This is a genomic window from Streptomyces sp. NPDC023481 (genome assembly GCF_055560195.1).
In genome coordinates, this window is the sequence record NZ_JBVHJE010000020.1 from 54,149 (window position 1) to 156,283 (window position 102,135).

At 69.5% G+C, this 102,135-nt stretch carries 95 protein-coding genes, 3 pseudogenes and 2 CRISPR repeat arrays; of the genes and pseudogenes, 51 read left to right on the forward strand and 47 right to left on the reverse strand.

What is annotated here, in order from left to right; genetic code table 11:
- Nucleotides 1-18: 18 nt before the first annotated feature.
- The 3 genes from ACZ3ZD_RS31730 (at nucleotide 19) to ACZ3ZD_RS31740 (ending at nucleotide 1,401) form a co-directional block, all read left to right on the forward strand.
- Nucleotides 19-321: a hypothetical protein gene (locus ACZ3ZD_RS31730; RefSeq protein ID WP_467405276.1), complete on the forward strand. Its 303-nt coding sequence runs from the start codon at nucleotides 19-21 to the stop codon at nucleotides 319-321.
- A gap of 39 nt (nucleotides 322-360) precedes the next feature.
- Nucleotides 361-756 (forward strand): hypothetical protein, encoded by a 396-nt coding sequence (locus ACZ3ZD_RS31735; protein WP_467404944.1) that lies wholly within the window; start codon nucleotides 361-363, stop codon nucleotides 754-756.
- A 351-nt stretch (nucleotides 757-1,107) separates the two neighbouring features.
- The gene (locus tag ACZ3ZD_RS31740) at nucleotides 1,108-1,401 is read left to right on the forward strand and encodes a helix-turn-helix domain-containing protein (protein ID WP_467404948.1); all 294 of its coding nucleotides are present in this window, start codon (nucleotides 1,108-1,110) and stop codon (nucleotides 1,399-1,401) included.
- Nucleotides 1,402-1,569: 168 nt separating this feature from the next.
- Here the strand turns inward: ACZ3ZD_RS31740 and ACZ3ZD_RS31745 are convergent, their stop codons facing one another.
- Nucleotides 1,570-2,412: a phosphotransferase gene (locus ACZ3ZD_RS31745; protein ID WP_467404951.1), complete on the reverse strand. Its 843-nt coding sequence runs from the start codon at nucleotides 2,410-2,412 to the stop codon at nucleotides 1,570-1,572.
- Between the two features lie 394 nt (nucleotides 2,413-2,806).
- Here ACZ3ZD_RS31745 and ACZ3ZD_RS31750 point away from each other — a divergent pair, with 394 nt between their 5' ends.
- Both ACZ3ZD_RS31750 and ACZ3ZD_RS31755 read left to right on the forward strand, forming a co-directional pair.
- On the forward strand, nucleotides 2,807-3,214 hold the full coding sequence (locus ACZ3ZD_RS31750; protein WP_467404954.1) for a DnaJ C-terminal domain-containing protein: 408 nt from the start codon (nucleotides 2,807-2,809) through the stop codon (nucleotides 3,212-3,214).
- Between the two features lie 155 nt (nucleotides 3,215-3,369).
- The gene (locus ACZ3ZD_RS31755) at nucleotides 3,370-3,579 is read left to right on the forward strand and encodes a hypothetical protein (protein ID WP_099934957.1); all 210 of its coding nucleotides are present in this window, start codon (nucleotides 3,370-3,372) and stop codon (nucleotides 3,577-3,579) included.
- A gap of 1,129 nt (nucleotides 3,580-4,708) precedes the next feature.
- On the opposite strand, the gene ACZ3ZD_RS31760 is transcribed toward ACZ3ZD_RS31755, so the two are convergent.
- Together ACZ3ZD_RS31760 and ACZ3ZD_RS31765 are read right to left on the reverse strand one after the other, a co-directional pair.
- Entirely contained in the window at nucleotides 4,709-5,245 is a 537-nt protein-coding gene (locus ACZ3ZD_RS31760) for a hypothetical protein (protein ID WP_467404960.1), read from the reverse strand.
- A 937-nt stretch (nucleotides 5,246-6,182) separates the two neighbouring features.
- On the reverse strand, nucleotides 6,183-6,389 hold the full coding sequence (locus ACZ3ZD_RS31765; RefSeq protein ID WP_467404963.1) for a hypothetical protein: 207 nt from the start codon (nucleotides 6,387-6,389) through the stop codon (nucleotides 6,183-6,185).
- A 569-nt stretch (nucleotides 6,390-6,958) separates the two neighbouring features.
- Nucleotides 6,959-8,329: direct repeats of the CRISPR family, unit length 29 nt; unit sequence GGGACCATCCCCGCGGGCGCGGGGAGCAG.
- Nucleotides 8,330-8,661: 332 nt separating this feature from the next.
- On the opposite strand from ACZ3ZD_RS31765, the gene cas3 reads away from it, so the two are divergent.
- The 9 genes from cas3 to ACZ3ZD_RS31810 all read left to right on the forward strand — a co-directional run bounded on the left by cas3 (nucleotide 8,662) and on the right by ACZ3ZD_RS31810 (nucleotide 18,567).
- Nucleotides 8,662-11,439, forward strand: coding sequence for a CRISPR-associated helicase Cas3' (gene cas3 / locus ACZ3ZD_RS31770; protein WP_467405278.1), 2,778 nt, complete (start codon nucleotides 8,662-8,664; stop codon nucleotides 11,437-11,439).
- A 67-nt stretch (nucleotides 11,440-11,506) separates the two neighbouring features.
- Complete coding sequence (gene casA / locus ACZ3ZD_RS31775) at nucleotides 11,507-13,162, forward strand: type I-E CRISPR-associated protein Cse1/CasA (RefSeq protein WP_467405281.1); 1,656 nt, start codon at nucleotides 11,507-11,509, stop codon at nucleotides 13,160-13,162.
- Nucleotides 13,159-13,818, forward strand: coding sequence for a type I-E CRISPR-associated protein Cse2/CasB (casB, locus tag ACZ3ZD_RS31780; protein ID WP_467404966.1), 660 nt, complete (start codon nucleotides 13,159-13,161; stop codon nucleotides 13,816-13,818). The genes casA and casB overlap by 4 nt, the downstream gene beginning before the upstream one ends.
- The gene (gene cas7e / locus ACZ3ZD_RS31785) at nucleotides 13,815-15,008 is read left to right on the forward strand and encodes a type I-E CRISPR-associated protein Cas7/Cse4/CasC (protein WP_467404970.1); all 1,194 of its coding nucleotides are present in this window, start codon (nucleotides 13,815-13,817) and stop codon (nucleotides 15,006-15,008) included. The genes casB and cas7e overlap by 4 nt, the downstream gene beginning before the upstream one ends.
- A complete protein-coding gene (gene cas5e, locus ACZ3ZD_RS31790; protein ID WP_467404973.1) occupies nucleotides 15,005-15,742 on the forward strand; it encodes a type I-E CRISPR-associated protein Cas5/CasD in 738 nt (245 codons plus the stop codon). The genes cas7e and cas5e overlap by 4 nt, the downstream gene beginning before the upstream one ends.
- The gene (gene cas6e, locus ACZ3ZD_RS31795) at nucleotides 15,742-16,449 is read left to right on the forward strand and encodes a type I-E CRISPR-associated protein Cas6/Cse3/CasE (protein WP_467404976.1); all 708 of its coding nucleotides are present in this window, start codon (nucleotides 15,742-15,744) and stop codon (nucleotides 16,447-16,449) included. Before cas5e ends, cas6e begins: the two co-directional genes overlap by 1 nt.
- A 4-nt stretch (nucleotides 16,450-16,453) precedes the next feature.
- Entirely contained in the window at nucleotides 16,454-17,404 is a 951-nt protein-coding gene (cas1e, locus tag ACZ3ZD_RS31800) for a type I-E CRISPR-associated endonuclease Cas1e (protein WP_467404979.1), read from the forward strand.
- On the forward strand, nucleotides 17,401-17,754 hold the full coding sequence (gene cas2e, locus ACZ3ZD_RS31805) for a type I-E CRISPR-associated endoribonuclease Cas2e (RefSeq protein ID WP_467404983.1): 354 nt from the start codon (nucleotides 17,401-17,403) through the stop codon (nucleotides 17,752-17,754). Before cas1e ends, cas2e begins: the two co-directional genes overlap by 4 nt.
- A gap of 100 nt (nucleotides 17,755-17,854) precedes the next feature.
- Nucleotides 17,855-18,371: a CRISPR direct-repeat array (repeat unit 29 nt; unit sequence CTGCTCCCCGCGCCCGCGGGGATGGTCCC).
- 37 nt (nucleotides 18,372-18,408) lie between these two features.
- A complete protein-coding gene (locus ACZ3ZD_RS31810) occupies nucleotides 18,409-18,567 on the forward strand; it encodes a hypothetical protein (RefSeq protein WP_467404986.1) in 159 nt (52 codons plus the stop codon).
- Nucleotides 18,568-18,880: 313 nt separating this feature from the next.
- On the opposite strand, the gene ACZ3ZD_RS31815 is transcribed toward ACZ3ZD_RS31810, so the two are convergent.
- The 3 genes from ACZ3ZD_RS31815 to ACZ3ZD_RS31825 form a co-directional block, all read right to left on the reverse strand.
- Nucleotides 18,881-19,474, reverse strand: coding sequence for a hypothetical protein (locus ACZ3ZD_RS31815; protein ID WP_467404990.1), 594 nt, complete (start codon nucleotides 19,472-19,474; stop codon nucleotides 18,881-18,883).
- 25 nt (nucleotides 19,475-19,499) lie between these two features.
- Complete coding sequence (locus ACZ3ZD_RS31820) at nucleotides 19,500-20,456, reverse strand: NucA/NucB deoxyribonuclease domain-containing protein (RefSeq protein ID WP_467404993.1); 957 nt, start codon at nucleotides 20,454-20,456, stop codon at nucleotides 19,500-19,502.
- 729 nt (nucleotides 20,457-21,185) lie between these two features.
- Nucleotides 21,186-21,317 (reverse strand): hypothetical protein, encoded by a 132-nt coding sequence (locus ACZ3ZD_RS31825; RefSeq protein WP_467404997.1) that lies wholly within the window; start codon nucleotides 21,315-21,317, stop codon nucleotides 21,186-21,188.
- A 187-nt stretch (nucleotides 21,318-21,504) separates the two neighbouring features.
- Between ACZ3ZD_RS31825 and ACZ3ZD_RS31830 the strand changes: the two genes are divergently transcribed.
- Both ACZ3ZD_RS31830 and ACZ3ZD_RS31835 read left to right on the forward strand, forming a co-directional pair.
- Nucleotides 21,505-21,762, forward strand: a complete 258-nt coding sequence (locus ACZ3ZD_RS31830) for a hypothetical protein (RefSeq protein ID WP_467405000.1) — start codon at nucleotides 21,505-21,507, stop codon at nucleotides 21,760-21,762.
- A gap of 25 nt (nucleotides 21,763-21,787) precedes the next feature.
- On the forward strand, nucleotides 21,788-22,069 hold the full coding sequence (locus ACZ3ZD_RS31835; protein WP_467405002.1) for a hypothetical protein: 282 nt from the start codon (nucleotides 21,788-21,790) through the stop codon (nucleotides 22,067-22,069).
- A 99-nt stretch (nucleotides 22,070-22,168) separates the two neighbouring features.
- Here the strand turns inward: ACZ3ZD_RS31835 and ACZ3ZD_RS31840 are convergent, their stop codons facing one another.
- Nucleotides 22,169-23,668 carry a hypothetical protein gene (locus tag ACZ3ZD_RS31840; protein ID WP_467405005.1) on the reverse strand — a complete coding sequence of 500 codons (1,500 nt, stop codon included), beginning with the start codon at nucleotides 23,666-23,668 and terminating at the stop codon, nucleotides 22,169-22,171.
- Between the two features lie 284 nt (nucleotides 23,669-23,952).
- The gene (locus ACZ3ZD_RS31845) at nucleotides 23,953-24,645 is read right to left on the reverse strand and encodes a TetR/AcrR family transcriptional regulator (RefSeq protein WP_467405008.1); all 693 of its coding nucleotides are present in this window, start codon (nucleotides 24,643-24,645) and stop codon (nucleotides 23,953-23,955) included.
- 53 nt (nucleotides 24,646-24,698) lie between these two features.
- Between ACZ3ZD_RS31845 and ACZ3ZD_RS31850 the strand changes: the two genes are divergently transcribed.
- From ACZ3ZD_RS31850 to ACZ3ZD_RS31860, 3 genes are all read left to right on the forward strand, one after another.
- Nucleotides 24,699-25,817, forward strand: coding sequence for an FAD-dependent oxidoreductase (locus ACZ3ZD_RS31850; protein ID WP_467405011.1), 1,119 nt, complete (start codon nucleotides 24,699-24,701; stop codon nucleotides 25,815-25,817).
- A gap of 549 nt (nucleotides 25,818-26,366) precedes the next feature.
- Nucleotides 26,367-26,849: a hypothetical protein gene (locus ACZ3ZD_RS31855; protein WP_467405014.1), complete on the forward strand. Its 483-nt coding sequence runs from the start codon at nucleotides 26,367-26,369 to the stop codon at nucleotides 26,847-26,849.
- Between the two features lie 162 nt (nucleotides 26,850-27,011).
- Entirely contained in the window at nucleotides 27,012-27,347 is a 336-nt protein-coding gene (locus tag ACZ3ZD_RS31860) for a hypothetical protein (RefSeq protein ID WP_467405015.1), read from the forward strand.
- Here the strand turns inward: ACZ3ZD_RS31860 and ACZ3ZD_RS31865 are convergent.
- A protein-coding gene (locus ACZ3ZD_RS31865; RefSeq protein WP_467405018.1) for an IS5 family transposase occupies nucleotides 27,344-28,164 on the reverse strand; the annotation gives its coding sequence in 2 pieces (ribosomal slippage) (nucleotides 27,344-27,822 and nucleotides 27,822-28,164; 822 coding nt in all). The two genes, ACZ3ZD_RS31860 and ACZ3ZD_RS31865, sit on opposite strands and share 4 nt — an antisense overlap.
- 283 nt (nucleotides 28,165-28,447) lie before the next feature.
- Here ACZ3ZD_RS31865 and ACZ3ZD_RS31870 point away from each other — a divergent pair.
- A complete protein-coding gene (locus tag ACZ3ZD_RS31870) occupies nucleotides 28,448-28,660 on the forward strand; it encodes a cold-shock protein (RefSeq protein ID WP_467405283.1) in 213 nt (70 codons plus the stop codon).
- A 101-nt stretch (nucleotides 28,661-28,761) separates the two neighbouring features.
- Here ACZ3ZD_RS31870 and ACZ3ZD_RS31875 read toward each other — a convergent pair whose 3' ends face one another.
- Nucleotides 28,762-29,004, reverse strand: coding sequence for a hypothetical protein (locus ACZ3ZD_RS31875; protein ID WP_467405021.1), 243 nt, complete (start codon nucleotides 29,002-29,004; stop codon nucleotides 28,762-28,764).
- A gap of 12 nt (nucleotides 29,005-29,016) precedes the next feature.
- Between ACZ3ZD_RS31875 and ACZ3ZD_RS31880 the strand changes: the two genes are divergently transcribed.
- The 3 genes from ACZ3ZD_RS31880 (at nucleotide 29,017) to ACZ3ZD_RS31890 (ending at nucleotide 30,289) form a co-directional block, all read left to right on the forward strand.
- Entirely contained in the window at nucleotides 29,017-29,469 is a 453-nt protein-coding gene (locus tag ACZ3ZD_RS31880) for a hypothetical protein (RefSeq protein ID WP_467405024.1), read from the forward strand.
- A gap of 131 nt (nucleotides 29,470-29,600) precedes the next feature.
- The gene (locus tag ACZ3ZD_RS31885; RefSeq protein WP_467405028.1) at nucleotides 29,601-29,834 is read left to right on the forward strand and encodes a hypothetical protein; all 234 of its coding nucleotides are present in this window, start codon (nucleotides 29,601-29,603) and stop codon (nucleotides 29,832-29,834) included.
- Between the two features lie 254 nt (nucleotides 29,835-30,088).
- Nucleotides 30,089-30,289: a hypothetical protein gene (locus ACZ3ZD_RS31890; protein ID WP_467405031.1), complete on the forward strand. Its 201-nt coding sequence runs from the start codon at nucleotides 30,089-30,091 to the stop codon at nucleotides 30,287-30,289.
- Here ACZ3ZD_RS31890 and ACZ3ZD_RS31895 read toward each other — a convergent pair.
- From ACZ3ZD_RS31895 to ACZ3ZD_RS31910, 4 genes are all read right to left on the reverse strand, one after another.
- Nucleotides 30,286-30,687, reverse strand: a complete 402-nt coding sequence (locus tag ACZ3ZD_RS31895) for a hypothetical protein (RefSeq protein WP_467405034.1) — start codon at nucleotides 30,685-30,687, stop codon at nucleotides 30,286-30,288. The genes ACZ3ZD_RS31890 and ACZ3ZD_RS31895 overlap by 4 nt on opposite strands.
- Before the next feature lie 724 nt (nucleotides 30,688-31,411).
- Nucleotides 31,412-32,140 carry a 2OG-Fe(II) oxygenase gene (locus tag ACZ3ZD_RS31900; protein ID WP_467405036.1) on the reverse strand — a complete coding sequence of 243 codons (729 nt, stop codon included), beginning with the start codon at nucleotides 32,138-32,140 and terminating at the stop codon, nucleotides 31,412-31,414.
- 217 nt (nucleotides 32,141-32,357) lie between these two features.
- The gene (locus tag ACZ3ZD_RS31905; protein WP_467405040.1) at nucleotides 32,358-32,603 is read right to left on the reverse strand and encodes a tail fiber domain-containing protein; all 246 of its coding nucleotides are present in this window, start codon (nucleotides 32,601-32,603) and stop codon (nucleotides 32,358-32,360) included.
- A gap of 135 nt (nucleotides 32,604-32,738) precedes the next feature.
- Entirely contained in the window at nucleotides 32,739-33,047 is a 309-nt protein-coding gene (locus ACZ3ZD_RS31910) for a hypothetical protein (protein ID WP_467405044.1), read from the reverse strand.
- Between the two features lie 552 nt (nucleotides 33,048-33,599).
- On the opposite strand from ACZ3ZD_RS31910, the gene ACZ3ZD_RS31915 reads away from it, so the two are divergent.
- The 4 genes from ACZ3ZD_RS31915 (at nucleotide 33,600) to ACZ3ZD_RS31930 (ending at nucleotide 35,905) form a co-directional block, all read left to right on the forward strand.
- Nucleotides 33,600-33,833 carry a hypothetical protein gene (locus tag ACZ3ZD_RS31915; protein ID WP_467405046.1) on the forward strand — a complete coding sequence of 78 codons (234 nt, stop codon included), beginning with the start codon at nucleotides 33,600-33,602 and terminating at the stop codon, nucleotides 33,831-33,833.
- A complete protein-coding gene (locus ACZ3ZD_RS31920; protein ID WP_467405049.1) occupies nucleotides 33,833-34,105 on the forward strand; it encodes a hypothetical protein in 273 nt (90 codons plus the stop codon). Before ACZ3ZD_RS31915 ends, ACZ3ZD_RS31920 begins: the two co-directional genes overlap by 1 nt.
- 82 nt (nucleotides 34,106-34,187) lie before the next feature.
- Nucleotides 34,188-34,703, forward strand: coding sequence for a GNAT family N-acetyltransferase (locus tag ACZ3ZD_RS31925; protein ID WP_467405052.1), 516 nt, complete (start codon nucleotides 34,188-34,190; stop codon nucleotides 34,701-34,703).
- Between the two features lie 83 nt (nucleotides 34,704-34,786).
- Nucleotides 34,787-35,905, forward strand: coding sequence for an IS630 family transposase (locus tag ACZ3ZD_RS31930; protein ID WP_467405054.1), 1,119 nt, complete (start codon nucleotides 34,787-34,789; stop codon nucleotides 35,903-35,905).
- A gap of 27 nt (nucleotides 35,906-35,932) precedes the next feature.
- Here the strand turns inward: ACZ3ZD_RS31930 and ACZ3ZD_RS31935 are convergent, their stop codons facing one another.
- A complete protein-coding gene (locus ACZ3ZD_RS31935; protein WP_467405057.1) occupies nucleotides 35,933-36,592 on the reverse strand; it encodes a M15 family metallopeptidase in 660 nt (219 codons plus the stop codon).
- A gap of 882 nt (nucleotides 36,593-37,474) precedes the next feature.
- Here ACZ3ZD_RS31935 and ACZ3ZD_RS31940 point away from each other — a divergent pair.
- From ACZ3ZD_RS31940 to ACZ3ZD_RS31950, 3 genes are read left to right on the forward strand one after another with little or no spacing between them, the layout of a single operon-like run.
- The gene (locus ACZ3ZD_RS31940) at nucleotides 37,475-38,584 is read left to right on the forward strand and encodes a bifunctional DNA primase/polymerase (protein WP_467405059.1); all 1,110 of its coding nucleotides are present in this window, start codon (nucleotides 37,475-37,477) and stop codon (nucleotides 38,582-38,584) included.
- The gene (locus ACZ3ZD_RS31945) at nucleotides 38,581-40,116 is read left to right on the forward strand and encodes a DNA primase family protein (protein WP_467405062.1); all 1,536 of its coding nucleotides are present in this window, start codon (nucleotides 38,581-38,583) and stop codon (nucleotides 40,114-40,116) included. Before ACZ3ZD_RS31940 ends, ACZ3ZD_RS31945 begins: the two co-directional genes overlap by 4 nt.
- Nucleotides 40,113-40,514 carry a DUF6009 family protein gene (locus tag ACZ3ZD_RS31950; protein WP_467405064.1) on the forward strand — a complete coding sequence of 134 codons (402 nt, stop codon included), beginning with the start codon at nucleotides 40,113-40,115 and terminating at the stop codon, nucleotides 40,512-40,514. The genes ACZ3ZD_RS31945 and ACZ3ZD_RS31950 overlap by 4 nt, the downstream gene beginning before the upstream one ends.
- Before the next feature lie 561 nt (nucleotides 40,515-41,075).
- Here ACZ3ZD_RS31950 and ACZ3ZD_RS31955 read toward each other — a convergent pair.
- Both ACZ3ZD_RS31955 and ACZ3ZD_RS31960 read right to left on the reverse strand, forming a co-directional pair.
- Complete coding sequence (locus tag ACZ3ZD_RS31955) at nucleotides 41,076-41,666, reverse strand: hypothetical protein (RefSeq protein ID WP_467405068.1); 591 nt, start codon at nucleotides 41,664-41,666, stop codon at nucleotides 41,076-41,078.
- A 200-nt stretch (nucleotides 41,667-41,866) separates the two neighbouring features.
- Nucleotides 41,867-42,415 (reverse strand): annotated as a pseudogene (locus ACZ3ZD_RS31960) (IS5 family transposase); the annotation flags it as partial.
- A gap of 372 nt (nucleotides 42,416-42,787) precedes the next feature.
- On the opposite strand from ACZ3ZD_RS31960, the pseudogene ACZ3ZD_RS31965 reads away from it, so the two are divergent.
- A pseudogene (locus ACZ3ZD_RS31965) lies at nucleotides 42,788-43,004 on the forward strand (ATP-binding protein); the annotation flags it as partial.
- 22 nt (nucleotides 43,005-43,026) lie between these two features.
- Here ACZ3ZD_RS31965 and ACZ3ZD_RS31970 read toward each other — a convergent pair.
- Together ACZ3ZD_RS31970 and ACZ3ZD_RS31975 are read right to left on the reverse strand one after the other, a co-directional pair.
- Nucleotides 43,027-43,413, reverse strand: a complete 387-nt coding sequence (locus tag ACZ3ZD_RS31970; RefSeq protein WP_467405072.1) for a hypothetical protein — start codon at nucleotides 43,411-43,413, stop codon at nucleotides 43,027-43,029.
- A gap of 169 nt (nucleotides 43,414-43,582) precedes the next feature.
- Entirely contained in the window at nucleotides 43,583-44,323 is a 741-nt protein-coding gene (locus tag ACZ3ZD_RS31975; RefSeq protein WP_467405076.1) for an SDR family oxidoreductase, read from the reverse strand.
- A gap of 89 nt (nucleotides 44,324-44,412) precedes the next feature.
- Between ACZ3ZD_RS31975 and ACZ3ZD_RS31980 the strand changes: the two genes are divergently transcribed.
- From ACZ3ZD_RS31980 to ACZ3ZD_RS31995, 4 genes are all read left to right on the forward strand, one after another.
- Nucleotides 44,413-45,297, forward strand: a complete 885-nt coding sequence (locus ACZ3ZD_RS31980) for a LysR family transcriptional regulator (protein WP_467405079.1) — start codon at nucleotides 44,413-44,415, stop codon at nucleotides 45,295-45,297.
- Between the two features lie 274 nt (nucleotides 45,298-45,571).
- Nucleotides 45,572-45,940 carry an acyltransferase family protein gene (locus tag ACZ3ZD_RS31985; protein WP_467405287.1) on the forward strand — a complete coding sequence of 123 codons (369 nt, stop codon included), beginning with the start codon at nucleotides 45,572-45,574 and terminating at the stop codon, nucleotides 45,938-45,940.
- A gap of 229 nt (nucleotides 45,941-46,169) precedes the next feature.
- Nucleotides 46,170-46,622 carry an acyltransferase family protein gene (locus tag ACZ3ZD_RS31990; RefSeq protein WP_467405082.1) on the forward strand — a complete coding sequence of 151 codons (453 nt, stop codon included), beginning with the start codon at nucleotides 46,170-46,172 and terminating at the stop codon, nucleotides 46,620-46,622.
- 164 nt (nucleotides 46,623-46,786) lie between these two features.
- Entirely contained in the window at nucleotides 46,787-48,013 is a 1,227-nt protein-coding gene (locus tag ACZ3ZD_RS31995; RefSeq protein WP_467405084.1) for a cytochrome P450 family protein, read from the forward strand.
- Between the two features lie 46 nt (nucleotides 48,014-48,059).
- Here the strand turns inward: ACZ3ZD_RS31995 and ACZ3ZD_RS32000 are convergent, their stop codons facing one another.
- On the reverse strand, nucleotides 48,060-49,031 hold the full coding sequence (locus ACZ3ZD_RS32000) for an NAD-dependent epimerase/dehydratase family protein (protein ID WP_467405087.1): 972 nt from the start codon (nucleotides 49,029-49,031) through the stop codon (nucleotides 48,060-48,062).
- Nucleotides 49,028-49,951: a ScbA/BarX family gamma-butyrolactone biosynthesis protein gene (locus ACZ3ZD_RS32005; protein WP_467405091.1), complete on the reverse strand. Its 924-nt coding sequence runs from the start codon at nucleotides 49,949-49,951 to the stop codon at nucleotides 49,028-49,030. Before ACZ3ZD_RS32005 ends, ACZ3ZD_RS32000 begins: the two co-directional genes overlap by 4 nt.
- Before the next feature lie 137 nt (nucleotides 49,952-50,088).
- Between ACZ3ZD_RS32005 and ACZ3ZD_RS32010 the strand changes: the two genes are divergently transcribed.
- The 6 genes from ACZ3ZD_RS32010 (at nucleotide 50,089) to ACZ3ZD_RS32035 (ending at nucleotide 57,299) form a co-directional block, all read left to right on the forward strand.
- Nucleotides 50,089-50,751 (forward strand): ScbR family autoregulator-binding transcription factor, encoded by a 663-nt coding sequence (locus tag ACZ3ZD_RS32010; protein ID WP_467405094.1) that lies wholly within the window; start codon nucleotides 50,089-50,091, stop codon nucleotides 50,749-50,751.
- A gap of 482 nt (nucleotides 50,752-51,233) precedes the next feature.
- Nucleotides 51,234-52,442: an IS701 family transposase gene (locus tag ACZ3ZD_RS32015; RefSeq protein ID WP_467405098.1), complete on the forward strand. Its 1,209-nt coding sequence runs from the start codon at nucleotides 51,234-51,236 to the stop codon at nucleotides 52,440-52,442.
- Nucleotides 52,443-52,514: 72 nt separating this feature from the next.
- Complete coding sequence (locus ACZ3ZD_RS32020; protein WP_467405101.1) at nucleotides 52,515-54,644, forward strand: hypothetical protein; 2,130 nt, start codon at nucleotides 52,515-52,517, stop codon at nucleotides 54,642-54,644.
- A 204-nt stretch (nucleotides 54,645-54,848) separates the two neighbouring features.
- Complete coding sequence (locus tag ACZ3ZD_RS32025) at nucleotides 54,849-55,196, forward strand: non-heme iron oxygenase ferredoxin subunit (protein ID WP_467405103.1); 348 nt, start codon at nucleotides 54,849-54,851, stop codon at nucleotides 55,194-55,196.
- The gene (locus ACZ3ZD_RS32030) at nucleotides 55,193-56,491 is read left to right on the forward strand and encodes an NAD(P)/FAD-dependent oxidoreductase (protein WP_467405106.1); all 1,299 of its coding nucleotides are present in this window, start codon (nucleotides 55,193-55,195) and stop codon (nucleotides 56,489-56,491) included. The genes ACZ3ZD_RS32025 and ACZ3ZD_RS32030 overlap by 4 nt, the downstream gene beginning before the upstream one ends.
- A gap of 175 nt (nucleotides 56,492-56,666) precedes the next feature.
- The gene (locus ACZ3ZD_RS32035) at nucleotides 56,667-57,299 is read left to right on the forward strand and encodes a LysR family transcriptional regulator substrate-binding protein (RefSeq protein WP_467405109.1); all 633 of its coding nucleotides are present in this window, start codon (nucleotides 56,667-56,669) and stop codon (nucleotides 57,297-57,299) included.
- Nucleotides 57,300-57,538: 239 nt separating this feature from the next.
- Here the strand turns inward: ACZ3ZD_RS32035 and ACZ3ZD_RS32040 are convergent, their stop codons facing one another.
- The 21 genes and pseudogenes from ACZ3ZD_RS32040 to mdlC form a co-directional block, all read right to left on the reverse strand.
- Complete coding sequence (locus ACZ3ZD_RS32040; RefSeq protein WP_467405112.1) at nucleotides 57,539-58,918, reverse strand: hypothetical protein; 1,380 nt, start codon at nucleotides 58,916-58,918, stop codon at nucleotides 57,539-57,541.
- A 287-nt stretch (nucleotides 58,919-59,205) separates the two neighbouring features.
- Nucleotides 59,206-60,408: a PP2C family protein-serine/threonine phosphatase gene (locus tag ACZ3ZD_RS32045; RefSeq protein WP_467405115.1), complete on the reverse strand. Its 1,203-nt coding sequence runs from the start codon at nucleotides 60,406-60,408 to the stop codon at nucleotides 59,206-59,208.
- A gap of 4 nt (nucleotides 60,409-60,412) precedes the next feature.
- Entirely contained in the window at nucleotides 60,413-60,820 is a 408-nt protein-coding gene (locus tag ACZ3ZD_RS32050) for an ATP-binding protein (RefSeq protein ID WP_467405117.1), read from the reverse strand.
- Entirely contained in the window at nucleotides 60,817-61,137 is a 321-nt protein-coding gene (locus ACZ3ZD_RS32055) for an STAS domain-containing protein (RefSeq protein WP_467405122.1), read from the reverse strand. Before ACZ3ZD_RS32055 ends, ACZ3ZD_RS32050 begins: the two co-directional genes overlap by 4 nt.
- Nucleotides 61,127-63,148 (reverse strand): glycogen debranching protein, encoded by a 2,022-nt coding sequence (locus ACZ3ZD_RS32060; protein ID WP_467405127.1) that lies wholly within the window; start codon nucleotides 63,146-63,148, stop codon nucleotides 61,127-61,129. The genes ACZ3ZD_RS32055 and ACZ3ZD_RS32060 overlap by 11 nt, the downstream gene beginning before the upstream one ends.
- Complete coding sequence (locus ACZ3ZD_RS32065) at nucleotides 63,145-63,480, reverse strand: anti-sigma factor antagonist (protein ID WP_467405131.1); 336 nt, start codon at nucleotides 63,478-63,480, stop codon at nucleotides 63,145-63,147. Before ACZ3ZD_RS32065 ends, ACZ3ZD_RS32060 begins: the two co-directional genes overlap by 4 nt.
- Nucleotides 63,481-63,493: 13 nt before the next feature.
- Nucleotides 63,494-65,311, reverse strand: a complete 1,818-nt coding sequence (locus ACZ3ZD_RS32070) for an AGE family epimerase/isomerase (RefSeq protein ID WP_467405134.1) — start codon at nucleotides 65,309-65,311, stop codon at nucleotides 63,494-63,496.
- The gene (locus ACZ3ZD_RS32075) at nucleotides 65,301-65,966 is read right to left on the reverse strand and encodes a DJ-1/PfpI family protein (protein WP_467405137.1); all 666 of its coding nucleotides are present in this window, start codon (nucleotides 65,964-65,966) and stop codon (nucleotides 65,301-65,303) included. Before ACZ3ZD_RS32075 ends, ACZ3ZD_RS32070 begins: the two co-directional genes overlap by 11 nt.
- An 11-nt stretch (nucleotides 65,967-65,977) precedes the next feature.
- Nucleotides 65,978-67,585, reverse strand: a complete 1,608-nt coding sequence (locus tag ACZ3ZD_RS32080) for a thiamine pyrophosphate-binding protein (protein WP_467405141.1) — start codon at nucleotides 67,583-67,585, stop codon at nucleotides 65,978-65,980.
- Between the two features lie 39 nt (nucleotides 67,586-67,624).
- Nucleotides 67,625-68,449, reverse strand: coding sequence for a type 1 glutamine amidotransferase domain-containing protein (locus tag ACZ3ZD_RS32085; RefSeq protein WP_467405143.1), 825 nt, complete (start codon nucleotides 68,447-68,449; stop codon nucleotides 67,625-67,627).
- Between the two features lie 207 nt (nucleotides 68,450-68,656).
- Complete coding sequence (glgB, locus tag ACZ3ZD_RS32090; RefSeq protein WP_467405146.1) at nucleotides 68,657-70,813, reverse strand: 1,4-alpha-glucan branching protein GlgB; 2,157 nt, start codon at nucleotides 70,811-70,813, stop codon at nucleotides 68,657-68,659.
- Nucleotides 70,810-72,126: a maltokinase N-terminal cap-like domain-containing protein gene (locus ACZ3ZD_RS32095; RefSeq protein WP_467405149.1), complete on the reverse strand. Its 1,317-nt coding sequence runs from the start codon at nucleotides 72,124-72,126 to the stop codon at nucleotides 70,810-70,812. The genes glgB and ACZ3ZD_RS32095 overlap by 4 nt, the downstream gene beginning before the upstream one ends.
- Nucleotides 72,123-73,838, reverse strand: coding sequence for a maltose alpha-D-glucosyltransferase (treS, locus tag ACZ3ZD_RS32100; RefSeq protein ID WP_467405152.1), 1,716 nt, complete (start codon nucleotides 73,836-73,838; stop codon nucleotides 72,123-72,125). Before treS ends, ACZ3ZD_RS32095 begins: the two co-directional genes overlap by 4 nt.
- Entirely contained in the window at nucleotides 73,835-75,793 is a 1,959-nt protein-coding gene (locus ACZ3ZD_RS32105) for an alpha-1,4-glucan--maltose-1-phosphate maltosyltransferase (protein WP_467405156.1), read from the reverse strand. The genes treS and ACZ3ZD_RS32105 overlap by 4 nt, the downstream gene beginning before the upstream one ends.
- A gap of 75 nt (nucleotides 75,794-75,868) precedes the next feature.
- The gene (locus ACZ3ZD_RS32110; protein ID WP_467405160.1) at nucleotides 75,869-76,567 is read right to left on the reverse strand and encodes an EthD domain-containing protein; all 699 of its coding nucleotides are present in this window, start codon (nucleotides 76,565-76,567) and stop codon (nucleotides 75,869-75,871) included.
- 44 nt (nucleotides 76,568-76,611) lie between these two features.
- Nucleotides 76,612-76,920, reverse strand: coding sequence for a muconolactone Delta-isomerase (locus ACZ3ZD_RS32115; protein ID WP_181792794.1), 309 nt, complete (start codon nucleotides 76,918-76,920; stop codon nucleotides 76,612-76,614).
- A gap of 61 nt (nucleotides 76,921-76,981) precedes the next feature.
- Nucleotides 76,982-78,127 carry an IS701 family transposase gene (locus ACZ3ZD_RS32120; RefSeq protein ID WP_467405165.1) on the reverse strand — a complete coding sequence of 382 codons (1,146 nt, stop codon included), beginning with the start codon at nucleotides 78,125-78,127 and terminating at the stop codon, nucleotides 76,982-76,984.
- A gap of 455 nt (nucleotides 78,128-78,582) precedes the next feature.
- Nucleotides 78,583-79,780 (reverse strand): annotated as a pseudogene (locus ACZ3ZD_RS32125) (IS110 family RNA-guided transposase).
- Nucleotides 79,781-80,801: 1,021 nt separating this feature from the next.
- Nucleotides 80,802-81,680 (reverse strand): LysR family transcriptional regulator, encoded by an 879-nt coding sequence (locus tag ACZ3ZD_RS32130; RefSeq protein ID WP_467405168.1) that lies wholly within the window; start codon nucleotides 81,678-81,680, stop codon nucleotides 80,802-80,804.
- A 162-nt stretch (nucleotides 81,681-81,842) separates the two neighbouring features.
- Nucleotides 81,843-82,595, reverse strand: coding sequence for an SDR family NAD(P)-dependent oxidoreductase (locus ACZ3ZD_RS32135; protein ID WP_467405171.1), 753 nt, complete (start codon nucleotides 82,593-82,595; stop codon nucleotides 81,843-81,845).
- Nucleotides 82,596-82,618: 23 nt separating this feature from the next.
- On the reverse strand, nucleotides 82,619-84,274 hold the full coding sequence (mdlC, locus tag ACZ3ZD_RS32140; RefSeq protein WP_467405173.1) for a benzoylformate decarboxylase: 1,656 nt from the start codon (nucleotides 84,272-84,274) through the stop codon (nucleotides 82,619-82,621).
- A gap of 277 nt (nucleotides 84,275-84,551) precedes the next feature.
- Here mdlC and ACZ3ZD_RS32145 point away from each other — a divergent pair, with 277 nt between their 5' ends.
- The 4 genes from ACZ3ZD_RS32145 to ACZ3ZD_RS32160 all read left to right on the forward strand — a co-directional run bounded on the left by ACZ3ZD_RS32145 (nucleotide 84,552) and on the right by ACZ3ZD_RS32160 (nucleotide 89,691).
- The gene (locus tag ACZ3ZD_RS32145) at nucleotides 84,552-84,872 is read left to right on the forward strand and encodes a putative quinol monooxygenase (RefSeq protein ID WP_467405177.1); all 321 of its coding nucleotides are present in this window, start codon (nucleotides 84,552-84,554) and stop codon (nucleotides 84,870-84,872) included.
- Between the two features lie 404 nt (nucleotides 84,873-85,276).
- Nucleotides 85,277-86,725, forward strand: a complete 1,449-nt coding sequence (locus ACZ3ZD_RS32150; RefSeq protein ID WP_467405181.1) for an ankyrin repeat domain-containing protein — start codon at nucleotides 85,277-85,279, stop codon at nucleotides 86,723-86,725.
- 24 nt (nucleotides 86,726-86,749) lie between these two features.
- Nucleotides 86,750-87,181 (forward strand): nuclear transport factor 2 family protein, encoded by a 432-nt coding sequence (locus ACZ3ZD_RS32155; protein WP_467405182.1) that lies wholly within the window; start codon nucleotides 86,750-86,752, stop codon nucleotides 87,179-87,181.
- A 17-nt stretch (nucleotides 87,182-87,198) separates the two neighbouring features.
- Nucleotides 87,199-89,691, forward strand: a complete 2,493-nt coding sequence (locus ACZ3ZD_RS32160) for a sugar phosphate nucleotidyltransferase (RefSeq protein WP_467405185.1) — start codon at nucleotides 87,199-87,201, stop codon at nucleotides 89,689-89,691.
- Between the two features lie 1,083 nt (nucleotides 89,692-90,774).
- Here ACZ3ZD_RS32160 and ACZ3ZD_RS32165 read toward each other — a convergent pair.
- The 3 genes from ACZ3ZD_RS32165 to ACZ3ZD_RS32175 all read right to left on the reverse strand — a co-directional run bounded on the left by ACZ3ZD_RS32165 (nucleotide 90,775) and on the right by ACZ3ZD_RS32175 (nucleotide 93,048).
- Nucleotides 90,775-91,494, reverse strand: a complete 720-nt coding sequence (locus ACZ3ZD_RS32165) for a DUF2306 domain-containing protein (protein ID WP_467405187.1) — start codon at nucleotides 91,492-91,494, stop codon at nucleotides 90,775-90,777.
- Between the two features lie 353 nt (nucleotides 91,495-91,847).
- Complete coding sequence (locus tag ACZ3ZD_RS32170) at nucleotides 91,848-92,627, reverse strand: SDR family NAD(P)-dependent oxidoreductase (RefSeq protein ID WP_467405190.1); 780 nt, start codon at nucleotides 92,625-92,627, stop codon at nucleotides 91,848-91,850.
- 28 nt (nucleotides 92,628-92,655) lie between these two features.
- Nucleotides 92,656-93,048, reverse strand: coding sequence for a cupin domain-containing protein (locus tag ACZ3ZD_RS32175; RefSeq protein WP_467405193.1), 393 nt, complete (start codon nucleotides 93,046-93,048; stop codon nucleotides 92,656-92,658).
- Between the two features lie 486 nt (nucleotides 93,049-93,534).
- Between ACZ3ZD_RS32175 and ACZ3ZD_RS32180 the strand changes: the two genes are divergently transcribed.
- Both ACZ3ZD_RS32180 and ACZ3ZD_RS32185 read left to right on the forward strand, forming a co-directional pair.
- On the forward strand, nucleotides 93,535-94,701 hold the full coding sequence (locus tag ACZ3ZD_RS32180) for an acyltransferase family protein (RefSeq protein ID WP_467405195.1): 1,167 nt from the start codon (nucleotides 93,535-93,537) through the stop codon (nucleotides 94,699-94,701).
- Between the two features lie 833 nt (nucleotides 94,702-95,534).
- Nucleotides 95,535-96,383 (forward strand): LLM class F420-dependent oxidoreductase, encoded by an 849-nt coding sequence (locus ACZ3ZD_RS32185; protein WP_467405199.1) that lies wholly within the window; start codon nucleotides 95,535-95,537, stop codon nucleotides 96,381-96,383.
- Between the two features lie 546 nt (nucleotides 96,384-96,929).
- Here the strand turns inward: ACZ3ZD_RS32185 and ACZ3ZD_RS32190 are convergent.
- On the reverse strand, nucleotides 96,930-97,565 hold the full coding sequence (locus tag ACZ3ZD_RS32190) for a TetR/AcrR family transcriptional regulator (protein ID WP_467405203.1): 636 nt from the start codon (nucleotides 97,563-97,565) through the stop codon (nucleotides 96,930-96,932).
- Nucleotides 97,566-97,699: 134 nt separating this feature from the next.
- On the opposite strand from ACZ3ZD_RS32190, the gene ACZ3ZD_RS32195 reads away from it, so the two are divergent.
- Both ACZ3ZD_RS32195 and ACZ3ZD_RS32200 read left to right on the forward strand, forming a co-directional pair.
- The gene (locus tag ACZ3ZD_RS32195; RefSeq protein ID WP_467405205.1) at nucleotides 97,700-99,169 is read left to right on the forward strand and encodes an MFS transporter; all 1,470 of its coding nucleotides are present in this window, start codon (nucleotides 97,700-97,702) and stop codon (nucleotides 99,167-99,169) included.
- Between the two features lie 651 nt (nucleotides 99,170-99,820).
- A complete protein-coding gene (locus tag ACZ3ZD_RS32200) occupies nucleotides 99,821-100,069 on the forward strand; it encodes a hypothetical protein (RefSeq protein WP_467405208.1) in 249 nt (82 codons plus the stop codon).
- A gap of 746 nt (nucleotides 100,070-100,815) precedes the next feature.
- Here ACZ3ZD_RS32200 and ACZ3ZD_RS32205 read toward each other — a convergent pair.
- Nucleotides 100,816-101,364: an ATP-binding protein gene (locus ACZ3ZD_RS32205; RefSeq protein WP_467405210.1), complete on the reverse strand. Its 549-nt coding sequence runs from the start codon at nucleotides 101,362-101,364 to the stop codon at nucleotides 100,816-100,818.
- Between the two features lie 192 nt (nucleotides 101,365-101,556).
- On the opposite strand from ACZ3ZD_RS32205, the gene ACZ3ZD_RS32210 reads away from it, so the two are divergent.
- Nucleotides 101,557-101,793: a DUF397 domain-containing protein gene (locus ACZ3ZD_RS32210; protein ID WP_467405213.1), complete on the forward strand. Its 237-nt coding sequence runs from the start codon at nucleotides 101,557-101,559 to the stop codon at nucleotides 101,791-101,793.
- Between the two features lie 88 nt (nucleotides 101,794-101,881).
- Nucleotides 101,882-102,135: helix-turn-helix domain-containing protein (locus ACZ3ZD_RS32215; RefSeq protein ID WP_467405215.1), on the forward strand; the 254-nt coding region annotated here is incomplete at its 3' end.

The following is a 102,135-nucleotide window of genomic DNA, read 5'->3' on the forward strand; positions in this document are numbered from 1 at the left end:
GGGCTCGTGAAGACATGGATGCGCTGCTACTGGGACGAGGAAGACACCTGGTTCTACTTCGAGGTCGACGCTGAAGGCTGGGTGATCCGGCAAGTCGAGCTCGAAGGGCCTGAGCTGACCCCGGTCGCAGCTGCCTCCCTCGCCGAGTGGCAGCGGGCCTACGACGCAGACCGCCTCGATGAGTACGACAACAGGTTCGGGATCACAGCCGAGCTGCCCGTCTCGGAATGGGAAGGCCACGAACCCGAACAACTCACCTCTGAGGAGTTCGAGGAAGTCTGGGGTCGTGCCCGTCGCCAGATTCCGTCCCAGCCCAGCTGACCTCTCGGCCCCGCGAAGACTTCTTGGCATCATCGCGACATGACCCTGACGCTTCCCCGCGCCGTCCGAGCCGTCGACCCAGCTCATCTCCTGGACCTGGCCCAGGAAGCCGCTATGCACAGCTTCAGCCAGCGGCTCCCGGTCGACTGGCTCCGCGAGCACCTCGCTGCGGAGGCGACGCACTACCTGTTCCCGACGCTCGTGCAGCGGCTCACGCACCGCCCCGAGATGCCGCTGCAGTGGAGGTGCCAACAACTGCTGACCGTCAACACCGGCGAACAGATCTGGGGGCCGCTCGACGTCCTTCCCGACACCTTCGACAAGATCCCGGATCCCCTGGACACGACCTCCAAGAAGTACATCGTCAGCCGCATCGAGCGAGCAATAACCGTCCTCGAGTGGATGGAACGGACAGGTGCCGAAGCCGGTTCGTGACGCCCCTGGGCGTGATGGAGCCTGCCGGACAGTCTGAGGAAATGACACCGAGCTGAGACAACCGACGGCCGACACGTCATAAGACTGAAGAGGGACGTCCAGGTCACAGGATCGGCGCCTGACACCAAAAGCGGGACCCTACACTGCTTGTAGATTTCCAGATTCCGTGGCCACTTTCCATCAGCGATGGCCACTGCGTGGCCAATAGGACACGGGGATGGAAATCATGCTCCGTGAAGAAGTAGTTCCCTCTTCGTGCACAGGACCTCCCCAGTAGTCGTAATCACGCCTGGTCGGGGCAGGACCCCAGCGTTTGGCGGCTGACGGGCCGCCTCGGGAAAAGCGGGGTAGGTGGTCCGATGGGTACAGCGGGCCAGCAAGGCACCGGAGATCCTCCGTCCTGCCTTCACGGGGCCGGGCGCATGGGACCGCCTTCGCAAGTTCGCTGCCGTGTCGCGCTATCGCACACTCAAGGAAGCCGCCGAAGCATTCGGAACCCATCACACGGCCTTGATCACGAGATTCGGAAGACTGCATCGCGAGATCGGACACCCACTCCTCATCCGTGCAACCACGGCGTCGCCAATGAAATTGACCCCGATCGGCGAAGCCGTAGTCGCAGCGATCCATGCGGCGACAGAATGAGGACTTGCCCGGCCGATCATGTGACTGATCCGCGTCCGGGGCGTTGACGTGGGCACGACGCAAGAGGCGGAGATTTCCTCTCAAGCTGGCCGAGTTCATCCGCAGCACCATGTCGGTTCGCCGCACACAGTGCTGCGGATCGGGACCCAGCAGCCCTTTTCCTCCAGTTCAGCCCAGTGCGCAGCGATCGAGTGCAGCACGAACCCGGTTGAGTCCCTCCACTCTCCAGTGGCTCCGGTCAGGCATCTGGTCGTCTCGGCGCCAGCGCCAAGCCGAGAACATCGCCCAGTTCAGGGCGCGGCACTGCTGAATCAGGCGGTGGTCCGCCCCCGCATAGTGCTCTCCCACTTCTTCGGGTGCATGGGCGAGGTCGAACTCGATCGGCCCACGGCAGCAGGTGGCGAGGTCCACGAAAAGCAGCCCTCTCCTCGTGTTGAGGAGGTTGCCCGGATGCGGCTCGCCATGCAACAGCTGGTCGCCGGTTTCGTCGCTGCTGATCGTGGCACTCAGCCCACCGAGTGTGTTGCTGAGGAGTTCCCGGTCAGAGTCGGGTAGCTCGGGGGATCGCTCCCGGTCGTTCACCTCTCTCAGCGCCGCGGCGACTCGATCGGTGAAATACGGTGCGTCCAGATCGATCTGGCGCAGGGCGGCATGGTGCCGCATGAGCACGTTTGCATAGCCGGTCGGCGCGATCTCTGATCCCATAGGTTCGTAGTAGGTCCAGAGCGAGATGGCGAAGGCGTCACGCACATAGACTCGGGGCTCGACCCGAGGATCGAGCTCAGCCACCGGCGCGTCGACGTTGGAGAGACGGTGAGCAACCTCCACTTCGAACTCGGAACCAGCCAGATGCCGCGAAGGCGCGACCCGAGCGAGAACATCACAAGGGACCAGGCGCAGCGCGACGCGGTCCGAGTTGTGGATGACGATGGCATCGTCGACCTGAAGGCCCAGCTCCGAAGCGGTTGCCCGTCCTGCCGCAACTGCTCGGCGGAGTTCTAACGGCTCCATACCGTTCTCCCTCATCGTTGAGTACTCATACACGTCTGGGGACAACAGCGACGCCCCCGATGTCTTCGTGAACATCATTCGGAGCCCAGACCCGGGACCCGGCGATAAGCATCGCAAAGCAGGGCCTGCACAGGCCGTTGGATTTTTGTCCGCGGACGGAACGTGGGAGCTGCTGCTCCAGTAGGCCCTGGCCGCTGCCGACACGGCAGATGAGATCGACTGGGACATCTCGGCCGACTCCATCATCGTCCGCGCTCACCAACATGAGGCCCGCGCCCGCACGCAGACGCCGCTGGGTTCGTGCGCCGAGGAAGATGACACGCACCATGGGCCCCGGCTGCGCGCCCTGCGCCCGGACGCCCCCGCAGAGCTGGAGCGGCTCGTCAGCCGGTTTATGGCCAAGGACCCTGCCCAGCGGCCGGCCAGCGCAGACGTGTGGGCCGCTCTCAAGGAGATCAACGACCGCTACTTCGGATCCACCCCGCCCAGCCGCGGCAAAGACATCGCCCACGACATCGACGTCACCCCGGCGGAAGCCGCCGACGGCGCGATCATCCCCCTGCGGATCACCGCCCACAAGCCCTGTCCCGCGTGCGCCACCAGGACGGACGAGAAGGCGGCACGGGCCTGCACGACCTGCAAGGGGGAGGGCCGGCTCATCCGGGAGCAGCACACCTACAAGGTCCGCATCCCCGACGGCCTCAAGGACGGCCAGGAGGTCGGCATACGCGAGCTCGGCGGCCCTGGCAAAAACGGCGGTGCACCCGGAGACTTGTACGTCACCGTGCACATTACCGACTGATCAGCCGCGCGGTATTCGGCCAGGTCCGATGGCTTTATGCCATTCGTCGGCAATCCGTCTCCTACATCACTGGGGCGCCGCTACACAGGAAGGCTGGGACGGCGTGCTGCCGTTCCCGTGTAGTGGTGGCCGGTCGGTGGGGGAGGTCTGGACGGTTGCTGACTATCAACGTGGCGGTGCTGCTCGCGGTCATCGTCGTGTGGCGACTGCGGCGGCGTACGGAGGCCCGCAGCCGCTTCGACGAGAAGCTGACCGTCGTCATCGTCCTGGCGCTGGGGGTCCTGATCGCACCCACTCCGGCGGGCCAGGGAATCCTGAACATCTTGGGGCAGCTCGCGAGCGGCGTTACGCAGGCCAGCCGATGAGCCCCCGCGCGCGTAAGGGCCGGGCGACGTCCAGGCGCCCGCCGGTACGACGGCGCACCCCCCGACCAGGCAGGGGACAGCGCGCGGATGACCGGCTGGTCGGCCTCCTAGTGGCCGCCACCTTCGCCATCGCTCTCGTCGTGAGCGTCGTCAACTGGCTGCTGGTCCACTGGTGGATCCTGGCCGGTGTCGGCGCGCTCTCGTCGTCAACTGTCGCGGGTCCGCGAGTCGAGGGGGTGCCTCCGCTACTGACTGCAACTCCCGATGCGGCCGAGCGGGATGTGACGCCCCCGAATGTTCGATTTTATGTATGGATGCCGCGAGCGGGAACTTGAGCGGCTGACGTCACGTCTGACATGTCGTAGGACGGGGACATTGGTGTTTCACAGCCAGTGAAGTGCCCCCTCCCGCCGACCCCGGGCGGTGGTGTTCTGCCATGAACGCCAGCTTTGTCTCTCCCAGAGATGGGAGGGGCGAAGGCGAGAGGTTGAATACGGTGTCGATCACCGAGCTCATCGAGGTTCTGTCAGCAGCTTCACCTTGGATCCCCGTGATCCGGCTGATGGCACAGGGACTGTCGGCATGGCTGCGGCGTTGCGATGGCAGCGCCCAGACCGCATTTGTCCGGGACTCTCTCCATGACGAGGAGGGAGAGATCAGGGGCAAGGAGTGCCCCCGATGCCTTGGGGGTGGAAACCGCCCTCACCGTCAAGCAGACCGTCGATGAGACATCCAGGAACACCTGTGGGCCCCAACCGGGGCCCACAGGCCTGTCGCCCGTCTTGCTGGTGAACTTGCTCTACTGGGACCATCCCCGCAGGCGTGGGGAGCAGGTGGGCCGGTACCGCACCGTCACCGTCGCCCTGGGACCATCCCCGCAGGCGCGGGGAGCAGCCGAGAAGCTGAGCAAGCTCCTGGACGGGCATGGGACCATCCCCGCGGGCGCGGGGAGCAGTAGCGGGCCGGGATGGTCGGCACGTCGTAGGCGGGACCATCCCCGCGGGCACGGGGAGCAGCCGGCGTACACCGACGTCGTCGCCGGCCACGAGGGACCATCCCCGCGGGTGCGGGGAGTAAGACAGCCTTCTCCGGCATAGCCAGTCTGATACGAGACCACTTCTGTAGTGGGTTAAGAGAAGGCATCATCGACCATCCTCGCCAGCGCGCCGACCGACTCCGAGGCCAGACGATAGAACCCCTGGAGGCTGACCGACCGCTCAAGTCGGCCATCCACCAGGTATTTCAGCCCACGCGTCTGCCCCCGGCGGTTGCGCCACGTGAGCCCCGCCAGAACGTCCCCTGGTATCGGCATGTCGAAGCGTATGGGCGTCGCGTCCACGTGCACCGCCGTGGCACCGCAGCCATTGGCACCAAGCATCGACCAGCCACCGTGCCCCGGAAACGCCGGATCCTGCCAGCTGGTGGGGGCAGTGCCGCAGCACTCGCGCCGGTCCATGTCGATCACCCGCATCCGGCTCACGAGGTACACGGCGCACCGATTGACGTGCAGCGCGTACACCTCGTCCCCGGCTCGGGCACCCGACCAGGTGGGCAGGGAGGAATGGACGCCGCTGAAGGCCACTGGCGGCCGCTCGCCCGCGTGACCCGCCTTACGCAAGGCACGGCAGGTGTCATGGGTCCACAAGACGGTGAAGGCATCAGGCATGCCGTGACCTTATGAACGACCACTGACAACCCTTCGCTCACAGATTCTTTCGGCCACATGGTCTCTAGCAGGCAAGGGAAGAGCCGCTCACCCCGCACCGGTTGCGTTGGGACCATCCCCACACGAGCGGGGAGCAGCGCTGCACGGTGCGCGTGCTGATCTTGGCGTAGGGACCAACCCCGCGGCGCGGGGAGCAGGCGGTGGTGATGGCGGTGCGTCGGATGGTGGTGGGACCATCCCCGCACGAGCGGGGAGCACACCTGGCCGTCCGACCATCCCCGCAGGTGCGGGGAGCACGAGTGCGACCGCGGAGAGGTCGTAGTAGCCGAGGGACCATCCCCGCCGGCGCGGGGAGCAGGGCACGCCGTTGTGGCCTGGGCCGCCCACCGGGGGACCATCCCCGCCGGCGCGGGGAGCAGGGCACGCCGTTGTGGCCTGGGCCGCCCACCGGGGGACCATCCCCGCGGGCGCGGGGAGCACGGGAGCCTGAGCCAGACGGTGGGCTGGCATCGCGGAGCATCTCCGCGCGTGCGGGGAGTGCGATTCACCGGACGCCGCCGAAACTCATGCCCATGACTCAAGCCGTCGCGCGATATCCCGGAGGGCCACTTCTTGGGCACGCACGGCCCGGGCCAATTCGTACAGCTCTTCATTCTTGGGGTGCACCGGCTCGCCGGACAGCTGCATGTACTGATACGTGCAGGCCCAACCGATGACCAGGTTGTAGTCAGCGAAGGGCCTAAGGAGCAACGCGGTTGCAAAAAGGTGGCAGCTCGGGAGGCAGCTTCTTCGTAGTAGAGGACTCCGCGCTCACGTTCGAACTTGTGCCGGTCGGCCATGAGGGCGAGGGCTCCCCAATCGGTGATGGGGACATTCAAAGGTGAGATGGCTGACTGAACCTGAAGGACCCAGCCGGCATCAACCCGGATGATCGGGCTCAACGAAGGCCTTCCGGGAAGTGCGCCGTGATCCCAGGCAGGATCCGCTCAGCTTCAGCGATAGCGCCCTGCACGAAGGCGAGTCGATCGGCCTCTTCAACGATCACGTCATGCGCATGCTGCTTGAGGCTCTTGCCCGTGATCGTCGCGCGCTCGCGAAGGCGTTCCATCTCCTCTGCGGTGAACTCGATGTTGAGTGCTGGCATAGGTAGACGGTACCCAGCGCAGTACCTGTTTGGGTACCCGCCGGCTGGTGAAGCGGAGGATGTCGACCGGCGACGCAAGATCAAGCGCGCGGTCCGAAGCCCACTGCCGCTTCTCTGCGCCGTATCCCCGCATGCGCGGGGAGCACTTCCAGCTGACGACCCACATGGGGTCATCCCCGCAGCGGCAGGGAACAGGGTCCGAAGGTAGGGGCCCGGCAAGAGCGCACGAGACGGCATCCCGCTTACGGCGTGCCTCCACATCGCGGGCAATGCGCTGGGCCTACTGCTGTGCATGGGGTACACCATGCACGACGTCTTACGACTCACATGTTGGAAGATCGAAAACATGTAGATTCCGACCAGTATCCGAACGTAATCGACCAAAAAATGCTTGAGATCGAGCGTAGCGCCTACCACTGTGACCTCCGGGGCTCAGTGAAGACCACAGCCTTAGTGAGAAGCACCTCTACGCGTGTTAGGCCAGGCTGGCAGCCAGCCTGTGCAAGGCCGGGACCATCCCGCAAGAACGGGGAGCAGTGAGTGCCGGCGGACCCGTGCACCCGTGGCGGGGGACCATCTCCGCGGGTGCGGGGAGCAGAGGCATCGAAGCTCCCGGCCCGCGACCGGGGCGGGACCATCCCCGCGGGTGCGGGGAGCAGCGCCCCAGCGCCTCACGCGTCCAGCTCGGCACGGGACCATCCCCGCGGGCGCGGGGAGCAGGCGATCCAGCTCCTCGACCAGAGCCCCGTGTCGGGACCATCCCCGCGGGCGCGGGGAGCAGAAGGCCACGACCGGCTTGCTGGCCGTGTTTTTGGGACCATCCCCGCGGGCGCGGGGAGCAGGATGAGGAGCAGCGGCCCCACTGCGGCGAGGCGGGACCATCCCCGCGGGCGCGGGGAGCAGCCCCTCGCCCTCTGGTCGGCCCGCTTGTAGGTGGGACCATCCCCGCGGGCGCGGGGAGCAGGCCATCGCTTACTCGGTGCCGAACCACCGCCAGGGACCATCCCCGCGGGCGCGGGGAGCAGATCATCCGGCAGCCAGACGGAAAGCTCGCTGTGGGACCATCCCCGCGGGCGCGGGGAGCAGGCCATCGCTTCCGGGTGCAGCTTGTCGAGCGCGGGACCATCCCCGCGGGCGCGGGGAGCAGCCGGCCATCTGCCCGAAGTGGGAGATCGTGAGGGGACCATCCCCGCGGGCGCGGGGAGCAGTGGGCCATGGCCTGGAGGTTCTGGGCGGTGCTGGGACCATCCCCGCGGGCGCGGGGAGCAGCGGCGGGCCTTGAGGGTGGCGCGGCGGGTGCGGGGAGCATCCCCGCGGGCGCGGGGAGCAGATTTCGCCCGGATCCTGGACGCGGGCTCCACCGGGACCATCCCCGCGGGCGCGGGGAGCAGTACTCCTTCAGCACGGGCACCATCACGCTCGGGGGACCATCCCCGCGGGCGCGGGGAGCAGTCGGGGGTGAGCGTGGCCGTGGCGCCGGCCGCGGGACCATCCCCGCGGGCGCGGGGAGCAGTTGAGGCCATCCTTCTGAAGGACCCCGAGTTTGGGACCATCCCCGCGGGCGCGGGGAGCAGATCGGGGTGCCGTCTTTCCAGCCGGCGAACTTGGGACCATCCCCGCGGGCGCGGGGAGCAGTCCCCCAGGGTCGGCAGGATCGGGGCAAGCGCGGGACCATCCCCGCGGGCGCGGGGAGCAGTCGCGGGGGTGGCTGCTGACCGATGAGCAGGTGGGACCATCCCCGCGGGCGCGGGGAGCAGAGTTGGTCGCCGAGGCAGGGGGTCTCCCACCAGGGACCATCCCCGCGGGCGCGGGGAGCAGTCGTACTGCGCGACCGTGAGGACCTGCAGCTCGGGACCATCCCCGCGGGCGCGGGGAGCAGAGACTCGTCTGCTAGCTGAGCGGGAAGGTTGGGGGACCATCCCCGCGGGCGCGGGGAGCAGACTGCGTGACCTGGGCGTTTACTGGGTGGCAGACCAGTTTTTCGGCACTTTCAGGAATTCCGGCATATCACGCAAATTTCACAAGCTGGCGGACTGGGTTGAGTGGACAGCGCATCATAAACGGATTGGGATCACGGCTGGGAGGGTTGAGCCAAGAGAGACCTGGTTTTCCCGAAAGGGGCGCGAGCTGTGGCTTCTCGGTGTAGTCATCTGCCATGCGGTGCGTGGGGGAGGGCCGTTCGGGGCTGCACGTTCGGTTGAGTGGTCCGGCTCGGCTGGTGTGGGCGAAGCACGATCGGGACAGTGATGGCTGGCTGCCGTTGTGGCGGCATATGGAAGACAGTGCTGGGGTGGCTGGCCTTCTGTGGGACCGGTGGCTTCCCAAGGCGGTGCGGCGGCGGGTTGCTGAGGTGCTGCCAGGCGGGGAAGCGGATGCGCGGCGATTGGTGACATGGCTGGCGGGCGTGCACGACGTCGGGAAGGCTACTCCGGCTTTCGCGTGTCAGGTGGATGCGCTGGCGGACCAGATGCGCGCGGCGGGTCTGGAGATGCCTTACCGGCGGGAGATGGGTCGGGAGCGCCGGATGGCGCCGCATGGGCTGGCCGGGCAGTTGCTGCTGCAGGAGTGGCTGGAGGAGCGGTGCGGCTGGCCGGGCCGGGCTACCGCTCAGTTCGCGGTGGTGGTTGGCGGTCATCACGGTGTGCCGCCGGACCATGTCCAGGTCGGTGACTTGGATGCGCATCCGGCGCTGCTGCGGACGCCTGGTCCGAGTCGGCAGGTGTGGCTGGGGGTGCAGGAGGAACTGCTGGAGGCGTGCGCGCATGAGTTCGGTGTGCGTGAGCGGTTGGGGGCGTGGCAGCAGGTGAAGCTGCCGCAGACGGTGCAGGTGCTGCTGTCGGCGCTGGTGATCGTCGCGGACTGGATCGCGAGCAACGCCGACCTCTTCCCCTACGCAGGCCTGGGTCGGGCATCGTGGGACGTGGACCGTGTGGCGGCGGCCTGGGCCGGGTTGGCTCTGCCTGCGCCGTGGCGGCCGCAGTTGTTTGAGGGCAGTGTGGCGGAGCTGTTCGCTGCCCGTTTCTCCCTGCCGGCCGGTGCGAGGCTGCGGCCGGTGCAGGAGGCGGTGGTGCGTATGGCGCGGGAGATGCCCGAGCCGGGGCTGCTGATCGTCGAGGCGCCGATGGGGGAGGGGAAGACGGAGGCCGCGCTAGCAGCGGCTGAGGTGCTGGCGGCGCGCAGCGGCGCGGGCGGGGTGTTTTTCGCGCTGCCGACGATGGCGACGAGCAACGCGATGTTCCCGCGCTTGCTGGCCTGGCTCGACCGGCTGCCTGCTCAAGATGGCGAGCGTCTGTCGGTGCTGCTGGCGCACTCCAAGGCGGCCCTGAACGAAGACTTTGCCCAGGTGAAGGCGGCTTCGTGGCAGCGGATCGCGGCGGTGGACCTGGACGGCGTCGAGGAGCTGCCCGGGCCGGGGCGGGAGGAGCGGGCGGCGCCGGCCGAGCTGGTGGCGCATCAGTGGCTGGGTGGCCGGAAGAAGGGCATGTTGTCGTCGTTCGTGGCCGGGACGGTCGACCAGCTGCTGTTCGCGGGGCTGAAGAGTCGGCATCTGGCTTTGCGGCACCTGGCGTTGGCGGGCAAGGTCGTCGTGATCGACGAGGCGCACGCCTACGACACCTACATGAACTGCTATCTGGACCGGGTGCTGGCGTGGCTGTGCGCGTACCGGGTGCCGGTGGTGGTGCTGTCGGCGACGCTGCCGGCGGCCCGGCGGCAGGAGCTGGCGCAGGCGTACGCGGGTGCGGGCGGCCGGGATGAGGGTTTCGCGGTGGTGGGTTCGGCGGACGGTTATCCGCTGCTGACCGCCGTGGCCCCGGGGCATCCTCCGCTGCTGGAGCAGCCCGCGGCGTCCGGCCGTGGCAGCCGGGTGCGGGTAGGGGCGCTGGTGGACGACCTTGCGGTGCTGGGTGACCGGTTGGAGCGCGAGCTCGCCGACGGCGGCTGTGCGCTGGTGGTGCGCAACACCGTGGACCGGGTGCTGGAAACCGCGAAGGCGTTGCGTGAACGGTTCGGCGCGGGTGAGGTGACCACGGCGCACGCTCGGTTCACCGACGTCGACCGTGCTGCCAAGGACAAGGGTCTGCTGGACCGCTTCGGTCCGCCGGAGAGAAGCGAGGGGTGCCGCCCGCGCCGGCACGTCGTGGTGGCGAGCCAGGTCGCTGAGCAGTCGCTGGACGTCGACTTCGACCTGCTGGTCACCGATGTGGCTCCGGTGGATCTGCTGCTGCAGCGCATGGGCCGGCTGCATCGTCACGCGCGTGACGATCGTCCTGAGCGGCTGCGCGAGCCGCTGTGCCTGGTTACCGGTGCCGACTGGGAGGGCGTGCCGCCGGAGCCGGTGGCTGGCTCGCAGGCCGTTTACGGGCGGTATGCGCTGCTGCGTTCACTCGCGGTGCTGGATCTGCCGCAGGGAGGCGGGCATCGGGTGGTGGAGCTGCCGCGGGATATCAGCGTGCTGGTGCAGCGCGCCTACGGTGACGGGTCGGTCGGGCCGGCCGTGTGGGCCGAGGCGATGGGCCGGGCGCGCCTTGAGTACGACAAGGTCAAGGCGGCCAAGGCCAGGGCTGCGGATACGTTCCGTATCGCTGATGCGGCCCGTCCCGGGCGGTCGCTGGTGGGTTGGCTCGCCGGGAACGCGGGGGATGCGGACGATACTCGGGCTGGGCGGGCGCAGGTGCGCGATGCCCCGGAGAGTGTGGAGGTCATCGTCGTCGAGCGGCTCGATGACGGGTCGCTGGCGACGCTCAGTTGGGCCGGCGAGGGACGTGGGGGCCTGCCGCTTCCGACCGGCTCGGTTCCGGCGCCGAAGGCGGCGAAGGCTGCGGCGGCGTGTGCGCTGCGGCTTCCGGCGCGGATGGCGAAGCCGTACGTGATCGACCGTGTGATCGCCGAGCTCGAGGAGTTCTGCGTGCCGAGCTGGCAGGTGAAGGACAGTATCTGGCTGTCGGGCGAGCTGATCCTGCCGGTCAGGCCCGGTTGTCAGACCCGTGTGGCAGGGTTCCGGCTCAGCTACAGCCCCGACGACGGACTCGAGGTGTCCCGTGAGCGGTGATCAGGCGGCAGGCGCGGGCGGCCTGTTGGCGTTCGACCTGACGGATCGCCCGTGGCTGCCTGTGCAGATGCTTGACGGCGGCGAGGCGGAGCTGTCGCTGCGCGAGGTCTTCGCGCGGGCCGGGCGGATTGGCAGGCTGGCGGGTGACCTGCCCACCCAGGACTTCGCGTTGATGCGGTTGCTGCTGGCGATCGCGTACGACGCTCTGGACGGGCCGGCGGACATCGATGCGTGGGCCGAGCTGTGGGAGGACGACGACCCGTTCGCGGCCGTGCCCGGTTACCTGGACGCACACCGCGAACGGTTCGACCTGCTCCACCCGCACAGGCCCTTCTTCCAGACCCCTGGGCTGCGTACCACGGGCGGCGAGGTGTTCTCGCTCAACCGGATCGTCGCGGATGTGCCCAACGGGTCCCCGTTCTTCACCGCGCGCTTCCCCGGCGCGGTGCGGATCACTTTCGCCGAGGCCGCGCGCTGGGTGGTGCACGCCCAGGCGTTTGACACCTCGGGCATCAAGACCGGTGTCGTGGGCGACCCGCGGGCGAAGAACGGCAAGGCCTACCCACAGGGGGTCGCCTGGGCCGGCAACCTCGGAGGCGTGCTGGCCGAAGGCCAGACGCTGCGTGAGACGCTGCTGCTCAACCTGGTCGCCGCCGACCACCTGCCGCTCCGGGTGGGTGACCTGCCCGCCTGGCGCCGTGCGCCCGCCGCTCCGGGTGCGGCCGACGACCTGGCCGAGCGCCCGGCGGGGCTGCGTGACCTGTACACCTGGCAGTCGCGCCGGCTGCTGCTGCACGCCGACACGGGCGGCGTGCACGGCGTCGTCCTGACCTACGGTGACCCGCTGGCCCCGCAAAACGCCCACACCAGTGAGCCGATGTCCGCCTGGCGGCGCAGTCAGGCCCAGGAGAAGAAGCTGGGCAAGCCGCTGGTGTACATGCCGCGCGAGCATGACCCGGCTCGCGCTGCCTGGCGCGGCCTGGAGGCTTTGATCGCGCCGCGCGATCAGGGCGCTGGAGGGGGCGGGGAGCCGGCGTCGTCGCTGCGGCCCGGTGTCGTGGACTGGCTGGCGCGGCTGACCGGCGAGCGGATCCTGCCGCGGCGCACGTTGGTGCGGCTGCGCACTTATGGGGCCCTGTACGGCACGCAGCAGTCTGTGATCGACGAGGTCACCAGCGACGCGGTGGCGCTGGACGTGGTGCTGCTTCACGAGGTGGACCGGGAGCTGGGGCAGGCGGCGGTCGACGCCGTCGCGGACGCGGACCTGGCTGTGCGGGCGCTCGGTGACCTGGCTACCGACCTGGCCCGGGCGGCCGGCAGTGAGTCCGAGGCGGGCCGCGGCGCCGCGCGGGATGCGGGCTTCGGCGCGCTGGACGGTCCGTTCCGGCTGTGGCTGGCCCAGCTCGGCGTGGGTGACGATCCGCAGCAGGTGCGCGCCGCCTGGCAGCGCACCGCGCACCGCCTGATCGGGCGGCTCGGCGAGGAGTTGGTGGCGTCCGCCGGTCAGGCCGCCTGGCGGGGCCGGGTCGTCTCTGACGCCAACGGCCAGACGTGGCTGAATGCGGCCTCGGCCGACCTGTGGTTCCGTTCCCGGCTGCGTACGGCCCTCCCGCTCGCCCGGGCCGGCGCCACGGCCGCCGTGCCGGCGCAAGGCCCCTCACCCGATCCGGCTGGTGTGCAGGACGCCCCTGCCGGCCCCGACGCCCGGAAGGTGTCCGCATGACCGCCGCCGCCGAAGTCCCCGCTGCCAAGGCCCCGGCACCTGACGCCCCGCGCACCGAGGGCACCGTCCAGGCTCTGGTCGGGCGCGAGATCGCCCGGCTGCAGCGCGGCTACCTTGCCGACCGGCCGGGCGCCGTCGCCGCGCTGGCGCGGCTGCGCCGCGGCGCGGGACGGGACGCGGCCGCCGTCGCCGACCTGTGGGGCCTGATCGACCTGGAGCAGGTGTACGGGGACGGCCGGCTGCGTACGGACGCGGCCGAGACGGCCGTGTACACGGCCATGACGCTGTGGTCGCTGCACCAGCAGTCCCGCAGCAGCGGCATGCACCGCCCTGGCACCGAACTCGGTGCGGCCGTCCGCCGGCTGATGCCGGCCGGCGAGATCGACGAGCCAGTCCGCAAGCGCTTCGTGCGCGCCGGCACTGCCGCAACCCTGCCCGTCCTCGCGACCCGGCTGCGCGAGATCGTCTTGCTGCTGCGCGGTAAGGACATCGCCTTGGACTACGCCCTCCTCGCCGAGCAGCTCTACCGCTGGCAGCAGCCCGGCGGGCCGGAGCGCGTGCGCCGCTCCTGGGGCCGCGCCTTCCACGCCCACCGCTCCACCACCGACGAGAACACCGGCGACGCTGCCGCCACCGACCCGAAGGACGCTTCGTGACCGCTCGCCTCATCCTCGACGTGCACGCCCTGCAGAACGTCCCGCCGAGCAACGTCAACCGCGACGACACCGGCGCTCCCAAGACGGCCGTCTACGGCGGTGTGATGCGCGCCCGCGTCTCCAGCCAGGCGTGGAAGCGGGCCACCCGCCACTACTTCGCCCAGCTGCTTGACCCCGGCGAGCTGGGCGTGCGCACTAAGCGCGTCGCCGAACTGCTGGCCGAGCGCATCACCGGCCTGCAGCCGGACCTGGACAGCACGCAGGCCCTGGCCCTGGCCGCCGAAGTGCTGCAGACCGCCACCGGCTCGAAGATCGAGCCGCCCAAGCGCAAGGCCGACGCCGCGAAGAAGAACGGCGAGCCCGTTCCCGCGCCTGAGTCGTCCTACCTGATGTTTCTCAGCTCCCGTCAGCTGGACCTGCTGGCCGGCCTGGCCGTCGAGGGCGCCGACGACATCAAGGCGTATCTCAAGGACAAAGACGCCAAAGCCCGCGCCAAGAAGATCGCCGACGGTCGGCACTCGGTGGACATCGCCCTGTTCGGCCGCATGGTCGCCGACTCCACCGACCTGGGCGTCGACGCCGCCGCACAGGTCGCGCACGCCCTCAGCGTCCACCGCGCCGAGATCGAATCGGACTATTTCACCGCCGTCGACGACCGCAACCTGGACTCCGAGCCGGGCGCCGGCATGATCGGCACCGTCGACTTCAACTCCGCCACCCTGTACCGCTACGCCGCCGTGGACGTCGACCTGCTGGCCCGCAACCTCGGCCAGGGCCTCCACGAGGACGAGCCGGCCACCCCGGTACGCCGCGCCGTCGAAGCGTTCGTGAACGGTTTCGTCTCCTCCCTGCCCACCGGCAAGATCAACACCTTCGGCCACCACACCCTTCCCGACGCGGTACTGGTCAAGCTGCGCACCACACGCCCCGTCAGCTTCGTCTCCGCGTTCGAAAAGCCTGTCGTCGCCGACGAGTTTGGCGGCCACATGGAGGCAGCCTGCGCCCGCCTGACCGACTACGTCCCCGAACTGGAACGCGCCTACGGCGAGGACAACTGCGCCACCTGGCTGCTGCGCGTCGGCCCGGCCACCACCAAGCTCGCCTCACTTGGCACGGAGACCTCCAGCCTGTCCGCCCTGGTCTCCGCCGTCGGCCAGGCCGTGACCGACCGCCTGGAGCAGCGCGGATGAGCGTTCTCGTGCTGCAGCTGGCCGGCCCCCTGCAGTCGTGGGGGGCCTCGGCCCGCTTCGCCCGCCGCGGCACGGAGAACGCGCCCACCAAGAGCGGCGTGGTCGGCCTGCTCGCCGCCGCACTCGGCTTGGACCGCGACGCAGACCAGCAGCTCGCCGAGCTTGCCGCGCTGCGCTTCGGCGTGCGCATCGACCAGCCCGGCACCCGCATCCGCGACTTCCAGACTGCACACCACCTCGACACCGGCGAAGCCATGCCGCTGTCGGAGCGGTTCTACCTGGCCGACGCCGTGTTCGTCGCCGCAGTCGAAGGCGACGACGCGCTGGCCGACCGGCTCGCCGCCGCCTTGCGCGCACCGGCATACCTGCCCTACCTGGGACGGCGCTCCTGCCCGCCCGCACGCCCCCTCGAGCCCGCCGTCCACCGCGGCGCGGCCGGCCTGGAGCGGGTGCTCGCCGAAGAGCCGTGGCGTGCCGCCGACTGGTACCAAAAGCGGCGCAGCCACCAAGAACGCGTCGAGCTGACGGTGCTGCTCGAAGCCCGCACGGGCGACGGCGGTACGCAGCCGCTGGGAGACACGGTGCGTGACCAGCCGCTCAGCTTCGACCCCCGTCACCGCCGCTACGCGCTGCGCACCGTCCACAGCCGCACAGTCCTGGTCACCAACGCCCACGCCCGCCCGCGCCGGGCCGTCCCGGCGCACGACCCCACCGGACATCTGGAAGGCGCCTGATGTACCTCACCCGATTCCGCGTCAACACCGCGCGCCCGGGCGCCCGCCGCCTGCTGTCCTCACCCCAGACCATGCACGCCGCCGTCATGTCCTCCTTCCCCCATGCACTGCCCACCGCCGAACAGGCACCGCGCGTCCTGTGGCGCACCGACCGCAACACCACCGCCGAAGTGCTGCTCTTCGTCGTCAGCCCCGACCGGCCCGACCTGACCCATCTGGTCGAGCAGACCGGCTGGCCCGCCGCAGCCGCCTCCGGCACCCCCGGCTGGCAGACCTACGCCTACACCCCCTTCCTGGAACGGCTGGACAAAGGCACCACCTGGAACTTCCGCCTCACCGCCAACCCCGTCCACCACGCCCGCACCCGCGACGGCCAACCCACCAAGCGCACCGCCCACCTCACCCCCCGCCATCAGCTGCAGTGGCTGCTCACCCGCCAGGACGCCGCCGGCTTCCGCGTCCTGGCCAAGCCCGAGGACAGACGCCGCACCGAGCACGGCGACGAGCACCAGCTCACCGTCCGCGACCAGCGCAGCCTCGCCTTCGGCAAGCGCGGCGCGCCTGGCCGCGTCACCCTCACCACCGTCACCTACGACGGACGGCTGCAGGTCACCGACCCCGACGCACTACGCCATGTCCTCACCAGCGGCCTGGGCAAGGCCAAGGCCTACGGCTGCGGGCTGATGACGCTCGCCCCCGTGGAGTGAGCCGGTGACGACCGTCGGCCGCAAGCCCGCGAGCAGCCCGCGCGAACTGACCCGGGCCGCCGACCGGGCCAGTTTCATCTACCTCGAACGCTGCACCATCCACCGCGATGCCAACGCCATCACCGCCGAGGACGCCGAAGGAACCACCCACATTCCCTCCGCGACCATCGGCACCCTGCTGCTTGGCCCCGGCACCCGCATCACCCACCAGGCGATGAGCGTGCTCGGCGAAACAGGGGCCGGTGTCGTCTGGGTCGGCGAACACGGCGTGCGCTACTACGCGTCCGGACGGGCATTGTCCCGTTCGGCCGCCCTCGCCGAAGCACAGGCCGCCTGCTGGGCAAACCGCCGCACCCGCCTGAACACCGCCCGCGCGATGTACCGGCTCCGGTTCCCCGACGAGGACCCCTCCGGCTGCACCCGCCGGGAACTGCTCGGCCGCGAAGGCCGCCGCGTCAAGGACTGCTACCGCGCCCAGGCCCAACGCACCGGCATCCCGTGGCACGGACGCCGCTACACCCCCGGCGACTTCACCTCCGGCGACCCGGTCAACCAGGCCATCACCGCGGCGGCCCAGGCGATGTACGGCGTCGCCCACGCCGTCGTCACCGCACTGGGCTGCTCACCCGCCCTCGGATTCGTCCACTCCGGACACGAACTTTCCTTCGTCCTGGACATCGCCGACCTGTATAAGACCGAAGTGGGCATCCCTGTCGCCTTCGACGCCGCAGCCGTCTCACCCAAGGACGTCGGCGCGCGTACACGCCGTGCGCTGCGCGACCGCATCCACGAACTACGACTGCTGGACCGTGTCGTCGCCGACATTCGCCACCTTCTCCTGCCCGACGGCGCCACGCCCGCCGACTTCGATGCCATCGACGAGGTCACCCTCCAGTCCGACGGAGACGTGCCGGTCGCTGCAGGCATCAACTACGACCCTGGAGGCATCTGGTGACGGTCATCGTGCTCACCAACTGCCCCGCCGGTCTGCGCGGCTTCCTCACCCGCTGGCTGCTTGAAATCTCGCCCGGCGTCTTCATCGGCAATCCCTCCGCCCGCATCCGCGACGCCCTGTGGCGCGAGGTCCGCCAGTACTCCGGTCAGGGCCGCGCCCTGCTCGCCCACACCACCAAAAGCGAGCAAGGCTTCACCTTCCGCACACACGAGCACGCTTGGCATCCCATCGATCACGAAGGCCTCACCGTCATCCGCTGCCCTAACGACCGCGCGCCCGCCCCCTCGACAACCCCACCCCGCCCCGGCTGGAGCAAAGCAGCCAAACGCCGCCGCTTCGGCAACCGCTGACAGACCGAAGGGCTAAATGTCTAATTAGATGCAAATGCCGGTCTCTGTGAAAGTGCATGATTCTCGCTACCCACGGTCGTAAACCCGCAGGTCAGCAAGTCTGCTCCCCGCGCCCGCGGGGATGGTCCCGACTGGCACTACGCCTGGAGCGAGGCAGAAGGCTGCTCCCCGCGCCCGCGGGGATGGTCCCACGGCCGACGGCAGCGCGTGGGGCGGGCACCTCTGCTCCCCGCGCCCGCGGGGATGGTCCCGACGCCTCGTCGATCACCCCGAGCGGTTTCACCTGCTCCCCGCGCCCGCGGGGATGGTCCACGATCGATCGCTGTCGCCGCCGTCGACATCAACTGCTCCCCGCGCCCGCGGGGATGGTCCCTACGAGGACGTCGAGACCGCCGGCACCGACCTCTGCTCCCCGCGCCCGCGGGGATGGTCCCATCGACCTCACCACCCCGTAAGGGCCCCGATACTGCTCCCCGCGCCCGCGGGGATGGTCCCAACCAGGCCGCCGAACTCGCCGAGATCCTCGACTGCTCCCCGCGCCCGCGGGGATGGTCCCGCAGAGGTCGCCTGGGTGCCTCGCAAGTCCCTCTGCTCCCCGCGCCCGCGGGGATGGTCCTCAACCAGGCCAAGGCGGACCAGGACCCGGCCCAATGGATGCCGCCGGCGGCATCGGCGACCTGCCGCTACATCGCGGACTGGGTCACCGTGAAGACCCGGTGGGGCCTTGCCGCCGACCCCGCCGAACACGCCGCCGTCCAGAAGACCGCCGCGCGGTGCGACGGCCAGGAGATCACCGTCGTACTCGCCCGCTGAACCGCCACCGCCATCGTCTGGCCGCGCACACCAGAGCGCAGACGGACCCGAATGCCGGCGCGCGTCGGCTGGCCGGTGGCCCAAGCCTCCCGGTGTCGTCCGGACGGGCGGCCCCGGGCGTCCAGCCGCTCGGCGCCGCGCGCGACCGGGGCGGCCCACCGGAGCGGGGCCCGGCCCAGTGCCGCCCTGTTCAGGTGTCAGGGATAGTCCGGTGCACCGTCTTGTACGAGTCGGGGCGCGGCCGTGCCGCGGGTTCAGTCCGTCACGGCGACGAGAGCGACCAGCCGTGTCTGCCCTCCATCATGCTGGCCGTCTACCCGCCCAGGGAGCGGCGGAGGATGTCGTGTTCCTGGCGGTGCTGCCCGCGCGGGGTGTGGGTGGTGACGCGGGTCTGGTGGAACTGTTCGGCGCGTAGCTGGCTGCCGTAGTCGTCCGTGGCGCGCAGGAGTTGGGCCGGTGTGGGCGGGGCGGGCCAGCACTGGAGGAGGTAGTGCTCGGTGATGGTGTCGGGGGCGAGGTCGACGGCTTGGTCGCGGCCGCGGGCGTGGACGCGGAGCCGGTAGGTGCCGGGGCCGGTTGCCGCGAGGGAGGGGAGGTCTTCGTCCAGGTCGGTCATGAGGGGGGTGACCTGGAGGGTGCCGGTGGGGGAGCGGAGGGAGATCTCTGCGATCTCCTCCCACTCCCCGGCATCCGGCGCGGGTTCGTGGCGGTGGGCGGTGACCGTGACGTCGACGTCGCCGGTGTGGATGCCGGTGTGGATGGTGGCGTCGCCTGCGGTGATGCCGACGAGCCCGGTCTGTGAGGCGTCCGTCTCCTCACCGGCGACGGGCCCGCCGGGGTCGGTGACGAGGAACTGGTGGTAGTGGACGCCGACCGGGCCGTGCCCGGTGATGATGGGATCGGTCACTGCGGTTGCCCCTGCCGGTGGACGGTTACTTGATCCAGACCAGGAACCGGTCCTTCTCGATGATCCGGTTGTAGGTGTAGAAGTTGTTCAGGGCGTTGCCGCCCTGGCTGTTCTGCTTGGCGTCGATCATGCGCCAGCTGAACTTGCCGCTTCCGGTGGAAGCGCCCTGCCAGGTCGTGGCGAAAGGGTACTCGTCGCAGCTCTTGCCCCGCGGGCGGGGCCGGCTGGACGGGCAGGCCTTGTTGCGGTTCTTTGTGATCTTGCCCTTGTTCGTCAGCCGTGTCAGGTACTGCTTGGTGCCGTGCTTGCCGGGCAGCTTCTTCACGTCCTGCGCGTAGGCGATGTGCGTGGCCAGCTCCGGGTACTCGCCGCGCTTGTTGTACACCATCTCCGGGACGTAACCGGGGTTGATGCAGCCCACCTGTGTGGTGCGTCCGGGAAGCGCTGTGTCACAGCGCACGTCCGAGGTGGCCAGTTCGACGGGGGTGGATGAGCCCCAGGCCGGGTTGGTGAAGTGGTGCGTGATGACGGCGCGCCCGCTGCCCGTCTGGCCGCGCTGGCGGATGTTGATCGTGGTGTCGATGAAGTACTGGCCGTACGGGTCCTTGCTGGCGCTGATGGTCTGCGAGGGGAAGCTGCCGTTGGCGATCTTGCACTTGCCGCGGCAGGAGGCGGACCCCTGGGCCTTGGTGCCAGCCGTGCCCTGGCCCCAGCGCTGGTACTCCAGCAGCGCAACCTGATACGCCCAGCGGGACAGGGTACGGTCGGAGAACTCGTAGCCGACCATCATGTACTTGATCCCGCCGACCTGCTTGCCGCGGGTGTCGAGCACCTTGAGCTCGACGCCGAACACCCCGCATCCGTTGATACGGGTGATGTACCAGACGTTCGCGACGCCGTGGTCGTCGCACCAGTCCGGCCACTTCCAGATCGGGTCCCGCGCTGCCGCGCGCATGCCGTCGGTGACCTTGATGGGCTGCACGCACGCGGCGTACTTGTGCCGGGCCGACAGAGCCTGTTGCCGGGCGGTGGCGCACGCGCCAGCGTCTGTGCGGACGACGGTTTCACCGCTGCGCTGCACCTGCTGACCGGTGCTGTCTGGCGACGCTGCCGGAGCACCGGTGACCTCCGGCCGTTGGGTGCCGGCCACGGCAGCGTCGGATGGTGCTGCCGCCGCTGACGCGAGCAGTGCGCACAGGACTGCTCCTGACGTTATGAGCGTTCTCAAACGCACGAACTTTTTCTCCCCGTGAAGTGGTCACTTCAGAGTGACGCATGTGATGGTCACGTCACTCGCAGTGATCACATCACGGGAAGGGCGGGCATCAAAGGCATCTCTGAGACGAACTAGTGCACCGTATCGGACAGTTGACGCATGCAGGCGCACGTCGCGAGGTAGTCTGCCGCGCAACCGGGAGAACGGCGTCGGCCAGCCCTCGCCTACACCCTCGCCGCGCCCGTGCTGGCCGGCGCCGCCGGGATCGGCGGCTGGGTCCCTGCCACCAAGAGCGACGAGCCCAGCGCCGGACGCAAGATCCTGCGCTGGTCCCCACTGGTCCTGGCCGCCGCCCCGTCTCGCGCTGACACCCGCCACGGTCACGCCGTAGCCGACCGTGGCGCAGCCGGACGACGGCGCCGCTGGTGGCCACCGTTACCCGGTGGTGCCGGAGCGGGCCGCTCACCCGGCTCGGCGTCTGACCCGACCCCCGCTTCACTGACCCGCACCGTCGGCCACCGCTGTCACTGCCTGGTCCACCATCCACCGCTCGCCGGAAGCCTCGGCGGCCTCGGCCGCGCGGCGCCGCATGAGCGTCGCGGCCTCCCGCAACAGCGCCGCCGTCATCGCGCTCCCTCCGCCGGGCCCGTGACGGCTCCATTCTCACCCGCTGCTCCACCAGCCGCCCGGGCTGCCGGTGGCGTCCCGCAGCTGGCGCCCCCAGCAGGCCCCTGTCCAGTCGCTGACCGGTTCCGTGCTGCCCGCTGCGCAGGGCGGCTGATCGTGGTGCGCGGGCCTGGCAGGATAGTGGGAGGTGAATGAGACGGTGACGCACGACGAGCGGCTGCGGGACCTGGAGGCGGAGGCGTTCCGTACCGGCCGGACGCTGGAGCACAGCGAGCAGCTGACGACGATCCGCGAGCAGCAGCGCACCGCGTTCGGGAACATCGACTCCCTCGCCAACGCCGTCGGCGCGCCGGGAGAACGGTCGATCGCCGACCGCCTGGACACGATCGAGCGGGTTCTGTTCGCCTTGGCGCGTGCGCAGGGCGTCGACCCGGATGCCTTCTAGCTTCTCTGCTCGACGGGAGTTCCGCGTGCCGGAGGGCCCCATCGCACAGCCCGGTGCCGCTGCGCTCACCCGGCGTTTCGAGGATGTGGCGGAGCGGACGGACCGGGAGTTCGGGATCGTCAAGAGCGATCTGACCGCAGTGCGGCTGCAGGTCGGCAACCTTGATCAGAAGGTGGGGAACCTGGACGCGAAGGTGAGCAGCCTCACCGAGGAGGTCCGGGGGCTTTCCGGCAAGATCGACCGGAATCAGGCGCAGATCGTGGAGCTGCTGACCCGGCTCGTCGGCCGGAACCCCGACGCCGGCTGACCCCCTCCTTGTGGCTGTGGCCCGGGACGCACCAGCTGGTGCGTCCCGGGCCACAGCCGTCTGCGCGCGGGTCGCCACCCGGTACGAACGCTGCGTGGTTCACGGCCGGCGGATGCCGAGGTGGTGCCGGCTCTCGGCGACGAGCGTCTCCCAGCGCCTGCGTACGGTCTCCTCGGGCTCGAGCCAGCGGGTGGTGGAGGGGTGGGGGAGGGGCTGTCCGGCCATGAAGTGGGCGATGTCGGCGTAGTAGGCGTAGTCGCCGCTCTGGGCCAGTTCACGGAGCCGGCCGGCGGCTGTGCGGACCTTGTCGTGGTCGCCGAGGACGGCGTGGTGGAACGCGAGGACCAGGTCGAGCGCGGCTTCGGCCGCGGTGATACCGGCGTCGCGGCTCTCGGCGCGCAGGACGCGGGCGGCTTCGAGGCCGGGCAGGGTGCCGGCGTTACGGGCGAGCGCGGCGATCTGGAGCGTGAGGGTGGTGGCGCGGAGGTCGAGGCCGGTGAGGAGCTGCTCGGCGAGGTGGCTTTCGTCGTCCGCGGTGTCGGGGTCGGTGAAGGCGAGGACAAGGGCGCGGTGGGTCTGGCTGGTGGCGCGTTCTCCGGCGACGCCGTGCTGGTCGGCCTGGTCGCGGGCTGTGGCGTAGGCGGCGGCCGCGCGGTGCATGTCGCCGTGGGGCCAGTAGATGTCGCCTTCGACGCGGTGCTGGCGGCCGGCCCAGCCGAGGGTGCGGGCGGTGTCGTGGGCGGTGGGGAAGTCGCCGGCGAGGCGGGCGAGGTGGGCAAGTCCGCGTCGGGCGGCGGGGGCGAGGCGGCCGCCGCCCGCGGAGACGGTCTGCATCCCGTGTCGGGAGGCGGCGGAGTTTCCGAGGTCGCGGTGGGCCTTGGCGAGGTAGTAGAGGCCCATCTCGTGCAGGTCGGCGGGCAGCAGGTGGCTGTCGGTGACGGTGGTGAGCCGGGCGGCGGTGGTGGAGCGGTGTTCGTGCTGGCGGCGGGCGAGCGCGGCGAGGAGTTCGACCAGGGCGTCGGCCGGCGTCTCGAAGCCGTCGGTGCGGTTCGGCCGGGCGGGTGGGGCGATGGGCTCCCACACGGAGTCGCTGACGTAGGCCCAGGCGGCTTCGGCGAGCCAGCCCAGGGGGAGGCGGAAGTCCCGGGCGAGCGGGAGGCCTTGGCGCAGGCAGCCGACGAGCAGCAGCCGGTTGCGGCCGCTGTCTGGGGCGGTGGCCCACTTGGTGCCGAGGGCGGTCAGGGCGCGCTCCGCGGCGCGCGCCCAGTCGTCATCGGTCCAGCGGTCGTCGGTGGTGTCGTCGGCGCTGCGGATGGTGGAGCGGATCAGGCTGTGCAGGTGGTAGGGCCACACGCCGAAGGGGTTCTCGCGGACGAAGGGCCGCTCGATCAGCCGCTGGGCGGGGGCCTGGTGGGTGAGGCCGGCCGCGGTGGTGGCGAGGGTGAGGTCGAAGGCGTCGAGCAGGCTGACGGAGCGCAGGACGTGGCGTTCGTCGGGGGTGAGGTCGGACAGGGTGCGGGCGATCAGGGCGCCGAAGTCGTGGTCGAAGTCCGCAGGGACGGGTTCGCGGGTGCGGCGGATCTCCAGGAAGCGCAGCACGGACAGGTCGAGGTAGAGGGGCAGGCCGTGGGAGCGGTCGGTGATGACCTGGCGGATCTCGCTGCTGATGAGCGGCCGTCCGTCGCGGGAGAGCCGGCGGGCGAGGTAGTCGTCGCAGTCCTCGGGGGGGAAGTCGCCTTTACCGACTCTCGATGTGTGCGGGTGGACTCTGAACTGAGGTGATGCGTCGCGTAGATGTCCGTGACGATTTTGAGCCGCCCGTCAAAGCAGCGGCTTTTGCGCGTTGTCGGGTCGCTCGCCACTGGTCAGGTCAGGGCTGAGCGTCACGCCGACGGCCGGGTGAGTTTGGCGGCCACGGCGTCGAGGACCCAGTCCAGGCCGGTTGCGAAGGATGTCTCGGCGTCCACGTCTGTGCCGTCGTGCACGGCCTTGGCCAGCGCCGGGAAGCGGCCCGTGGCCAACATGCTCGTCACACGCGGGCCGTGGGCGCGCTGCCAGTCGTGCTTGGACAGGCCCGTGGCGCGCTCGGCCCGCAGGTTCGCGATCTCGCGCCTGATCGCGCCAATGAAGTAGGCGCTGACAGTCTCCACGGCGCGCATGACGGTGTCGACATGGGCGAGGCCGTCGAGGGCGGCCAGCGTGGCCTCGGTCACGGCGAGGCCGTTCGGGCCCAGGGCCGGGCGGCCGCCGAGCAGGTCGGCCAGCCATTCGTGACGGAGAGCGGCCTTCCTGGTGCGGTGGGCGAGGGCGCGCAGCGCCTCCCGCCAGTCACCGGGCTGCGTCTCGGGGAGAATCTCGGCGTGGACCTCGTCCACCATGAGGTCGAACAGGTCCTCCTTGGTGGAGATGTATCCGTACAGCCGCATCGGCCCGGCGTTCAGCCGGGCGGCGACCTTGCGCACCGACACCGCCTCCAGCCCGCCCTCGTCGGCCAGTGCGATGGCGGCGGCGACGATCCGCTCCCGGTCGAGCGGCACGGGGCGAGGCGGCGGCTCCGGCCGGTCCCACACAGTCATGGTGACATCGTAGTGTTGCGATACACCGTCATGGAACAATACAGTGTATCGGCATGAGACATCGCATCGCAGTGGTCGGGGGCGGTCCCGGCGGCCTTACCTTCGCCCGTGTCCTGCACCGCCATGGCTACCCCGTCGCGGTCCTCGAACGCGATCCCACCCCTGACGCCCGCCCTCCGGGCGGCATGCTGGACCTGCACGAGGGGCTGGGCCAGCTAGCGCTGGACAAGGCGGGGCTGCTGGCGGAGTTCCAGGCGCTGTCCCGTCCCGAGGGACAGGCCATGCGCATCCTGGACACGGACGGGACCGTCCTGCGCGACTGGCAACCCCACCCGGATGACCGGGCCAATCCCGAAATCGACCGCGGACAACTCTGTGACCTGCTGCTCGGCCCTCTCGACGTCCAGTGGGGGCGGGGCGTGACGCAGGTGGTGCCGGGGGCCCGGGATGGCGTACTGGTCCATTTCGCGGACGGGCGGCAGGAGACGTTCGACCTCGTGATCGGCGCGGACGGCGCCTGGTCCCGGATCCGCCCGGCAGTCTCGTCGGTGACGCCGCAATACACCGGCGTCACCTATGTCGAGACCTCCCTCGACGACGTCGACACTCGCCACCCTGACCTCGCCCGGTTGATCGGCGACGGTTCCGTAGCTGTGTACGGCGTGAACCGCTCCCTCGTCGCCCAGCGCAACAGCGGCGGCCACGTCAAGGTGTACGCCAAGTTCCGCGCGCCGCTGGACTGGCACACGAACCTGGACCTGGCCGACGTCGAGGCCGTGCGATCGAGCCTGCTGGCTCTGTTCGACGGCTGGGCCGCTCCCGTCCTCGACCTCCTCCGCCAAGGCACCGCCTTCGTCCATCGCCCCCTCTACGTCCTGCCCGTGTCCCACACCTGGACCCACGTCCCCGGGGTGACGCTACTGGGCGACGCCGCCCATCTGATGCCCCCCTTGGGGGCGGGCGCGAACCTCGCGATGCTGGAAGGCGCCGAACTCGCCGAGTCGCTCGCCACCGGCCCTGGAGACCTGGACGAGACCGTCCGCGCCTTCGAGGAACAGATGTGGGCACGGGCCAGCAAGTGGGCGAAGATCACGACGGCCGGTCTGGAACGCCTCGTGAGCCCGGACCCCGCCGAAGCCCTCGCCCTCTTCGACCAAGTCCAGCCATCCTGAGCACCAGCACTATCACCTCGCCACAGCTTCACGGGACAGTACGGCACCGCCGCGGTCCCTTCCGGCAAGACCACCGCCAGACGAACCCACGGACGTCTGCACTGAACGCAGCCCTCAGCCCGCTACCGCGAAAATCCGGTCCGCTCCTCTTCGCGGGCCTGTTCGAGAAGTTGGGCTTCGAGGTCGGCGATGCGCTTCTCGGCGAAGCGCAGGTTGGAGCGGGCGCCTTCGAGTCGCTCCTGGAGTGAGCGGTGCTCGCGCCAACAACAGCCGGGCGCACGGCCTGGGCGTGGAGTTCACCGACGTGGAGCACATCGAGATCGAGCTGTAGGCCGGCTTCCGCACAAGCGCCTCGTCCCCGGCTGTGACTGAGCGCCTCAGTCGGCGAGTGAGCGCGTGAGTTGGCGGCTGAAGTTGCGAGTTTGGGCGAGTTGGCCCCTACCGGAGGTAGCGCTGGCAGCCCATCTCGGACCCTGCCCGAGACGAGTCGGCGCCCTGTACCGTCCCAGGCGCAGCACATGCACGCTGTGGCTAGGGAGGGGGCCGACCGTGACCATCTACGACGATCACCCGACCGATCCCCGCCTGGAGGCAATCTCCCTGCGGGTGTCACGCCAGCACCTCCGGTACTGCTTCGACAATGGCATCGTGCCGCACATCGCTGACAGCCTGCGTGTCATGCAGGCCGCGTACGACGCCATGACCCGCTCCGGCGACCCGCTCGACGCGCCCGGCGAGCGCCTGTACTTGCTTTCCTTCGAGGGTTTGCAGACCTACATCAAGGTTGGCCGCGTCGAGAAGCGCCTCTTCCCCGAACGGCTCAAGGAGTACGAGCACGCTGCCGAGCTGGGCATGGTCGTCATCTTCGATGGCTGGGTGTCCAAGGCATGGCCGTCGACACGCCTGTGGGAGGCGAGGGCCCGCGACGCCATCGCGGCCGTGCCCGGAGTGCAACGGACTCACAAGGAGTACTTCTCCGGCATCACCTTCGAGGACGCCCTGGCGATCGTGCAGCGCGAACGCACAGCGTAGTGCCGCAACTCCCCACACGCTGTATGGGAGGGGGGAGGTGCTCAACTCGCCAACTAAAGCGCTCAGTCACACCGGCTGTGACTTAGAACCCCTAACGGAATGCCCTACGCGGACTTGAGGGCGTGCCCGGGGTCGTGAACGAGCGGTTGCTACTGTCCGGACGTGACCCTGACTGACCTCAACAACGGCTTTCGTGATGATGAGCAGCGGCGGCGCGTCCAGAGGGTCGTTCACGATCGCCTCGCAGACGACCGTGACCCGCAGGAATGCCGCTTCCTCATGCGGTTCTGGTGGCAGCTGGTCATGTCATACCAAGAGGTGTCGATGGACGAGCTCAGCCGGAACGTCGGCAAGCCGAAGCTGGACGTGATCGAGGCGCTGATCAGCGCCATCAGGTCGTCCCATGCCGACATCGACGCCTGGATCACCACCACACAGCAAGTCTTCCCGGTGATCCAAGATCGCGGCTTCAGGGCTGCCCAGGACAACGACAGTTAACGCGGCCGGAGCTTCTTCAGCCGTCGCCAGCAGATGATGCTGCAAGCGAGGCTGAGGAAGGCTTCGTGGATGTCATCGCGTATCTCCCAGCGGATGCGCAGGCGGCGGAACCAGTGCAGGTGGGCGAACGCTCGCTCGACGACCCAGCGTTGGGTGCCCAGGCCGGAGCCGTGCTCGGTGCCGCGGCGGGCGATCTGCGGCTTCACGCCGAGGTCCCAGACCAGGCGGCGGTACTTGTCATGGTCGTAGCCGCGGTCGGCCAGCACCACATCAGGGCGGCGCCGGGGCCAGCCGCGCTTGCCCCGCACGGGCGGTACGGCCTGGAGGAGCGGGATCAGCTGGGTGACGTCGTTGCGGTTGCCGCCGGTCAGGGTCGCGGCGAGCGGAATGCCCGTGGCGTCGGTGATCAGGTGATGCTTGCTGCCCGTCCTGCCCCGATCGACGGGGCTTCGTCCGGTCTTGGCTCCCCCTTTAAAGCCCGGATGTGGGAGCCGTCGACCGCCGCCCGGGAGAAGTCCAGGGCGTTCGCGCCGCGGAGCTCGGCGAGGAGGACCTCGTGCAATCGGGGCCATACGCCGGCCTCGGTCCACTCGGCCAGGCGGCGCCAGCAGGTCATGCCCGAGCCGAAGCCGAGTTCCTGCGGCAGGTGTTCCCAGGAGATCCCGGTGTGCAGGACGAACAGGATGCCCTGGAACACCAGCCGGTCCGGATGCCGCTTGCGACCCGGATGCCGGATCCGACGCTCGACCTTCGGCAGCAGTAGCTCGATCACCGCCCACAGTTCGTCGTCGACTTCCCACGGCTTCGGCCGAGCCACCCGCACCCCCAGATCACAAGTCCCGGAGTGATCCAACCACCTGGAAGATCATTTCGTTAGGAGTTCTTAGCGCCACAGGTGGCGGATGAGCACAGTAGTTGGCGGCGCGCTATCTTGCGGCTGCGGAGGTCTCGACCGGCCTGCCCGCTCGCAGCAGGCCCTTCGGCTGGCAGTGCGTGACGGCGCTCATCTTCGGGCAGCACGTCCCATATACGGCCATGGTGGCCGCATGCCATGATCCACTTGGTGGCACTGGGGCCGCCGCACAATTCTTGGGGTGAACATGTCCGACCGGCAGACCGGCATCGTGAAGTGGTTCAACGACGAAAAGGGGTTCGGCTTCATCACGCCGGACACGGGAGGTGACGACCTCTTCGTGCACTTCAAGTCCATTGAGGGCAATGGCTTCAAGTCCCTCAAGGAAGGTCAGCGGGTCTCGTTCACCGCTGAGCGCGGGCAGAAGGGCATGCAGGCGGCGCAGGTCCTCCCGGAGTAACTACCACCGCAGACAGTGAGTGCCGTAGATGGCGAAACTCGCCATCTACGGCGCTCAGCCACACCGGCATTGAAGCTGTCGGGGGCGAGACGCTTCGCATCCTACGGAAGGGCCGTCGGTCGGGTCGTGCGCGCGGCACGACGGCGTGCCCACCAGGACAGCCGCGGCGCGGTGGCGGCGTTGACGGCCCGGCCGAACGCCTCCAGGGCGGCCTCCAGGCGCGCGGTGTCCTCCACGTCGGACAGGGCGTTCAGCAACTGCTCGGTGGTGGTGACGACGGCCGGGTCGGAGCAGCGCATGAGCGGGGCGGCGGCGGTGGCGGCCCGGGTGAGTGGCTCGCGCACGGCGGCCACAGTTTGCTTGCTCGCCACCCGTTCCCGGCTCAGCAGCTCGGCCGCGCGACCGAAGCCTACGAGGCCGCTCTGCACGTCGGTACCGCCGGCGATTCGGGCACGGGCGGCACCGCCGGTGAAGGCGAGCACGGCCAGCAGGAACGTCCGGCCGCGCTCGGCCGGCCCCTCGACCTTCTGGCCGGCGCCCGCATCACCACCACCCGGCGCGACACCTTCGACGTCGGTGCCGCCCTGCGCCGCCTCGCCGCCGACGCGGCCGCCACGGCGGCCGAGCCCCACCCGGACATGGTCCGCGCCGCCCAGGCCGGCCAGCGACTGTCCGTGGTCTGCCGCTGGATCCTGAACAAGCCCGACGCCGCCGACCACGTCGACCGTCTCGCCCAGGAAACCGACAAGCCCGATGACAACCGCCACCTGGCGACGGTGCACTCGTCTTCGCCTGCCTGCTCTATCTGACCGACCACCGCGAAAGCGCTCAGTTCTGGTGGCAGCTCGCCGCCGGCGCCGGCCACCGCGCCGCCGCCTACTGCCTGCACCTGTACCACCTCGCCCTCGGCGAGACCCGCGAAGCGCGGCACTGGCTGCATGTGGTCACCGACGACGTCCTCGACTCGGAAGCCCCCGACAGCGCCTTCCTCGCCACCCTGGAAGCGGTCGCGATGTACGTACGCAAGACCGGCTCCAGCCTCGCCAGCGCCCCCACCGGCGGCCTTGAGATGGAAGTCGACCGCCGGGCCACCGCCAAGGCCGGCTCCTGCATCATCGTCCAGCGTCCCGACCGGCGTCTTGCAGACCGGCTCCACGACTTCACCCGCCGGTAACGGCGTCACCTCGCGACAGGCCGACGGCAGGTCCCAGCACAACATCTGGGGGTCGCACGGGGCGCAACAGCCCATCAACCACTACATCTTGGGAATGAGGGGGCCAGCAGGCGTCCGAGTTCCCAACACAGCTGTCGTAGGCTCCGCTGAACGCGCAGAAGGAGCCCTGCATCCCCAACGGGTTTCTCAGGCCACGAGTTGGGAGGGCTCCCTGCGCGGTGTCCCCGCACGCCTTGAAACGAGAGGAACTCCGTATGGACGACAGTAGCGCGAAACGACCGCCCAGGCATCGGCATCGTCTGCTCAGGCAGTGCGCCGATGCGATTCGCGATCTGCGCAAGTGGACCTCCGACCAGGACCGCAGCGTTCCGGGCGAGTTCCTGCGGGGCGCCGCGTACAAGCTGGGCAGCGGCGCCGTAACCCTGCTCATCCTGTGGTGGGAGACCCACCACTAGGGCCGGTGGCGGGCCCACCTGGTGGGCCCGCCAGACCCCGGCGATCTCGTGGCCGGAGGTCCGCCGTGCCACGGCCACGGCGTCCACGAGCGAACCAGGTGGCGGCTGCCGGGCTTGTCCTGCTCCCCGTCAGCCATCTTCTGCTTTAACTCCGTGAGGTCTGCGTAGGTGGCGGCGTGCACGATCTCCAGACGGGTCACCGCCGACTGCACGTCGTTGCGGCGCATGTCGCTGACCGCGAATTCCAGCAGGACGGCCACCGTCATGTTCTGCTTCCACATGCGTAGTTCGGCTTCGTCCACCAGCTGCAGGTCGCTGAACATGGCCAGAGCGACGTAGCGCTTGCGTGCCCGCTCCTGGCGACGTCGGCGCAGCAAGCCGGCGCCGGGCCGGTCCATCGTCCAGCCCGGCTCTGGCGTGCCGGGGAGCGCCTGGAGAGCCTCCTGGACAGCTTGCTGCGTCGCCGCGGCTCCGTTGTCCGTGCCGTCGTCCGGCAGCAGCTCAGCAGCCTTCCTGAGCCCCAGGTCCGACTCGGCCCCCTGGCTCCCGAGGCCCTGGGGGCATCCGCGTGACGCTACCGGCGGAACCGGATGAGTCGAACCGTGCGATGGGTGAATTGCTGGGCGGTGATGCCGGGGCGTACCGCATCGCCCGCGCTGAACCTTGGCAGCGTCTCGACGGAGTTTGACCGACCGCCCGCGACTGGTGGCGGAGTCGGTCGACGTTCAGTGAGAACGGTCAAGCTTCAGTGAGACGGGACACCCGCCTGAACAGTCCGGCCGATCTGTGTCATCGCCCCCCCCGTTTTCCCAGGTGGACACGCTCACTGTGTCACTGTTGAGCTGATCTGTGTCATCGGGCAGCGGGCCGGCACCAGGACCCCGCAGCGCTCCCGGGTCAGGGTCTCTGGGTCCTGGGACCAGCGTTCTCCCTGGTTGTCCCGTGACACTGAACCTTGACCGATTGACACCGAACGTTGACCGGCGCGCGTTTCTGCCAGTGAGGGTTGACCGGCTGGGCCAACGGGCCGGACGCTCGAGTCCCGGGAATCACACGGCCTCGCCTCGAACGAGTCCGACTGACGGGACGCATCCCGCCAGTCGGACTCGGGGACGGTGTGTCTCACGGGCTCGCGTCATTCCCGCGGTTCGCGGGGTCGGGGCTGCACAGCCAGCCGTTGATGGCGAAACGGCTGTCCGCGTGCTGCTTGCTCGGGCAGCTGACCGGCCGTACTTCATGCCAGGCAGTGGGGAGGAAGAAAACGATGCTGTCGTGCTCGGGCTCCCAGTCCCGCCAGGTACGCTCCTGCCATCTCCCGGCTGTCTCGGTGTGCAGTGGCAGAGCCGCGTCGAACACACGCAGCTCGCCCCCATCGAAAGGCCGGGGTGTGCGATGAAGGTAGTACACGAATGTGAGCAGACGTCGTGGGGCGAACTCGGCGCTGGTGTCCTGGTGCGGCCGGTAAAAGTCCCCGTCGTTGTGCGCGTTGAGGCTGTAGCTGGGTTCGGCGTACTGGCAGGAGACTCCGAGAGTGTGCTCGACGGCCTCCAGCACCTCGTCGATGGCCGCCATCAGCTCAGGCGCGGTGAAGTCGTGGCGCGAGCGGGACCGGCGAAAGTCGGGGACCAGCTCTCGGTCGCGGATCATGGAGGGCTGCAACGTGTCGCCAGCGGAGGCGATGGCGCGCTCAAGTAAGGCGCCGGCCGTCTGCTCACCCAGGAACTGGGTGATGCGACAGACCGTAACCGGAAGCCGCCAGACCGCGTCCGTACACACCGGTGACCGCAGATCCATCGCCTGGGATGGTCCCGTCACGGTGTCGTGTCGTGCCAAGGTGTCCTGCCTTGTCATGGTGTCTTGCCTTCTGGATCGCGATGAGTGTTCCGCACGGACCGACTCCCCGGCCTTCTGAGGGAAAGGAGACGACTGGGGGCCGTGCTCGGCGAGGGCGGCGACTGGGGGCAACTGTCCTTCCCCGGGCGGGCGGTGGAGATCACAACAGGCCGTCTGGCGTCATCATGGGGCCCCGAACGTGTTCATGTCGCGGCTTTCTTGCAAACGATCCACTTCAGCCGTGAGCTCTTCCACGCGGCGGTGCAGTGTCTGGATGCACATCAGTGGCGACGCCGAGGCTGTCGACGACGGCGATGGTGGTGTCGTCCTGGTTGAAGCCGGAGGCGGCGTGCCAGTTCTGGGCCATCGGTCCCAGGTGACGCGCGCCTTCGGGCTCCCAGAGGTAGCGCCAGGTACTGATAGGCAGCGCGGCCACGGTCTCCAGGACCGCATAGCCGTCGAACGGGCCGTCCGGCGCCACACCACTGCTCTCCCGCGCCTCGGCTCGAGGCCGTGCAGGGGCACCGCGGTCAGCCGCCCGGCATCGCCGACGGAAAATCCGCACCGCTTCCGGCTTCAGTCGACCGGGACCACGCCTTGCTCGAGCGCACGGTCGCTAGCAGACGGAGCATGGGTTGCCGGGGATACCGGGGCCCTGGTCAGTGCCGATCGTGATCGCTCCGTGGGCTCCGGCCGGGGCGTGAACGCCGTCGCCGACCATTGCGGCTTCGTAGCCGCCCAGCAGTTCTTGGAGGGTTCCGGGGCCCAGGTTCTCCGGGGCAGCGATCGCAGCGATGCCGTCGTAGTCCGTGTAGGCCGTCCCCAGCGTCCTGCCGCCCATGGTGGCGAACACGATCTTCGCGCCGCGAATGGGCTCCCCCGTCACCGCGTCGGACGCCATCGCGTTGATGTTCTCCAATTGCATCTGGGTGACATTCAGGCTGGCCTGGCTGGCCGTGAGCCTGGTCGGCTTCAGGCTGGGGCAATCTGCCCCGCTGCACGACGGCGTCGCCGTGGGGGCGGCGGAAGCAGGGGCACCACTTCCTACTCCCAGCGCCGCCATAGCCACGGCCATTGCCGAGACAGCCATACGCCCCGAAGACCTCACGTCCCACTCCCATGCATCAGCGACTGGTGCCACCCCATCCGGACGGCACGCAGACTGTAAGGACGCCCGCAGCGGCGATACCGCATGAAAATCAGAGATGCCTTCTATCGGGTGAACTGTCGGCCAGGGTGCTGACTTGGTCCGTCAAGGTTCGATGGCACGAACTGGGCAGTGGTCAATCTGCAATGGCAATCGGTCAAGATTCACTGACATGGGACACTGGTGGCCGCGGAACGCGCCGGAAGCTGGGTCCACCTGGGTCCTGGGTCCGCACCCTCGTACGAGCCGGTTCGTCCGGAGCGGTCCCTACGGCCCGGGGTGGCCGATACCGTTGGAGCAGACGCCAGTTCCGCCCTCCTGGAGCCCTCGATGAGCGAACAGCCGGCCACCGCCGACCACGCCCGGCAGCAGTTGGAGCCCGCGGCCGCCGACGCGGTCCGCGCGTACGCGGCGAAGACCCGTGAGTACGCCGACCGGCTTGCCGCCGTCCTGGAGGACATCGCAGAGAACGGGCTGCCCTCGGTGGAGGACTGCACGCCGTGGGAGGAGCTTCGCGAGGCCCACCTCGCCCGCCTCGCTCGACAGCGCCCGGCCGTCGCCTGATGGCCCCGCAGCACGGCCCGCGCCGCGCCCGGATCGCGTTCTCCGACTCCGCCGCCAAGCAGCTGGAGAACATCACCAGCGAGGCGGAGATCCACGCCCTGGACCGCGCCCTGGTCGTCCTCTCCGTCGACCCCGACGTCGGCGAGCCAATCCCCGGCGACACCACCGGCCCCCAGCTACGCCAGTACGCCGACGAGGTCGAGTCCGTGCACGTCCTGTACTTCGTCACCGCGCTGCGCACCGTCGTTATCTGTGATTCGGGTTGCGTTTGAGCAGGTAGAAGCACTTCTGCGGAGTGAGGGACGTTAGGCACTGCCCGGCGTCGGGGACACGTTCTGACGGTATCTTTGCCGGATGCCAGAGTTGATCGCGCCCACTATCCGCCTGCACGCCGCCTGGCTTGAGGCCCGCGCTGAGTGGGGCCCGGGTCAACACGAGGACGGCTTTGGGCTGGGTCCGTCCGATGAGGTGGACTCGGCCGCGGGGTTTGCGGCCTGGGTGCACCGGCTGACCGACCAGTCGGATTCGGCGAAAGCGACCGACGCGATGCGGTGCATCTATCGGTGGATCGTGGAGGGTGATCGAGTGCTCGGCGGAATCGCACTGCGATACGGCAGCAGCGACTACGTGTCGTGGGCTGGAAACATCGGCTATGGGATCAGGCCGTCCGCGCGGCGGCGCGGTTTGGCCAGTTGGGCGGTGGGCCAGCTGCTCGATGAGGCGCGGGCGCTCGGCCTGGATCGGGTGTTGGCCGTCTGCGCGGTCGACAATGCCGCTTCGGTGAAGACCATCGAGCGGTGCGGCGGCGTCTTCGAGGACATCCGGGACACCGAGTTCGGTCCCGCGCGACGTTACTGGATCAAGATCTAGTGCTCTGACCACTTAGGTTCGCCGGGGCGGCGGCTTCGGCGGTTGGATGTGCGGTGACGTCCGATCCGACTGCTGGGGGTGTGGTGGCTGAGCCTGTCCGTGTGCGCAGGTTGACCGACCAGGAGGGGCAGAAGCTGCAGCAGATCGGGCGTCGGGGCAGTACCAATTCGGTGCGGTTCCGGCGCGCGACGATGCTGCTGGCCTCGGCCGGCGGGAACCGGGTGCCGGTGATCGCGAAGCTGGTGCAGGCCGACGAGGACACCGTCCGAGACGTGATCCACCGGTTCAACGAGATCGGCCTGGCCTGTCTGGACCCTCGATGGGCGGGAGGTCGTCCCCGCCTTCTCAGTCTTGACGACGAGGACTTCGTCGTCAAGACGGCCACCACCCGCCCGACCAAGCTCGGCCAGCCCTTCACCCGCTGGTCAATCCGTAAACTCGCCGTCTACTTGTGCCGCATGCACGGCCGCATGATCTGGATCGGCCGTGAGGCGTTACGGTGCCTGCTCGCCCGCCGCGGCACCTTCCAGCGCACCAAGACATGGAAGGAGTCACCCGACCCGGAGCGTGACGCCAAGCTCGACCGTATTGAGCATATTCTGGAGCGATTCCCGGGTCGCGTGTTCGCGTTTGACGAGTTCGGGCCGCTTGGTATCCGGCCCACCGCCGGCTCGTGCTGGGCTCCTGCCGGTCACCCCGAGCGGCATCCCGCGACCTACCACCGCACTCACGGGGTGCGGTACTTCCACGGTTGCTACTCGCTCGGCGACGACAGGCTGTGGGGCGTCAACCGCAGGAAGAAGGGCGCCACGAACACTCTGGTCGCGCTGAGGTCGATCCGCGCGGCCCGCCCGGACGGCGCCCCGATCTACGTCATCCTGGACAACCTCTCCGCCCACAAGGGCGAGACCATCCGGCGCTGGGCAAGGAAGAACCGCGTCGAGCTGTGCTTTACCCCCACCTACGCGTCCTGGGCCAACCCGATCGAGGCCCACTTCGGACCGCTGCGGCAGTTCACTCTGGCCAATTCAAACCATCGCAGCCACCCCGCAGAGACCCGGGCCCTGCACGCGTATCTGCGCTGGCGCAACGCCAACGCCCGTCACCCCGACGTGCTCGCCGCCGAGCGCAAGGAGCGCGCCCGCATCCGCAGCGAGAAGGGCATCCGCTGGGGCGGACGCCCCCTCGCTGCGACAGCCTGACGGGCTACCGCGGCTCAGCCGAGAGCGTCATGCGCACACGCCTTGCCGACTCGGTCCGTAACAGGCGCTTGCCGCTCCAGTGGCCAGCGCCCAGTAGCGGTCGCCGAGCGACCAGTGCCACCACTCCGTCGGGTAGTTCACCAGGCCCACGGCCTTCAGTGCGCGCCCCAGGATCTCCCGGTGGGCGCGCGCCTGCGCGCTGATCCCGGCAGCGTCGGTGTAGCAGGCGCCGGCGCTCTCCTCTGGAGTCGCGTTCATAGGCGTACCCATTTCCAGCTCACGGCCGTCCGCATCCACGAGCGTCAGATCCACCGCCGCCCCCGCGCTGTGCGGCGCGATCTCCGGTGGCGACACGAAACGGCTCGCCGCCGACCGGATCTGCTCGTCGGTCCATCCAGGCTGCTCAGCTCGCAGTCTGGCCGCGTATTTCTCAAAGTAGCGCCGCTGCAATGCCGGAGGACGATAGCCCTCGACCACTAGGAACCCCAGGCCGGCCGGCAAGTGCGCCTGTGCCTGGAGCAGACGCTCCAGCACGCCTTCCCGCAGGTAGAAGAAGGCGTCCGAGTCCGCCTGCTTCCGCAAGTCCACAAGGAGCGACCTTCTCCGGACATCGACCAGCAGCTCACCGCACTCGTGTACAGGCACAGCTGCTACCCGTGGATCCGACATCAAGATGATCTCACTCATCTCGTGATGATCCACGAGGGCGGTCAACGACCACAACGTCACCCAATCACCCGGCGAACGTTCCTGGTCACAGCACTAGCGGTTCTCGTTGCGGATCATCCGGCGGAGGCTGGTGCCGCCGGACGGCCGCCTGGGCCCAGCGCCTTCGGGACGGGCGAGGGGGATGACAGAACGAAGGGGACCAGGACCGGTTCGACTGGTGGTACAGGTCGAGCCTTCTCGCCAACATCCGGGGGAGCAGCTCCCGGTTGTGCTCGACCGCGGCTGCGGCGAGGTGGGGGCATCTGTCGGTGGTGGTGAGGAAGTTTTGATCCGGGTGGGGTGCCGCCGCGGAGCACTTGATCTCCAGGGCTTGCTGGACGCAAGCGGCGCGTGGCAAGCCTCGGCTGGTGGTGATGACAGTACGGCGGGCGGAGCGGTGATGACGCTGCTCCCACTGGGTTGGCAGCGACTCGGTCGCTTCAGTCGCTCGGGTCGCTTCGGCGGTGACCTGTGAGTGACCAGCGACTAAAGCACGGTGCTCCTCAAGTTTTCAGTCGCTGGTAGAAACGTGCAGGTCAAGGGTCTGCTGGGAGAGCAGGTAGCGACTGAAGCGACCGGAGTTCTACATATCGGCTGTGCAGTTCGCGCGTGTGCGTGTCATATATAGGCCTCTTGAGTCGCTTCAGTCGCTGACCGGGCCTCTACTCACCTCTTGACCTGCAACTTTCTGGAAGCGACCGAGGCTGGCGGACAGCGAGCTGAGTCGCTTGGATCAGTCGCTCGGTCGCTGATCAAGCTGAATGACCGGCACGCCGGGACACGAACCTGGTCCACTCGAACGGACGTCTTCGCTAGGCTGTCTCCGTCGTTGAGTCGCTTCAGTCGCTATTGGGAGATCGAATGCCTGCTGACCTGCGGGTTTCTGCCAGCGACTCAAGACCCAGCATCCCTGCTGCCGCCCAGCCCAGTCCGCTGGTACTCGCCCGCTGGTGCGCCAGTCACGGCTGGCCGGTTCACCCGCTCGCCCCGGGAAAGAAGACTCCCCCCGCCAACTGCCCCGCCTGCCGCGAGCCCGGACACGACCGCCAGACTTGCTCCTGCCGGACAGCAGGCCGCTGGTGCCACGGCTTCCACGCAGCCACCCTGGACAGCACCCGCATCCAGGAATGGTGGGGCTCCAGGCCACAGATGGGCGTGGGCGTAGCCTGCGGACCGGCGAACCTGGTAGTCATCGACATCGATGCCCACCCCGCAACGCCGCCAGGCCGGAGCCGGCTCCTGCCCGGCATCGACATCGCCGAGGACATCGATGTATCCGCGATGACCACAGGCTTCCACACTCTGGCGGTACTAGCCGCCCTCCGCGGCCAGCCCAGCCCTGCCGACGACACCACCACCCTGCGGGTGAGAACCCCATCGGGAGGCCTGCACGTCTGGTACCGACAGACCGACTCGCGCCGCTGGCAGTGCTCCTCCGGTTCCAGCACCACGCGCGCCCTCGCCTGGCAGGTCGATGTCCGGGCCGACGGCGGCTACATCATCGCGCCCGGAACCACCACGGACGCCGGCACCTACACCCCGCTCGGGAGCGTACGGACCCCCGCGCCGCTGCCGGCCTGGCTCGCCCAGGAACTCCAGCGCACCCACCATCTGCCCGCTGCCCATGTGCCCGCCCCCCGGCCCGTACCCGGCCGCGCTCGCCAGGCTGTCCTCGCGGCTCGCGGCAAGGGCGGCCCTGTCGTCGCCGTACTCACCACGGCCCTTGCCGAGGTTGCTGACTGCGCTCATGCCGCCGAGGGCACAGGGTTCTCCGAAAAGCTCAACCGTGCCGCCTACACCCTTGGCGGGCTCGTGGCTGGGGGGCACCTCACTGCTACGGACGCCGAGAACGCTCTCATGGAGACTGCCCGCCTGGTCCGCCCCGGGCAGGAATCCCGTGCCCAGGCGATCATCCGCAGCGGCATGACCGCCGGGGCACGCCGTCCCCTTCACCCCGGGAGCCGCCCGTGACCAGCCCCGCAGGCGGCGAGCCGAATATGCTCTTCGACTTCGATCCCCGGGCCCTGGCCGAGCAGATCATGGCCAAGGCCACCCCTGTCCTGCCGCCCCAACACGGCACACCGTCCACGCAGACGCTGGCGACGGCCACTTCCGGCGCGACCGCTCATGGTCTGAGGCCTGACTCCCTCACCGACCGGGGCAATGCCAAGCTCTTCGTCAAGCTGTACCAGACCGACTTCCGCCACGTCCCGGGCCTTGGCTGGTACCGGTGGGACACCACCCGCTGGCAGGTCGACGAGGACGACTCCGTCCTGTGGGCCGCCGGCGAGATCGGCGAACACCTCGCCACCACCGACCCCACCGGCGAGCACCCGGTCGAAGCGCTCAAGAAGCACCGCCGCCGCGCCCTGAGCACTGCCGGCATCAACGCGATGCTCGCCCAGGCGAAATCCGCGCCCGGCATGGTCCTCAAGGCCGAATACCTCGACGCAGACCCTTACGCCCTGTGTACGCCGGCCGGGATCGTCGACCTGCACACCGGCCTTGTGCGCACCCCGGACCCCAACAAGGACTTCCACTCCCGCTCGACCACCGTCGGCCCGGCCGTGATGCCGATCCCCAGGTTCCAGCGCTTCCTCGCCGACACCTTCGGCGACGATGCCGAAGGCACCCAAATGATCAGCTTCCTGCAACTGCTGCTGGGATACTCCATCACCGGCGACGTCGGCGGACAGGTCATGCCCTTCCTCTTCGGCGCCGGCAAGAACGGCAAGTCCGTCCTCCTGGACGTCTCGATGAAACTCCTGGGCGACTACGCCGACGCCGCCCCGCCGGGTTTCCTCATGGCCCGCCTCTACGAAGGCCACCCCACCGACCTCGCCGAACTCCACGGCCGGCGCGTCGTCGTCTGCTCCGAGGTCAAGCCCGGCGACAAGTTCGACGAAGCCCGCGTCAAGCACCTCACCGGCGGCGACCGCATCAAGGCCCGCCGCATGCGACAGGACTTCTTCTCCTTCAACCCCACCCACAAACTGTGGCTCCTGGGCAACCACCGGCCCGAAGTCGGCACCGGCGGCTTCGCCTTCTGGCGCCGCATGCGCCTGATCCCCTTCGAGCGCACCGTCGCCGACGACCGCCGCATCGACAACCTCGCCGACATCCTCGTCGCCGAGGAAGGCCCCGGCATCCTCAACTGGCTCATCGACGGCGCCCGCCGCTACCTCGGCGGGGAGAAGGACCTCACCGGCCCCGACAAGGTCCGCATCGCCACCAACGCCTACGCCGAGACCGAGGACCACACCGGCCGCTTCTTCGACGAGGCATGCCTCATCAGCCCCGACTGCCGCACCGAGCAGAAGACCCTCTACGACGCCTACCGCGGCTGGTGCCAGAGCGAGGGCTGCATCCCGATGAGCAACCGCACCTTCGCCGCCCGCGCCCGCGAACTGCTCGGGCTCGCCTCCCCGAAAGAGATGATCTTGTCGAATTCGAGGAAGTACTACCCTGGCATCGGACTGCTGGCGAACGAGGAGACGGCATGAGTTCCCTGATCAGCGAGAACGATCTCAAGCACGAGAGCGCACTCGTCTGGCTCGAGGACATCACCCGCCTCGACTACGTACGCCAAAGCCTCGACCGCCTCCCCACCCGAACAGGCAGGCCTGCCTACCACCGCGACGGCCGCATGGTCGGCTACGCCACCCTTGCCAGCGACGCCAAAGCCTCCCGTGCCTCCGGTACCTTCCGCCGCCGCGTCTTCTGGCTCCTCCCGCACGACCGCGACACCGAACCCGATGGCTTGTACGCCAGCTCCGCTCCGGCCGAGGCCATCGACCCCGCAACCCTGCAACCGCGCACGAAGGGCCGGAAAACTGAGCGCTCTGAAGGCGGCCCCCCGTCCAGCGCGATGCGAGCCCTCGGGATAACCCTCCCCCTCTGACCCGCCCGACTCCAGTGACCGAAGCGACTCAAGCGACCGAACTTCCGACACCATCCCGCCTTCTGGCTGCGTGCCGTTTGTAGTGGCGCGGGACGGCACCGCCACATAGCCCCCGTCCCCAGGCACCACACCCGGCCGGATTGGCGGGGTCTGCGGCGCCGGGCAGGTCCCCCGTGTCTGGACGTGCCCTGGCCGGGACCTCGGCGCAGTAGTCGACGCGGATTGTGGCGAACCCCGTGCTGCTGGAGTGGTGGCGTTCCTGGCTGAGTGTGCCGGACGAACCGGAGTGGGTGGTCGGTGAGCGGCTGGACGTGCTGGCCTGCATCGGGGGTCTGCCGCGCTTCCAACTTGCCGCAAGCCGTCCCGCGCTCGGCGCCGCAGGAAGACCGCCGGGCGGTCGCGCGGTAGCCGTCCCACGACCTGCCGGCCCGTACACGAGTGCGCCGCGGGCCGGCAGGACACGCCGTACTGCGCTGCTCGCTCGAGTGGCGAGGCGCGCATTCTTGGCTCGTCGGGGCCCGCGCAGGGGTAGGCGGAGCGATGGGGCTGGTCACGCGGCTGTCAGGTTCTGATGATTGCAGCGGATAGTGTGCCGGTGAGAATCGCTTCCTTTGGCAGGGTCAGGCCGAAACGCTGTTCCAAGATCTCCATGGGTCGCCGCTTGTCGGCTTCCAGTGTGGCGACCAGCTCAGCGTTGTTCCCGAGGACATCGACGACTCCTACCCAGTCATCGTTGTTGAGATCGCACATCACCTCGTACACGCCGTCATGGTTGTAACGGAAGTGCGGGAGAGGGACGTTCGGGTGGTCGGCCATGAAGTACAGCTCGTATGTGTGCGCACCTCCATGAGAGATCTCGGGAGTGTCGAACCGGCCGAGGATTTCCTGCCAGGAGCCGTAGCCGATGGCGAAGGAAAGGTCACCGACCGATCCATAGCGGACACCCACGGTTGTGTTCACAGGCTTGCCGCGGTCGAGCTCGAACAAGTCGGCCTCGAATTCTGCGTGTGTGCGTGGGCCCATGAAGTGAGGCTCGGTAGCGGGAGCAAGCCGGCGGACGAGGTCTTCGCAATCGATACCGCGCGCGAAAATGGCGCAGTAGCCACCGGGGAGCGGAACCGGGTCTTCGAGCCAATGAAGGCCGTCAGTCATGAGGCAACGTCTCCTGTTTCGAAGGCAGCGGGGCCGGTGCCACCGTAGGTGGTGCACACCGCCCCCGCCGGTTGTTCAGGTCACTTGACCGTGCACTTCACGGTCGGTGAGGATGTGCTGCATCCTGCGAACTCGGGTGCGTAGAACCAGTAGCCGTCCCGGTCAAGCATCCGGTTCGGTTGCGTGAACTGCGTTGGAAACATGCGCGGATGTTCGGCGGCGACCTGGTCCAGGAGGTGGGTGCCGGCGATGGAGTCCTGCACGCTCGCCGCGGTGACCAGCACGGCAAGGAGAAGGCCCGTCGTGTCGGTGACGATGCTCCGCTTGCGCCCGACGATCTTCTTCCCGGCGTCGATGCCCTGGCCGGAGGCGAGCACGCTGGTGGAGGTTTTCACGCTCTGCGCGTCGATCACGCAGGCCGACGGTTCGGCCTCTCGGTTTTCCTTCTGCCGTAAGAGCTGCCTCAGCAGGCCGTTGAGCTGGGCGAACACGCCTTCCTGCTGCCACCTGGCGAAGTAGCCGTAGACCGTGTTTCAGTGGGGGAAGTCGTGCGGAAGGTAGCGCCACTGAACCCCGGTGCGGTCCACGTACAAGATCGCGTCCATGATGTCGCGCAGGTCGTGTTCCGGCGGCCGGCCGAAGTCCAGAGCTCTGCCGCGGCGCTCGAAACGCCAAGCCGCCAGGACCGGCTCGACCAACTCCCAGCGGGCATTGGACAGATCACTCGGATACGGGCGACGCTTCGACATGCTTCCGGCGTACTGCCCCGAACCGAGTGCGCCCAGTCGCGCCGAATCGGCGCTCGAAGCACAGAGCCTCAAGGACCGGACATCCTGGGATGAGACGGGATTGGGGCCCTTTCCGCCCCGTCAGCAACATCCCCTGACCCGCAGGTATCGACGGCCTCCAAGACCTCGCCGGCACCACCATCCCTCACCCAGAGGATCACCTAAAAACTGGGCAAGAGAGGTGGAAACGACCTCTGAGTAGGTGTTTTTCAACCTCGGGGCAGGCAGGCTCGGCGGCCTGATAGCTGGCGGATCGAGGGTGAAGGTGCTGACCGTCACCTCAAGCGAGTTGCGGGTGTCGCAGCGGCCATCTGTTCGAGCTTCGCAGAAAGCAGAGCGGAGGCCAACCTCGTCTCTCAGGTGATCTCCAAGCGTTACGAGCTCGAACAAGATCTTCAGTGAATGGGGCCAGGTCCTCGGCGACGAAGTACTGGCCACCGCGATCCTCGACCGGCTCCTCCACCACTGCGACGTGATCTCGATCAACGGCCCCAGCTACCGACTGAAGAACCGGCTCGCCGCCATCGAGCAGGACACCCAGGTGGCCTGACCAGATAGAGCAGCGGAGCCCGTCACCGGATGACAGAGATCTCTGGAAGAGGCTGCTGCCATTCGCCCAGTTCCGCGACGAGAACCCGGCGGGCCAGCCGCCAGGCCAGAGCCCAGCCCTCGTCCGTGCACAGTGCACCCCTTGTCCATCGATCAGCGTTCTCGTCACCACTCATCCTGCTGAGGATCCCGTCGATCATCTGCAGGTCAGCCATGACTTCGCGGGCGAGCTGTCCATCGGCCACCAGGACCTCGGCCATGCGGAAGGCGTGATCGAAGTCCAGGGCGATCTCGTCTGTCGTTACCGCATGCCTGGCCAGCCAGGTCACCTGGGTCTGGGCATCAGCTGCCAACACTGCGAGCGACTCCATCAGTAGGCGCCGACGGAACGAAGGATCGGGACTCTCCATCGCACGATCGTCGCCGCCAACTTCTGACGAGCCCACAGGCGAACATCCGTCTGAGCACATCTATCCGTACTTACCTGAGCACTTTCGCGAGCACGCCGACATGCCTGCCGCTGTGTTCCGGCAGTAACGGACAAACCGGGTGAGACAGAGGAGCGAGGCGGATCGAGCGTCACCAGGGTAGGGGGCGACCGTCGCGGAAAAAGTCGCCGCTGGGAGCGTCGTCGGGGAGGAGGGCGGCCCAGACGACACTGGCTGCACCGGCCTCGACGGGCCGGCCTCCGTGGCCGCCCATGTCAGTGGCAACCCAGCCGGGGCAGACGGAGTTGATGATGAAGCCCTCATGACGAAGGTCGGCGGCAAGCATGCGGGTGAGGGCGTTCAGGGCGACCTTGGAGGCGGTATAGGCAGGGGTGCCGCTGCCCATGTTGGTTAAGGAGGCGGCCTCGCTGCTGACGTTGACGATGCGGGGGTGCTCTCCGGCGCGCAGGAGGTCGACGAAAGCCTCGATGGTGCGCCAGGCGCCGATGAGGTTGGTCTCGAGCGCTTCGGTGACGATGGACATCCGGGCGGAGGACGGACGCTGCCAGCTGTCGTAGTGGATCGCGGCGTTGTTGACGAGGACATCGAGCCGTCCGAATTCCTCGCTGACCTGGTGGGCCGCCCGTTTGATGGTGTCGGCGTCGCGGACGTCGAGTCGCAGGGGGCGAACGTCCAGGCCTACGGCGGCCATGGTGCCGGCGGCGCGTTCCGCGTTGGGGAGGTTGCGGGCCGTGAGCAGGACCGTGTGGCCAAGCTGGGCGAGTTGGGAGCAGACTTCCTGGCCGATGCCCCGGTTCCCTCCAGTGACGAGTGCGACGCGGCCTCTGGGATCAATGGCCAGGCTGGTCGGGTCAAATGCGGAAGCTTTCATTCCTTGCGTCCTCTCGATAAGTTGACACTCCATCATCCTCAGCGGGTATGGCCTGCCCTGTCTAAGATCTCTTGTGATAACCATGTGCTATGGATGCTCACCTACGGGATCTCAAATACTTTGTGGCTGTCGCGGAGGAGCTGAGCTTCCAACGGGCGGCGGAGCGGCTCTTCGTTTCGCAGTCGTTGCTGAGCAAACAGATGCGCCAGTTGGAGATGGGTCTGCGGACGCCCTTGTTCGAGCGGGCCTGGCGTGAGGTGCGGCTGACGCCGGCGGGTGCAGCGCTGCTTCCGGCGGCGCGAGAGATCACTCAGCGGTGGGACCAGGCCCAGCGGGCGGTGGCGGACGCGGCGGCGGGGGCGCACGCGGTGCTGACAGTCGGCCTGTCGACAAGTGTGGGCCGGGGACTGGTCCAGCAGGGACGGCGGACCTTTGAGGCCAAGTGGCCGGACTGGCAGCTGCGGTTCCGGCACGTTGGCTGGGCGGATCCGAGTGTGGGGCTGGCGAAGGGTGAGGTGGACATCGCCTTCGTGTGGCTCCCCCTTCCGGATGCCGAGGAATTCGCGGTCCGCGTGGTGGCGAGGGAGCGACGCTGGGCAGCGCTTCCTGAGGGCCACCCCTTGTCGGAGCAAAAGGAGATCGCCTTCGCCGACCTATTGGGGGAGCCCTTCATCGCCCTGCCGAACCGTGCCGGTCCGCTACGTGACTTCTGGTTGGCGCTGGAGGACCGTGGTGGGCGGGAACCTCGGATCGGCGCGATCGTTTCGAGTGCGGAGGAGACCTTGGCGGCGGTTGAAGCCGGCAAGGGTGTGGTGCTGCTTGCCGAGGGCAACGTCGAGTTGTACCGGCGCTCGGGCATCGTGGCGCGTCCGGTTAGCGGGCTGGGGCCTAGTGAGCTGGCGGTGGCGTGGCGGCGCAACGACCGGCGGAGCGTGGTGCAGGACTTCGTGGCGGGGCTGGACGAGCTGCGCTGACAGCGAATGCCTTGTCTGCGGTGATATTTCGGTTATGCATGCTTTGTATGGCATGCCCTCTTCTATTTATTCGCATTCCGTATGGGTGAATTCATTGGACGGTTCAATTCAGGTCGAGTTCACTCTGGGAGTGCGCTCGCGGCCCCGGGGGCCTTTGTCGCTCGGATTGGGCGAATGGCCGAGCACACCCTGCCAAGCGGAAGGCTTCCTATGATTTCTTCGGCGGCTCTGCCGACTCCCGACCAAAGACATCTGCTTCCCTCACTGACCGGGGCTGCGATTCGTTGCGGCCCTTCTCGTTTTCATGTTCCACATCTCGCTGATCGATTCGCCGCTGCCGCCGAACGCGCCGGTGAAGGTCAGTCCGTTCGCGAAGCACGCGATCGCACAGTGGCTCGGGGACACCTTCGGCCGCTCCGGAATGATCGGCGTCTCATTCTCTTTCGTCCTCAGCGGGTTCGTGCTCACCTGGTTGGCCAAGCCCGGGGAGGCCGCGACAGCGTTCTGGCGCCGCCGGCTGCTCAAGGTGTTTCCGGCACACCTGGTCACCTGGGCCGTCGGCATGGCCTTCCTCGCCGACGGCTCGATCCCGGTGAAGGCGTGGCTGACCAAACCTGTTCCTGCTGCACGCGTGGTTCCCTGACCCTTCGGTGTTCCCGCTGGAATCCTCCTGAGGCCGAGGATCAGCAGCGGGAACAAGTCGCTGTCCAGGCGACGACGGCCTGGCTGGTGCCTGACACGCCGAAGACCTCCTTCGGGGTGTCCAAACCTGCAGTTCTGGTTCGGCGACTTCCTGCCTCCGCTACGTCTTCCCGAGTTCGTGATCGGGGCGCTGCTGGCACTGGCCCGTGCGCGCGGGTCGCGACTTCCCGGTGCCGACACCCGCCGCCGTGGCGCTGTGCCTGGTCGGCTTCGTGCTCCAGTTGTATGTCCCGTTCGTTCTGGTCTTCAACGTGACGATGATCCTTCCGATCTACGCGCTGATCACCTCGGCGGTGCAACGGGATGTAGCGGGCCGATCGGGCGGGCTGAGCGGGCGGACTATGACCTGGCTGGGCGAAGTATCCTTCGGGTTCTACCTGTGCCAGGGCATCACGGTCTTCTATGGCCGCAACGTGGTAGGCCACAGCGCCCGTTACGGGACGCCGGTGGCGACAGTGGTGTTCATCGGCTTTTTCCTGGCCACTCTTGTGGCGGGCTGGGCGCTGTATGTGGAGGTGGAACGACCTGTGATGCGGCGCTTCGCCCGCAGTCGACGCCCTGCGACTCTCGTGCCCGTCGACCTGGCACCCCGTGAGACGGCCGCCAGCGCGGTTGCTGACTGACATACGGTCCGACGGTCACCGCTGGACCAGGAGTCCGGATCCGGAAACTCCGGATCCGGATTCTCCGTTTCGGACACCGCGCTCACACAACAAACCATATGATCAGCTACCGCTGGCTTGTCGTAGTCCAGTAATTTGCTGGGACACATTCATAAGGGGTGGAAGTGGCAGGACATGCATCATGCAAGTACGCCATAGATGCGTCCGGTCAGGACATTCATGGGGAGATCGCCAGAATTCGCGCCGAGGGGCCGGTCCGGCAAGTTGAACTGCCGAGCGGGGTTGTGGCCTGGTCCGTCACCGGCCATGAGGAGATCAGGACGCTGCTCCTCGACCCCCGCGTCTCCAAGGACGCCTACCAGCACTGGCCTGCGTGGATCGACGGGAGCGTGGGTGCCGAGTGGCCACTGGCTATCTGGGTCTCTGTACAGAACATGGTGACCGCTTATGGCGACGACCACTCGCGCCTGCGTAAGCCGGTCGCCTCGGCCTTCACCGCTCGACGGATAGCCACCCTGCAGCCGCGGATCGAGGCCCTCACAGCCGAGATCCTGGACGCGCTGGCCGGGCAGCCCCCGGGAGCAGAAGTCGACCTCCGCGAAGGCTTCGCGCATCCGCTGCCGCTGGAAGTCACCTGCGAGCTGTTCGGCATACCTGTCGAAGCGCGCGGCCGCTTCCAACGAATCATCAAGGGCTTCTTCTCCACCACGGCCACCCTGGAGCAGGCGCAGGCCAACGGCCGGGAGCTTTACGTTGCGCTCACTGAACTCATAGCCCGCAAACGGGCCGAGCCGGCAGACGACCTGACCTGCGCGCTCATCGAGGCCCAAGCCGCAGGCCAGATGACCGAGAAGGAACTGGCCGACAACCTCATCCTGCTGTTCACCGCGGGCTACGAAACCACGGTCAACCTGCTCGACCACGCGGTGTACAGACTGCTGAGCCACCCTGAGCAACTGGCACTGGTCCGCAAGGGTCGCGCCGACTGGAACGACGTCATCGACGAGACCTTGCGCTTGGAAGCGCCCGGGGCCCACTCCATCCTGCGCTACGCAGTGGAGGACATCGAGATCGCCGGGATCGTGATTGCTAAGGGCGACCCCATCATGATCGCCTTCGCCGGTGCGGGGCGCGATCCCCGGCACCACGGCCCAGACGCCGATGCCTTCCACATTCAACGCCCCACGCGCAAGGACCACGTGTCCTTCGGCTTCGGCGTGCACTACTGCCTGGGGGCGCCGCTGGCCCGCTTGGAGGCACGGATCGCTCTGGCGGCCCTGTTCGACCGTTTCCCCGAGATGGCGCTCGGGACCTCCGAGATCCTGCCGCAGCTGTCATTCATCTCCAACGGCCACCGTGCCCTGCCAGTGGTCCTGCGACCGGCGGTCTGACCCGGGGGTGACGGCTCGTCCCAACCACGGCCGTCACCCCCGGGCATCACGCATGGCTCAGTCGCAGCGCCTTGCGATACCACGAGGCGTGCGCGGAAAAATCGGCGAGGAATCCTGCCCCCGGGTCGACGCCAGTCGTACGCCAGAGGAATCGGCTGTCGAACCAGGCATCCGTGGTCAGGAAGCGGATCAGCCGACGTGCGCGCTCGTTCCCGGCCGGCAGCGCACGCACCGCCTCGTCCCGGGGCAGCGCCTGCGCGGGCAGTGGGAGCGACAGCTCCCCAGCGACCCGGGAGAGCATGGCTCGCACCGACACCGGCTCCGGGTGAGCGGCATGAAGCACCCCGCTTGGGGGTTCGGCCTCGTCCAGGGCGAGTGCGACGAGCGCCTTCGCCAGAGCGTCGGCGCTGACCAGGGACACCCGCGCACGGCCGTCGTCCGGCAGCCCCGGCAGCATCAGCAGTGCCGTGATCGCGGCAGGGATGACCCAGGTGTCGCCTCTCCCGTACACCCAGTGCGGCCGCACCACAGTCGCGCCGGCGGCCAGCACCTGGGCGTCGCCTTCCAGGCGGCTGCGACTGACCGGGGATTCAGGGCTGGGAACGGCCGCCTCCTCGGTGATTCCGCAATGCGGCCCGGGACCGTAGACCGCGGTGGTGCTCAGCCGGACGAAGGACCGCGAGCCGGAGGCCCGCGCCTCATCGAGCAGCGCCCAGGTGCCAGCGGCATTGACGGCTTGGAGCCTGTCCTCAGCCCCTGTGATCAAGGACCCGAGGTGGAGCACCCTGGAGACGCCCGCGCAGATACCGCGGAGGGTGGACGGTTCCGCCAAGTCTCCCGGCCACGGTTCGATCGCCGGGTGTATGGGTGACGCCGCCGTGTGAGCGAGCAACCGCACGCGCAGCCGGGCGCCGCGGTCGGCTGCCGCCAGTAGTCCGGCCAGGACATGGGATCCGATGAATCCGGTGCCGCCCGTGAGCAAGACGGTGCGCGGTTGGTCGCTGCCCAGACCGGTCATGAGGCGTCCGCGGTAACGAGCGCCACTGCGTTGTGCAGGTCGGCGGCGAAGACCAACTGCCCGTCCTGCGTCCCTCGTACGGTGAGCAGCTCGGTGCCCGTCCCCAGCTGAACGACGGTCCTGGCTTTGATGACGCAGGGCACGCCGAGTTCGGCGTAGCGCTTGAACTGAATGCGGACCGCCTCGGGATAGAACGGGTGCCGCGGCAGCAGGTGCGCCACCTGCTGGACTGCCTCCATCAATAAGATGCCCGGGTGGTGGTCCCGTTTGCGGTTGGCGTTCAGTGGGTGCAGCGGGTCGATACGCAGTTCCCACGAGTCCGGGGTGTCCGCCGTGCCGAGTACGACGTAAGACTCGGCGCTCCGACCGACGAGCGCGGGGGAGATGGCCGGCCGCAGTGGGGTCATCGTGGTGTGGCTGCGGACTGCCTCGCCGCGCAGCCGCCGGTAGGCGGCGGGCGAGGTGATGCTGAGGCGACCGCCTCCGGCTGCCAGCCGTCGGCCGGCGCGGGAGATCGTGACGTGGCAGCGCATTCCAGCCAGACGCTTCCCGTGTTGAAGGATGTCGGAGAACTCCACCTCGACATCGATTCGGGCGGCCTCTTCACTTACGGCGAGTTCTTGCTGAACGGTCGTGTAATGAACGTCCCACATGACAAAATGGTGCTCCATGGGGACGGAGTAGGCCTCATGGGCCAGTAAGATCACCGACTGACGGAAGGTTTCGAAAATTGTGACCGGGGAGTACCTGTCCTGTAGTGGTGAGAAGAACGTGTGCCGACTGTTCCAGTTCCCTTTTACTCGGTAATGGTGCTCCTTGATCCTCGACCACTCAGTGGGGATCACATTGCCCCCGTCGGTTTGGTGGACCAGCGCTGGCCGTATTGTCGAAGACATGCCAAGGGTGTGCGCGTTGTTCATTTTTTCCCCCGCGTAAGAGAAGATCCACTGTGGGCCATCCCGCGGGTCAAGATACCGGCATGCTTGTTTGTCGTACAAACGTCTTCTTGGCGTCCGATATAAGCCGCAATAGAGTAATAAATCGTGAGGAAATCTACATGACGCGACAAGAGCGAGGAAAGCGGACGAAGACTCTGATACTCCATGCGGCTGGATCGCTGTTCGCCGAGCGGGGGTATGTCGGCACGACCCTCTATGACGTGTACACCCGCGCCGGAGTCACCAAGGGGGCTTTCTACTTCCATTTCCCCTCCAAGGAGTCCTTGGCCGAAGCAGTCCTCGCCTCCCAGACGAGGGGGACTGCCTACCCGCTGGTGCCCCGGTCTCTGAAGCTGCAGGAGCTGGTCGACGCCGGACTGGCCTTCGCCTGTGAGGTGGCGGAGGATCCGCTACTGCAGGGCAGCATCCGTCTCTCTCTCGATCTGCTCGACCAGGGAGTCGGCGTGGACGCCAAGTTGCCGTTCCGTGCCTGGATCACCCAGAACCGCGAAGCGCTGGAGGACGCGAAGGCGCGAGGTGAGCTCCAGGCCCACGTCGACACCCAGGAGGTCGCCGAACTCCTCGTTGGGGCGTTTTCGGGGGTGCAACTGCTGTCCTATGCGATCAGCGGGCGACGGGATCTGTCCGAGCGTGTGTCGGTTCTGCTCACCCATGTGCTCTCGTCCATCGCTACCGCCGGCGTCCTTGCGCGCCTGGACTTGTCACCCCAGCGGGGGCGCGAAGTGTTGGCGGAGGTGGGGCGCGTGGCGGCGGTGGAATGAGGGTCCGACCGAACAGTTTTTTCATAAACTTTTTACCAGCGCCGTTGCGCCTGTTCAGGGCCTTGTAGGGGCTCCAGCGCTGGGTTCCATCCGTCTCCCGTGTCTGGGCAAAAGGTAATATTTCGAGCGCATGGTTGAAATTTTAAATACAGGCATGCTGGTAAAGTTTTGAGGTCGGCGTCGGGGGATGCAGCCAGGGGGTGAAGGCGACAGGCGGGCGCCGGCCGCAGGCGCCGCGACGAGGCGGAGTTGTGTCGGCCGGGACGCGCCCAACCTTCTCTAGAACATGTGAATTCCTTTCCCGGGTGTCGCTTGTGTATTTCGGCCAAGCGTCCCTTCGGTGTGCCGTGAAAGAAACCAAGCATTCTTCGATGAGTACGGGCGCTGCTTAAAAAGCGGAGACAACGTTATGTGGCTCTTGGGGCGTCCGACTCGGTCCGCATGATGAAAGCCGGTGCTTCAGGTAGGTATTGGGGGATGATGTGACTGTTCTCGAAGCTTCGCCGCTCACTCTTTCCAACGGCCCCGCTGAGTTCGCCCGTTGCATTTTCATGCCCCTGCCGCGCTCAGATCAGCGGCGCTGGGCGGAGGTCTACCTCCGGGGCCTGCTCACCGTCCCGGGCAAGAAGACGATCAAGAAGATGATACGGGTGTCCGGGGACAAGGACGCTTCCCGTATGACCCAGTCCCTCCAGCAGTTCATCAGTCAGAGCACCTGGGACTGGTACCGGGTCCGCGAGACGATGGCTCGCAAGCTGCATGCGAGCCTGGACGCCGAGGCATGGGTGGTGGACCAAGCCGTCGTGCCCAAGCGCGGCACCCACTCTGTCGGGGTCGCCAAGAGATTCGTTGCCGCGCAGGGCAGGACGTTCAACTGTCAGGTTGGCATCGGCCTGTTCCTCGCCACCGACATCGGCTCCCTGCCGGTGGACTGGAGCCTCGCCCTCGACGACACCTGGTCGCTGAACGAGGAGCGGCGCTCGCGCGCCAAAATTCCGGGAGATGTCGCAGGCAAGCACGACTCGGAACTCATCCTCGACATGGTGGACCGGGCAGTCCACGGCTGGGGCCTGCCTGCCCTGCCCGTCGTGGCCGGGCTGTGCAACTGCCCGGACGCTTACAGCCTGCTGGCCGGGCTGCAGGAGCGCGGCACCGGCGTGGTGCTGGAAGTTCCAGCATCCCTGGAGGTGTTGCCTGCGTTCCCCGCCAACGTCAAACCGGCCGCCAAGGCGGTTGAGGCCGACGGCACCCGGCTGCCCACGGCCCGTGAATTGGTGAGCGGGAGCACCAGCCGACCGCATGTCACCTCTGTGCCCCATGGCATGGGGGAAGCCCAACGGGTGTTCCTGCGGTCGTGCCTCGTGCGGGTGCCGGGACTGCGCACCCGACCGCACCTATCCCACGCGACCTTCCGCCTCTACGCCGAGTGGTCGCCGACCGAGTCCCAGCCCACCCGGTTCTGGATCACCAACCTCCTCGACCGCCGCCCTGACGAGATCATGAGGCTGGCAGCCATGCGCCAAGTGAGCGCCGCCGACCTCGATCGGATGGAGAGGAGCTTCGGCGTCAAGGACTTCGAGGGGCGGTCGTTCCCCGGATGGCACCGCCACATGACCCTGGCCTCAGCTGCATACGCGTTCGACAAATTGAAGGCCGCCGGCCGGCTGATGGCCTGCGTGCCGAGCCTCTGAGCAACGTCTCCCGCGGAGCGGAGAGGGACGATGCCGGGCAAACCACGTGTCATGCACCCCACAGAAGAGCTCATGGGCGATCAGGAATTCACGCTACGCCGCTTTCTCGCCACCCTCTCCCCCCGACCCTACGTCCGGGCCGCCGCATGGGACAGCGCCCAGCGGGGTTGGGCCAACCGCTACCCCACCACCGCAGACCTGAACGGCCTGCGCGGCGACCGCCCCGTCGCCATGCACCTGTTTCCGGAGGACGCCCGCGAGGGCACCCGGATCTGGGCCTTCGACCTGGACGCCAGCGCCGGCCGCGAACACGCCGAGCACCAGGCCCACCGGCTGAGCCAGCTCCTGTCCGCCGCCGGCCTGCCGACCATTCCCGTCCGCTCCGGACCCACCGGGGGCCACCACATCTGGACGGCCTGTGAAGAACCCATCCCGCTGCCACTGCTGCAGCGCCTCATCCGCACCTTCCGAGCCCTCAGGGAGCACAACCTTGACTCGCCCCACTCATTGAGCACTCTCGACACCACGCCCTGGCTCAACCTGCGCACCGGTGCACTGCGTCCGCCCGGCGCGGCGCACCGACTGGGCGGACGCGCCGTCCTGCAGGAGCACACCCTCGACGAAGCCCTGGAGGCGCTGGCAACCGGCGGGTCGCTGCGCGCACTGACTCGGCTGGCCGACGATCTGGAGGAGATGGCCGGCGACCACCCGTCCGTCCGACCCACAAAGGCAGTAGCACGAGCTGTCGTCTCCGGCCGCCCTCTGCCGCCGAGCATTACGGGCGGCGACCCGGCGGCCGTCCCACACCGGCGCATCGTCGCCGACGAGAGCGACACCAAACCCCGGCTGGCAGGCCGGCGTCGCGCCCTCACCGCGGCTGGCCGAGAGGCCCTGAGTACCGGGCCACACCCCAACGCCGACCACTCGTCGCACGCCTGGCGCGCTCTGGTCCCCCTTGCACTGGCCCGCTGTTCCTTCTCCGACGTGCTGATCCTTCTCTATGACACCAAGGCGTCCCCGGGCTTGGAGTACTTCCGCAGCTATCGCAGCGCACGGGGCCGGACGGAGCGCAGCAACGCGGAAACGCAGGCGCTGCTCAGCCAGCAGTGGGAACTCGCCGTCGAACGCGCCGCTCGCCTCCCCCTCGGAAGCGCGGACCGCGACGACGACCCCGCCCCCGAGGTGACCGCGGCGGTCAATGCCCTATTGAGACGCATGGAGAACGCCGGGCCGACCCGCTGGTCCCAGCCCACGGGGCCAGCCGACGAAGCAGTACTGCATTGCTTGGCACTGCTGGCTCTGGTCAGCGGCAGCCTCACTATCGACCTCGACGTACGCAGGGGGGCCCTGCTGACCGGGTTCAGCGCACAGACCGTCAACGTTTCCATCCGCGACCGCCTCATCCCCGACGGGTGGCTGCACGAAGTTCGGCCATCCGACTTCATCAAACGGCGGGCCCGTACGCTCGCCCTCGGCACCGGGTCTGACACAAGTGATAACGCCCCCCAGCACACTCACAGGACCCTGCTACGGCGACTGGGCCCCCGGGTTAGGGAGGCCGCGTCAGAACTGTGGTCCAGACTCGGGCATCATCTACACCGCACTTTTCAAGCCGTTGGCCAGAGCGGGTCGACTGTCCGGGAGGTCAGAGCCCGCACGGGATACTCCAGTCGCACGACTCGCCGACACCTGGTGATACTGCGTGAACAGGGGCTGACCTCGTTTGTCGGTGGTGTCTGCCGCCGTACTGGGCGGAGTGTAGAGGCAGCACACAGCGCTCCCGCGCCCGAACGCGCTCTGGTCTACAAGGTCGACCGCTCCGTCGCCGCCTGGTGGCGTGACGAGTTAGCCTGGCTGCGCGCCCCCCGCAGGGTTAAGACCCGGCGGCGGGCCCCCGGCCGAGAGGGCGCTGGGGGTTTCACCGCCACCCGCTACCCGAGAACCCCACTCGGTCGTCCCGACCATGCCCGCGCGTGGCTACTGTCCGCGCTGGCCCTGCTCGCCCTCCCCGGTCAGCGCGACGCAGACCAGGGACGGAAGCACTTCCCGGACTGCCCACGAAGCTCGCGGCTTCGTGCACTGGCCGAATTCTCCCCCATTCATGCGGAACAGTTATCAGCGCAAATATTGGACACGGCACATCACCTCGGATTGACTCGTCATGCGCTGGAAGCCCGTAAAAAGCGGGCGGCGGGCAGATAGGAATCCCCCGTGCACGCCTCGGCGCGACCGCCAAGCCTCGCTTGGTAAACCGCCGGCCTGCGTCCTTCCCCCGGGGACGCAGGCCGGCTCACCTCACGATTTGCCGGCCATGCTTCGTTAAGAGCGTCTTGCGCCGTCAGCCGGACAACCGCGAGTATTCCCGAACAGGCGCCGACAACAGGAGTGCCGGATAGGAGGAGCCTCATGCAGTCACAGGCCGCCGAACGCAGGATCCCCTTGTTCGAGGAGGGAGACCTCCAGGACGGAGACACTTTCCTGCTGCCCGCTGACGCCTTCGGAGGCACCGACTCCATCGCCGTGTTCAAGGACGAGGGCCGGTACCACGCTCTTGACGACACCTGCCCGCATGCCCTCGCCTCGCTCTCGCAGGGCTGGGTCGAGGACGGTGAGGTCGAGTGCCCCATGCATGGTGGGCGATTCTGCCTGCGGACCGGCGAGGCCACCGCGATGCCCGCCACCGGCACCGCCCGAACCCACCCCATCGAGGTCCACGACGGTCGGGTCTGGCTGATTTTGGACGGCAGCGAGTGATCCCGGGAGACCCCTCGGTCCCGCGTCGCATCGCCGTCGTCGGTGCCGGCCTCGCGGGGGTCTCCGTCTGCGCCGAACTCCGCCGTCTCGGCTACGATGGCACCCTCACTCTGTTCGGCGACGAGGATGGCTTACCGTACGACCGGCCGCCGCTGAGCAAGGATTTCCTGCTCACCGACATGCCCGTCGAGAAGCTGTGGCTCAGACCGGAGCGGTGGTACGAGGACAACGACATCGACCTGCGGCTCGGCGAGTCCGTGACAGCGCTCCACCCCTTCGACGGGCGGATCGAACTCGCCCGCGGCAGTGCCCCGCGCGCCGACCTCGTCGTGCTCGCCACCGGAGGCCGCCCCCGCCCGCTGAACGTCCCTGGCGGGCACCACCGCTCCCTGGTCACCCTGCGTTCCCTGGACGACGCGCATCTGCTCAAGGAACGACTGCGCAGCGGCGCCGAGATAGCGGTCGTCGGCGGCGGACTGATCGGCGCCGAGGTGGCCGCCTCCGCCCGTGCTCTCGGCTGCTCCGTGACCGTCGTGGAACCCGCCGATCCGCCTCTGGAGCACCTCGTCGGCCGGGTCCACGCCACGGCCCTGCATGCCCAGCACCAGGAGCACGGGGTGCTCGTCCTGCGGACCACCGTCGACGAGGTGGTCCAGGCCGGCGCCCGTACCGTCCTGCGCCTGGCCGACGGCACGTCCCTGGGCTGCGACCTCGCCGTGGTGGGCGTGGGGCTCGAGCCCGAGACCTCGCTCGCCGCCGCGGCCGGCCTGCACACCGACCGCGGCATCGTCGTCGATGCCCACCAGCGCACCTCCCACTGGCGGATGCTGGCCGTCGGCGACGCCGCCCGCGGCAAGGCGGCGTCCGCCGCCACCGCGGTGGGCCACTGGCACGCGGCCCAGGCCCAGGCCGCGCACGCCGCCGCAGGCGCCCTCGGCCTGCCGCGTCCGGAAGAGGCCGTGCCCTGGTTCTGGTCGGAACGTTACGGAACCCGTCTGGAGGCGGCCGGACAGCCGACCGCCGGCACCACCACCGTCGACCGCGGCTCGCTGCGGGACGACTCGGTGATCACCTTCGCGCTCGACGACGGCCGCTGCGTCGGAGCGGTCGCCCTCAACCGGTCCCGCGACATGGCCGCCGCCCGCCGCCTCATCCAGCGAGCCGCACAGGTCACCCCCGCCCAGTTGGCCGATCCGGACGTCGACCTGCGCTCGCTCGTCCCGGCCGGTCCCGCCCGAACCGGACGGAACCGGCCTGCGCCGGCCGACCCCAACCGGAAGGCCGACTCCCCGTGACCACCACCGCGCCGCGGTCCGGTGGCTCTCCGGCCGGGCCGACGGCCTCCCGCCCGGCACGCGCCGGCCTCGGCCGGCCACCAGCCCGTCCGCGCCCCACCCTCGCCGAGGGGCACCTGCTGCCGCGTCCCCGGCATCGCGTGAACACCCGGAAGACGGAGGCCGCCGCCACCCGATGACCACACGCTCCGCTGTCGGTGTCCCGGCACCGCTGTTCACCCCGGGCCCGTTCGTCCGCCTGCTCTACCAGGGGTCGCCGCTCCAGGCTTCCCGCCTGGTGCGGGCCGCCGGCCGGTGCGACGGCCAAGTCCTGGCCGAACCACACGAGACGGGCGACCCGCTGGAGTTGCTGCGCGCCCGGCGGGCCGACTTCGCCATCGTCTCCGCGGAGGCGCGCCTGCCCGGCCTGGCTCTGTCCCCGCCCCTCTTCGTCGAGGGCCGGGTGCTGGCCGTGGGCCCCGGACACCCGCTGGCCGGGCACGGCGCCGTACGACTGCGCGACCTGGCCCGGGAGGATGCCTCGGTCGCGCGTACGCCCCCGCCCTGGTGCTGGCATCCGGGCATCGTGCCCACCGAGCCGGGCAGCGCTCCGGCGCTGCGGGAGCTGTTCGGGGCCGTCGCCCACTCACACGTCGCCCACGTCTTCCCCGCCTCGATCGCGGACGTCGTGCCGCAGGGAGTACGGCTGCTCGCCATCCTGGACGCGCCGCCCGTGCCTGTCGCTCTCGCCTGGCCGGCGGACTGCGGGGTCACGCCCGGCGCTGCCGGGTTCCTCCACGACGCCGTCAGCCGGGCGCCGCGCCGATGACGGCCGCACCCCTCGCGGGAGGGCCATGGACGCCGACGAGCCCGCGACGGGGCCGTGCGCGGGACTGCTCTGCTGCCGGGCCGGCGCGTCCCCGCCACCGGCCGGCCGGCATCCGGCTGCCTCGGACGGACAGCCGACCTGGTCGGCCGGCCCCGCGGACCTGCGCGGGGCCAGCTCTCTTGCCGGTATGCCGACGCCAAGGACGACGCCGCCCGGTGCCCGTCGAAGCGAAGGGCACCTCACTCGGCTGCCACCGAGGCGACCGGAGGGGCAGCGGCGGCGGGGCGGCCGAGGGACAGCGGATCGGACATGACGGCGGCCAGCAGCACCGCGACGTCCCAGTTGCTGCCGGAGGCGGCGGCGTGGAAGCCCGCGGCCAGCGACGTCGCCTCTGTCAGCCGGCCGGCGAGCAGCGAGCAGTCGATCATGTACGCGGTGAGCAGCGCCTCCATCCACGGGTGTTCCTCGCGCAGGCCCGGTGCCCCGATCAGGGCGCGCCGCACGTGCGGCAGCGCCTGTGCCGGCCGGCCCTCGGCCAGGGCGAGGGCCGCGCGCGCCGCGCTGAGGAACACATGCGCGTGCGGCTGCGGGGAGGCGGGCAGCTCGCGCACGGCCTGCGCCGCCGCGTCCATGCACCCGCTCACCGACAGCAGCCAGGCCCGTTCCGCCAGGAACCGGGCGGCCGCCTCCGGCCGGGTCGCGGCCGCCTGCTCCAGCAGCCGTGCGCCCGTCTCGGCGTCTCGCAGCCCCAGACCGACCAGCATGGCCCGTACCAGGACCACCCAGTGCGGCGTGCTCGTCTCCCCAAGCGGAACCGCGTCGTCGACGGCGTCCAGCAGGGCCACGCCCTGTTCGGCCTCACCGCGCAACAGCAGCAGGAACGCACGCATCGCCGCAGCGGTCGAGGTGGGGTCCGCCTCCAGGGCCAGTCCGCTGAGTAGGTCCACCTGCTCCAAGGCGAGCGCCCGCCAGGAGGAGTCCAGCGCGGACGCCAGCCCGATGCGGGCACCGTCCCCGAGCGCGCCCGCCCGTCCGCCCGGAACGGGGGAGGCCTGCGGGTTCACCCCGCTGCGCAGGAACTCGGCCAGCAGCGCCACGTTCCCGCCGGTCGCCGCTCGCATCGCCGACGCCAGCCCGGCGGGCACCGGCGCGTCGGCCAGGTCGTGCAGCACCCGGCCGATCTCGGCGGTGCTCAGCGCGGGCAGCTCCACGCACAGGGCGCCGGGCAGATAGCGCAGGCAGTCCAAGGGCCCCTCGGGGACATCGTCGGGCCTGCTGACCACTACTGCCGCGTCCTCGTGCACGTGCGCGGCGCGCAGGCGGCGGACCAGCGCGTGGTCGGCGCGGTGCGCATCGTCGAGCACCAGCACCGGCGGCACTTCGCCGGGATCCGCTCCCGCCTCGGCGAGGAAGGCGCTCACGGCCGCGGGGTCCGTGGCCGGGTCGACCGCCATCACGCGGTGGCCGTCGCGGACGAGCTCGTCGGACAGCCGGTGCAGTAGGGCGGTGCGGCCGGAGCCGGGCGCACCGGTGACGACGACCGGGCCGCAGCCGGCGATCGTCAGGGCTTCGCGGATCCGGTGGAGATGCTCGATGTGTGCCAGGACGTCGTGGTGCATTGTGGTTCCCCCCTGCGTGGGCTTGCGACGTTCACGGTGCGTCCGGCCAGCGGGCGAGGCCACCGACCACTGGACGATCACGTCGGCTACTTCCCGGAATCCACCGAAGATGACGGTGCTCCTGCCGCTCGGTGATGTGTTTTCCATGGGTGCCTTTCCCCCTTTCACGGCGCATCGGAGTCGACTTCCCGGAAGTATGCACAGGCCGGACTTATCTCATATGAGGCTACGGTCCGTCAGGCGCAGGTTTCCAGGGATTCCTGCAGTGCCGGGGAGAGGTCGTTAAGTCACCCGTCGCGGCGCAGCACCATCATCGTCACGTCGTCGAATGCGGGGGACCCCGCGACGTGCCGGGCGAGCGCCTCGTCGACCGTCTGCAGGACGGCGGCGCCGCTTTCCGCGGGGGCCAGAAGCTCCAGCAGCTGCGGCATTCCGAAAGGGGTGTTGTCGGGGGAGCGGGCCTCCACCACGCCGTCCGTGTACAAGAACAGCGTCGCGTTCCGCTCAAGGCGGGTATGACCGATGGCGTACGTGCTGTCCACCATCATCCCGACCGCCGGACCGGTGCCGTGCAGCAGTTCCCGCCGGCCTCCGGGGCGGATCAGCACGGCCGGGTTGTGGCCGGCGTTGACGTAGAGGACGTCGCCCCGCACCGGGTCGAGCAGACCGAAGAAGAGCGTGGCGAAGTAGGCCTGCCGCAGATGGTGACGGGCCAGGTAGCTGTTGGTGGCGGCCACGGCCTGGAGCAGCGGGCCCGCGCCCAGCCCGAGGGTGGGGGGCACCGGGGCGTGCTCGGCGGCGCCGGCCGGCATCGCGCCGGCGCCGGCCACGGACAGCGTGCTCGCGTCCTCCGCCGCGTGCCGCAGCAGGGTGCGGATGATGGCCATGAACAGGGCCGCCCCCAGGCCCTTGTCGCACACGTCGGCGACCACGAAGGCGAGCCTCCTGCCGTCGAGGAGCTCGAAGCCGTCGTAGAAGTCACCGGACATGTGCTGGGCGGGCCGGAAGCGGAAACCGAACTCCCAGCCGGGGAAGGAGGGCAGCCGCTCCGGCAGGAACCCCTGCTGCAGGTGCTGGGCGAGAAGCAGGTCCCGTTCGTGGGCGCGCAGCGTCGCCTCGGCGGCCGCCGCCTGCACCAGTCCCGCCAGCTGGCCGCGTTCGCGTGAGGACGTCAGCCGGTTGCGCAGCAGCGCCGGCAGATAGGGCGGGACGACGAAGTCGAAGCCGGCCTGCGCACACAGCTCCAGGGCCCGCACGTTCCGCCCCGGGTACACCAAGACCGCGCTGGGGAAGAGCCGGCCGAGCCCGGCGATCCGCTTCAGCCCGAGGTCGGCGCAGAGCAGCACCGCGTCGGGGGCGGCGGAGGCGGACGGGACCGCCTGTCTGGGCGTGACGCGCTCCACCGTGTAGCCGGCCTGCTCCAGGCCCGTGACCAAAGCGCCGTCACCGTCCGGGCTCTCGGCGACCACCACCACTCGTTCCCTGGGCATCCGACTACCGCAGGACGGTCAGGACAGAGTGGTTGCGGCGCCCGGTGTACCGGTAGCGGAAGTCGTCGAGACTGCGCATGGCCAGGAACAGACCGAAGCCCCCCACCTTCCCGGCCGCGGTACCGGCGGCCAGCCGCGGCAGGGGGTCGTGCTGGCGTGGGTCGAACGGCGGTGCCTCGTCCTCGATCTCCACCCAGGCGCGGGTCGCGTCGTAGCCGTAGCACAAGGAGATCGGCCCGCCGCCGTTGCGGTAGCCGTGGACGACGATGTTCGTGACGATCTCGTCCGTGGCCAGCCGCAGCCGGTAGGCGGTCCTGCCGTCCAGGTCGGCGCAGGTGGCCAGGGCGCGGACCATGGTGCCGACCTCGGTGGAGACCGGGCGGGAGCCGTCCAGGGTGAAGCGCAGGTTCACGCGTTCAGCTCCCGGCGCATGGTCAGGCTGCGGTCGAACCCGGTGAGTTCGATGGTCCGGCGCACCTCGTCCGAGGGGTTGATCACCACGATCTCGACGGAGCGGCCCAGGAGCTGATGCGCGAAGACCAGGCAGCGCAGGCCCGCCGAGGACAAGTAGGCGAGGTTGGACAGGTCGAGTTCGAGGCGGAGCAGGTGCTCGCTCGACAGGCCGTCGAGGACGGTCGCCAGGTGCTGCGCGGCCGTGCTGTCGGCCTCGCCCGCCAGGGTGAGGCGGGCAGTCGAGTTCCGGACGGTGAGTGACACGTCAAGCGTCATGCTGGTCTCCAGACGGGTCCGAGGGAGCGGCGTACAGGATCTGGGCGGAGCGGGGCGGCAGCATGACGCGGCCCGGCTCCGGCCGCCGGGCCGGGGCGAGCGGCTCAGGCGCGGCGGTGTCGGCGAAGGCGTGCCAGGCGAGGTGGCCAGGCAGGTCCGGCAGGGGGACGGTATGGGTCTCCCAGTGCGCGTTGACGGCGACGTGCACGGCGTCGTCGCCGAGCCGCAGCGTCCACTGCAGCAGCGGGACGCCGTCGACGGGGATAGCGGCCAGGCCCCGGGCGTCGGGCGAACGCAGCGCCGGATGGCCGTGCCGGAAGGCGGTCAGCGCCCGCGTGAAGCGCAGCAGCTCGGCGTTGTCCGCGGCGAGGTCCCAGTCGACCCAGGACAGCTCGTCGTGGCAGTATGCGTTGTTGTTGCCCTGCTGGCTGCGGCCGAACTCGTCGCCGGCGGTGAGCATCGGCACGCCGCGGCCGGCCAGCAGCAGGACGAGGGCGTTGCGGACCTGCCGGGAGCGCAGCCGCAGCACCTCGGGGTCGTCGGTCGGGCCCTCGGTCCCGCAGTTCCACGAGTGATTGGCCCGCTCGCCGTCGAGGTTGTCCTCGCCGTTGGCATGGTTGTGCTTGTCGTTGTACGCGTACAGGTCGTGCAGGGTGAACCCGTCGTGGCAGGTGACGAAGTTGACGGAGGCCCGGGGCCCGCGTCGCCCGTACAAGTCCAGGGAGCCGAGGACGCGCGCGCCGAGGTCCCGGGCCGCCTCCTGGTCTCCCTGGAGGAAGCGGCGCGCCGAGTCGCGGAAACGGCCGTTCCACTCCGACCAGCGCCCGTAGTGCGGGAAGTTGCCGACCTGGTACAGGCCGCCCGCGTCCCACGCCTCGGCGATTAGTTTGGTGTCGCGCAGCACCGGGTCGGCGGCGATCGCCTCCAGCAGGGGAGGGTCGGCCAGCGGGGCGCCGTCCTGGCCGCGGACCAGCGCGGAAGCCAGGTCGAAGCGGAACCCGTCGATGTGGAACTCGGTCACCCAGTGGCGCAGGCAGTCCAGGACGAAGGCCCGGCCGACGGGGCTGTTGGCGTTGAAGGTGTTGCCGGTGCCGCTAAAGTTCAGATAGCCGCCGTCCGGTGCCAGCAGGTAAAAGCCGGGGTTGTCCAGCCCCCGGAAGGAGAGGGTGCGGCCGCGTTCGTCGCCCTCCGCGGTGTGATTGAAGACCACGTCGAGGACGACCTCGATGCCGGCCGCGTGCAGTCGCCTGACCGTGTCCTTCAGTTCGGAGGCGGCGTCGTCCGAAGCGGCGTAGCCGGCCTTCGGCGCGAAGTAGCCGAACGTGTTGTAGCCCCAGTAGTTGAACAGCCGCCGGTCCTCGCTACTGCGGGCGTTGTCCGACTCGTCGAACTCGAACACCGGGAGCAGTTCGACGCAGTTCACGCCGAGGTCGAGCAGGTGGGGAATCTTCTCGGCCAGGCCGGCGAAGGTCCCGGGCCGGCGCACCCCGGAGGAGGGGTGGCGGGTGAAGCCGCGCACATGCAGCTCGTAGACGACGAGGTCCTCGACCGGGATCCCGGGCGCGGTGTCGCCCTGCCAGTCGAAGGCGTCGCGGGCGACGACCCGGGACCGGTACGGGTACGGGTCGAGCGAGTACGGCGCGCCCCAGGTCTCCCGGCCGCCGAAGGCCCGCGCGTAGGGGTCGGCCAGGACGGTGCGGGCGTCGAAGCGCAGCCCGCGGCCGGGCGCGTACGGGCCGTCGGCGCGGTACCCGTACTCGATGGCCTCGGGATCGAGGCCGCCGACGAGCATGCTGTAGACACCGCCGACCCGGAAGGGGCGGGGGAAGACCACCTCCGCGAAGGGCTCGGGCGCGCCACGCCGGTACAGCACCAGGGTCATCGAGGTGGCCCCGCCGGAGGGGATCGAGAAGTTGATCCCCTCCGGGGTTACGGTGGCGCCGTAGGGCAGCGGCACGCCGGGGCCCACCCGCAGGTCGGCGGCGCGGGGCGGAGCGGCGGCGGTGGTCACGGGGCCAGCGCCCGGATCGCGTCGTCGACGCTGTCGGCCACCAGGACGCTGTCCAGGAAGCCGGTGGCCGCCAGGACGCTGCGGGCCTCCTCGGGCATGGCCGCCAGGGCCAGCGGAACACCGTGGGCACGGGCCCGGTAGTAGAGCAGCAGCAGCACCCGCAGGCCCGCGCTGGACAGGTAGCCGACGCGTCCGAGGTCGAGCAGCAGTTGCCCGCTGTCCGGCGTGAGCGCCTCCAGATTCGCGCTGGCCTCGGCGGCGGTCACCCCGTCGAGGTCGCCGTCGACGACGACCACCGTGACGGTGCCCCGCATGTACTTCTCGACCTGCATGTCATATCTCCGATCAGCGGGCCGGCTGCAGGGTGGCCCGCACGTGCAGCGGCTTCTCCGAGCGCGGCAGCTCGATGGTCAGGGCGTCGGGGTCGAAGCCCGTGAACGGGCTGCCGTCCACCTCGACCGCAGCGAGGCGGACCGAGCCCGGGGGCAGCGCGTCGGGGGCGACCCGCAGCGTCCGGCCGGCCTCCGGCAGCGGCCGGAACCACAGCGACAGGGGCTCGCCGTTGAGCAGCAGCCGCTCGTACACCGTGGCGAGCAGGCACAGCTCGGCCTTGTGGTACAGGCTCATCGCGTGGTTGGCCTTCATCCGCTCGGTGCCGAGCAGGTACGGCAGGCCGTCGGCCAGCACGTTGAAGTACACGCCGCCCTCCTCGTGGTCCAGGAAGAAGGCGTTGTAGAACGCGGCGGACTCGCGCGCCTGGCTGCGGAAGCCGGCGTCGCCGGAGTTGCCGGCGAGGATCTGGTACGCCAGGATCGCCTGCTCCTGCTGCCACCACGCCTTGCGGTCGTGCCAGGCCATCCGGTGGAAGTCCTCGCCGGGCCGCCGGGTGCGTTCCACCACGTCGTACCAGCCGTGCCGTTGCAGGTCGGCGCCGACCGCGGGCATGGTCCGCCCGATGTGCCGGGCGAGTTCGGTGTAGCGGTCCTTGGGGCGGATGGCGTTCATCCGCATCAGGTTCCAGGCGATCTTCAGGTTGTGACCGACGACGGCGCGGTCCTGCTGCCAGCCCCAGGTGCGGTCGGCCGACCAGTCCTCGTGGAAGCGTTCCTGGACGAAGGGGCTGCCTTCCTCGGGGAATCGCTCGACGATCAGGTCGAAGCATTCCTCGAGCATGTCGGCGTGCCGCGCCTCACCGGTCGCCAGGTACAGGTTGAGCAGGTACGCGGGCGCGTGGTCGCCGATGGAGTTCCAGTTCTTGCGCGAGCGGTTGCGGCCCAGCGACGGGTGGTGCGGGCTGAGTTCGAGGGGGTCGATGTGCGAGTAGTAGCCGCCCCGCTCGTGGTCCTTGAAGTACCGGTGGAACAGACGCAGGGTCGCGTCGATGTCGTCGGCGATGCGCGGGTCACCGGTGATGCGGTAGGTCTGCGTCGGGCCGACGAGCGCGTAGATCTGCTCGTAGGCGGGGATGGCGCGGTAGTCGTCGTCGAACTCGGAAGTGAAGATCTTGGTCTCCGTGCCGCCCCGCAGGTCGATGCCGTGGTACCAGTACACGACGTCGCTGTCCCGGTCCACGAAGCGCATGTGGTCGCGCAGGTACTCGGTGCCGCGTTCGGCGATGCGCAGGTAGTCCTCGTCGCCGGAGATCATGTAGGCGGAGGCCATGCCGTACACCAGCCGGGAGATCGTGTCCGTCTCCTGGACGTGGTGGTCGCCCTTGTTGCCGCTCAGGCGCAGCTGGGTGCGGTAGTCGGCGAAGTCGGGGTCGGAGGTCTGCCCGAACTGCGCGACGCGGTAGAAGCGGGCCAGCTCCCCCAGCTGGTGAGGCCACCAGCCGCCGTCCTCAAACGTGTACCGGCCGGCCTGTTCGCCGAGGAAGGTGACGTGCTTGGCCTCGACGGTGTAGCCGGAGCGGCCCGGGTAGAAGACGCCGTACAGGAACAGGTGCCGGCCCGGGACGAGCAGTTCGGCCAGCCGTCCGGTCGCGTCCCGGTAGGGCTCGCCGAGATTGCGCAGCATCTCCGCGGTGGCGGTGCCGTACTCGGCGCGCACCGTCCGCCCGTCACCCGTGCGCAGCGTGACCACACGGCCGGCCGGGTCGTGTTCGGTGACGTAGCCGGCGACGAGGTCGGAGAACAGGAAGTCCGGTCGGTAGTCACCCGTCATGGTGGTCCCCCTTTCGGTTGGGTACGGTCGAGCGCCACCAGCGCCGGTCGCGGGAGGCTCCCCTGGCCGCGAGGAGGTCGATGAGGGTGCGGGCGAAGAGGTGGCAGTGGTCGGCGCTGCGGGCGGTGACCAGGTCGCCGTGCACCACGACGTCCTGGTCGGTGTAGACCGCCCCCATGTGCCGGACGTCGTGAACGAGGTTGTTGTGGCAGGTCACGGGCCGCCCGCGGACCGCCTCGGGGATCGGTGACAGCAGCCACATGCCATGGCAGATGATCCCTTTGAGGATGCGCGGATCGTCGAAGGCCCGCTGCAGCAGCCGGACGGCGGGCGAGAGGTCGCCCGCCTTCTCGGCGTACCTGAGCCGGTCGGAGACCATGCCGGAGGGGACGATGAGGGCGGAGTACTCGCGCAGCCGCTCGTCGTCGACCAGTTCCAGGTCCCCGTCGACGGTGAGGGGGAGGTGGTGCTCGTGGCCGGTGAAGGTGAGGGCGTCCTCGCCCCACAGCCTGGTCAGGAGCTCGACCCGGGCGCCTTCCTCGGCGAAGCGCCGCAGGTAGTAGTCCACCTCGGGCTCGACGTAGTCGCTCTCCATCAGAATCGCGACGGTACGTCCCGCCAGGCGGCCGTCGGCGGCCGGTGCGATGGCGTTCATCGGCGCGCCCCTCAGTCCGTGGCCAGGTCGACGAGGAACGGCCCGGGGTGCTCGAGCATCCGCCGGATCGCGGCCTCCACCTGGTCCGGCTTGTCCACCCGCACCGCCTCGACGCCCAGGCTCCGGGCGAGTTCGACGAAGCCGATGCCCGGGCTGCTGAGATCGAAGCCGGCCGGGTGGTCGTGCGAGGCGATGGAGCGCTCGCGCCAGTACTGCTCGATGTTCAAGTCCAGCAGCTGGTAGCGCTGGTTGTTGCAGATGACGAGCTTCGCCGCGACCCCGTAGCGGGCGGCCGTCCACAGCGCCTGGATGGTGTACATGCTGCCGCCGTCGCCGGTGAAGCCCACCACGTGGGCCTCGGGACGGGCCAGCTTGGCGCCGATCGCGCCGGGGATGCCGATGCCGAGGGAGCCGCCGCGGGTCAGGAAGTAGTCGCCGGGCCGCGTCGGCGGGAGCTGGCGGACCAGCGGCGGGGAGGCGGTGAGCGCCTCGTCGAACAGCACCACGCCCGCCGGGCCGGCCTGCCGGCGCAGCTCCGCGGCGAACAGCTCCATCAGCGGGCTGTCGACCGTGGTCGCGGGGATCGGCAACGGGGCGGCGGCCGACCGGGTCAGGCCCCGGGACTCCAGCAGGTCGCCGAGTGCGGCGAGGGTCGGAGCCGGGTCGGCGACCAGGGCCACGTCGACGGGGAAGTTCTTGGCGATCTCCCAGTCGTCCAGGTCGATGTGGACGATCTTCGCGTCGGCGGGGAAGGGACTGGCCAGCGAGGGGAACACCTCGGGGAACAGGTAGGTCCCGACCACTGCCACCACGTCGGCCTCCGCGACCGCGGCAGCGCTGACCTCGCCGAACATGTGGCCGAGCTGTCCGCGGTAGAGCGGGTGGGTGGCGTCCATGTTGACTTCGGAGTTGTCCAAACCCCACACCGGGGCGTCCAGCAGCTCCGCTAGCCGCACCAGTTGCGCCTGGCCGCCGGAGACCGAGACGCCGTCGCCCATCAGGATCAGCGGGTTGCGTGCGTCCGCGAGCAGCGCCGCGGCGCGCTCAAGTTCCGCCGCGACGGGAAGGACGGCTCGGGTGGGCACCGAGGACGGCACCACGGGCTCGCTGGTCAGTTCGTCCAGCACGTCCATCGGCAGGGCGACGAACACCGGCCCGCGCGGAGGCGTCATTGCCACCTTCACCGCGCGCCGCAGCACCCGCAGCACCGAGGAGGGGTGCGTCACCCGCGTCGCGTACTTGGTGACCGGCCTGGCCATCTCCACCAGGTCGACGGCCATCTGCGAGTCCATCGCGTCGTAGCGCACGCCGGCGTCGCCGGCGATCACCACCAGCGGGGAGTGACCCCGCTTGGCCTGATAGAGCATGCCCACGCCGTTGCCCAGGCCGACGCCGGTGTGCAACTGCACGAGCGCCGGGCCCCCGGAGGCCCGGGCGTAGCCGTCGGCGATCCCGACGGCCACGCCCTCGTGCAGCGCCAGCATGTACTCGAAGCCCCGGACCTGCTCAAGGACGTCCAGGAAACCCTGCTCTACCGTGCCCGGGTTGCCGAACATCCTGGTGACCCCATCAGCCAGGAACTGCTCGAAGATCGCTTCCTTGCCAGGCCTCGCGTTCATGCGCGTTACCTCCAGGTCGAGTCGTGACGGGCTCGGCTGCTACCAGCCGTAGCGGCGCAGGCCCGCCTCCAGGACCTCCACCAGCTTCTCGCCGGAGAGGAAGGAGTCAGGCGTCGAACGGGCGGTGATGAACGGGTAGTCGACGAGGACCGAGGTCTCCTTGCCGACGTTTCCGTGGAAGCGGCCGTCGGGGCCGGTGGCGTCGCGCAGGATGTACTCCAGCGGGTACGGCGGCGGGCCCATGTTGAAGTCGACGCCGAGGAACCCGGTGCCGTCCTTGTAGTCGTACTCCTTGCAGTGGCCGGTGACGTGCTTGCCCCAGATGATGCTCTCGCGGGTCTCCCAGTCACGGGCGAACGCGAGGGTGGCGACGCCGTAGCACTCGGCCAGGATCGGCTTGTCCGCGCGGACGAAGGCGAGGACCAGCTCGTGCAGCCGGCCGTTGTTGGCCAGGTCGACGATCGGGCCGCTGCCGCCGACGATGACCAGCGCGTCGTACTGTTCGATGTCGGCGTCGAGCGTGGCCAGCTCCCGGTAGTACGCCTCCATCAGGCGCAGCGGGTTGGGATCGCTGTCGTAGGGGCGCTCCGGGATCCACGCCGACAGGTCGAGCGGGTTGTCGAGGCGGTCCGACTCGTCCAGTTCACGGGCGGCCACGGCCACCTCGGGAGTGGTCACGGAGCGGCCGAGCGGCGGGTCGATGTATCCCGGGTCCAGGCTCGGGGGGAGCGCCTGCGGGCGCTTGCCGGTGGGTGTGGCGAAGACGCTCTCGTACCCGTTGCGGTCGAAGGCGACCAGCGGGCCGAGGAGTTCCTCGCCCCAGTAACCGTACTCCGAGAGTACGATCAGTACCTTCCTTGTCATTCCGTCTCCTGGGATGAGTCGAATCGGAGATGGCGCAGAATTCGCCATTCGATATCGCTGGCGATTGCGCGCCCTTTGAAGAAAACCGGACCTGCTCCCGAGGGGCAAGGTTGCCGGCGGGCAATGCGCGTACTTGATTAAGTCCGCCCGGAATCAGGGCCCGGGCGAGGCTATTTCGTGCACTGCACGAAATAGCCTCGCCGCCGTTCAGCGCGGAGCGTCTTCCCGGCGGCCGTCGTGCCACAGCCACAGCGCGGAGCGCGCCGGAAGGCCCAGTGGCGCTCCATCGGCCCGCACCAGCTCCGCGACTGGGGTGCCGTCGGGCGAGGCGGTGGTGTCCAGCACCACCGACCAGCCGTCCGGCGCGGGCAGCGGCACGCCGAGGGCCGTCACCGGCTGGTCGGAGAGGTTCACCAGGCACACCAGTGTCTCGCCGCCGGCACCGCCGCGCGCGAAGGCGGCGACCTGTCCGCCGTTCGGCTCGGGAAGCCACGAGAACAGCCGCGGATCGTCGTCCACGTGCAACGGCGCGAGAGACCGCTGAAGCCGGTTCAGCCGCGCCACCAGGGCGGTGAGGGCCGCGCCCCGCTCGGTGGCCGCCTGGGCCCATGGCAATTCGCCTTCGGCGTCCCACTCGGAGGTCTGTCCGAACTCGCCGCCCATGAACAACAGCTTTTTCCCCGGGTAGGCCCACATATAGGCGAACAAGGCCCGCAGCCGCTCCGCCTTCGCCCCGTCGTCCCCGGGCATCCGCTGCCACAGCGAGCCCTTGCCGTGCACCACCTCGTCGTGCGACAGCGGAAGCAGGAACCGCTCGGAGAAGGCGTAGGACGCCGAGTGCCTGAAGCCGTCGCCGTCCGGGTGCGCGGAGCCGGCCTGGAGGAGAGTGTCGTGCATCCAGCCCAGGTTCCACTTGAGGTCGAACCCGAGGCCTTCCGGCCGGGTGACGCCGGGCCAGGCGGAGGACTCCTCGGCGATCACGAGCGCGCCCGGATGGGCGGTGTGCACGCCGGTGGTCAGCTCCCGCAGGAGTTCGACCGCTTCCAGGTTCTCGCGCCCGCCCAGGGCGTTCGGCAGCCACTCGCCCTCGCCCCGGGAGTAGTCGAGGTAGAGCATCGAGGAGACCGCGTCGACGCGAAGGCCGTCCGCGTGGAACTCGCCGAGCCAGTACGACGCGGCGGACAGCAGGAAACTGCGGACCTCGGGCCGGGCATAGTCGAAGATGTACGTTCCCCAGTCCGGGTGTTCCCCGCGCCGGGGGTCGGGGTGCTCGTACAGGGCGGTGCCGTCGAACATGCCCAGGCACCAGGCGTCCCGCGGGAAGTGTGCCGGCACGAAGTCGAACAGCACTCCCACGCCCAGGCCGTGCAGGTGGTCCACGAGGAAGCGCAGCCCGTCCGGATCGCCGTGCCGGGCCGTGGGGGCGAAATAGGAGCCGACCTGGTACCCCCAGGAGGCGGTCAGCGGGTGCTCCGCCAGCGGCAGCAGCTGCACGTGCGTGAAGCCCAGCCGCCGCACGTGCTCGCCCAGCAGGCGCGCGAGATCGCGGTAGTCCAGCCAGGAGCCGTCCTCCCGCCGGCGCCATGAGGGCAGGTGCACCTCGTAGACGCTCATCGGCCGGCCGGCGCTCTGCCGGGCCGGGCGCTCACGCATCCACCGGGTGTCGCGCCAGGAGTGCGAAGTCGCCGTGACCACGGACGCGTTGGCCGGCGGGCACTCGGCGGCCCGGGCCAGCGGGTCGGCCTTCTCGCGCCAGCGCCCGTCCACCCCGCAGACCACGAAGCGGTAGCGGGCGCCCGCGCCCACACCGGGCACGAACAGCGCCCAGACCCCGCCGGTGTCGGTGCGGCTCATCAGGTGGCCGCGCCCGTCCCAGCCGTTGAAGTCGCCCGTGACCTGCACACCGCGGGCGTTCGGCGCCCACACGGCGAACAGCGTGCCGGCCGGGGTACCGTCCGACGCCGGCTGCGGGCGCGCCCCCAGCAGCTCCCACAGCCGTGTGTGCCGGCCCGCGGCGAACAGCGCGAGACCGTCCTCGTCCAGCACCGGCGGCCACTGGTAGGGGTCCTGCCGTTGCCGCCACCGCCCGTGGGTGCGTTCCCACACGGTGTAGAGCCCTGCCCCGCCCGGCACCACGGCACCGAACAGCCCATCGGGGTGCAGACGGCCGAGCGGGATCCGCCGGCCGTCGCCCAGCTCCACGTCCACGGCGTTCGCCCCGCGGGCCAGTACCGTGACCGCCGTCCCCTCCGCGCACGGGTGCCCGCCCAGCAGGCGGTGCGGGTCGGTGATCCGGCCGGACAGCAGCTGCCCTATGCGCTCCTGGGTGGGCAGCCCGGCCGCCTCGTGCGCCGGGGCGGTCACCGCGGTGCCTCCGCGAGCTGCTGTCCCAGGGCCTCCCGGACGGCCGCGAGCGGCACGGAGACCCAGTCGGGGCGGTTCCTCGTCTCGTACAGGACCTCGTAGACGGCCTTGTCCAGCTCGAAGACCCGGAGCAGGCGCCGGTCGGCGGACGTGATGCCGCCGTACCCGCGCAGGACCGCCTCCGCGGCCTCGTGCGCCCAGCCCGGGCCGTCCTCGCCCCGGGTGCGGGCGGCGTAGTCGATGGACCGCAGCATGCCCGCGACGTCCTGGAGCGGGGAGCGCCAGGCCACCCGCTCCGCCGGCGAGGCCGACGGCTCACCCTCGAAGTCGATCAGCAGCCAGCCGTCCCCGGTACGCAGCACCTGCCCGAGGTGGAGGTCTCCGTGGATGCGCTGCAGCCGGCCGCTCAGCGGCCCGTGCGGCTCCACGGCCAGCGAGGCGCGCAGGCCGGGCGCGAACGGCCGCAGCGCCGGGACCTGCTCCAGCGCCTCTTCGAGCCGCACGGACATCCCGGCGGTCAGCCGCCGCGCTGCGGACGGCGTCAGCGCCGCCGAACCGAAGGCGCGCGCCAGCGCCCGGTGGGTGGAGCGGACAGCCGCGCCGAGTGCGGCGAAGTCGTCCGGCGCCGGTCCGGCACCGTCCCCCGCGGTGGTGACCAGCGTCCACCCGTCGACGGCGCCCGGGGCGAAGGACTGCACCAGCCCCAGAGTGACCGGGCCCGGCTCGGTGTCGACCTCGATGGACCCGAGCACCGGGGCGATCGGCGCCCCGGCCTCGCCGCCGATCCGGCGCAGCACGTCCAGGTCGGGGTTGGTCCCCACCACCGCCCGGCGGAACAGCTTGAGGATGAAGCGCTCGCCGAACACCACCGAGCTGTTGGACTGCTCGGTCTGCAGCGGGCGGACGTCGAGGCCGGCCCGGGCCGCCAGCCGCAGCGCCCCCTCCTGTTCGGAGCGGAAGCGCACCGGGCCGCTGCAGCCGCCGGCTGCGACCCGCTGCAGCAGCACGGACATCAGCTCCGGATCGCTGGTGGCCTCGTAGAACAGCCGGCCGTCCACGACGGCGATCGGGTCGGCGCACAGCCATGGCGGCACCGAGGCGCGCACGCCCACGGGGACCTGGTAGCGCTGCACCGTCCCGTCGCCCATCTCGGCGGCCACGATCAGCAGCCGGGCCTCGGGTCCGTCGTGCGCCGGGGCGGCCACCAGGGGCGCGTCCGAGGTGACGGTGACGTTCCGGACCGACTGGTTCTTGCCCGCGAACCAGCGCTGGACCTGCAGCCAGCGGCCCAGAGCCGCCTGGACGCCGGTCATTTCTCCTCCAGGTGACGCAGGTGCAGCCAGTAGAAGCCGTAGGGGGGCAGGGTGACGGCGAAGTCCTCGTCACCGACGGAGCCGAACACCTCGCCGCCCGTCGCCTCCACCACGACGCGGCCCCGGTGGCCCTGCAACGGCAGCAGCGCCCGCTGCGGGCGGCCCGAGACGTTGAAGACGCACAGCACCACGTCGTCCACGTCCGCGCCCTCCGCGCGGTGGCTGCGCAGGTAGCTCAGGACGGCGGGGTTCTCACCCTCCACCTCCGTGTACGTGCCGAGCCCGAAGGCGGGGTGCTCCTTGCGGACCTGCAGCATCTCGCGGTTCCAGTGCAGCAGGCTGGAGGGCACACGCCGCTGGGCCTCGACGTTGACCGACTGGTACCCGTAGACGGTGTCGGCCACCACCGGCAGGTACAGCTGGCCCGGGTCCGCGGTCGAGAAACCGGCGTTGCGGTCGGGGCTCCACTGCATCGGGGTGCGCACGGCGTCGCGGTCGTCGAGCCAGATGTTGTCGCCCATGCCGATCTCGTCGCCGTAGTAGAGGATCGGCGAGCCGGGCAGCGACAGCAGCATCGCGGTGAACAGGCGGACCTGCCGCTCGTCGCTGTCCAGCAGCGGGGCGAGCCGCCGCCGGATGCCTATGTTGGCCTTCATCCGCGGGTCCTTGGTGTACTCGCCGTACATGTACGCGCGGTCCTGGTCGGTGACCATCTCCAGGGTCAGCTCGTCGTGGTTGCGCAGGAACACCCCCCACTGGCAGCCGTCCGGGATGGCCGGCGTCTGGGCGAGCACCTCGGCCACCGGGTAGCGCGACTCGCGCCGCACCGCCATGAACATCCGTGGCATCAGCGGGAAGTGGAACGCCATGTGGCACTCGTCGCCCCCGCCGGAGGTCTCGCCGAAGTAGGCGACGACCTCCTCCGGCGGCTGGTTGGCCTCGGCCAGCAGGATCCGGTCGCCGTACTCGTCGTCGACGACCTTCCGGCACAGCTTGATGAAGTCGTGGGTGGCCGGGAGGTTCTCGCAGTTGGTGCCCTCCTCGGCGAACAGGTAGGGCACCGCGTCCAGCCGCAGCCCGTCCACGCCCAGGTCCAGCCAGAAGCGCAGCACGTCGAGGACCGCCTCCTGCACCGCCGGGTTCTCGTAGTTGAGGTCCGGCTGGTGACTGAAGAAGCGGTGCCAGAAGTACTGGCCGCGGACCGGGTCGTAGGTCCAGTTCGAGCGTTCGGTGTCGACGAAGATGATGCGTGCGTCCGGGTAGCCGGAGTCGTCGTCGGCCCACATGTAGTAGTCGCCGTACGGTCCGTCCGGGTCGCTGCGGGAGGCCTGGAACCACGGGTGTTCGTCGGAGGTGTGGTTGAGCACCAGGTCGATCACGACCCGGATGCCACGGCGGTGCGCCTCGTCCAGCAGCCGCACGAACTCCTCCATGGTCCCGAACTCCGGGAGCACGGACCGGAAGTCGCTGATGTCGTACCCGCCGTCGCGCAGCGGCGAGGCGTAGAACGGCGGCAGCCACAGGCAGTCGACGCCCAGCCAGGACAGGTAGTCCAGGCGCTGGGTCAGCCCCGTGAGGTCGCCCGTGCCGTTGCCGTCCGAGTCGTGGAAGGCACGCACCAGGACCTCGTAGAAGATGGCCGTCTTGAACCAGTCCGGGCCGCCCTGCGCCGGCCCGGCGCCGGCCGCGGGCACCGGCTCGCGGGCGCTCATGCCTTCACCACGGCCGCGATGTGGGCCACCTGGTGCAACGGTTCGATCTTCACGTACGTCTCCTCGGTCCAGTGGAAGAGGTCTCCGCTCACTTCGTCGAGGACCGTGAACGTTCCGGACTCCAGGCAGAGACGGTGGAAGTCCCAGCCGACCGTTCCCTCCTGGGCGGTCGCCGGGTCCAGCGAGACAACGACGAGGACTAGATCTCCGCTGACCTGGTCGCGCTTGGAGAACGCGACCAGCGAGTCGTTGTCGGTCGGGTGGAAGTGCAGGTCGCGCAGCTGCCGCAGCGCCGGGTGGGCACGGCGGATCTCGTTCAGCCGGGTGATCCACGGCTGCAGCGAGCGGCCCTGGTCCAGCGGCCCCCAGAAGTCCCGGGGACGCAGTTCGTACTTCTCCGAGTTCAGGTACTCCTCGCCGCCCTCGGCGAGCGGCTCGGACTCGTAGAGCTCGAAGCCCGCGTACACGCCCCAGGTCGGTGCCAGGGTGGCCGCCAGCGCGGCGCGAATGGCGAACATCGCCGGCTGTGCGCGCTGCAGCGAGCGCGGCAGGATGTCGGGCGTGGTCACGAACAGGTTGGGCCGGAACTCGTGAGCGTGCGCGACCAGTTCGCTACCGAAGGCCTCGATCTCGGCCTTGGTCTCCCGCCAGGTGAAGTAGGTGTAGGACTGGGTGAAGCCCAGCCGGGCCAGGCCGTACAGCCGGGCAGGCCTGGTGAACGCCTCGGCCAGGAATAGCACGTCCGGGAAGGACCGTTTCACCTCGCCGATGAGCCACTGCCAGAAGTCCGGCGGCTTCGTGTGCGGATTGTCGACCCGGAAGATCCGCACCCCTTGCCGTACCCAGTGCAGGACCACGCGTAGCACCTCGGCGTACAGGCCCTCGCGGTCGTTGTCGAAGTTGAGCGGGTAGATGTCCTCGTACCGCTTGGGAGGGTTCTCCGCGTAGGCGATCGAGCCGTCGGACTTGTGTGTGAACCACTCCGGGTGCTCGGCCACCCAGGGATGGTCGGGTGAGCACTGCAGTGCCAGGTCGAGGGCGACCTCCAGGCCGAGTTCCCGGGCGCGGGCGACGAAGGCGTCGAAGTCGTCGAGTGTGCCCAGCTCGGGGTGGACCGCGTCGTGGCCTCCGTCCGCCGAGCCGATCGCCCAGGGCGAGCCGGGATCGCCGGGCCGAGCCACGACCGAGTTGTTGCGGCCCTTGCGGTTGGTCCGGCCGATGGGATGGACCGGCGGCAGGTACACCACGTCGAAGCCCATCGCGCCGACGCGTTCGAGCTCGGCCGCCGCGGTCGCGAAGGTCCCGTGCAGCGGGGTGCCGGCGGCGTCGCGGCCGCCCGTGGAGCGCGGGAAGAACTCGTACCAGGCACCGGACAGGGCCCGCTCGCGGTCCACCCACAGCTCGTACGTGCGCCCCGGCGACCGAAGGCGCTTCACCGGCCGCTCGGCCATCAGCCGCAGGACCGGCTCGGACAGGGCGGGCCCGACGCGCTCGTCGATCAGCGCGCCGTCCCGGCGCAGGGCGTCCGCCGCGTCCCGCAGCAGCAGCCGTTCGTCGGCCGTGGCCGCGTCGGCCGCCTCATCGAGCAGGCGTGCGCCGTCTTCCAGGTCGACGGCGAGCAGCCCGGGATTGACGCCGGCCTCGGCCTTCACCCGTACGCCGTGGCACCAGGTGGCCCAGGGATCGTCCCAGCCGTCGACGCGGAAACGCCACAAGCCCGGATGGTCGGGCACCAGCAGCGCGTGCCACCGGTCCACGTCGTCGTGCGAGCGGCTCATCGCAGTGTGCCGCGGCGCCGGGTCGTCCGGCCCCTGCCACACCAGGGTCGCGCCCACCGCGTCGTGTCCCTCCCGCCAGACGGCGGCGCTGACGGGGACCGCCTCGCCGACCGCCGCCTTGCCCGGAAGTCCCTCTCCCACCACCGGGGTCACGTCCTCGACCACGATCCTGTTCATCAACTGCCCTTCCCGGGACGGATCCGCGGCCCGGCGCCGGGGACCACCCCCTCGTTCGTCCCCGGCGCCGGGAGTTCAGCGGGCGTCCGGACCGATGATCCAATGCTCGCGGGTGACCAGCCGGTGGTCGTACCGGGGCTCGATCAGCCCGGCCAGCTCCTCCTCGGCGTGCTTGAACTCGTCGGACTCCAGCGCCGCGGCCAGCGCCTGCTCGTCGTCGAACCACATCAGGTGGACGGCGTCGAGCATGGCCTCGCCCAGCGCGTAGTAGCCGTCCCGGGTGTGGTTCTGCAGGTAGCCGCGCAGGCCCGGCACCTGCGCCAGACGGGAGGCGTAGCCGCCCAGGCTGCGCTCGCGGAAGGTGTCGAGCGGAAGGCCCTCGGCCCGCTTGACTAGACGCAGCAGCTTGACCCCGCTGCCGGTGCCCTCGTGCCGCGGCGGCTCCTTGACGACATGCGCGTCAGTGTCGAGGACCACGGTGCGCCAGAAGGCGGCCCACTTGGGCTCGTCCAGGCGGGCACCGTTCAGGAACTCGTCCGTCTGCAGCGAGGCCAGCTGCTCCTGCTCGTTGGCCAGCCAGATCTCGGCGACGCCGCTCCACAGCGGCTCGCCCTCGCCGTCCAGAAAAGACGGGATGCGGGTGTCGATCGCGTACTTGCGGATCTGCGGGATCCTGCTGGCGTACTGGACGGCGTGCACGCCCAGCCAGTAGTCCTGGAACTCCCGCTCCGTCATGCCCGGCTTGGGCGAGGCGAAGATGAGCTGGTGGATCATGGATACTCCCGTCGGTGTAGGGCGGTGCGGTGGCTGACGTCCAGTCAGACCTGGTAGCGCTTGACCACGTCCGACGCGAAGCCGAGGTAGTCGCGCAGCGGCCAGACCTCCTCGAATTCGAGGTACTCGCGCATCGGCAGCCGTCCGAGGGCGGTGCGGTCGAGTTCCTCGGCGTCGGGCGAGTCGATGATGGCGATCACGCGCTTCTGCGCCGCCACCTTCCAAATGCCGACGCAGAAACCGGAGTCGATGGTCTCCTGCGCGTGCTGGGCCTCCTCGGCCTCGATCTCCCACAGCTCGTCGAGGGAGATCCGGCCCTCGTGGTTCCACTTCATCTGCACGTAGAAAAGCATCTGAATTCCCTTGGCAGAAACGGTCGTTGGGTCTGTACGAAAGAGCGGGGCGCCGAGGGTCTCATGCGGTCGAACGCATGAGGGCGCGGTCGTGAAGGGCCTGGCTCAGCAGCAGCGCGGCCTGGGCCGCGGAGGCGAGGGTCACGTGGTGGTGCCAGCCGCGGAACGAGCGGCCTTCGAAGTGCTGCAGCCCGACGCGCCTGGCCAGGACGGGAGCGCTGTCGGCGTGCCGGCCCGCCATCCGCAGGAGCGCCAGCGGCTCGTGCATCCCGGAGGTGCCGAGGTTGGTCACCCAGTACTCGGCGCGGGCCGGTTCGGGGCCGACCCGGTGCAGCACCCGGCGGTGCAGCAGCGGCAGCCCGTCGCGAAACGGCTCCCCGAATCCGGTGCTGCGGGGCAGCGCGGTCATCGTGTAGAAGTCCTGCTTGCAGCCGCCGCGCCGCTCGGCGCCCAGAAGCAGCCGCGTCCGGTCGCCCTCGGGGACCAGTCCGACGAGGTCCGCGAGCGTCTGCGGACCGTTCGGCCGGGCTCCCGAGCGCAGCGGCGTGCCGGCTGGCACCCGCAGCAGGTACGCCAGACCGCGGCTCTCCAGTCCGCGGACGACCGCCGCAACGTCCGTACGGTCGTGGACGTGGGCGACCACCGGGAGGGGGCGCAGCCTCCAGTCGCCCATCATCTCGTCCACCGCGTCCAGCAGGTGCCGGCGACGGGGCTGCGACCGCTCGCCGGAGGGCACGTTCGCCTTGGTGCGCAGCGGGCCCTCGTCCCACTTGCTGGTGAGCATCAGGCGCCAGTTAACCGGGATGCTGCCCAGGTCGCCGGCGACTTCCACGGCAAGGGCGCTCTGGCAATTGAGGACCCGGCCCTCGGAGGGAGCGAACTGGCGGTCCACGCCGACCGAGCCGGTGCCGTTCTTGGCGAACGCGACGTCGCGCACCAGCCAGGCCCGCGGTGCCAGTTCGCGGTACACCAGCGCGGCGAGTTCCTGCCGCACCGGCGCCCAGGCCCAGGGGCTCTGGTTCACGAACTGCTGCAGGGACTGGATGGGGTCACGCCCGTCGCTGAGTTCGGCGATCCGACGGATGGTCTTGCGTCCGTCGACATGCAGCAGGCCCCGGACGTACAGTTCGCCCCAGCGGCGCTGGTCAGCCCTGGCGAAGGAGGAGAAAATCGCCTTGCAGAATTCGGAGATCCCAAGGTTGTCCAACCGATCTCGCGGCGCGGGAACGGCATCCGGGGCGGCCATTTTTCCTCCGTTTCCTCATCTGCGGGCATCCGGTATTCCGTGGTCCGGTGGCGCCTTCATAATGGCGAGCGGAAGAACGGCGACGCCAGAGGGCCGTGGGACTACGTCGTTTCTCGGTAGCGACATCGTGACGTTTACGAATCTGCCTGCAACAACGTGCTTTTCTGCTTGCCTTTTGCGCGCGGAGGGCCTTCGGGCCCCGAGGGCGAGGTGCGCGCGGAAGCCCGGGCCGACCTGTGCAGAGGACGCCGTCCGGCCGTCTTCTGCCCGCGTACCGCGCGTCGAGGGCGGATGGCGTCAGCTGAAGCGGCCGGCCCGAGCCGGTGGCGGGCCGATGGCTCCGCCGCGTACCCGGACCTGGTGGCGGACCGGTCGGCTCGGCCGCGCGGGTGCGGGGGGTGCCTCTATGTCTTTCGTTAAGCGAGGCGTGGGGTTCTGGGTTCGTAGAAGGTGCCGTCGCGGAGCATCGCGAACAGTACGTTGATCCGTTGGCGGGCCAGGCGGAGATGTGCCTGGGTGTGGGTCTTGCCGCGGGCCCGGTATCGGTCGTAGTAGGCGCGGGAGGCGGGATCGTGCAGCGCGGCGAACGCCGACAGGAACATCGCGCGTTTCAGTTGCCGGTTGCCGCCGCGGGGTGCGTGTTCGCCGTGGATCGAGGTCCCCGATGACTTGGTCGTCGGGGCGAGGCCGGCGTAGGAGGCCAGGTGGGCGGCGGTGGGGAAGCTGGTGCCGTCGCCGACGGTGACCAGCAGCGTGGCGGCGGTCCTGACCGCGACCCCCGGAATCGAGGTCAGGACCGCGGAAAGAGGGTGAGCCTCCTGCAGCTTCCGATCTGTGCTTCCAGGGCTCGTCGCTGTTCGTGGACGGCCGCGAGCGAACGGGTCAGGGACGGGATGACGAGGTCGAGGGTGCCGGTGCCTGGGACCACGACGGTCTGCTCGTCGAGCGCGTCGAAGACCTCGTCGATCAGCCGCTGGGCCATGCGCGGTGCCTTGGGCCGGATCACCTCGACCAGCCTGCGACGTCCGGCTTTGCGCAGGGCGGCCGGGGATCCGTAGCGTTCCAGCAGCCAGGACACCGCGGGGTGGTCCAGGCGCGGGCCGAGGACGCGTTCCAGGCTGGGGTGGAACTGGGTGAGCAGGCCGCGTATCCGGTTCGAGGTGCGGGTCGCCTCGGCCGCGAGGTCCTGATCGAAGCCCACCAGCACGGTCAGCTCGGCGGTGATCTCGTCGGTCAGCTCAAGCGAGCGCAGGGTGTGCGGCAGCGCGCGGGCGGCGTCCGCGATCACCGCGGCATCCTTCGCGTCGGTCTTCGCCTCGCTCGGGTAGAGATAGGCGATCAGCCGCATGGACAAGCCAGGCAGGTAGGCGACTTGCAGCCGGCATCCCGGGCGACCGTCAGGGGCAGGGCTCCGATCGAGGCGGGGCGGTCTACGATCACCAGCACGGTGCCGAACTTGGCGGCCAGCTTGTCGAAGACGGCCCGCAGCTTCGGCTCGCTGTTGGGCAGCTGCTTGTCGAAGACCTTCTTCCCGGCCGGGGTCAGCCCGTGCCCGTGATGGGCGCTCTTGCCCACGTCCAGGCCGAGGAAGACGCCCACGTCGTCGTCGTCCAACCCATTCTCCCGAGCAGTGTTCGTGCGGTGCTGGCCGGGGCGTTGGCGTCGTATGCGCGCATCCACGTTATGCAGACCTGCCGCCGGCAAGCGGCCGGGCATTGCGCCAGGCCAGGCGGTGGTCGGACCTCTCATCAGCGTCTCCAACGGCGCCTCCCAGGCCCGGTGACACCACCCCCAGGTCATCCGTTCGACAGGGGGGAACAGTCATGCCGGGCCCGGAGGCCAGCGGTCCTCTTGCAGGACCGCGGAAAACATAACGGGGGAACCGGGCCGGGTGTCATGGGCGCACGGCCTGTCCCGGACCGGGCCGGCGGTCGCTGCCCCTCCGCGGGATCCGTGGGACGGGGGCGTGAGAACGAACCGAAGGGCTTCGGCCGGCGAGCCGTCCGCGGCCTCGTCTTCGGCGCCCTTGTCCCGTGGAGGCCTGGATCGCCGGTCGCCCACGGGTCGTCGGCCGGAGCGGCGGGCGGCTCGGGCGGCGGTGGCGGCTACGTGGACGCCCCCCTCCAGGTCTGCAAGCCAGGCCTGCCGGGCCGGTCCGGGCCCAGGGCGGGTCGTATCCGCACCTCACGCCGGTCCGTGACCACGTGTCCGCCGTCGCGTGACCACCGGTGTGAACGCATCGACGCCAAGACCGAGGGCCGGCCGTCTCCGGCTCGCGGCTCCTGGCTCACGCCTGCCGGCCCTGGTCCGGACGGGGGCATTCCGTGGCGCTGAGACCGCCGAGTTCGTCCGCCGTCTCCTCGCCGCCTTTCGCCGCCGCGCCCGGTGGCCACCGGGCGCGCACACCATCCGCGCGACGCGGCGGCGTTCATGACGGCCGTCCGGCCCGGACCGAAGCGAGAGCTCGGCGGGGCACGTCGGGCGGGAGCCGGTGGCGGATCCGCGTACCGGCCCGCTTCCCCCGCGGCGGTGTGGCCCGGCCGCAGCACGTGATCGAGGCCCGGTTTCGGTGAGCCGTGCCCGATGCCAGGGACTTCGCGCACCGGGCGCAGCGGAAAGGCGAGCCGCGGAGGGCTCAGACGAACGGCCGCCGGCGGTCGGTCAGGGAGGGTGCCAGAGCGCCGAGGTGAAGGACCAGGTCGGCGAAGTCGCCGACCAAGGAATGCGGGTTCTCGTCGGGCCACGCCAGCCCGACGCGCTGCGGCGGTGCCCCTGCCAGCGGCCGCCAGCACAGGTCCGGGCGCTGGTACAGCCGCGCCACCGACTCCGGCAGCACGCACACACCGCCGCCCGAGGCCACGTTCTCCAGGAGTTCCTCGACGTTGTCCGCGGGCGCGGCCCACAGCCGGTCGCCCTCCGGGCGGACCGGTCCCCCCGCCCGCCCGGCGTCCGCCTCCAAGTCCGCCACGTCCACCCGGCTCCGGCTGGCCAGCGGATGCGCCACGGCGACGCCCAGCATCCGCGGTTCTTCGGCGACCACCGCCACGGTCAAGCCGGTGGTGTCGGCAGGCAACCACAGGAAAGCCACGTCGGCGTGCCCCTGACGCAGGTCGACGGTGCCGTGGGCGGCACGGTAGGCGACCGGCTCCAGCACCACCGAGGCGTACCGCCGGCCGAAGGCCTCCACGGCCTTGACCACCAGGTCGCCCATGCCGAGCGGCGGGCAGCCCACCCGCAGCCGGTTGCCGCTCAGGGCGGAAGAGGTACGGGCCAGCCGGGTGGCGTTCTCCCACAGCAGCAGCATCTGCCGGGCCGGATCCAGCAGTGCCCCGCCCGCGGCCGTCAGGCACACGTCCCGTGTGTTCCTGGCGAACAGTGGCGCGCCGATCTGCTCCTCCAGTAGCCGCACCTGCCGGCTGACAGCGGGCTGCGAGACGCCGAGCCGCTCCGCGGCGGCGCTGAAGCTCATCTCCTCGGCGACGGCCAGGAAGTACCGTAGGGTCTGCGTCCGCACATCCATCGTTTCCCGTTTCACGACGGCTCCCCACTCTGACAGCGAGCGCGGCCCGCCGCGCGGCCGGGGCCGCGTCCGGAGCGAAATCGCGCCTACTTCGTCAGGTTCCGGACACGACGGGGGCCGCCGCCGCGCGGTGCGCGGCGACGGCCCTGACACCCGTCACGGGCCGAGGAACAGCCCGCCGGCGACGTCGATACGCTGCCCGGTGATCCAGCGCGCGTCGTCCGAGGCGAAGAACGCCACCGCGTCGGCGATGTCCGCGGGCGCCCCGATCCGACCCAGCGCGGTCATCGCGATGGTCGCGGCGGTGGCCTCGGCGTCCACATCCAGCCACGAGTTCATGTCCGTGCTGGTGATGCCGGGGGAGACCGAGTTGACCGTGATGCCCTGAGGGCCCAGGTTCTTCGCAAGCGTCCGGGTCATGACGTCGATCGCGCCCTTGGTCATCGAGTAGACGACGTGGGGGACCGCCATCCAGGTCACCCCGGAGGAGATGTTGACGACCCGTGACCCCTTGCCCAGCACCGGCAGCAGCCGCTGCACGAGGAAGAACGGCGCGCGGACGTTCACCGCGAACATCCGGTCGAACTCGGCGCCGTCCGCCTCCTCCAGCGTGCCGCCGAACAGCGCCGCGTTGTTGACCAGCACGTCCAGCTGCCCGCCGCCGAGCCACGGCAACAGCTGGGACACCAGCTGCTCGACGCCGTCGCCGGCGGACAGGTCCGCCCGCACCGTGACCGCCTGCCCCCCGTCGCGCCGGATGGTGTCCACCACCTCGTTCGCGGCGTCCGCGCTGCCGTTGTAGTGAACCGCCACCCGCGCCCCGTCGGCCGCCAGCCGGGTGGCGATGGCCCGGCCGATCCCCCGAGAGGCGCCGGTGACCAGCGCCGCTCTGCCCTGCAACTGTGCCATGTCTTTTCCTCCCGGCGCGGCCACTACAGACGGAACAGGCCGGGGTCTGCCACCACGACGTCCAGCAGCATGGGCCCCTCCGTGGACATCGCGGTCTTCAGGGCCGCCTGCAGCTGTTCCGGCGTCTCGATCCGCTCGGCGGGGCAGCCGAAGCCGCGCGCCAGCTGGGCCATGTCGACGCCGCTCAGGTCCCAGCCCTCCTGCCAGGCGTTCTGCCCCGCCTCGTCCAGGTAGTACTTCAGCGACAGGTATCCCGAGTTGTTCGGGATGACGAAGGTGACCGGCAGGTTGTAGCGCGCCGCGGTCCACAGCGCGTGCAACGTGTACTGCGCCGAGCCCTCACCGGTGACGACCACGACCCGCTGGTCCGGCCTGGCCACCGCGTAGCCGACGCCGCCGGCGAACGGGAAGCCCAGAGCACCGCTGGCCGTGGCGAAGTAGCCGTTCTGCGGGCCGAGCGGCAGCTGTTCGTGGAAGTCGGCACGGGCGATCGGCAGCTCCTCGAACACCTGCGCGTCCTCGGGCAGGACCTGGGCCAGTTGGTGGAACAGGTAGGCCTGCGACAGAGGCGTCGACGGCTCGGGCACCGCCACCTCCGCCCGCTGCACCGCGGGCGCCGCCGCACGCTCGCGCTGCACGGTCAGCGGAACCAGGTCCCGCACCGCCTGCGCCGGTGGGCAGACTACCGCGCTGTCCGCCAGCGACCACGCGGCGGCCTCCGGGTCGTCGGTGACGTGGATGACCCTGGTGCCCTCCGGCAGCCGCGGTTGGTCGCTCTGGTCGAGCTGCGCCGGGGCGGTGGAGAACAGGTCCGCGGTGGTAAACAGCGTGAACGTCGGGCTGCCCAGCACGACCACCACGTCGTGCTCCGCCAGGCGCTGGTTGATCAGCTCCGGCAGCGGGGCCAGCACCCCGCCAAACAGCGGGTGGGTCTCCGGGAAGCTGCCGCGCGGCCACACCGGGCTGCCGTACACCGTGGCGTTCAGCCGCTCCGCCAGCCGCACCAGCTCCGTGCGCGCACCGCCGATCTCCACGCCGGGACCGGCGACGAGGGCCGGCCGCTCGGCGCCGTTCAGGGCCTCGGCGATCTCCGAGATCACCGCGGGGTCGGGGACGACGGCGCTGCGCACCGTGCGCGGCTTCAGCGGCGTCGGGCTCGCCGGGCGCACCCAGTCGTCCTCGGGCACCGCCACGAACACCGGGCCGGCCGGGGCCTGCGCCGCGATGTGGTAGGCCTTCTCGATCAGTGCCGGGATGTCCTGCGGGCGGGCCGGCTCACCGGACCACTTGATGTACGGCCGCGGCAGCGAAGGCGCCTCCGTGGCGTTGAGGAAGGGCTCGCCGAGCAGCAGCTTGCGAGCCTGCTGGCCGCCGAGGATGACCATCGGGGTGTGCGCGCTGGCCGCGGTGTAGACCGAGCCCATGGCGTTGCCGAGGCCCGGACCCCCGTTGATGATCACCAGCGAGGGCTTGCCGGTGGCCTGCGCATAGCCGTCTGCCATGCCGACCACGCTCGACTCGTGAAGGCCGGTGACGAACTTGAAGTCGTCGGGCCACTCGTCGAAGAGCTTCATCTCGGTGTGGCTGGGGTTGCTGAAGATCGTGGTCAGGCCCAGCTGGCGCAAGAGGTCCAGCGTGGCGTCCCGCACAGTGCGGAACCCTGCTCCATCCTGTGTCACGGTCACTCCTGCTTCGTAACGGTCGGGCCGATCGGCGGGCCGAGCCGTACCCGTATGACGCGGTGTCATTTGCAGGCTCAGTTGGCGTGCCTCATCGCCGCAAGAAGAGCGCGGTATTTCAGGGCTACTTCGTCAGCTACCGCATTGCCTGGAGCACGGACTTAACGACTTGTCAGCTTCCGTCCCACCTGGCCTAGCCGCGCCGCGTCGGCACTCCTTAGCGTCGATGTCGAAGGGCGGCCAGGCCGGTTCCGGCAATGCGAGGAGGAGAGCAGCGATGACTGTACCGATAGCGGTGCTGGGATTTGCCAGCGCCCGTCCGGAGAAATCGGCGGAATTCCAGGATGCTCTTCTGGCCCTCGCCGGCCGCGCCCGCAGCGAACCCGGATGCCTCGACTATCGCGTGCACCGGGCGTCCGACGACCCGGACCAGTTCGTGTTCTACGAGGTCTGGCGCAGCCGCGACGACCTCGACACCCACCTGGCACTGCCCTATGTGACCGACTTCATGGCCGAGCGGATGACCTACCTGCGGCGCGACATCGACCACCGGGTACTCCAGGTGTGCGCCCCCGCGGGCGCCGAGGAGCCGCGGTGAGCTGTGCCGGCGCGCGGGAGGACGTTCTCCGGCCGCTCCCGGGGGCGGCCGGACCGGCGGCGGCCCGCCACCGTGCCTGCCACCGGAACTCCACGAGGCCTTCCGCCGGCTGTCCGGCCGGGGCGAACTCCCCTTCGGGGAACGCCTCCCCGTGGCCGGACCCCGGTGACGTCGTCTCCTTGGCGCACGGCCTCCGGCACACCCGCCCGGATGCCGGACGCACGCCCGGCGGGACGGACGGACACGTCACCGGAATCGGGGAAGAGGCCCGCGCGGGAGTCGCCCCGCTCCGCTGACCACCGAGCAGATCCGGCTGATCGGCGACCCGGCCCCCGGCACGGCCTTGTCCTTCAGCCGCCCGACCAGCCAGACGCACACGGCTCGACTTCACCGAAGGGTGCGCCATGACCGACACACAGACAACGCACAGGGTCGTCCGGGACTACTTCACCGCCCTGGAACAGGGTGACCTCGACGGCGCCCTGTCCCTGCTCTCTCCCGACATCGATTTCACCCTGCCCCAGGACCAGTGGAACGCCGTCATCCCCTACCTGGGCCGCCACCGCGGCCGGGACGCCGTCCGTGAGGCGTTCGCCGTCCGCGGTGAGACCACCGAGGTCCTCGAATACGAGCTGCGCGACCTGCGCGCCCAGGGGGACACCGCCGTCGCCGTCATCTACACCAAGGCCCGGCACACCCGTACCGGTGAACCGTTCGAGATCGAGGACGCCCATGTGCTCGTCGTCGGCGACGACGAGCACATCGTCTCCTGGAAGGTGTACTTCGACCCCAACGGCGAGGTCGCGGCGTTCACCAAGGATCGCGAGGAGCGCCTCGCCGCAGCCGTCGCCGCGGGCGACCGCGAGCTGGCCGCCGAGCTGCTGCGCTTCGGCGGCGACGTCGACCACCGTGACCCCGCCAGCGGTCTGACCCTGCTCATGACCGCCGCCGGCCGCGCCGACCTGCCCATGGTCCGCCTGCTGCTGGACGCCGGCGCCGACGTCTACGCCGCCGACAGCGGAGCCGGCGCCACCGCGCTGCACAAGGCGTGCCAGGGCGGCAGCCTCCCGGTCGTGCAGGCGCTCGTCGAGGCCGGCGCCTTCATCGACGCGGTGGCGCCCACCACCGGGCACACGCCCGTCATGGACGCGGTGTGGTTCAAGTACCCGGAGATCGCCAAGTACCTGGTCGACCGCGGTGCCGGTCTCAACCTCAGCACCCACTACGGCTTCTCCCTCCAGCAGCACTTCGAGTACGAGCTCAACGTCAACGAGTCCGGCAAGGAGGACCTGCTGCTGGCGGAGAAGTACCTGCGCGAGCGCCAGGAGTCCGACGCCGCCAAGGCCGCCTCGCAGAAGCTGATGGCCGCGGTGACCGCCGGGGACGCCGCCGAGGTGCGCCGCCTGCTCGCCGCCGGTGCCGAGGTCGACGAGCGATTCCCGATCGTCAACGGCTTCAACGACGCACACACCCCGCTGCTGGTCGCCGCCCGGGACGGGCACACCGAGATAGTCCGGATCCTCCTCGAGGCCGGTGCCGACGTGAATGCGACGGAGCCGACCTTCGGTGCCGTGCCGCTCCACAAGGCCGTCTACAACGGCCACGTGGAGTCCACCCGCATCATCGCCTCCTGGCCCGGCGTGGACCTGGACTTCCAGGGCGCCACCAACGGCTACACCCCCCTCCACGACGCGCTGTGGCACGGCTACGAGGAGTGCTCGCTGGCCGTTCTGGAGGCCGGCGCCGACCTGCACCTGGTGGGCCACGACGGCAAGACCCCGCTGGACCTCGCCACCGAGGTCTTCGGTACCGGCCACCGGGTCACCGAAGCGCTCCGCAGCCGCCTCGCCTGACCCCGGACACTCAGGAGGAAGACCATGGGCGTTCCCTTCAGGGAACGGATCACCGCCGCCGTCCGCGACTTCTTGGCGTGCCTGGAACGCAAGGACATCGATTCCTGGATCCGCCTCTGGGATCCCGCCGGCGAGCAGTTCTACCCCTACGGCACCGAGATGTTCCCGCCCCACCTCGCCGGCCGCGACGCGGTCCACGAGCGCTGGAAGTCGATGCCCGACATGTTCGAGACGCTGAGTTTCCCGCTGCTGGACCTGTGGGTCGACGGGGACACCGCCATCGCCCGTTTCGACGGCCACCTGGTCAAGAAGGACGGGAGCGTCTACCGCAACAGCTACATCTGCACCTTCACCTTCACCGAAGTCGGCCTGATCCGCCGCTACCGCGAGTACTTTGACCCGATCCTCGCCGGCGCCGCGTTCGGCCTCGCCGAGACCACCTACCTGTCGTCCTGACAAGGAGCCACCGACCCGTGAAGGCCGTCGTCATGGCAGGGGGCGAGGGCACCCGCCTGCGCCCGCTCACCGCGAACCTCCCCAAGCCGCTGCTCCCGGTCGCCAACCGGCCGATCATGGAGCACGTGCTGCGCCTACTACGCAAACACGGCTTGCGCGAAACGGTGGTCACCGTCCAGTTCCTCGCCCAGCTCGTCCGCAACCGCTTCGGTACCGGGGACGAGCTGGGCATGGAACTCACCTACGCGCACGAGGAACGTCCGCTGGGCACGGCGGGCAGCGTCAAGAACGCCGAGATCGCCTTGCAGGACGACACCTTCCTGGTCATCTCCGGCGACGCGCTCACCGACTTCGACCTCGGTGAGCTGATCCGCTTCCACAAGGACAAGGGCGCCCTGGTCACCGTCTGCCTGACCCGGGTCCCCAACCCCCTCGAGTTCGGTATCACCATCACCGACGACGACGGCAGGGTCGAACGCTTCCTGGAGAAGCCCACCTGGGGACAGGTCTTCTCCGACACCGTCAACACCGGCATCTACGTGATGGAACCCGAGGTCCTCGAATACATCGAGGCCGGCACCGCCACCGACTGGTCCACCGACGTCTTCCCCCGTCTCCTGGAGGAGGGCCGCCCGATCTACGGCTATGTCGCCGACGGCTACTGGGAGGACATCGGCACCCTGGAGAGCTACGCCAAGGCACAGACCGACGTCCTCGACGGCCGCGCACGCGTCGACATCGACGGCTTCGAACTCTCCCCCGGCGTATGGATCGGCGACGGCGCCGACGTCTCCGCCGACGCCCGCCTGGAAGGTCCGCTGTGCATCGGACCCAACGTCAAAGTGGAAGCGTCCGCGACGCTCCAGCCCTACACCGTGATCGGTGCCAACACCGTCGTCCGCGAAGGCGCACGGCTGAACCGCGCCGTCCTCCACGAGGACGTGTACGTCGGACCCGCCGCCGACCTGCGCGGTTGCGTCATCGGTAAGAAGACCGAGATCATGCGATCCGCGCGGCTCAACGACGGCGCCGTCACCGGGGAGTCCTGCCTCATCGGCGCCGAGGCGGTCATCGCCGAACAGGTGCGCATCTACCAGTCGAAGACCATAGAACCCGGCAGTCTGGTCAACGACTCCCTCATCTGGGAGCCGCGGGCCCACACTCAGCGCTTCGGCAGCAAGGGCGTCTCCGGGCTGCTCAACATCGAGGTCACCCCCGAGATCGCGGTCCGGGTGGCATCCGCCTTCGCCACCTCGCTGAGCAAGGACGCCGCGGTCACCGTCGCCCGGGACCATTCCCGCGGCGCTCAGGCACTCCAGCTCGCGCTGATCTCGGCCCTGCAGTCCAGTGCCGTCAACGTCCGTCACCTCGAGAACGTCCCGCTCCCCGTGGCCCGCCACTACACGGCCCGTGGCAACGGCGCCGGTATCTTCGTGCGCACCACCGCCGACGCCCGGGAGAGCGTCGACATCCTCCTGCTGGACGCCACCGGCGCCGACCTCACCCCCGCCGCCCAGCGCAAACTCGACCGCCTCTATGCCCGCCAAGAGTACCGCCGGGCGTTCCCCGGCGAGATCGGTGCCCTCAGCCTGCCGCCCCGGGTCCTGGAGACCTACACCGACTCGCTGCTCAGCGCCATCGACACCACCGGCATCGCCGGGTCCGGCATGAAGATCGTGGTGGACGCGGCGCACGGAAGCGCCGGCATCGTCCTGCCCACGCTCTTCGGCCGGCTCGGCGTCGAGTCTCTGGTCGTCAACTCCGGGCAGGACGAGACGAAGCCGACCGAGACCCGCCAGGAACGGGCGGAGGGTCTCAGGGAACTCGGCAGGATGGTCGCCTCCGCACGGGCCTCGTTCGGGGTCAGGTTCGACCCCGTGGCCGAGCGGCTCTCCCTCGTCGACGAGCGGGGACAGGTCATGGACGACCACCGGGCCCTCCTCGCCTTCCTCAGCCTCATGGTCGGCGAAGGGCTGCAGGACAGCCTGGTGCTGGCGGCCCCGGTCAGCCGCTGGGCCGAGGAAGCCGCGGTGCGGGGCGGCAGCCGGGTGCACCGCGCCGGGATCCTGCCCGCGGAGCTCTCCGCCGAGGTGCAGCTCACCCAGGCCGCCTGGGCGGCCGACGGGGCCGGAGGATTCATCGTCCCCGCGGTCTCGCCCGGGTTTGACGCGCTCGCCGCGCTCGTCCGGCTGATGGGACTTCTGGCCCGCAGCGACAGCCCTCTGAGCAAGGTCGAAGCCCGCATCCCGGCCATCCACGTCGGCAGACGCGTGCAGCCCACCCCTTGGCACACCATGGGCGCCATGATGCGCCGAGCTGTCGAGATAGCCGCCCGCCGGGACCTGAAGATCGAGTCGCACGGCGGCATCAGGCTCATCGATCACAACGGCCGCTGGATCCTCATCCTGCCCGACCCCGACCAGCCGACCACCCGTATGTGGGCGGAGGGCCACAGCGCAGCCGACGCCGAGGACCTCCTCGACGAATGGGCCGCCTTGCTGTTCGGCTGACACCCGCGTCGGCCCGGTCACCGATCCGCGTCTGCCGTCGCTCCGGGCGGACATCACCCGGAGCGACGACATCGTGCTTTGAGGGTGCACTGGTGCGGAGCCGGGACGGTCCTCGCCGACAGGGCGCTGGTCCAGCCGTGGCGGGGTGCGGGCCCCCGCTCAGTCGCGGTGGTGCCGCCCGTGGGGACGGGACGACACGCGGTCAGCCGGCGTCCGAGATCGCCCTGAGCCCTGAGCCCAGTGCCACCGGAGTCCAGGCGCGCGGGGTGCGAGCGCTTGGGACGGTCCCCAGCCAGGTCCGGTCGCGCGCTGTACCGTGCGGGGGCAGGTCGCCAGGGCGTTCTCACCTTACCTTTGGTCCCCTTGTGGTGGCGAGGCTCCGGCTCCGCGCTCGACGGCCCATGCCGACGCTGGGGCGGGGAGGAACATCGCGCGTGTGAGCTGCCGGTTGCCGCCTCTGGGTGCGTGTTCGCCGTAGATCGAGGTGCCCGAGAGGGTGGGCCTCCGGCAGCTCGTTGATCCGGTGGCCGTGGTGTGTGCTCCTGCCGACGGCACCCTTCGGGCCCGGCGACACCACCTTCCGGGTCATCCGTTCGACAGGGGGACCGGTCATGCCGGGCCCGGAGGCCAGCGGCCTTCTTGCAAGCCCGCGAAAAACATAACGGGCGGAGCAGGCTGGCACACGCGTGGGTGCCGTCGTCGGAGGTGGTGCCGGAAGGCGACTGCCCTGACGCGCGGGTAGGGGGCTGTCGGGTCCGGGTCTGCCTCGTGGTCCGATACGGCCGGGCTGTGGTGGAGCCGGTGTCGCCTGGCGGGCCTGCTCGCCGGCCTCGCCGCGGCCGTGGCGAACCCGGCAGAGGGTGGTGCCGCAGGCCGTTCCGGGCCCGCGTGGCATCGTGCTTCCCGGAGTGCGCGGAACGCGACCGCCGTCGATGACCCGCGCCCGCCCGCCTCTTACGCCGCGTCAGCAGGCAACGGCCGCGTACGTCATACGTCTGCGCACATCCGCACGGGTCGGGCAGCGCGGCCAAACCCCGCTGCCCGACCGGCACCTTGCTGATCGGCGAGTCCTGTTGTCGCGGGTCAGGAAGCCCGGGCCGGGCGGCGCCGCCGCCGCGGCCGCAGCAGGTACCACTCGACGAAGAGCAGGTGCAACACGATCGGGAGCCACAGCGCGGTGGCGGACGCCTCGTTCTGCACCAGTCGGGTCTGGCCGCCATAGGTGTCCGGTAGCAGCCAGTTGGTGACCGCGATGAACAGCGGATAGATGATCCGGGTGTCGATGGTGGCGGTGGTCAGGGCCACACTGCGCAGCATCCATCTGCGATGCACTTCGTATTCCTTGCGCATCGCGGAGCGCAGACCGCTAACCGATATGATCATCCACAGGACCGCCTCGGTGAACAGCACGGCCCGTACACCCTGGCCCTGCCTGGTCAGCACGGCGACGCCGAACGCAGCGATGCCCGACGGGAAGACTCCGGCGAGGAAATAGATCCACCCCAGCCGCCGGTGCACCTTCGGATGGGTTTCCCGGAGCCACGGCCAGACCTGTGCCCAGGCCAGCAACTCGGCCACCGCGCCGCAGAATATGTGAATCAGAAGGATCGGGTACTGCAACCACATCAGGTCGGGGCGCAGGCCCGCACGGGACTTGTCCGGGTTCAACGTCATGTACACGTAAGAGCCGTACACGGCGAAGCCGATGCAGTAAATAGCCATCAGCAGGACCCAGTATTCCCGTCGCCATCGGGAAGTCGGCCGTTCTCTCACGTTCGGGACCGTGGTAGCCGGAATAGCCATGTGTATCCTCTCTCATCGCGCCAATGGGGCTCGGGAGGTTCACCGACCGGACGTCACACGACGACGCCGAAGCCCGGAAGCAGTCGGCGTCGTTCACCAGGGTGTCCAGCGGCCGGCCCGGCGGCCAGGCCGGCGGACGGGCATCGCCCCGACGCGTCGGAACGCGCCGCAGACCGCGAGGCCCGCCCGCCGCTCAGTGCCGTGGTGGCGACCGCCGCCTCGTCACTGCCGCGGTGCGTGGAGCCGTGGCGCCGCCGGCGGCCGGCGGGTGGCCGCGGCCCGGGGAGGCCGCGGGGAAATGCCGCTCGTCAGCGCGCGGTTGTGCCGATAGGATCCGGCACGCCGCATCCTTTTCAGGCGGTCTTGAGCAGGCCGCCGTCGATGATGAATTCCGAGCCGTTGATGTTCGGCGCCTTGCGCGAGGCGACCAGGGTCACCACGGCGGCGATCTCCTCGGCCGTGGTGGGCGCGCCGGTGGACAGGCCGAGCATGCTGGGCACCTGCGCCAGGATCTCGTCCTTGGTCACGCCGGCCTGGCCAGCCAGCGAGTCGGCGATGCCACCGTCCGCCGTCCATGCGTCGGTCATCACCGGGCCGGCCGACACGGTGTTCACCCGTACCCCGGCCGGTCCGTACTCTTCGGCCAGGCTCTTGCTGAAGCTGAGCAGCGCGGCCTTGGCCGCCGAGTAGTCGATAACCACCGGCAGCGGCAGTCGCCCGTTGGTGCTGCCGATGTTCACGATGGACCCGCGCCGTTCGATCAGGCTGGGCAGCGCGGCCCGGCTGGTACGCACCGCGATGAACAGGTTGGTGTCGAAGGACTTCAGCCAGCCCTCGTCGTCGATGGCCAGGAAACCGGTGGTCCGGGTGTCCGGCGCGCCGACGTTGTTCACCAGGATGTCGATGCCGCCCAGCTCGCCGAGCGCATAGTCGACCAGCCGCGCGGAGCCGTCCCGCTCGGACAGGTCCACGGTGAAGGTGTACGGGGTGATCTCCTTCAGCGCCGGGCTGATCGTGCGGCCGGCGCCCACCACCTTCACACCCTCGGCAGCGAGCGCCTTGCTGATGGCCAGGCCGATACCCCGGCCGGCGCCGGTGACCACTGCAACCTTGCCCGTCAAGTCCAGTTCCATGTGGGTCTACTCCTTGCTCGTCAGTCGGCTAATGCTGGTGCCCGTATTCGTAGGAAGTTCCGGTCGGCTGCTCGCCCGCCCATTCTGTTACGACGTGTCCGGCCGCGTGGATGTTGACGAGCTGGGCGCGGTCGGAGCCGGTTACCGTGAAGGTATGCGCGATACCGGCCGGTACCACGCAAATCTCCTCCGGAGTGAGTTCGTGCAGTTCTCCGTCCGCTTCCAGCAGCACGGTGCCGCGTACGAGCACGAAAATCTCGTCATAGGGATGCACGTGGCGCCGTGGTCCTTGTCCCGGTGCGGCATCAACGATGAATGCCGACGAATTGAGGTCGCCATGACGGCTGCCCTCGAAGATGCGGGCCGCTACCTCGCCGTCGATGCGCACCGCCGGCAGGTCATCCTTGCGTTGAATTATCATTAACGCACTTACTTCCTTCTCGGTCGGTATTTTGATGCTAACTGGCCGTCGGTCACCTCCCCAGTGGTCACGGTGCAATCGGCGACAATTCGTTAAGTCCCCCCGCCCGCCCGCGAGGCAGGCCCGTCGTCGGGTGCCACGCCGCCCGTGCCCGCCTCGGCCGGGAGGCGGCCTCGGGGCGTCATCCGGATGGGACACGGAGGGCCACCGGAGGTACACCTTCCGTGCTCCTGGCAAGGAATCAATTACTCCGCTATTTTCTCCGTTCCGTCCCTGAAGCCTGGCTATCCGCCGGTTACACCCCTCATAACCAACGGTTATGGTAAAAGTTATTCGACAGTCCGCAGGTCGAAAGGTTCACTGTGGTCGTTCACGGAGGGCAGTGGACGATGGATTTCTTGGCCCTAAGGGGGAATTTGCACTATGAACGCATTAAGGCCTGCCGTCGCAGGCTCGTCCGCCAATAGACGGACCAGACTTCCATCGTTGACAGGGTTGCGGTTCATTGCAGCTCTGCTGGTGTTCTTCTACCACGTCACACTGGGCGACTCGCCAATTCCGCCGCACGCTGCCGTCAATCCGTTCGCCAGCCTCTCGATCGCCCATCGGCTGTCGCAGGTGTTCAGCACGACCGGCTTTATCGGAGTGTCCTTCTTCTTCGTGCTGAGTGGATTCGTGCTGGCCTGGTCGTACCGTCCGGGAGAGCGGCCGGCCGCGTTCTGGCGCCGGCGAATCGTGAAGATCTTCCCCAACCACATTGTCATGTGGGCCGTGGCGATGATCCTGTTCGCCGGCGCGCTCACTCCGATCACGTCCTGGCTGCCCAACCTGGTCCTGATCCACGGCTTCTTCCCAGTCCAGGAAATCCTACTCAGCGTCAATGTGCCGTCCTGGACGCTGTGCTGTGAACTGTTGTTCTACTTACTGTTTCCGCTCCTCATCCGGCCGATCCGCCGAATAGCGGACGACCGCTTGTGGCTGTGGGCCGGCATCCTGGTGGCCGGGCTGGTGGTCACGCAGCTCATCACCCGGTTCGCGCTGCCGGACCAGCCGAGTTTCGGTGGTTCGCCGGTGTCGCTGTTGCAGTTCTGGTTCGGTTACTTCCTGCCGCCGACCCGGTTGTTCGAGTTCGTCCTCGGCGCGGTGCTGGCCAGGATCGTGGCGTCCGGCCGGTGGCTGCCGATCAGCCTGACCCAGGCCGGCGTGCTGATGGCGCTCGGTTACGGGCTCAGCCTGATGGTGCCGTTCGTGTTCCGGTTTAACGTGGCCACCATCGTTCCGATCGGCGCGTTGATCTGCGCCGCCGCGGCGGCCGACGTGAAGGGCACTTCCACCTGGCTGTGCAGCCGGCAGTGGCAATGGCTGGGCGAGATCTCCTTCGGTTTCTATCTGTGCCAGGGAGTGGTCGTGTTCTACGGGCGCTGGCTGCTGGGCGCGGACCACTTCTACGGCCCGGTACTGGGCACGCTGGTGACGATCGGTCTGTTCCTGGCCACCCTGGCCGCCGGCGCACTGCTGTACACCTGCGTGGAACGGCCTATGGTCGTGCGCTGGAGCCGGCCGCGCCGGGCCGCCCGGCCTGCGGCGGCCGAGCCGGTGCTGCCCGCGCCGCTCGCCGAACCGGAGGGCGTCGCGGACAGCCCAGCAGTGTGACCGCTCGGTGGCCGGCCGATCACCTCGAGGCGAGCGCGTCGACGAAGTCGCGGATCGCGCATCAGTGGTCGCCCGGCCGCCGGACCGGCGCGCTCAGCAGCGGCCGGCCCACACCGCACCCGGAGGCTAACGTCGCCTGGCCGCCTCGGGCTCGGAGGGTTCACGTCCAGCGGCCTGTGTCGTCCCGTGTCCCTCTGTCAAACCGGCACCTGCCCCTACGGCCGGTGCCGCACTCGTCTCCCGCGGCGGGAGGACCGCCCGGGCGCCGGGTGGCAGCGCCTGCCAGGCCGAGGTCGTCGACACGGCCCGCCGCACCCAGGCCGGACGGCCGTTCCGCGGCCCGGGTGCGGGTGCGTTCGCGCGCCGCGGCAAGTCGTGTGGCAGGGGCTGGAGCTGAGCATTCATAACCATTGGTTATCGCCGAGGTTCTTGGACAGCCAGGCCTGCTTCGGGCAGGATCGAGCCGGTCACCCACTTGGCGGAAGGGATCGCGATGTCCGGCGCCCGCCGCTCTGACCGTCGGGGCTGGCCGGAGGACAGCCCGGCGTCCGGCCGAACGTGACCACCTCCGCCGCTCACCGCCCGTTGGACGGGCCCGGCGGAGCCGGGACGCACGCGAGCGGGGCTGGGAAGGCGTCGCGGTGGTTCCCGAGCCGGCTGACATCATCGGTGAGGACGGCATGGTTCAAGTCGGTGATAAGTACGGCCACTCGGACGTGCCGAGGTGCAACACGGCGGTCATCCAAGTGACCTGACAGCGGGCCGGCGACACGGACCTGCGGTCGGTCCGCCAGACGGTGCCGCCGAGTACGGATCGACGGAGGTAGGGGTTCGTGGAACTGGGTGTGTACGGCCTGAGTGCCAAGGCGACGCTGGGACCGGCCGACACGGCACGGCTGGCCCGCCAGGCGGAGGAGTGGGGTTACCGCTCTTGGTGGGTGGGGGACCACGTGGTGCTGCCCAGCCCACGGGTGCCGGACTCGCCGATGGCACCCACCGATCCGATCCTCGATCCTCTGGTGCATCTTTCCTACGTGGCCGCCCTAACCGAGCGTATGGAGCTGGGCACCGGGATCCTCATCCTGCCGCAACGCAATCCGGTGGTGCTGGCCAAGCAGGTCGCCAGCCTGGACGTGCTCTCCGAGGGCCGGCTGCTCCTCGGTGTCGCTCCTGGTTACCTCGAGCCGGAAATGGCCGCGGTGGGTGTGCGGCTCTCCGAGCGCGGCGGCCGCACCGACGAGTACCTGGACGCGATGCGGCAGTTGTGGACCGAGTCGGAACCGGAGTTCCACGGCCGGTACGCGAACTTCGAACGTGTGGACGCGCATCCGCGCCCGGTGCGGCCCGACGGCCCGCGGATCATGATCGGCGGGCACAGCCCGGCCGCGTACCGGCGGGCGGTCCTCAAGGGGCACGGCTGGATCGGTAACGGCAGCTCTCCGGAGGACCTGGTCACCCACCTCGAAGGCCTGCGCAAAGCCGCGGTAGAGGTGTCCCGGCCGGCGCACCTAGGCCGTTTGGAGATCAACTTCATGCAGATCAACCCGGTCGAGGTGGACGCCGACAGCGCGCGGCGCTACGCGGAACTCGGGGTGGACCGGCTGCTGGTCTACCCGCTGCCGCTGGAGGACCCGGCCGAGGTGAGCGCGTTTCTGCAGCGGCATGCCGGTCTCGCTCGCTGACCGGGAGGGCTTCGGCGCGGTCATGGGACGTCCGGTGCGGGATGAGCCGTCTGCTCAGCCGGACCGGGGAGGCGGTGCCAGGGTGCGGGCCACCACGGCTCGTGCCCGCGGAGGTTCCGTGTCGCCCGGAGTGCGCTATGGCGGTGCCCGACGGGGTACCGCCATCGCCTCTTTGGCGGCCCCGCCGACCGCGTCGGCCATGCCTGCCGGAAGCGAACGTGCTGGTGGCGATGGGCGGACCGGACCTCCGATCACCTCGGTTCACGTGCGGAGCGGCTCGGTGCCCGCCTGACCCGATTCCGCCCCACGCCCGGCGCACCGCCGACCGTACGGCGGCGGCGCACCGGTTCGGGACGTGTCCGCCGGCCGACTGCGGCCGGCCAGCGGACACCGGAGCGCCGGGCTGTGCGGCCCGGCCATCGCCGGCGGAACCTCCGCGGCGCGCCACCGGGCCTCATCGCCGAGCAAGGGGCCTCGCTTGGTTCCTCCGACCGGTCCGCGTCCACCGGGAAGAGCAAGGCCCCGCAGGGCCAACCGATGGCCGGCTCATCTGATGGGCAGTGCCGTCGGGGAGGTGCCTGCCGGTGGTGCCTGCATCGTGTTCATGCTCGCGGACAGCGCCAGTTCGGCGAGAGCCACCGCCTGCCGGGCCGGTCCCTCCCGGCCGAACGGCTGCGAAGTGGTGGTCGCGCCGTCCAGGATGACCAGTAGCTGGTCGGCCAGCATGGCCGGGTCGGCCACCGGCTCGACTTCGGCCAGCTTCTCGGTGAGCGCGCGGAGCTGGTCGCGTAGCCAGGTCTTGGCGGTGACCGCCTGCCGGTGCGCGGGCAGGCCGGGATCGGGAAACTCGGTCAGCGTCATCACGAAGGCGCACCCCCGGCAGCCCTCCTCCGGCAACTGCTCGTGCAGTGCCGCGAACAGGGCCCGGATGCGCTCACGCGGGGACCGGCCGTCCGCCGCGGTCACCGACGCGAACCATTCCCGGTAGTCCCGGTCGGCTCGTTCGACATATGCGGCGATGAGGTCGTCCTTGGACGGGAACAGCCGGTACAGCGTGGTCGCCGCGATGCCGGCCTCGGCGGCTACCCGATCCACGCCGATCGCGCGGACACCGTGCCAGAAGAACAACTCGTGCGCGACTTGGAGCACATGCTCCTTGGTCTGCGCTGCGCTGCGGCGCATTTTGCCCCCTTGCCAGGTTGCGTCGATGGCTCTACTCTAAGCCAGCCAATTACGTTAGGGAACGCTCCCTAACATAAGGGTTCCTGCTTCCGAGCGCATCACTCAGTGCCGCGCACCATGAGATTGGAGTCACGATGACAACGCAGGAAGCCGCGGCCACAACCGCGGACGAGAGCGGTTCGCCCATTCCGGAGGGCCGCCGCTGGCTTTCTCTCGCCATGCTTGCAGGGGCGCTCGGGCTGGACGTCAGCGGACTGGGTGTGCTCAACGCGGCGCTCCCCGGCATCGGTAAACACTTCGATCTCGGCAACGCCACCCTCCAGTGGGTGATGACCTCCTACGCCGTGGCGTTCGCCGGATTCCTGCTCTTCGGCGGCCGGGCCGCGGACGTGCTCGGCCGGCGGCTGGTCTTCGCCTCCGGCATCGCGCTGTTCACCGTGGGCGCGCTCGGCGGCGCGCTGGCGCCCAGCGTGGGCGTCTTGATCGTCGCCCGCGCCGTGCAGGGGATCGGCGCCGCGCTGTCCGGTCCCGCCGCGCTGGCCCTGCTGACCGAGGTGTTCCCGGAAGGCCCGGAACGCAACCGGGCGATGAGCGTGTACGGGGCGGTGGGCGCGGCCAGCTTCAGCGGCGGTGTGTTGCTCGGCGGCGTGCTGACCGAGTTCTTCACCTGGCGGTCGGTGCTGGTGTTCTCCGTCCTGATCGGTGTGGTCGTGCTGTCCGGGGTGCGAGCCAGCCTGCCGCCCAGCGTGCGGCACGCGCACAAACTCGACCTGCCCGGCGCGGTGCTGGTCACGGCCGGCCTGCTGCTGGTGGTGTTCGGGGTCAGCCGCGGCGGGGACGCCGGCTGGACCGACCCGGGCGTGCTGGTCTCGCTGATCGCCGCGCTGGTGCTCCTGATCGGCTTCATGGCGTGGGAGAAGCGCACCGCGGAACCGCTCCTGCCGATGGAGATCTTCCGTGGCGTCCCGGTGCGGGCCGGCGCGCTGACCGCGGTGCTGTACTACACCGCCGCGCTCGGTCTGCTGTTCTTCGCGCCGCTGTACATGCAGAGCATGCTCGGTTACTCGCCGTTCATGTCCGGCCTCGCGGTGGTGCCGGCCTCGGCGAGCGTGTTCGTGGCCGCCAACTTCTTCGCCGGCAAGCTGCTGGCCAAGATCGGGCCGCGCGCCCTGCTGATCATCGGGCTGGTCTTCATCGGCGCCGGTATTGGCCTGTGGGTGTGGACGCCGGTCGACGGCAACTACTGGGCCCATCTGCTTCCCGGCCTGGTCCTCAACGGCATCGGCCAGGGCCTCGCCTTCCCGGCCATGACCATCTCCTCGCTGAGCGGCGTGGACCAGCGGCAGCACGGGGTGGCCGGTGCGGTGAACGTGACCGCTCAGCAGATCGGCTCCAGCGTCGGTGTGGCAGGCTTGGTCGTGATAGCCACAGCCACGGCGAACGGCGGGGACGCAGCCGGCCGGCTCGCCGGGTACCACACCGCCTACCTGACAGCGGCGATCGCCTGCTTTTTCGGCGCGCTGGTGATCGCGGCGGTGCGCAAGGGCTGGGGCGGCGAGGAGCCGGCGTCCACGCCGGTCGAGAACGCCGAACAGCCGGCGTAGTCCGCGAGCGCCACAGCCGCAAGGGAGCGGGGGACCAGGTTCCCCGCTCCCTTCAAGCGTCGGGCACACGCACGGAGCACCGGCCTTCCGCCCGCCCACCAGGCCCCGGCGCAGCGGGATTTCAGACCGCTTTCCTATCTTGAGGAAGCCAAGGACTACTGGCGGTGGTCCACGAACGGGATCTTTGACCGCAGCAGCAGCCGTGGCCGTCGCAGGCAGACGGAGCCGGCCGCCCCGCCGGAGCCGACGACCGGCACCCTGTGGACTTCGCTCGCCGGCGTCGGCGTCCTGATGCGACACACCTGCATGTGGGAGCTCCGACACCCTTCCAAGGAAAAGCCACCGCGGCCTTTCCCGGACGGATCGAAGCCTGCTCCAGACGGCGATCGCCGACGCGCAGGCGTTTCTGACGTGATCATCCTCCTTCCGAAGATCGGCTGGTCCGCCCCAAACCGTGAGAACGCGACGGCGTATGCCGTTCTCGGGGAAGTGGACGTCTTCCCGGACGCCGACTGCCGGGTTGTGCTCCCCGGCACCGGGGGCGAAGAGAAGGGCGTTCCGCTGACCCCCGAACAGAGCGCCGCAGTTCTACGCGAGCGTTGCCTGAGCTTCCTTTTCGGATCCCCGCACTTGCCCATCACACTGGACAGGGTGATCTGGCAGTCGCACTGGAAACTGCCCGTCGACGCGGACTACCTGGCGGGCATCGACCAGGACATGAGCCGCGTAGGACTGCGCCCCCGCGGCTGGACAACCTGCGAACGCTGGCCCGCCTCCCACCGGGAGCTGCCCGATCCCGCCCAACTCCAGGATCCCCACCTCGTTCAGCGGTACCAGCTCATCGCGGAACGCCTGCGCAGCGCGCTGGACGCCCGTCCTGTCCCCCCACAGCAGCCATAGCGCGCCGTCGCCCGGAACCGCGCAAGAGCTGGCACCATCGACCCCCACCGCGCGTCGCGCACACCGGAGGGGTACATGTACCGGTATGGCGGCTGAGAGGGTGTGGTGGCCAAGCAGCTTCAGGCAGTCCAGGTCGAGCGGGACGAACTGGCAATCGCGTAGAAGTTGTTGAACCGCGTAGCCGAGCAGGTCCAGGCCGACGCCGGGGCTGTCGCTCCGGTGTCGGCGAAGATGGCCGGGCGGGTAGTCCTGCTCATCCCGCACCGCAGAGACGCGGCCGATGAGGGCGCGCTGCCCGGCGACTACCGCAAGATCCTGGCGATCGTGCGGGAGGCCGACGGCCCGGTGCAGGTCAGGGCGGTCGGCGAACGGTTGGGTCTGGATGCCTCGGTGCGCGGCAAGCTGGAGCCGCTGCGGGCGAAGATGATTGCGCATTCCCGGCGTGACGCGCGGCCCTGCAGCCGGAAGCACGATGACCATGATCATGGGTGGTCGCCTGGCTGGACGCCGCCCGGGTGTCTTCATCCGGCCGGCGTTGCGAGGGCGGTGAGCCCCGGCCGCGCCTGGCCGACTTCCGCTCCACCAAGCGTTTCGCCTTCGACCACCTCGCACTGCGGGACGGACGTCCGCCGGGACCCCGAACGGCCACTGCTGCGGCGTCCGGAGCTCTTCCTCGACCTGAGATGCGGTCGAGCTACAGGCGAGGATCGAGGACAGTAACTGATCGATGCGTGCATGCGGTGTTTTCAGGCTTGCGGGAGTGAGAGTCGAGCCCATACGGACTTCCCGTCGGTCTGACGGTCGTCGGTCCAGCCCCACGTCGTGCTCAACGCGTCGACGATGGGCAGTCCACGGTGCTGTTCGGCCAGGGGCGGGGGGCAGCTGAGGGAAGGATGAAGCCGGCTGGGGTCGCGGACGACACACAACAAGGTGCGCGGGCGCAGGGCGAGAGCGAGCCATACGGCTGCCTGCGGGCTGCTGGGTGACGAGGCGCGTGTCTGACCATGGCGGACGGCGTTCGCGACGAGTTCGGAAGCGACCTGCACCGTGTCGTCACAGATGCTGCTCAGTTCCCAGCGCTGCAGCGTCCAGCGGGTGAACTGGCGTGCCACGTAACAGCATTTGGTTGTGGTCGGGATCCGTCTCGCGGCAAACGGAGTGCTTCCCAGGCCTGTGCGCACGGCGAGGTTGGGTGTGAAAGCAGGTGGTGCTCCGCGGAAGAGGTGATGCTCCGGGGTGCTGGCAGTCTCGGGCGTGGAAAGTGGCTGGAAGTCGTGGTTGTGAGCTGGCGTCATCGTCCGTCCCCCGGAACTTGTGGGCCGTCTCGAGCCTGGCGTGCCGTCTTGACCGTCACTATTCCGGGCTGTTCGTCGTTCCTGCAAGTGTCGTTCTGCAATTGCAGAGCGATAGAATTCGTACACACGGTCGACTACGAGCCGCCTTTCCGGCAGAGCCGACCGGGCAGGACTCGGGAAGGCGCGATAGGAATGCAGCGGGTGGAAAACGGCGTCGGTGCAGACATGATCGAGGGCGTTGTATGGCACAGGAGCCGCCACAGCGGGGGCAACGGGAACTGCGTGGAACTCGCGCCCCTGCCTGGCGGAGGTGTGGCCGTGCGTAACTCCCGGTTCCCCAGCGGACCGGCCCTCGTGTACACGAAGGAGGAGATCGCGGCCTTCTTCGCGGGCGTCAACGACGGGGAGTTCGACTTCACCCTCCTGTGACGGAGGGTGCATTTATGGCCACTTCCTGACACGCGTGATGGTCGGCTGCCATACTCGGGCTCCCCGGACATTCGATAGGAGTACCGGTATGGCAGCCGGACCACAGGCGCCTTCCATTCTTGGATTTCCGCACCGCCCCGAGTGGGGCGCGGCTGCTCACCGCAAAGCGCTTGCGGGACACCTCAGGCGATGCCGCGACCACGCCCGGATCGGAACCAGTCAGGCTGCTCGCTGCATCGGTGCCTCCCCATCCACCATCAGCCGCATGGAGACCGGACTCGCATCGCTCAAGCCCACAGAGGTGCAGCGCCTTCTGGACGAGTACGGTGTGCGCGACCCGGC

Excerpts from the sequence above, each read along its gene's own strand:
- ACZ3ZD_RS31730 (WP_467405276.1), top strand. The coding sequence starts at position 19 with ATGCGCTGCTACTGGGACGAGGAAGACACCTGGTTCTACTTCGAGGTC.
- ACZ3ZD_RS31735 (WP_467404944.1), top strand. The coding sequence starts at position 361 with ATGACCCTGACGCTTCCCCGCGCCGTCCGAGCCGTCGACCCAGCTCAT.
- ACZ3ZD_RS31745 (WP_467404951.1), bottom strand. The coding sequence starts at position 2,412 with ATGGAGCCGTTAGAACTCCGCCGAGCAGTTGCGGCAGGACGGGCAACC.
- ACZ3ZD_RS31750 (WP_467404954.1), top strand. The coding sequence starts at position 2,807 with ATGGCCAAGGACCCTGCCCAGCGGCCGGCCAGCGCAGACGTGTGGGCC.
- ACZ3ZD_RS31760 (WP_467404960.1), bottom strand. The coding sequence starts at position 5,245 with ATGCCTGATGCCTTCACCGTCTTGTGGACCCATGACACCTGCCGTGCC.
- ACZ3ZD_RS31765 (WP_467404963.1), bottom strand. The coding sequence starts at position 6,389 with ATGCCAGCACTCAACATCGAGTTCACCGCAGAGGAGATGGAACGCCTT.
- cas3 (WP_467405278.1), top strand. The coding sequence starts at position 8,662 with ATGGAAGACAGTGCTGGGGTGGCTGGCCTTCTGTGGGACCGGTGGCTT.
- casA (WP_467405281.1), top strand. The coding sequence starts at position 11,507 with ATGCTTGACGGCGGCGAGGCGGAGCTGTCGCTGCGCGAGGTCTTCGCG.
- casB (WP_467404966.1), top strand. The coding sequence starts at position 13,159 with ATGACCGCCGCCGCCGAAGTCCCCGCTGCCAAGGCCCCGGCACCTGAC.
- cas5e (WP_467404973.1), top strand. The coding sequence starts at position 15,005 with ATGAGCGTTCTCGTGCTGCAGCTGGCCGGCCCCCTGCAGTCGTGGGGG.
- cas6e (WP_467404976.1), top strand. The coding sequence starts at position 15,742 with ATGTACCTCACCCGATTCCGCGTCAACACCGCGCGCCCGGGCGCCCGC.
- ACZ3ZD_RS31810 (WP_467404986.1), top strand. The coding sequence starts at position 18,409 with ATGCCGCCGGCGGCATCGGCGACCTGCCGCTACATCGCGGACTGGGTC.
- ACZ3ZD_RS31825 (WP_467404997.1), bottom strand. The coding sequence starts at position 21,317 with ATGACGGCGGCGCTGTTGCGGGAGGCCGCGACGCTCATGCGGCGCCGC.
- ACZ3ZD_RS31845 (WP_467405008.1), bottom strand. The coding sequence starts at position 24,645 with ATGACTGTGTGGGACCGGCCGGAGCCGCCGCCTCGCCCCGTGCCGCTC.
- ACZ3ZD_RS31850 (WP_467405011.1), top strand. The coding sequence starts at position 24,699 with ATGAGACATCGCATCGCAGTGGTCGGGGGCGGTCCCGGCGGCCTTACC.
- ACZ3ZD_RS31870 (WP_467405283.1), top strand. The coding sequence starts at position 28,448 with ATGTCCGACCGGCAGACCGGCATCGTGAAGTGGTTCAACGACGAAAAG.
- ACZ3ZD_RS31890 (WP_467405031.1), top strand. The coding sequence starts at position 30,089 with ATGGACGACAGTAGCGCGAAACGACCGCCCAGGCATCGGCATCGTCTG.
- ACZ3ZD_RS31895 (WP_467405034.1), bottom strand. The coding sequence starts at position 30,687 with ATGGACCGGCCCGGCGCCGGCTTGCTGCGCCGACGTCGCCAGGAGCGG.
- ACZ3ZD_RS31900 (WP_467405036.1), bottom strand. The coding sequence starts at position 32,140 with ATGACAAGGCAGGACACCTTGGCACGACACGACACCGTGACGGGACCA.
- ACZ3ZD_RS31910 (WP_467405044.1), bottom strand. The coding sequence starts at position 33,047 with ATGCAATTGGAGAACATCAACGCGATGGCGTCCGACGCGGTGACGGGG.
- ACZ3ZD_RS31915 (WP_467405046.1), top strand. The coding sequence starts at position 33,600 with ATGAGCGAACAGCCGGCCACCGCCGACCACGCCCGGCAGCAGTTGGAG.
- ACZ3ZD_RS31920 (WP_467405049.1), top strand. The coding sequence starts at position 33,833 with ATGGCCCCGCAGCACGGCCCGCGCCGCGCCCGGATCGCGTTCTCCGAC.
- ACZ3ZD_RS31925 (WP_467405052.1), top strand. The coding sequence starts at position 34,188 with ATGCCAGAGTTGATCGCGCCCACTATCCGCCTGCACGCCGCCTGGCTT.
- ACZ3ZD_RS31935 (WP_467405057.1), bottom strand. The coding sequence starts at position 36,592 with ATGAGTGAGATCATCTTGATGTCGGATCCACGGGTAGCAGCTGTGCCT.
- ACZ3ZD_RS31940 (WP_467405059.1), top strand. The coding sequence starts at position 37,475 with ATGCCTGCTGACCTGCGGGTTTCTGCCAGCGACTCAAGACCCAGCATC.
- ACZ3ZD_RS31950 (WP_467405064.1), top strand. The coding sequence starts at position 40,113 with ATGAGTTCCCTGATCAGCGAGAACGATCTCAAGCACGAGAGCGCACTC.
- ACZ3ZD_RS31955 (WP_467405068.1), bottom strand. The coding sequence starts at position 41,666 with ATGACTGACGGCCTTCATTGGCTCGAAGACCCGGTTCCGCTCCCCGGT.
- ACZ3ZD_RS31970 (WP_467405072.1), bottom strand. The coding sequence starts at position 43,413 with ATGGAGAGTCCCGATCCTTCGTTCCGTCGGCGCCTACTGATGGAGTCG.
- ACZ3ZD_RS31975 (WP_467405076.1), bottom strand. The coding sequence starts at position 44,323 with ATGAAAGCTTCCGCATTTGACCCGACCAGCCTGGCCATTGATCCCAGA.
- ACZ3ZD_RS31980 (WP_467405079.1), top strand. The coding sequence starts at position 44,413 with ATGGATGCTCACCTACGGGATCTCAAATACTTTGTGGCTGTCGCGGAG.
- ACZ3ZD_RS32000 (WP_467405087.1), bottom strand. The coding sequence starts at position 49,031 with ATGACCGGTCTGGGCAGCGACCAACCGCGCACCGTCTTGCTCACGGGC.
- ACZ3ZD_RS32005 (WP_467405091.1), bottom strand. The coding sequence starts at position 49,951 with ATGAACAACGCGCACACCCTTGGCATGTCTTCGACAATACGGCCAGCG.
- ACZ3ZD_RS32010 (WP_467405094.1), top strand. The coding sequence starts at position 50,089 with ATGACGCGACAAGAGCGAGGAAAGCGGACGAAGACTCTGATACTCCAT.
- ACZ3ZD_RS32020 (WP_467405101.1), top strand. The coding sequence starts at position 52,515 with ATGGGCGATCAGGAATTCACGCTACGCCGCTTTCTCGCCACCCTCTCC.
- ACZ3ZD_RS32025 (WP_467405103.1), top strand. The coding sequence starts at position 54,849 with ATGCAGTCACAGGCCGCCGAACGCAGGATCCCCTTGTTCGAGGAGGGA.
- ACZ3ZD_RS32035 (WP_467405109.1), top strand. The coding sequence starts at position 56,667 with ATGACCACACGCTCCGCTGTCGGTGTCCCGGCACCGCTGTTCACCCCG.
- ACZ3ZD_RS32040 (WP_467405112.1), bottom strand. The coding sequence starts at position 58,918 with ATGCACCACGACGTCCTGGCACACATCGAGCATCTCCACCGGATCCGC.
- ACZ3ZD_RS32045 (WP_467405115.1), bottom strand. The coding sequence starts at position 60,408 with ATGCCCAGGGAACGAGTGGTGGTGGTCGCCGAGAGCCCGGACGGTGAC.
- ACZ3ZD_RS32055 (WP_467405122.1), bottom strand. The coding sequence starts at position 61,137 with ATGACGCTTGACGTGTCACTCACCGTCCGGAACTCGACTGCCCGCCTC.
- ACZ3ZD_RS32065 (WP_467405131.1), bottom strand. The coding sequence starts at position 63,480 with ATGCAGGTCGAGAAGTACATGCGGGGCACCGTCACGGTGGTCGTCGTC.
- ACZ3ZD_RS32070 (WP_467405134.1), bottom strand. The coding sequence starts at position 65,311 with ATGACGGGTGACTACCGACCGGACTTCCTGTTCTCCGACCTCGTCGCC.
- ACZ3ZD_RS32075 (WP_467405137.1), bottom strand. The coding sequence starts at position 65,966 with ATGAACGCCATCGCACCGGCCGCCGACGGCCGCCTGGCGGGACGTACC.
- ACZ3ZD_RS32080 (WP_467405141.1), bottom strand. The coding sequence starts at position 67,585 with ATGAACGCGAGGCCTGGCAAGGAAGCGATCTTCGAGCAGTTCCTGGCT.
- ACZ3ZD_RS32085 (WP_467405143.1), bottom strand. The coding sequence starts at position 68,449 with ATGACAAGGAAGGTACTGATCGTACTCTCGGAGTACGGTTACTGGGGC.
- ACZ3ZD_RS32095 (WP_467405149.1), bottom strand. The coding sequence starts at position 72,126 with ATGACCGGCGTCCAGGCGGCTCTGGGCCGCTGGCTGCAGGTCCAGCGC.
- treS (WP_467405152.1), bottom strand. The coding sequence starts at position 73,838 with ATGAGCGCCCGCGAGCCGGTGCCCGCGGCCGGCGCCGGGCCGGCGCAG.
- ACZ3ZD_RS32105 (WP_467405156.1), bottom strand. The coding sequence starts at position 75,793 with ATGAACAGGATCGTGGTCGAGGACGTGACCCCGGTGGTGGGAGAGGGA.
- ACZ3ZD_RS32110 (WP_467405160.1), bottom strand. The coding sequence starts at position 76,567 with ATGATCCACCAGCTCATCTTCGCCTCGCCCAAGCCGGGCATGACGGAG.
- ACZ3ZD_RS32115 (WP_181792794.1), bottom strand. The coding sequence starts at position 76,920 with ATGCTTTTCTACGTGCAGATGAAGTGGAACCACGAGGGCCGGATCTCC.
- ACZ3ZD_RS32135 (WP_467405171.1), bottom strand. The coding sequence starts at position 82,595 with ATGGCACAGTTGCAGGGCAGAGCGGCGCTGGTCACCGGCGCCTCTCGG.
- ACZ3ZD_RS32145 (WP_467405177.1), top strand. The coding sequence starts at position 84,552 with ATGACTGTACCGATAGCGGTGCTGGGATTTGCCAGCGCCCGTCCGGAG.
- ACZ3ZD_RS32150 (WP_467405181.1), top strand. The coding sequence starts at position 85,277 with ATGACCGACACACAGACAACGCACAGGGTCGTCCGGGACTACTTCACC.
- ACZ3ZD_RS32155 (WP_467405182.1), top strand. The coding sequence starts at position 86,750 with ATGGGCGTTCCCTTCAGGGAACGGATCACCGCCGCCGTCCGCGACTTC.
- ACZ3ZD_RS32165 (WP_467405187.1), bottom strand. The coding sequence starts at position 91,494 with ATGGCTATTCCGGCTACCACGGTCCCGAACGTGAGAGAACGGCCGACT.
- ACZ3ZD_RS32170 (WP_467405190.1), bottom strand. The coding sequence starts at position 92,627 with ATGGAACTGGACTTGACGGGCAAGGTTGCAGTGGTCACCGGCGCCGGC.
- ACZ3ZD_RS32175 (WP_467405193.1), bottom strand. The coding sequence starts at position 93,048 with ATGATAATTCAACGCAAGGATGACCTGCCGGCGGTGCGCATCGACGGC.
- ACZ3ZD_RS32190 (WP_467405203.1), bottom strand. The coding sequence starts at position 97,565 with ATGCGCCGCAGCGCAGCGCAGACCAAGGAGCATGTGCTCCAAGTCGCG.
- ACZ3ZD_RS32195 (WP_467405205.1), top strand. The coding sequence starts at position 97,700 with ATGACAACGCAGGAAGCCGCGGCCACAACCGCGGACGAGAGCGGTTCG.
- ACZ3ZD_RS32205 (WP_467405210.1), bottom strand. The coding sequence starts at position 101,364 with ATGACGCCAGCTCACAACCACGACTTCCAGCCACTTTCCACGCCCGAG.
- ACZ3ZD_RS32210 (WP_467405213.1), top strand. The coding sequence starts at position 101,557 with ATGCAGCGGGTGGAAAACGGCGTCGGTGCAGACATGATCGAGGGCGTT.